Source organism: Brevundimonas sp. (assembly GCF_027487935.1).
In the GTDB taxonomy this organism is placed as follows: Bacteria; Pseudomonadota; Alphaproteobacteria; order Caulobacterales; family Caulobacteraceae; genus Brevundimonas.
This window is the reverse complement of the sequence record NZ_JAIYCP010000033.1, coordinates 1-110,493: the sequence shown is the minus strand read 5'-3', so window position 1 is coordinate 110,493 and position 110,493 is coordinate 1. Positions and strand designations below refer to the sequence as shown.

Genomic DNA, 110,493 nt, shown 5'->3' with positions numbered 1-110,493 from the left:
CGGTTGAACAGATCGGCCTGGGCGGCGAACAGCTTGTCCGGACGCGAGGCCAGGCTGGTCATGATCGAGTTCATGGCCGGGCCGACGTTGAACGGGTCGGGCGAAAGGGCAGCGGGGCGGTCGGCCTGGGCCAGGGCGGCCTCGGCGATGGCCGACTGGGCCGTCATCGCCGCCTTGGCCAGGTTCATCGACAGGGTTTCCAGCATCTGACGCGGGTCGGTGCCCGGGAAGGCGTCAGGGGCAAGGGCCGCGGCTTCCGGTGGTGGTGGTGCCGATTCCGGGGCCGGGTTGACCCGGGCGGCGCGGGGGCGGGGCGGCTTGACCGAGGTCGGACGGCCGGACTTGCGCGGCGCGCGGGGTGGAGCGTCCACGGTCGGTTGGGTCGGACGCTTGGCCATGGAGAGCTCCGGAGTTGGTCAGGATCGGTCGCAGGCGCCGCACGCGCCCTTCCGCCTGTCACGATCATCGCATAAGACAGCCCCTGAAATGAACGCATCGCGCCGGAAAATTGCAGCCGTCCTGTCCGCCGTTGCCGCGAGTGGTGGTCTGGTGGCCTGCGCGGGTGCGTTCGACCCCTCCACAGACGCCGGATCGCCCATTGCGCCGAGGGTTCAGGCCCTGGTCGACGCCAACCGCGCCTACCCCGGTTGGGCCGGGTTTCCGCGATCGACCGAACCCCTGGCCGAGCCGGCCAGGATCATGGCGCAGGTCAACACGCTGGGGGTCAACGGCCAGGCGCTGGCGGCGGACGTTTCGCGAATCGACTGGCAGACCACCGGCGACCCGGCGGAGTTTGTCGCGGCGGTCCAGGCACGGGTCGACGAAGTGCCGGTCGCGCCGGTGACAGCGGACACCCTCGCCGAGATCGAAGACTTCGTGCGCCGCTCGCGCGAGCGGGGACAGGCCCCGCCGCCGGTAGATCGCCGCTGACCCCCATCCAACGCTCGCCCGGACGTCAGAATCCGGGAACTATCGTCTCAGGAGACATGTTCATGGCCAATCCGGCCCCCTATCCGTCGACTCTGGCCGCTGACGCCGCCCGGGTGACCGAGCTGGCAGCCATCGCCAGCTATGCCGGCATCGGCCGTGGCGATGAAAAGGCGGCCGACCAACTGGCCGTCGACGCCATGCGAACGGCGCTCAACGCGCTGGATATCGACGGCAAGATCGTCATCGGCGAGGGCGAGCGCGATGAGGCGCCGATGCTCTACATCGGCGAGAAGGTCGGCACCGGCAAAGGCCCGGCGATCGACATCGCCCTCGACCCGCTGGAAGGCACGACCCTGACGGCCAAGGCCATGGCCAATGCGCTCTGCGTGCTGTCGATGTCGCCCGGCGGCGGCATGCTGCACGCGCCCGATACCTATATGGACAAGATCGCCATCGGCCCGGGTTTCGCGCCCGGCACCGTTGATCTGGACATGAAGCCCCAGGACAATGTCCGCTCGCTGGCGTCGGCCAAGGGCGTGAACCCGTCCGAGATCACCGTCTGCGTGATGGACCGGCCGCGGCACGCCGAGCTGATCGCCGCCCTGCGCGAGGTCGGGGCCAAGGTGTTGCTGATCACCGACGGTGATGTGGCGGGCGTGATCCACACCGCCGAGCCCGAGACCGGCATCGACCTGTATCTGGGTTCCGGCGGGGCGCCGGAAGGCGTGCTGGCAGCCTCGGCGCTCAAATGCGTCGGGGGCCATTTCCAGGGGCGGCTGATCTTCCGCAATGACGATGAGCGGGCCCGGGCGGCCCGGACGGGTGTCACCGATCTGGATCGCAAATACGACCTGCACGAACTGGTCTCCAAGGACGCCATCTTCGCCGCTACGGGTGTGACCAAGGGGGCCATGCTGGACGGGGTCAAGGTCGCCGCCGGCTTTGTCTCGACCCATACGCTGGTGATGGATTCCTCGACCCGGACCGTCCAGCGCATCCGTACCATCCGGCCGCTCTGATGGCGGACGGGGGCGGCGCGGCGGCGTTTCTGGGCGTCTCCCGCTCCCTGTCCGGCCGCGAATGGCGGCAGAGGCCCGCCGAGGCCGGGCTGATCCGGTCGCATATGCAGGGGCTCAATCTGGAAGAACCGCTGGCCCGGGCGCTGGCGGCGCGCGGGGTGCGGGCGGATCAGGGCGCGGACTTCCTGACACCGACGCTGAAGGCCCTGTTCCCTGACCCGTCCAGTTTCATGGACATGGACGCGGCGGCGGGGGCGATCCTCGACGCCCTGCAGGCGCAGGCTTCGATCCACGTCTTCGCCGACTATGATGTCGACGGAGCCTCGAGCGCCGCCCTGCTGGTGCGCTGGTTCCGGGCCATGGGGGCGACGCTGCCGATCTATGTGCCCGATCGGGTCACCGAGGGGTACGGACCCAGCGCACGGGCTTTCGACACCCTGAAGGCTTCGGGGGCCGATCTGGTCATCACCGTCGACTGCGGCGCAGCGGCCAATGAGGCCGTCGCCCATGCGGCGGCGATCGGGCTGAAGGTCGTGGTCATCGACCACCACATGATGCGCGAGCATCCGCCGGTCTGCGCCGCCGTGGTCAATCCGAACCGGCCGGGCTGTAACTCGGGGCAGGGGAACCTCGCCGCCGCGGGGGTCGTCTTCGTGCTGCTGGCCGCGCTGAACCGCGAGGCGCGGCGACGCGGGATGTTTGCGGACGTCAAGGAGCCGGACATCCGCCAGTGGCTGGATCTGGCGGCCATGGGCGCGATCTGCGACGTGACCGGACTGACCGGCTTCAACCGGGCCCTGACCAGTCTGGGGCTGCGGGTCATGTCGGACTGGGGCAATCCGGGACTGAGGGCCCTGCTGGCGGCGGCGGGGGCCGAGCCGGGTCCGGCCAAGTCGAACCATGCGGGCTTTATCCTCGGGCCCCGCATCAACGCCGGCGGGCGGATCGGCAAGTCGGACCTCGGTGCCCGGCTTTTGTCGACCGACGACCCGGTCGAGGCGGCGGCCCTGGCCCAGGAACTGGACGCCCTGAACATCGCCCGCCGCGAGGTCGAAAAACAGGTCACCGATCAGGCCACCCGGATGGTCGAGGCGACCGGTGCCCATGCTGACGGCTCGGCGGTCGTGGTGATCGCCGGCGACGAATGGCATCCCGGCGTGGTCGGCATCGTGGCCGGGCGGCTGCGCGAACGCTGGCGCAAGCCGGTGGTTGTGATCGGTGTCGATGCCGTGAACGGGCTCGGCAAGGGTTCGGGCCGGTCTCAGCCGGGCATGAATCTGGGCAAGGCGGTACAGGCCGCTTGGGAGCATGGCGTGCTGATCGCCGGGGGCGGCCACGCCATGGCGGCGGGGCTGACAGTCCGCGCTGACGACATCGACCGGCTGCGGGACTTCCTCAATGACCGGATGATCGGCGAACAGGCGGCGGCCGACGCGCTGGATCATGTCGAGATCGACGCCCTGATCGACCCCGGCGCGGCGACGCGGGCGCTGTTTGAACAGTTCGAGCAGCTGGCGCCGTTCGGTCCGGCCAATCCGGAGCCGCTGTTCGCGCTTGAGCATGTGCAGGCGCGCGAGGCGGTGGCCATGAACGGCGGCCATGTCCGCTGTCGACTGGTCGGGCCCGACGGGGCTTCGGTCAAGGCCATCGCCTGGCGCTGCGCCGACCTGCCCGGGGGGCAAGCCCTGCTGGCCGGACAGGGCGGTCTGAGCGTGGTCGGGCGGCTGAAGGCCGACGACTGGAACGGCCGCCGGGGTGTGCAGTTCGAGATCGAGGACCTGGCCGATCCGCGGATGGCGTGATCGTCACGACGGCAACCGCTTCATCCTGTCTGCTGCCGCGTCCGGCGACCCTCGATTTCCCGAAAAGAATGGGGCGGCGCAGGGTTGCACCGTCCGGAATCGGCGGCTATATCGCCCGCTCTCCGCGCAGTGGTCCCTTCGTCTATCGGTTAGGACGTCAGGTTTTCAACCTGAAGAGAGGGGTTCGACTCCCCTAGGGACTGCCACGCGGAGTCTTCCCCGGACATTGATGACTGTGTGTGACGTCGGGCGAGCGCGCCGGGTGTCGTGCGCGACCGTGCACCCGAGCCGACTGACGACGATCCGTCGGCCCGGCTTCGCTCATACCGGGTCGGGGCGCGTGCTGCCTTGACCGGACGCGGTATCCGCAGCGGTATCCGATTGTGAGGCCCTGACGGCATCGGCGTTGCGCGAGTTCCGTTCGGTGCCCTGACCCGCCCCCGAGCGCGGCATTGAAGTCCTGTTTTCCCTTTTTATGGCGAAACCGTCGTTTTTCGCTTTTCCGGGTTTCGCAGAACCGTGTTACCGTGTTAGGCAAGTTTCGCTCGCTCAGATTGCGGGCAGGGGGAAGGCAGTGTCGGACTACGAGGGCGTTGAGGCAGTCGCGACGGTAAGGATTGATGGCCGTGTGAAATGGTTCGATCCCGGCAAGGGATACGGGTTCATTGTGCCGGACGACCCGACCTTGACCGACATGAAGGATGTGCTCTTGCACATCTCCAGCCTGCGCGACGCCGGTGGTGTCGTTGTCGCTGAGGGTGCCCCGATCCGTTGCGACTGTGTCCGACGGCCCAAGGGCTGGCAGGTTACCGAGGTCCACGAACTCGGCGAAGGAGACCCCGAGCAGGTCGTCGCCCCGCGTCGCAACGGCTATGAGGGGCTGAGGGAGACGGCCGGGCACGGCCTGGCATCCCCGGGACTTTCGTCCGGCGCGCCGATGGAGGCCGCGGTCGTCAAATGGTTCAATCGGACCAAGGGCTACGGTTTCGTGGTGCGCGACGGCGAACCAGGGGATATCTTCGTCCATGTCGAGACGTTGCGCCGGTGCGGGCTGGATGACCTGTTACCCGGCGAGACCGTCGCGGTGCGGTTCGCCGAGGGTCCGAAGGGCCTGGTGGTCGCGGAAATCAGACCGGGCGGATGAACAATCCGTCCCCGTGAGGGCAGGTTGGCAATGTTGAACCGTCGTGGACTTCTGGGGGCCCTGTCTGGCCTGGTGCTGCTGTCGGCCTGTGCCGGGGCGGGTGCGCCGCGCGATGCCAAGGGTGACCCGCTCGAGCCACTGACCGTGACCACCGCCAGCGGCGAGCACCGGTTCATGGTCGAAATCGCCGATGATGATGCAGAACGCCAGCGCGGTCTTATGGAACGCGAACCCCTGGCCGACGACCGCGGCATGCTGTTCCAGTTCCCCGACGTGGCCGAGCGTGGCTTCTGGATGCGCAACACGCCCAGCCCGCTGGACATCATCTACATCGACCCGCGCGGTCGGATCGTCTCGATCGCGAAGAATGCGACGCCGAATTCCGACGCGGTCATTCCATCGAACGGGCCCGCCAGCGGGGTGCTGGAGCTGCGCGCCGGCCGTGCCGATGAGATCGGGGCCCGGCCCGGTGACAAGGTCAGCCACCCCTTCTTCGCCGAATAGTCAAACGCTGCGTTGCGGCGCGGCGCCGAGTGTGTCAAATCCCGCCGCCGGAGTGTAGCGCAGCCTGGTAGCGCATCTGGTTTGGGACCAGAGGGTCGGAGGTTCGAATCCTCTCACTCCGACCAATTCACCTCCTAGACCACGGTCCCGAACAGGCGACCTATTCCGGCTGTGGCGGCCAGGGCGACGACGCCCCAGAAGGCCACCCTGAGCACCGAGCGCGGCACATCGGCACCGCCTGCGATCGCGCCGAGTGCACCGAGCCCCATCAAGCCTGCCAGGGCGACGGCACTGACCCAGATCATCAGTCCATTCAGGGGCGCCAGCAGGGCGACGATCAGAGGCGGAGCGGCACCGGCCGCAAAGGTCAGGGCGGACGTCAGGGCAGCCTGTACCGGCCGGGCCGTCGAGACGTCCGAAATGCCGAGTTCATCGCGGGCGTGGGCACCCAGGGCGTCCCGGGCCATCAGCTGTTCGGCGACCTGCCGCGACAGGGCCGGTTCGACGCCCCGGGCGGTGTAGATGGCCGCGAGCTCGATGACCTCGGCCTCGGGATCGGCGGCGAGTTCGGCCGTCTCGCGGGCGAGGTCGGCCTTCTCCGTATCGGCCTGGGAGCTGACCGAGACGTATTCGCCCGCCGCCATCGACATGGCACCGGCGACCAGTCCGGCGACGCCGGCGATCAGCACGCCGCTGCGCGAGGCCTCGGCGGCGGCCACGCCGACCACCAGGCTGGCGGTCGAGACGAGGCCGTCATTGGCCCCGAGCACAGCGGCGCGCAGCCAGCCGATGCGGGCGACGAGATGACGTTCAGGGTGACGTTCAAGACGGCTCATCGTCGATCTCCTGCCCACGGTCGACGTGCCGGCGACACAGCCGGGCTCAGCGGACGAAAGGGATCATCCGCCGCAAGGTTCCGTCTTTCAGACCATAGTGGTGCAACAGGGCGGCGGCGGCATGAAGGCCGATCAGCCAGTAGCCGGCCACACCGAGGGTGACGTGCAATCCCTCGACCTGCCCGGCGAGTGCCTTGTTCGGGGCCACGAGGGCCGGCAGGCTGAGACCGAAGAAGGGAGTATCCTTGCCGTCGGCGCTGAGGGCCGCCCAGCCCAGTATGGGCATGAAGATCATGAGGCCGTAGAGCGCCAGATGCCCGGCGGCCGCCGGCCAGCGGGTCCAGCCTGGTTCCCGGGCCAGAAGCGGTATGCGCCAGCGGGCCAGCAGTCGCGCCCACACGAGGCCGAAAGCCGAAAGTCCCAGCATGAAATGCCAGGTCTTCAGCCCCTCGCGGATGCCGGTCCCACGCGGATAGTATTCCCGAAGCTCGATACAGGCGTAGACGGCCGCCAGAAGGACGAGCATCAGCCAGTGCAGGGCGATCGAGACGCGACTGTAGTGCGGGTGCCCTGCAGCAACGGGCAGGATGGCGATCATCAGTGAGGTCCCGGATCAGAGTGGTCGGGACAGTGCGCCTGATCATGCCGACCCGGCTTGCGCGAGCGCAATCGCCGGCAAGACGTGCTGCAGGCTGCAAGGGGGGTGCTGGACCGCGCCCCGGGCACGCGGTATCTGGACGCGACGCGGCTCCGCCCGCCATCGTCACGAGGATCGTCCATGCTCGCCCGCATCTATCGCCCCGCCAAGACCGCGATGCAGTCCGGCAAGGCCTCGTCCAGAGGCTGGCGGCTGGAGTTCGAGCCGGCTTCGGCGCGCACCATCGACCCGCTGATGGGCTGGACCAGTTCCAGCGACATGAACGGCCAGGTGCGGCTGAGCTTCGACTCAGCCGAGGAGGCCGTGGCCTATGCCGAGCGCCATGGCATCCCGTTCCGTCTGCACGAGCCGCAGGACCCGCCTCTGATCCTCAAGGCCTATGCGGATAATTTCGCAACGGGCCGAAAGGTCTCCTGGACCCATTGAGGTCTGTTTGCCCCCGCCGCGCGTGCCGGCCAAAGGGCGCCCATAGCTCAACCGGATAGAGCACCCGCCTTCTAAGCGGGATGTTGCAGGTTCGAGTCCTGCTGGGCGCGCCAGGCGGCAATACAGCCTTCGAGAGCGGTGATCCGATCGTCCGGATCTTCAAGGTCCAACAGGCCCACGGCCGCGGCCGGTGGCGAGGGCGATCCGGCGTGTGCGTTCGGTTCGAACGGGCATGCGCGCCGGCGTGGAGGGTTGCGGTTCAGCCGGCAAGGGCCTCTAAAGCAGGTGGGGCGCAAGGTCTGACAAATCTGGGCGGGACGCGGATGCAGGTGCAATCGACGGGGAGACGGACGCTCGGCGGCGTCGCGAGCACACTGGCGATGGTTCTGGCCCTGGCGGTAGCCGCATGTGGAGGCGGGGATCGCCCCGACGAAACCGTCGATCGGGTTGAGCCGCCCGCCGTAGGCCAGACTGCGGCCCCTGATTTTGCGAGTCCGACCCTCGCGGCCATCAAGCAAAGCGGGCGTTTGAACTGTGGCGTACACGAGGGGCTGGTCGGCTTCGCCTATACGGACAATCGCGGCGATTGGCGCGGCTTTGATGCCGACTTCTGCCGCGCCCTTGCGGCGGCGGTGCTGGGTGATGCCGATGCCGTCCGGTTCGTGCCCCTGACCAGCAGCCAGCGGTTCGAGGCCCTGCGCAGTGGCCGGGTCGACGTCCTGTGGCGCTCGACCTCCTGGATCCTGTCGCGCGAGGCACGGGAGGGGGTGCAGTTTGCCGGGGTGAACTATTATGACGGCCAGGGCTTTCTGGTGCGCCGTGCCCTGGACCTCGCCAGCGGGGCCGAGCTGAACGGGGCGCGGGTGTGCGTGCAACGCGCCTCGACCACGGAGTTGAATGTCGCTGACTGGTTCCGTGCCCGAGCCCTGCGATACACGCCGGTGGTCGCTGCCAATGAGGAGGCGGCGCGCGCGGCCTATGCGCGGGAGGATTGCGACGCCCTGAGCGCTGACATCTCTGCCCTGGCGGCTGCGCGGACGACCATGGCCAACCCGGAGCAACATGTCATTCTGCCCGATGTCATCTCCAAGGAGCCGCTCGGGCCGGCGGTGAAGCGCGGCGATGAGGTCTGGACCTCGATCGTGCGCTGGACGCTGAACGCCCTGATCCTGGCCGAGGAACTGGGGGTGACCCGTCAGAATGCGGGGCAGATGGCCGAGGACTCGCCCAATCCGGCCGTTCGTCGCCTGCTCGGCGTCGAGGGGGATGTCGGACCCATGCTCGGTCTGCGCAGGGACTGGGCGAAAACGGCGATTGAGGCCGAGGGAAACTACGGTGAAATCTTCGCGCGAAACCTCGGGACGGATTCCTCGCTCGACCTGGCCCGTGGGCTTAACGCACAATGGAACGCAAGACCGGCAGGGCTGATCTATGCCCTGCCGATTCGATAGGACGCCGGGACAGGCGGCAGGGGGACCATATGGAAACGACCAAACGTGGCGGGATACCGCTGTATCTGTGGATGCTGCTGGGCTTTGCCGTCGGCATGGGCGGGGGGCTCTACGTCAACATCATGGGCCTCGAGGTCCTTCCGTGGGTGATGGACATCATCAAGTCCGTGGGCCAGATATTCCTGCGCCTGCTGTTCATGCTGGTTCTGCCGTTGCTGTTCGCGGCGCTGGCCGTCGGCGTGGCCGAGATGGGCGATCTGAAGTCGCTGGGACGCGTGGGCTTCAAGACCCTGGTGTTCACCATCATCGTCTCGGCCATCGCGGTCGGCATCGGCCTCGGCATGGTCAACTATTTCCGCCCCGGTGACGGCGTCGATCCGGTCCTGGCGCAGCAGCTGCTGGCCCAGGGGGCCGAGGGGGCCGCGACCATTGTCGGCAATGCGCCCAAATCGATCGAGGCGGGCCAGTTCTTCCTCGACATGATCCCGTCCAATGTCGTCACCGCCGCGGCCGAGAACCAGATCCTGCCGGTGATGGTGTTCGCCCTGATCTTCGGCATCGGCATGGTCATGGCCAAGTCGCCGGCCACGGATGCGCTTCAGCAGACGCTGCAGGGCCTGTTCGAGGTCATGATGAAGCTGATCAATCTGGTCATCAAACTGGCGCCGATCGCGATTGCGGCCCTGATGTTCAATCTCTCGGCCGTGTTCGGCTGGGACCTGCTGGTCAGGCTGGGGGCCTATGCGGGCGTGGCCGTGGGCGCGATGGCGATCCACATGTTCATCGTCTATCCGCTGCTGGTCTGGATCCTGGGCGGGATGAACCCACTGAAATTCGCCAGCGGTGTCCGGGAGCCCTTCGTGGTGGCCTTCTCGACCGCCTCGTCGAACGCCACCCTGCCGATCGCCATCAAGGCGGCGGAAGAGAAGCTGAAACTGCCGAAGCGGATCTCCCGCTTCGTGCTGACCGTGGGGGCCACGGCCAACCAGAACGGCACCGCACTGTTCGAAGGTGTCACGGTCCTGTTCCTGGCCCAGTTCTTCGGCATCGACCTGAACCTGCAGCAGCAGCTGGTGGTCATGCTGGTCTGTATCCTCGGCGGCATCGGTACGGCCGGTGTGCCGGCGGGATCGCTGCCGGTCATCGCCCTGATCCTCGTGATGGTCGGGGTACCGGCGGAGGGAATCGGCCTGATCCTCGGCGTCGACCGCTTCCTCGACATGTGCCGGACCACGTTGAACGTCACCGGCGATCTGGTGGCGGCGACGGTGGTGTCGCGCGGCGAGACCGATGCGGTTGTGCCGGACGACCTGAAGCTGCCGGACGTCGCGCCGGCGAACTAGGAAGCGGCGAAACGGGCCGCAGCTTCGCTGCGCGCCCGCGAGTCCACGTCCATGTTCGCCAGCATGGCGGTAAGGAAGCGCTTCTCATCCTCTACCGAGGAGAAGAAGCGCTTGGGCATGTAAAAGGGCCAGGCGTCGGCAATGACGACCCAATAGGGACCTATGGGGAAAAGGTCGCTGACGGCTGACCAGGGTGCCCGTGACTCGACTGATCCGGTCAGACTCCGGAAGCCGTCGGGCATGACCTCGAAACGGTTCACCACCGGATTTCGGAGTCCACGTCCGGCCAGCTCGCGTCGGGCTATGCGAATTGCAAAGGCCCGACCGAGTCTGCTGCTGACCATTGCGGCAAGCGTTGCCGCGATGATGATGGCCGGCAGGAAAAGCCATCCCGGCCAGCCAAACGCGTTCTGCAGCCCAGTGTACACAAGCGACAGCGACAGCATGATCAAGACCGTAAGCACGACCGATAGGATCATCGGCTTGGGATGGCCATTGATCCGCGATGTCGCCTTGGCCGCGTCGCTGGCGGCTTCGCCAATCGCGATTTCACCTTCGATGTGCATGACGCCTCCTTGAACAGGCGAACAGGCCTATCGTGTTTCGACCCCGGTGTCCGCCCGTCCGCCCCATTCGGCCCAGCTGCCGTCATAGAGACGGGACGGCTTGCCCAGTACGGCGAGCCCGAGACTGAGGATGGCGGCGGTGACGCCGGAACCGCAGGTGGTCACCACGGGTCGGTCCAGGTCGACCCCGGCCGCGCGAAAGGCCTGCGCCAGGGCCTCGCCCTGTTTCATCGTGCCGTCGGGGTTCAGGACCTCGGGGAAGGGCAGGTTGAGGGCCCCGGGCATGTGGCCGGACCGCAGACCGGCGCGCGGCTCGGGCGCGCGGCCGTCGAACCGGTCCGCGGCGCGGGCGTCCAGCACCTGTTCACCGGCCGCAAGGGCGGCACGGACGGCGTCGAGGTCGGCGACCCCCTCCGGTTGCGCCGACGGGATAAAGGTTCGGGCAAGGGGCGGTTGCGCCGGGCCGGACTCGACCGGACGCCCCTCCGCCCGCCATTTCGGCAGGCCGCCGTCGAGGACGCGCACGTCCCGCACGCCCATGGCGCGGAGCATCCACCAGACCCGGGCCGAGGACCGGATGCCGACGGTGTCATAGACGACGATACTGTCATCAACGGCGATACCCAGCCTGCCCATGCGCGTCGCGAAGGCATCGGGCGACGGCAGCATGTGCGGCAAGTGGCTCTTCTGGTCCGAGGAGGCTTCCAGATCGAAGAAGACTGCGCCAGACAGGCGTTCGGCCTCGAAATCCGGCCGGCCGTCGCGGCCGTCCAGATGCCAGCTGGCATCGAGGAGCCGGAGGGCCGGATCGCCGAGGCGGGCGGCGAGTTCCGTGGTCGAGATCAAGGGGGCGATGTCGGTCATGGTTCAATCTAGCATACCGGGCGGAGGAAGCCTGAGACTGGTGCTGGGTGACCAGCTGTCCGACGGGCTGTCGGCCCTGCGGGGTCTCGATGCCTCGACCGACGTCGTGCTGATGGCCGAGGTGTGGGACGAGGCCACCTATGTGAAGCACCACAAGCAGAAGATCGCCCTGATCTTCGCGGCCATGCGCCGGTTTGCAGCGCGGCTGGAGAGGCGGGGCGTGGCGGTCCGCTATGTGCGGATCGATGAGCCGGGGAATACGGGCGCGATCGCGGGGGAGTTGGAGCGGGCCCTGTCATCGCAGACATTCAGCGGCGTGGTGATGACGGAATGCGGCGAGTGGCGGCTGGCCGAGGCCCTGTCCGCCTTCGCCAATTCGACCAGTATTCCGGTCGAAACACGCCCGGATGACCGGTTCATCTGTTCGCTGGACCGGTTCAGGCGCTGGGCCGTCGACAAGAAGACGCTGACCATGGAGTTCTTCTATCGCGAGATGCGGCGCGAGACCGGGCTGCTGATGGACGGCAAGGAGCCGGTCGGCGGACAGTGGAATTTCGACAAGGACAATCGCGCCGGCCTGCCGCGAGGGGTCACGCCGCCGCCGCGATTGCGGACGACCCCCGATGCGATGACGCGGGAGGCGATGGCGGATGTCGACCGGCTGTTCGGCGACCATTTCGGCACCCTTGAGGGCTTCGGCTGGCCCACCACGGCGGAAGAGGCGGAGGCGGCGCTGGCGGCGTTTCTGGCCGATATTCTGCCGTCGTTCGGGACCTGGCAGGACGCCATGGCATCAGGCCAGCCGTGGATGTGGCACGGACTGGTGTCGACCTCGCTCAATCTGGGCCTGCTCGACCCTCTGGAGGTCTGCCGGCGCGCGGAGGCGGAGTATCGCGCCGGCCGGGCCCCCCTGAATGCCGTGGAGGGGTTCATCCGCCAGATCCTCGGGTGGCGCGAGTTCGTGCGCGGCATCTACTGGCTGAAGATGCCGGAGTATGGCGCGCGGAATGCCCTGGACGCCGATCGGAGCCTTCCGGAGTTCTACTGGTCCGGCGAGACCGGCATGGCCTGTGTGGCGGATGCGGTGCGCACGACGCGCGACCATGCCTATGCCCATCACATCCAGAGACTGATGGTCACGGGCAATCTGGCCATGCTGCTGGGTGTCCATCCGGATGCCGTGGATGACTGGTATCTGGCCGTCTATGCCGACGCCTATGAGTGGGTCGAGATGCCGAACACGCGGGGCATGGCGACCTTCGCCGACGGCGGCATCATGGGCACCAAGCCCTATGCCGCCTCAGGGGCCTATATCAACCGGATGAGCAACTACTGCGCCGGTTGCCGGTATGACGTGAAGCTGAAGAGCGGCGAGGGGGCATGCCCGTTCAACCGGCTGTACTGGGGCTTTCTGGAGCGGAACCGGGCCCGGCTGGGCGGCAATGTGCGACTGGCCATGCCCTATCGGACACTGGACGGCTGGGACGCAGCGCGGCGACAGGCGATGGTCGATGAGGCCGAGGCCTGCCGCGAGGCGCTGGGTGCCGTCAGGCCCGTGTGAGCGCCAGCTGGATCACATCCGTCCGGGCCGAGCGGAAGCCGGCCTCGCAATAGGCCAGGTAGAAGCGCCACAGGCGGCGGAACCGCTCGTCGAAGCCGCCCATTCGCCGGATGTCGCTCCAGGCCGCCTGGAAGCGTTCGTCCCAGAGCTTCAGCGTGTCGGCATAGTCCTGGCCGAACCGTTCGACCGTGTCCCAGCGCAGGCCGGCCTGTTCGACCACGGGCTGGAGCCGGCCTTCGGACGGCAGCATGCCGCCGGGGAAGATGTATTTCTGGATGAAGTCCGTGCGGGCGTTGTACTCCTCGAACAGGGCATCCTGGATGGTGATGATCTGCAGGCCTGCCCGGCCGCCGGGCTTGAGAACGGCGGTGATCTTCTCGAAATAGGCCGACCAGTATTCCTTGCCCACGGCCTCGAACATCTCGATCGAGACGACCCGGTCGAAACGACCCTCGACATCGCGATAGTCGACCATCTGGATGGACGTCATGTCCGACAGGCCGGCGTTGAACAGTCGCTGGCTGGCCAGATCGTGCTGTTCCCGGGAGATGGTGATGCCGGTGACATGGGCGCCGACGACCCGCGCGGCATAGTCGGCAAACCCGCCCCAGCCACAGCCGATCTCGAGCACCTTGTGGCCGCGTTCAAGCCCGATCAGGCGGGCGAGGGCAGCATATTTGGCGGTCTGGGCATCCTCAAGGGACTGGTCCGGCGTGGCGAACCGAGCCGAGGAATAGGTCATCGTCGTATCCAGCCAGGCCCGGTAGAAGCCATTGCCCAGATCGTAGTGGGCGTGGATGTTCTTTTTCGAACCGGTCCGGCTGTTGCGGTTGAGTTTGTGAGACAGCCAGTTGAACGCCTGCATCACGGCATTGCCGTCGAACAGCCGGCGGATGTGGTCGTAGTTGTTGGCCAGGGTCTCGAGCAGCACGGCCAGATGGGGGCTGTCCCACTCGCCGGCGATATAGCCTTCGGCATAGCCGATATCGCCATTTGCGAGCACACGCCGGGCGAAACGATAGTCGATCACATTCATCACCGCATTCGGCCCGGGCGTCCGGCCTTCAAGCTGGTGCACCTCGCCATTGGGCAGGGTCAGGGTCAGCCGCCCCCAGGTCCAGTTGGCGCTCAGAAGACGCAGCAGGAGGGCGAACACCGGCGGCGTTCGCGCGGCGGCAGGACTTTCAACGGTTACAGAACTCATGTCCCGAACCCTGCGGGCGAACCGGCGATGCCGTCAATCCTCTGCGGCCGCGCGGCTGCCGACGACGGTCTTGAGGGCTTCAAGGGCCCGCTCCCGCGCCACGGTATGGTCGACCAGGGGCCGTGGATAGTCGCGACCCAGCCGGACGCCGGCGAAATCCAGCACACCGACAGGCGCTGTCCACGGGGCATGAAGCCACCGATCCGGCAATTTGCGGAGCTCCGGAACCCAGCGGCGGACATAGCGACCGTCTGCATCGAATTTCTGACCCTGTGTGACGGGATTGAAGATGCGGAAATACGGGGCAGCATCGGCTCCGGATCCAGCGACCCACTGCCAATTCTGCAGATTCGACGCCAGATCGGCATCGACCAGCGTATCCCGGAACCATCGCTCGCCTTCGCGCCAGTCGATCAGCAGGTGTTTGACCAGGAAGGAGGCCACGATCATCCGCACCCGATTGTGCATGAAGCCGGTCGTCCAGAGCTCACGCATGCCGGCGTCCACGACGGGATAGCCGGTGCGGCCGCGCTGCCACGCCTTGAGCCCGGCGGGGTCATCACGCCAGGGCATGGCGTCATATTCGGGCCGGAAGGCCGTGTCGGTGATCTGCGGGAAGGCGTGCAGCAGATGGGCCGAGAACTCCCGCCAGCCGATCTCGGCGACGAATTTGTCGACCTCTGCGGCCGGGACGCGACCCTCGGCGGCTGCGGCCCGGGCCGCCCCGATCGCGCGCCAGGGGCTGATCTCGCCGAAATGCAGATGGGGCGAAAGGCGACTGGTGGCCGGTTCGGCGGGAATGTCGCGGCCGAGGCTGTAGGACTTCAGCCCCCGTGACACAAAGGCCGCCAGGGCGGCCTCGGCCCCGGCTTCCCCCGGCGTCCAGTCGAAGCCACCGGACCAGTCCGGTCGGGCAGGATGCAGCCCCCAGCTATGGATGTCGTCGAAAGCGAGCCCTGTCGGAGTCGTCAGCTTATCGGGCGCGAGGGTGGGGAGCGGTGCGACCGCGGTCGCCAGAAGGGCCCGGTGGAAGGGGGTGAAAACCTTGTAGGGCTGGCCCGAGCCGTTGAGCACCGAACCCGGTCGCGCCATCAGGGTGCCGTTCCAGCCCTTGCAAAGGATGCCCTCGGCCTGAAGGCCTTGGGCGATGTCGGCGTCGCGGGCGAAGGCCTCGGGCTCGAAGCGGCGGTTCAGGAAGACGGTGCTGGCCCCGGCCTCACGAATCAGTCGTCGCAGTTCGGCCTCGCTGTCGCCACGTCGCAGGATCAAGCGCGAGCCCAGTTCCCGCAGCGAGGCGTCGAGAGCGCGCAGGGACTTGTCCAGCCACCAACGGGACGCCCCGCCCGTCGAAGCGGCTGCACCCGGGTCGAGGATGTAGACGGGGATGACCGGGCGGCCGGTCTCGACAGCGTGGGTCAGGGCCGGATTGTCCGCCAGTCGCAAATCCCGGCGGAACCAAAGGATTATCGGGGAGTCGTCGGCCTTGGTGGTCATGCGGTCGGGCTCCGTGATAGCTTGCGAACCTCGTCGTCCGACGCCACCTGATCGCCGCATGAGTGCGGCATTGACCGCGCATAGCCAAGCCGCAAATCCGGGAATTCCGCCTTGTCCAAGCCGAACGCTGTTATCGATATCTCGCAGGGCCTGAAGCGGCCGGTCTCCATCGGTGGCGGCCAGCGGATCGTCTTCATCGCCGGCCCGTGCCAGCTGGAGAGCCGCCAGCACGCGCTGGAAATGGCCCATGCCTTGAAGGAGATCGGTGAGCGGCTGAACGTCGGCGTCATCTACAAGACCAGTTTCGACAAGGCCAACCGCACCTCCGCGACGGCCGCGCGCGGCTTCGGTCTGGAAGGCTCCCTGCCCATCTTCGCCGAGATTCGCGAGGTTACAGGCCTGCCGGTCCTGACCGACGTTCACACCGAGGAACATTGCCGCATCGCCGCCGAGGCGGTGGATGTGCTGCAGATCCCGGCCTTCCTGAGCCGTCAGACCGACCTGTTGCTGGCCGCCGCCGCGACGGGCAAGGCGATCAACATCAAGAAGGGCCAGTTCCTGGCCCCTTGGGACATGAAGAACGTCATCGCCAAGGTGGTCGGGGCGGGCAATCCGAATGTCATGGCCTGCGAGCGCGGGGCCAGCTTCGGCTACAATACCCTGGTGTCGGACATGCGGGCCCTGCCGATCCTGCGCGAGATCGGCTGCCCTGTGGTGTTCGACGCGACTCACTCGGTCCAGCAGCCGGGCGGGCAGGGGACGTCCTCGGGCGGGCAGCGGGAGTTTGTGCCGGTGCTGGCGCGCGCCGCCGTGGCGGTGGGCGTGGACGCCGTCTTCATGGAAACCCACCAGGACCCCGACAATGCGCCGTCGGACGGGCCGAACATGGTACCGCTTGACCAGTTCGAGGCGCTGGCAGCCGATTTGATCGCCTATGACGACCTGACCAAGGCGCGGATGGCGAAAGCGGCCTGAATCCGATAGGCCAAGCAGATGGCTGAACGGACCCTCGATCTCGGACAACTGCAGGCGCTGCTGGAGCGGCTGCGTGGGCTGAAGGTCGCCTGCGTCGGCGACCTGATGCTGGACCGCTATGTCTATGGCGAGGTCAGCCGGATCTCGCCGGAAGCGCCGATCCCGATCCTTCGCACGCGCCGGATGACGGCCATGCCGGGCGGGGTCGGCAATGTGGCCCGCAATGTCGCGGCCCTGGGCGGCGTGGCACGGCTGGGGGCCGTGGCCGGTCAGGACGCGGCCGGTGACGAGCTGGCGGAGCTGATTGCAGCCGAACCGGGCATTGAGGATGTGATCGAGCGTCGCGCCGGGGTCGCCACCATCGTCAAGACGCGCTTCGTGGCCGCGGGGCAGCAGCTGCTGCGGCTCGACGATGAGGCTGCGGCCCTGTTAGGCAAGGAAAGCGACGCCTTTACAGGGGCTTCTGTCTATCTGCTGTCGGACTATGCCAAGGGTGTGGTCAGCGATGCGGTGATCGCCCAGGCTCTGGCTGCGGCGCAAAAAGCCGGTGCGCCGGTCGTGGTCGACCCCAAGGGTCGGGACTTCGCCCGCTATGGTGCGGTTGATCTGATCAAGCCCAATGCCAGTGAACTGGCCGGGGCGACGGGCCTGCCGGTCGAGACGGATGCGGAGGTCGAGACGGCGCTGGCGGCCCTGCTCGATGCCACGACGGTCAAGGCGGTGGTGGTCACGCGGGCGGGCAAGGGTATGAGCCTGATGCGGCGCGGCGGTCCGGTGCGCCATTTCCCCGGCCGCGCCCGGGAAGTGTTTGACGTCTCGGGGGCCGGTGACACCGGCCTGGCGGCCCTGGGGCTGGCGCTGGGGGCTGGTGCCTCGCTGGAGACGGCCGTCGAATTCGCCATCCTCGCCTCGGGTGTGGTGGTCGGAAAGGCGGGCACGGCTGTGGTCAGCCCGGCGGAGCTGATCGACGCCGAAATGAGCCAGCACGCCGCGGGCGCCCACGCCAAGGTCATGCCGCTGGAGGAGTTGGCGCAGGTGGTCGAGGGCTGGAAACGGCAGGGGCTGAGGGTCGGCTTCACCAACGGCTGTTTCGACATCCTGCACCGGGGCCACGTCGCCTATCTGGCCCAGGCGCGCGGCTGGTGCGACCGGCTGGTGGTGGCGCTGAATACGGACGCCTCGGTACGGCGGCTGAAGGGCGAGGGCCGGCCGATCAACGACCTCGACAGCCGGGCCGTGGTCATCGGCGGGCTGCAGTCGGTGGACCGGGTGACGGCCTTTGACGATCCCACGCCCCTGGCCCTGATCGAGCGGCTGCGGCCCGATGTGCTGATCAAGGGGGCGGACTACAGCCGCGAGGCCGTGGTCGGTGGCGACCTGGTCGAGAGCTGGGGCGGGGAGGTCAGGCTGGCCAGGTTCGAGGACGGCTATTCGACGACGAAGACGATCGGGAAGATGAAGGACGAAACATGAGCCGGCGCATGATCGTGGTCACCGGCGGTGCGGGCTTCATCGGCTCCAACATCGTCGCCCGTCTGTGTGCCGAGGACCGGCGCGACGTAATCGTCTGTGACCGGCTGGAGGAGGCGTCCCTGGGCAAGTGGCGGAATATCGCCAAACACCCGATCGCCGACTTCTGGCAGCCGGAGGAACTGTTCGACCAGTTGGAGCGCCATGCGGAATCGATTGAGGCCGTGGTGCATATGGGGGCGATCTCCTCGACCACCGAGGCGGACGCCGACCTGATCCTGCGGACCAATTTCAGCCTGTCGCGGGACATCTGGGACTGGTGCGCCCTGCGGGATGCGCGGCTGATCTACGCCTCATCGGCGGCGACCTACGGCGACGGCGAGGCCGGGTTCGAGGACGATGACAGCCTTGAGGCATTGAGCGCACTTCGTCCGCTAAATGCCTATGGTTATTCGAAAATGCTGTTTGATCAGTATGCGGCACGGCAGTCGGATCGTGGCCAGTCGCCGAGCCAGTGGGCCGGGCTGAAATTCTTCAACGTCTACGGCCCGAACGAGGGCCACAAGGGCGGAATGAAGTCGGTCGTGGCCCAGATCTGGCCCAAGGTTGCGGCCGACGAACCGGTCACGCTGTTCCGGTCGCACAACCCGGCCTATGCCGACGGCGGCCAGATGCGCGACTTCGTCTTTGTCGAGGATGTGGTCGATATCGTCGAATGGCTGCTCGATGCGCCGCATGTCTCCGGCGTGTTCAATGCGGGTTCGGGACAGGCGCGGTCCTTCCTCGACCTCGCCCATGCGACCTTCGCCGCTGCGGGCAAGACGCCCCGGGTCGACTATGTCGACACCCCGGAGAGCATCCGCGACAAATACCAGTATTTCACCGAGGCGAGGATGGAGCGGCTTCGGGCCGCAGGCTTCGAGGGCCAGTCGACGCCGCTGGAAGAGGGGGTCCGGCGTTATGTGCAGAGCTTCCTCGCAAAGACGGATCCCTATCGATGAAGCCCGGCCGGATGAGCCTGCGCCAGTGGGCCGGCTGGACCGGCCTTGGCATCGTGCTTCTGCTGGCCACGGCCCTGGCGATCTGGCGGGGTGACATTCTTCGGGCCGGTCTGGACCCACAGGTGCCGTTCCAGACCTATACGCCGCCGCCGGCCCCCGACTATGCCCGGCCGACGGCCTGGGCGCTGTGGGATGAGCGCGGGGCGGATTCGGGCCCGGCGTCGATCTTCTTCGTCCATTCGACCACCTTTGACGGCGGCCGCGAGTGGAATGGCCCCATCGGCGATCGCGCCGCCGACGCCTGGCTGCGGCGGGTAGTGCTGCCCAACTATGCCGGCCCATTTTCGCGGGCCGGTGCGATCAGCGCCCCGCGCTATCGCCAGAGCAGCCTCTACACCCGGCTGACGCTACGCGAGGATGCGCGCGAGGCGCGGGCCTTTGCCTGGCGCGACATCGCCGCGGCCTTCGATGTCTGGATCAAGCAACATCCGGACGGCCCCATTGTGCTGGCCGGCGTGGAGCAGGGGGGCGATCTGGTCGAGCGTCTGGTGCGCGAGCGGGTGGCCCGCGACCCGGCCCTGCGCGCCCGGCTGGTGGCGGTCTATCTGGTGGATGTCGTGGCCGCCGTGGATTCCTTGACGGCCGAGGTTCCGGCCTGCGCCAGCCGCGCCCAGGTCGGCTGTATCGTCGCCTGGTCGCCGGTCAGCGAGGGCAATGACGGGGCCGGGCAACGGCGGCTGAGGCGGGCCCTGGTCTGGGACGCCCGGGGCCGGCTGGTCGATCTCGCGGGCCGGGAGGCCCTGTGCGTCAACCCGGTGACCGGTTCGACCGACACCGCCCCGGTCGAGGCGCGCCTGCATCAGGGGGCGACCAATGCCACCGGCCTCGAATGGGGTGTTCGCCCGGCCCTGATGGCCCGCGAAATCGCCACCCAGTGCCGCGGCGGCCTGCTGCGCCATACCGAGCTGAAGACCGAGTCCTTCCGCGAGACCGGCAACTGGGCCGACCGCAGAAAGTCACGGCCCTACAATCTATTTTATGGTGATATTGAAGCAGATGTTCAGGCGCGGATGGCGGTCTGGCGGGGACGGACCACGCGCTAGGCGCTGTGTGCGGCTGGATGTTCGCCAAGGTCAGAAAGCGTCGTTGCACGTTAGCGAGTGGGAAGGCATCTCTGGCGAATGGATAAGGCCGAAAGTCACCGGAATCGGGCCGCTTTGGCTGCGGAGCGAGCACATTTGTTGTTGGTACAACCGGCGACGCTGGATTCATACGATTGGCTGCTCGTAGCCACCCTGGTCGTCGAAGCCCATGGCGCGCTGAAGAACGCTCAAGATGCCGATCCGGCCGTGTGTCTCCCCATCCTCGACACTGTGGTTGAAGAGTTTCGGGAAGCCACGGCAAACTTCTCTGATGCTGACTTCCTTCGGGCGACCAAGTCTGTCCGACGACACAACCCGAGCCTCTTCGCACCCTTGAGGCAAGCGACATAGGTCCAAGCGTCTTGTCATCCCCGACGCAGCGAAGCGGAGATCGGGGACGGGAGAAGCCCTCTCTGGTCTCTCCCGGACAGCCCGCTTGGGCTGAGCCGGGAGACGGGCGGAGACAGCACATCCGTTGGGATCGTATCGCTGAACGAGGGACAAGCTCTTTCTTGCTGGGCGGTGGCGGCCTTGCTCCCGGCTCAGCCCAAGCGGGCTGTCCGGGAGGCCGGAAAGAAGGGGTGCAGCAGTCGTCCCCGATCTCCGCTTCGCTGCGTCGGGGATGACAAAGGCGCTATCTCCGCTTCGCTGTGTCGGGGATGACAAGGCATCCAGCCTGGCTTCAGCCTAATCAATCCCCGGCCGGTCGTTGCGCCAGTCGAACAGGGCTTCCAGCACCCTGACGGCATCGCCGCGGGGAGACGTCAGATCCGGGTCGCGGCCCAGGACCAGACGGGCGTCGTCGGAGGCCGCCAGCAGCAGGGACCGGTGCCGGATCGGGTCGGCGAAGCGGTAGGCCGGGAAGCCGCTCTGCTTGAGGCCGAGCGGATCGCCGCCGCCGCGCAGGCGGAAATCCTCCTCCGCGATCTCGAAGCCGTCCTCGGTCCGGCGCAGGGTCTCGAGCCTGAGGCGGGCCGTCTCGCCGAGCCCGTCGTCGCCGCCGCCGTACAGCAGGATGCAGGCACTGGCCTTGGCCCCGCGCCCGACCCGGCCGCGCAGCTGGTGCAGCTGGGCGAGGCCGAAGCGGTCGGCGTGTTCGATGACCATGATGGTGGCGTTGGGCACATCGACCCCGACCTCGACCACGGTGGTGGCGACCAGCAGGGGGATGCGGCCGTCGGCGAAGTCGGTCATGACGGCCTCGCGCTCGGCCCCCGGCATCTGGCCGTGGGCGAGGCCGACCTCGACCTTGAGGATGCGGCGCAGGTCGGCGGCGCGGGCCTCGGCGGCGGCGAGGTCGACCGTCTCGCTCTCGGCCACCAGGGGGCAGATCCAGTAGGCCTGGGCGCCGCTGTCGATCGCGGCCTTGAGCCGTTTGGCCACTTCGCCGATGCGGGCCAGCGGCAGGACGGCGGTGGTGATCGGGGTACGGCCCGGCGGCTTTTCGTTCAGGCGCGACACCTCGAGCTCGCCGTACTGGGTCAGTTCCAGGGTGCGCGGGATGGGTGTCGCCGACATGGTCAGCAGATGGACGCCGCCGGTGCGGGGATCGCCCTTGGCCTGCAGTCTCTGGCGCTCATTGACGCCGAACCGGTGCTGTTCGTCGATGACGGCCAGCGCCAGCCGGTCGAAGCGGACAGCATCCTGGAACAGGGCATGGGTGCCGATAGCGACCCCGGCCTCGCCCGAGGCCAGGGCGGCGAGACGCGTGCGGCGCTCGGCCGGGGTGTCGCGGCCGGTCAGCAAAACGGTCGGCACGCCGGCGGCCTCCAGCATGGGGGCCAGTCGCTGCCAGTGCTGGCGGGCGAGGATTTCCGTGGGGGCCATCAGGGCGGCCTGGAAGCCCGAGGCGGCCGTATCCGCGAGCGCCAGGGCCGCGACGGCCGTCTTGCCCGAGCCGACGTCGCCCTGCAGCAGCCGGCCCATCTGTTCGCCCGAGGCCAGGTCGCGGCGGATCTCGGCGACGGCCTGCTGCTGGGCTCCGGTCAGGTCGAAGCCGAGGGCGGCCAGAAGCCGGGCGGAGGCTTCGCCCGGGGCGATGCGGGGGCCCGGGGTGATCTGGCGCGCCCGACGGCGACGGGCCAGCGCCAGCTGGTGGGCCAATAGCTCATCATAGGCCAGCCGCTGCCGCGCCGGGGCGTCGGGTTCCAGCTCGGGCTCGCAGGTCGGGGCGTGCAGGGCCTCGAGCGCGGCGCGCCAGCCGGGCCAGCGGGTTTTCGCCAGCCAGGCCGGGTCCTGCCACTCCGGCAGGTCGGGGGCGTGGGTGAGGGCGGTCTGGACAAGCTTGCGGACCACGCGCGACGACAGGCCGGCGGTCGCCGGATAGACCGGCTCGATCGCCGCGATCTCGCCGGCCTGTTCGGGGGTGAAGATGTCCGGGTGGACGATCTGGACCTCGGCGTTGAAGCGTTCGACCTTGCCGGAGACCAGCCGCTTCTGGCCCTTGGGCAGCAGGCGGTCGATGTGCTGGGCCGAGCCGCCGAACCAGATCATGTGGACAAAGCCGGTGTCGTCGGAGGCCCGGACCTTGATCGGGACGCCCGGCTTGCCGGGGACGATCAGCCGGTCGATGACGATCTCGAAGATACCGACCTGTCCCTCGACCGCATTCGCCGCTGTCATCGGCTGGCGCATGATCAGGCCCGCAGGGGACAGGAAGGCCAGGTCGCGGACCAGCGGCCCGGCCAGTTTCTGGACGAGCGGCAGGATCTTCGGCCCCACGCCCTTCAGGCTGGAAACCTCCGCGAACAGGGGAAAGAGAATCTGCGGCCGCATGGATCGACAGCATAGCTGGCGAAAGCGCGTCTGGAACGCTATCTCCGCATCGCGATTGAACCTCACCGACCGGGCAAGGAACCTTGTGGCCGATATTGATGCACGTCTGAAGCAACGACTCGGCCGGATCACCTTCCGGGCATGGCGGCGCGGGTTCCGCGAAGCCGATCTGGTGCTGGGTCCGTTCGTGGACCAGGTCGGGCCGACGCTCGACGAGGGCGAACTGGACAGTCTGGAACACCTGCTGTCCGAGGACGACGATCACCGGCTGTACGCCTGGATCATCGGCACCGAGCCGACGCCCGGGGAGCATGAGACTCCGGTGATGGCGAAGATCCGGGTCTTCATGCGCGATCATGTGGCACTGGCCGTGGCCGAGGGTGCCGGTTGATGGACGGAGCGGGTCCGCAACGCAGCGAACAGGAACTGGGCGGCGCCCCCGAGGGGCTCGATGCCCTGGTCGTGGCCGAACAGCTGAAGGCCGGGGGCGGCGTCGGGCTTTTCCTGGCCCGCGACTATGCCCGGATGGGCGAGTTTGTTCAGGCCTTCGGCTTCTTCGCCGAGGGCGTCGAGGTGGTCGAGTTCCCGGCCTGGGACTGCCTGCCCTATGACCGGCTGAGCCCGACCTCGTCGGTTTCGGCGGAGCGGATGGCGGCCCTGACGCGGCTGGCGCAGCGCGCACCGGGCGACCGCAAGGCGATGCTGGTCGTGACCACCGTCGGCGCGGCCATGCAGCGGACGCCGCCACGCGAGATCACCAACGGGGCCGGGTTCCAGACCACGGTCGGACTTGATCTCGATACGGCGGCACTGGAGCGGTATTTCGCCGCCAACGGCTATATGCGGGCCTCGACCGTGTCGGAGAAGGGCGAGTTCGCGGTGCGCGGCGGCGTCATCGACGTCTATCCGCCGGGCTTTGAGGAGCCGGTGCGGCTGGACATGTTCGGCTCGGAGCTGGAGTCGATCCGCACCTTCGACCCGGCCACCCAGCGTTCGACCGGTCAGCGCCGCGAGGTGCATCTGGCACCGGTGTCCGAGGCCCTGCTGGACCCCGACAGCATCTCGCGTTTCCGCACCGGCTATCTGGGCCTGTTCGGGGCGGCGGGCGACGATCCGCTCTACGCCGCGATCAGCGAGGGCGCGCGGCGGCAGGGCATGGAACACTGGCTGCCGCTGCTCTACGACCGGCTGGAGACCCTGTTCGACTATCTGCCCGACGATGCGCGGCTGTTCCTCGACAATCAGGTGGAGGCGGCGCGGGCCGAGCGCTGGAACCTGACCCGGGACGCATATGAGGCCCGGCGCGACGCGGCCATGGGCAAGGGCGGGGCGGCGTATCGGGCCCTGCCGCCGGAGCGGCTGTATCTGGGTGAAGGCGACTGGAACACCGCCCTGGCCGGTCGCTGGGTGCGACGGCTGTCGCCCTTCCACGGTCCCGGTGAGGATGCCGGGGGCCGGTTGGGGCGGAATTTCTCCGCCGAGCGGGCGCAGGACAGCGTCAATCTGTTCGAGGCCGTGGCGCGCCACGCCGAGGCGCTGAAAGCGGCGGGCAAGCGGGTGCTTTTCGCCTCATGGACCGAGGGTTCGTCCGAGCGACTGGCGGCCATGCTGTCGGACCACGGGCTGGAACATGTGGTGGCGGTGCGGAACTGGGCCGATGTCCAGGCGGCCCCAAAAGATCTCTATCTGCGCGGCGTCCTGCCGGTCGAGCACGGGTTCGAGACGGATGCCATCGCCGTCATCTCCGAGACCGACATGCTGGGCGACCGGCTGGCCCGGCCGAAGAAGAAGCGGCGGGCGTCCAACTTCCTGGCCGAGGCCTCGGCCCTGACGACCGGCGATCTGGTGGTCCACCTGGATCACGGGATCGGCCGTTATGAGGGACTGAAGACGCTGGAGATCCAGCAGGCCCCGCACGACTGTCTGGAGCTGCTCTACGCCGGCGACAGCAAACTCTATCTGCCGGTCGAGAACATCGACCTCCTGACCCGCTACGGCTCGGAGACCGACGGGGCGCAGCTGGACCGGCTGGGCGGGGCGGGCTGGCAGGCGCGCAAGGCCAAGGCCAAGGCGCGCCTGCGCGACATGGCCGAGGGGCTGATCGCGCTCGCGGCCAAGCGGTCGTTGCGCACATCGGCCGCCATTGTGCCGCCGCAGGGGCTGTTCGACGAATTCTGCGCCCGCTTCCCCTATGAGGAGACGGACGACCAGCTGAACGCCATCGGCGATGTGCTGGAGGACCTCGGCAAGGGCACGCCGATGGATCGCCTGATCTGCGGCGACGTCGGCTTCGGCAAGACCGAGGTCGCGCTGCGGGCCGCCTTTGTCGTGGCCATGAGCGGGCAGCAGGTGGCCATCGTCTGCCCGACGACCCTGCTGGCGCGGCAGCATTTCAAGACCTTCAGCGAGCGGTTTGCCGGCTGGCCGGTCAAGGTGCGCCACCTGTCGCGGATGGTGACGGCCAGGGACGCCGCCGAGACGCGGGCAGGGCTGAAGGACGGCGCGTTCGAGATCGTGGTCGGCACCCATGCGGTGCTCAGTGATCAGGTCGGGTTCAAGGATCTGGGCCTTGTTATCGTTGATGAAGAGCAGCATTTCGGGGTCAAGCACAAGGAGAAGCTCAAGGGCCTTCGCGCCGATGTGCATCTGCTGACCCTGACCGCCACGCCCATCCCGCGGACGCTGCAGATGGCCCTGTCGGGCATCCGCGAGATGTCGATCATCGCCACCCCGCCGGTCGATCGTCTGGCGGTGCGGACCTATGTCACGCCCTGGGACCCGGTGCTGGTCCGCGAGGCCCTGCTGCGCGAGAAATATCGCGGGGGTCAGGCCTATTATGTCGTGCCGCGCCTGTCGGACCTGCCGGACATCGAGCAATTCCTTCGCGAGAAGGTGCCCGAGATCAAATTCGTGGTCGGCCACGGCCAGATGTCACCGACCCAGCTCGAAGACGTGATGAGCGCCTTCTACGACGGCAGTTACGACCTGCTGCTGTCGACCACGATTGTTGAGTCCGGACTTGATGTTCCGACTGCCAACACATTGATCGTGCACAAGGCCGACATGTTCGGCCTCGCCCAGCTGCACCAGATCCGGGGCCGTATCGGCCGGGCCAAGGCGCGAGCCTTCGCCTATCTGACCACGCCGCCGAACCGGCCGATGAGCCTGTCGTCCGAGCGCCGGCTGCAGGTGCTGCAGTCGCTGGACAACCTCGGGGCCGGCTTCCAGCTGGCCAGCCATGATCTGGACCAGCGCGGCGGCGGCAATCTGCTGGGCGACGAACAGTCCGGCCATATCCGTGAGGTCGGGGTCGAGCTGTACCAGCAGATGCTGGAAGATGCGGTGTCGGAGCTGCGTCTGTCAGGCGAGGGCGGCGGGGTCGTCGATCGCGGCTGGTCGCCGGCGATCAATGTCGGGGCGGCGGTGCTTATCCCCGAGGAATATGTCCCCGACCTGAACGTCCGTCTGAGCCTGTACCGCCGTCTGTCGGACGCGGAAAACTCCGAGACGCGCGAGGCCCTGGCCGCCGAGCTGATCGACCGGTTCGGGCCGCTGCCGGACGAGGCCAAACAGCTGCTGCGCATCGTCGGCATCAAGGCCAACTGCAAGACCGCCAGTATCGAGCGGATCGACATCGGGCCCAAGGGGGCGGTGCTGACCCTGCGCAACAACACCTTCCCCAACCCCATGGGGCTGGTCGGGCTGATCCAGAAGAACCATGCCTTCTGGAAGATCCGGCCGGACCAGAAGATCGTGGTCAAGGGCGAGTGGGACACGGCGGCCGAGCGCCTGAAGGTGGCCGAGCGGATCACGGCCGATCTGGCGCGGGTGGCGGGGGCCTGAGGTCAGCCGGGCGCATGACCCTGACGCCCCGCGGCATCCCCGAACCGGTGCGCCGTTGCGGACCATTCGTCGCAGACGGCGGGCCATGGCAGGCACCGCTGAGAACGTGCATTATCGCTGACGAAACCGTTGGCGATCGCCGAACCCTCTCCCACGAACGGATACATCATGCGACCGATCAGAACCCTGGCCCTTGTCTCCGCAGTCCTGGCGACGCTCGCCGCATGCTCAGCCCCGGCACCGACGGCCCCCGCAGCCGAGGTCCTCGACGCCAGCAGCAGCACCGTGCGGGTGCGCGGCACGGTCCAGGCCGTGACGGACGGTTCGATGACGGTCCAGACCTGGGACGGCCGGACGGTCGCCGTCCCGGTTGCAGAGACAACCCGGTTTGTCTGGGTGGTGGCATCCAGCCTTTCGACCCTCAAGGACGGCGATTTCGTCGGGACCGCGACGACGGGTCCGAAGACGGCGCTTCAGTCGCTGGAGCTGGTGATCTTCCCTGAATCGATGCGCGGCGCCGGCGAAGGCCACTATGAGTGGGACGTTCCGGGCGTGGTTGCGTCCCGCGGGGGCGGTTCGGTCGTGTCGAGCGCGATGACCAACGGCACGGTCCAGAGCCAGAGCGCCATGACCAACGGCACGGTCTCCGGCAATGAAGCCTCGTCCGGCGGCCGTATGCTGACCATCACCTATGCGGGCGGCTCGGCCAATGTCACGATCCCGGAAGGCACGCCGGTCGTGCGTTTCGAACCGACCGAAAGGGCTTCACTGGCGGTCGGTCAGAAGGTCTATGCCGTCATCCCCAAGGGGACGACGTCTGCCGGCTTCCTGGCCATGGGCAAGGACGGCGTGATCCCGCCGATGTAACAGCAGGTCGCCTGGCCGAGCTGCGGCCGGCTCCACAAAGCGAACTCCTGTTGAAAGCCCTTCATGCCCGTCACCCTCTACGGCATCCCCAACTGCGACACGGTCAAGAAGGCGCGCGTCTGGCTGGACCAGCACGGCCTGGCCTTCGCCTTTCATGACTACAAGAAGTCGGGGATCGACCGGCCGCGGCTGGAGGCCTGGGTGGCCGAGCATGGTTGGGAGACGGTGCTGAACCGCGCGGGCACGACGTTCCGGGCGCTGCCGGACGCCGACAAGGCCGATCTGAATGCCGGCAAGGCCGTCGCCCTGATGCTGGCCCAGCCGTCGATGATCAAACGGCCGGTACTGGACCTCGGCGACCGGACCCTGGTCGGGTTCAAGCCCGAGCACTATGCGGCGCTGGTGGTCTAGCCGGCGACCTCGATCTCGACCTCGGGCCGGTCGTGGCCGTCGGCGCGTTCGGTGACCCAGCGGACGGGGCGGTGAGCCCTCTGGCTGTCGCGCCGCGTCGGTGGGTCGATCCAGGTTTCGTTCCGGGTCCGTTGACGGTCGGGGCAGAGGTTTCGCCGACCTTACGAAAGTTTCACCTGCCGCTTCGCATCCGTTTGGCCCGAACGGTGCCTCTTGTTGTCAGATGGCCGGGACATCACGCCCGGTCAGGAACGAAAATCAGGGGAATACCAGATGGAACCAACCTTCATTCCGATCGCGATGTTCGCGATGATCGCTGCGATCGTGATCGTGCCGACCTGGCTCAAGAGCAAGGAGCGGCGTGACATGCAGGCGACGTTGCGGGCGTCGATCGACAAGGGGCAGGCGCTGCCGCCCGAGGTGATTGACGCCCTGACCCGCCAGACCGTGAAACCGCCGGCGACCGCGGTGCGGGACCTGCGGATGGGTGTGATCCTGCTGGCGCTTTCGCTGGGTATCGGCGTCACCTTCTCCGTCATCGCCTATACGTTCGGCGAGACCGAGGCCTGGGGCTTCGGTGCCTTCGCCGCCATCCCGGGCGCTGTCGGTCTGGCCTTCATCATCCTGAGTGCCTTCAACAAGAACAGGGGCTGAGACCGGGCGGGCAGGGGGACTCCAACATGACCCAATCCCTGGTCGACCTGCACGACGTCGAGCTCGCCGCCCTTGCGGCGGCGGGCGGACGGCGGGAGTTCGGAGAACTGGTGCGTCGCCACGGCTCGGCGGTGCGCGGCCTGCTGCGGCGGATGGGAGCCCAGCCCTCGCTGGCCGACGACATCGCCCAGGACGCCTTCATCCAGGCGTTCGAGCGCTGCGCCGAGTTTCGCGGCGAGGGCACCTTTGCGGCCTGGGTCAAGCGGATTGCGGCGCGGCTCTATATCAAGCGGGTCGCCAGGGAAGCGCGCTATGTCGCCGAAACCGGGACCGAGGATGCGGCCCCCGCAACCGACCACGCGGGCCGGGTCGATCTCGATGAAGCCCTGAAGGGCCTCAGCGAGCCCGAGCGACTGTGTGTCTCCCTTTGTCACGGGGCCGGCATGGCGCATCCGGAGATCGCCACCGCCCTCAATTTGCCACTCGGCACGGTGAAGTCTCATGTCAAACGTGGTCTGGATAAACTCCGCGCGCGGCTCCAGCCGCAGGCCGGACAGCCCTTGGGGAGCGCGCAGCATGTCGGCTGACGAGTTCGATCCTGAAATCGAGCGCCTGTTCGCGCGTTCGCCCCAGATGGCCGATTCTGCCCTCTTCCTGGCCCAGGTCGAGCAGAAGCTGCAGAAGGGATCACAGGTCCGTTTTCTTGCCCTCAGCCTCGCCGGGGTCATCGGCGGCGCAGTGGCTGTCCGCGAAACCATGAGCGTCAGCCTGACAGCCGGCGACGGTGTTGTGGCGGGTAACGCCCTCGGTCAGGGCATCCGCAGTGCCTTGCTGAGCGGCGAGGGCATGATCCAGTCGGGTCTCGACCAACTGGGCCTGGCCAATCTGGAGCTCGGCTCCATGGGCGGAATGCAGTTGTTCTGGATTGCCGCGGGGGCACTGATTGCAGTGGCTGCGGCCGGTGTGACCAGGCTGACGCAAGACCTCTGATCCGACGTCCCGTCTTCCCAAGGGATGACGGGACGGACGCCGGCGACTATCTAGAGGGTCCGAACAGGAGGCCTCGCCATGTCCAGCCAGAAGCAGGAAGCGGTCAAACGCATCGCCGCGCCCGACATCCGGGCCCGCAAGGGCGGGGAACCGATTGTCTGCCTGACGGCCTATGACGCCCCGACGGCTGCCCTGCTGGACGATCACTGCGACCTGCTGCTGGTCGGTGACAGCGTCGGCATGGTCGTCCACGGCATGCCCAATACGGTCGGCGTGACCCTGGAGATGATGATCCTGCATGGCCAGGCGGTCATGCGTGGCTCGAAGCGGGCCATGGTGGTCATCGACATGCCGTTCGGCAGCTATGAGGGGGGCAAGGAGCAGGCCTACCAGAACTGCGCCCGCGTCATGAAGGAGACCGGAGCCCAGGGGGTGAAGGTCGAGAGCGGTCCCACGGTCGCGGAAACCATCGCCTATCTGGTCCAGCGCGGCATTCCGGTCATGGGTCATGTCGGTCTGCGCCCCCAGGCGGTGCTGACCGACGGGTCCTTCAAGGCCAAGGGCAAGACCGACGAGGAGCGGCTGCGGGTCATGAGCGAGGCCGAGGCGACCGCCGATGCGGGGGCCTTCGCCGTGGTGGTCGAGGGCGTGGCCGAGGGGCTGGCGCGCGAGATCACCCTCGCCATCGACAAGCCGACCATCGGTATCGGGGCCTCCTCGGCCTGCGACGGCCAGATCCTGGTGACGCCCGACATGCTGGGATTGTTCGACTGGACGCCGAAATTCGTCCGCCGCTACGCCGATCTGCGCAGTGATATCGATCGGGCCGTGGGGGCCTATGCCGCCGATGTGAAGGCCCGCCGTTTTCCTGCCGAAGTCGAGACCTACTTCTCGAAAAAGCCCGCGACGCCCTAAGCGGTGCGTTGCGGCGGGGCAGGGGACCCTCTAGGGTCCGGCCGGATTGAGTTTCAGCGGCCTGAAAGCCGTTTTGTGGGGGCGACGTATCCGTGGTTGATGTCTTCGAGCAGGTCGAGGAGGAGCTTCGCTCCGATCGCTACAAGCGGCTGGCCCGCACCTGGCTGCCCGTTGCGGGCGGTGTTCTTCTGGTCGCCCTGGTCGCGGCCCTGGCCTTCTGGGGCTGGGACAGCTGGCAAACCTCGAAGGCTGACAAGGCCTCGGTCGCCTATGACCGCGGTCTGGAATCCTTGCAGTCCGGAAATCCGGTCGGTGCGGACGCGGCCTTCATCCAGGCGGCCAAGGAAGGCAACGGCGCCTATCGGGCCATGGCCCTGATGCAGCGCGCCGGCATCGCCCTGGAGGCCAACAAGGTGCCGGAGGCGATCGCGCATCTGGACGAGGCTGCCCGGGCCTCCGGCGACCCTCTGCTCTCCGACACCGCCGGCTACAAGGCCGCGCTGCTGGCTATGGACAGCGGTGAAACCCTTGCGCAGATCGAGGCCCGTCTCGAGCCCCTGGCCAAGGATGGCCGCCCGCTGAGTGCCTTCGCCCTGGAAGCCCTGGCCATGGCCCGCCTCCAGAACGGTCAGGTCGCGCCGGCCCGGGAGGCCCTGGTGCTGCTGAAGAACGGTCTGGACACCCCCGAGATCATCATCCAGCGCGCCGACCTCGCCATTGCGACGATCGACGCCGGTGGTGCGCCCGGCCTTGCGGCCATTGTGCGCGCGCAGGCTGCCATCCCCGTCCCCCCGCCCGCTTCGGCCGCCCCTCCGGCTGCCGCCGCGGCTTCGACCCGCCCGTGATTATCGCCTTCAGGACGTACCCCATGAATCGCGTGCTTAAAGTCGCCCTGATGAGCGGGCTCGCCGTCACCCTCGCTTCGTGCAGCACGGTGCAGGGCATGTTGCCGTTCGGCCTCGGCAAGAACAACGCACCGCAGGCCACGGCCACGGAGGGACAACGCATCTCGGTGCTGGAGTTCGAACAGGCGCTGGTTCCTTCGGCTGCCCTGTCCGGCCGTGACTTCTTCATTCCGGGCCCCCAGGCGGCGATTGCCTGGACCCAGCCGGGCGGTAACGCTGACAACGCCGTGGAGCACGTGATCGCGGGTGCCGAGTTCACGGTCGCCTGGCGTCGCGGCATTGGTGTCGGCTCCTCGCGCACGCGTCAGGTCATGGCCCCCGTCGTCGCGGACAATGGCCGCGTGTTTGTGCTGGATGGCGAATCCACCGTTTCGGCCCTCGATGCCGGAACGGGTGCCCAGGCCTGGCGTGTCAACGTCAAGCCGGCAGAGAGCGCGCGCCGAACCGGTTTCCTCGGCATGGGCGGCCGCTCGGATGGCGGCGGCTTCGGCGGTGGCGTGGCCGTTGGCGGCGGCAAGGTGTTTGTGGCTTCGGGCTATCGCACCATCACCGCCATCGACCAGGCCTCCGGTGCCGTGATCTGGACCACCCCGGTCGATGTGCCGATCCATGGGGCCCCGACGGTCTCGGGCAGCCGGGTCTTTGTTGTCGACGTCGAGAACCAGATCCAGGCCTTCGACACCGCCACCGGCCGTCAGGACTGGTCCTATCGCGGCATTCCCGAGCCGGCCCGGCTGCTGCGCGCCTCCAGCCCGGCAGTGATCGGCGACACGGTGATCGCACCCTTCTCGTCCGGCGAAGTCATTGCCCTGCGCGCCTCCACGGGCCAGTCCCTCTGGCAGCAGGTGCTGTCGCGCACGAGCCGCACCAGCGCCCTTTCCGAAATCCGCGACATCGCCGGCCGCCCGGTCATCAGCCGCGGGGTCGTCTATGCCGTCAGCCATTCCGGTGTGATGTCCGCCATGGACATCCGGTCGGGCCAGCCGAAATGGGCGCCGCTGCCGATTGGCGGCGTCAATGCGCCCCTGCCGGTGGGTGAGGTGGTCTATGTCGTGTCCAAGGAAGGCGAACTGACCGTCATCAACCGCGACAGCGGCCAGATCTACTGGACCCGTGACCTCAACGAGGGCCGTGTTCGCCAGGAAGGCGGCATGTTCGGCTTCTTCGATCGGACCGTACGGCCGATCTGGTCCGGTCCCCTGATGGCCTCGAGCCGACTTGTCCTGACCAATTCGGACGGCGAGCTGGTCGCGCTTGATCCCAAGACCGGTGCCCAGACCGCCTCGATCCGCATGGGTGGCCCGGTCTATATCGCCCCCGCCGCCTACAACGGCGCCCTCTATGTTCTCACCGACAAGGGCGATCTCGTCAGCATTCGCTGACGTTCCCAACCGAACTGCGTTAGAAGGCCGACATGGCTCTCAAAGTCGCCATCGTCGGCCGCCCCAATGTGGGCAAGTCGACATTGTTCAACCGCCTCGTCGGCAAGCGCCTGGCGCTGGTCGATGACCGGCCGGGCGTGACCCGCGATCGCCGGTATGCTGACGGCAACATCGGCGACATGGACCTGACCCTGATCGACACCGCCGGCTATGAGGACGTCACCGACGACAGCCTCGAATCCCGGATGCGCGAACAGACCGAGGCGGCGCTGGAGGACGGCGACCTGATCCTGTTCATGATGGACGCCCGCGAGGGCGTGACCTCGCTGGACCAGATCTTCGCCGAACGCCTGCGCAAACAGCACAAGCCCGTCATCCTGCTGGCCAACAAGTCCGAGAGCCGCGAGAGCGGCGGCGGCATCGGCGAGGCCTATTCTCTGGGCTTCGGAGAGCCGGTCGCCATCTCGGCCGAGCACGGCGAGGGTATGGCGGACCTGTATGCCGCCGTGGTCGCCGCATCGGCCGACATCTTCGTCGAGGAGGTCGACGAACCGGACAAGCCGATCCGCATCGCCATCATCGGTCGCCCCAATGCGGGCAAGTCGACCCTGATCAACCGCCTGATCGGCGAGGACCGGATGCTGACCGGCCCCGAGGCCGGCATTACCCGTGACTCCATCTCGGTCGACTGGGAATACGAGGGCCAGAACATCCGGCTCGTCGACACCGCCGGCATGCGTCGCAAGGCCCGTGTGCAGGAGAAGCTGGAGAAGCTGTCGGTCGCCGACACCATCCGCGCCATCACCTTCGCCGAGGTGGTCGTTCTGGTCATGGACAAGGACGATGCCTTCGACACTCAGGACCTGCAGCTGGCCGATCTGGTCGAGCGCGAAGGGCGGGCGCTGGTCTATGTCGCGGCCAAATGGGACCTTGAGGAAAACCCGCAGGCCAGGCTGGCCAAGCTCAGCCAGATGGCCGAGGACAAGCTGCCCCAGCTGAAGGGCTCGCCGTTCGTGGCCCTGTCGTCGCACAGCGGCCGCGGCGTCGAGCGGCTGATGCCTGCCGTGCTTCAGGCCCACGCCACCTGGTCGGTCAAGGTCAAGACCAAGGACCTGAACGACTGGCTGTCCATGGCGACCCAGAGGCATCCGCCCCCCGCCGTCGACGGCAAGCGGATCAAGCCCAAATACATGGCCCAGACCAAGGCCCGCCCGCCGACCTTCGTGCTCATGGCCAGCCGCGCCGAGGCCATGCCGGAGCAGTACAAACGCTATCTGGTCAACAATCTGCGCGAGTCCTTCGACCTGCCGGGCACGCCGATCCGTCTGATCGTGAAGTCAGGCAGTGAGAACCCCTATGCGCCGGGCGGGTCCAAGTCGGGTCCCGAACGCTACAAGGGCGACGCCAAGACCGCGCCGCGTAAGGTCATCAAAAAGGCCGAACGCGCCGAGATGCTGTCCAACCTGCCCGGCAAGGCGCTGGAGCAGAAGAAGGCCGGCAAGACCAAGCTGAAGCCGCTGGCGGGGCTGAAGGCCAGCGCCAACAAGAAGGCCGGCTCGTCCGTCGCGGTCCAGAAGGGCGCGCGGGGCGGGGCGAGGCAGGTCTCGCGGTCAGGTCGGATCCGGACCGGGCAGAAGCACGCGCCGAAGAAGTAGGTCAGATCAGCGCCGCCACACCCGGCCCCTGGCTCCAGTCCCTGAAGCGGACCTCCAGCGGCGGCTCGAGATCGCCGCGGGCCAGTTCGACGATCAGCGGGCCGATCGCCGAGGGATGGATGACGTCCTGCGGGTCCTCGCCCGGAAAGGCCTGGGCGCGCATCGCCGTGCGCATCCGGCCCGGATCGACGATCGAGACCCGGATCGGCATGGATTCGATCTCGTCCGCCCAGCATTTCAGCAGCGCCTCGGCGCCGGCCTTGGTCGCGGCATACAGGCCCCAGAAGGCCCTGGGGGCGGCGGCGACGCTGGTGGTGAGATAGACGGCGCGGCCGGCATCGGAGACCTTCAGCAGGGGCTCCAGCGAGCGGATCAGGCGATAGACGGCGGTGAAATTGGTCTTCTCGACCTTGCCCCAGATGCGCGGGTCGGCGTGGCTGACGGGGGTCAGACCCGAGGCCCCCATGGTCGCCGCAGCCTGCACCCAGATGTCCAGCCGCCCGAAGCGCTCATAGATGGCACCGCCCAGACGGTCGATCGCGCCGCCGTCCACCAGGTCGAAGGGGATCAGGGTGGCGTGCTTGCCGGTGGCGGCGAAGATGGCATCGTCCAGCTCTTCCAGCCCACCGACGGTGCGCGCTGTAGCGATGACATGGGCACCGGCCTTCGCCAGGGCGAGGGCACTCTCATAGCCGATGCCGCGCGAGGCCCCCACGACGAGGGCGATGCGGTCCTTGAGGGGGAGGTCAGTCATGGCGGGGTTGGTAGGCATGGCGTTGATCACCGTCAATGTGTTACATTGCCCTACAGTCGAACGAGGTCATTCCATGGCGAAAACAGCCACCCTCACGCTCCGGGTCAGCGAAGAGCTCAAGGACAAACTCGGCCGGTTCGCCGAACAGACCAACCGGACACCATCGTCGGTGGCCGAACGCACGCTCGAAGTTTTTCTGGATCGAGAGCTGGAAATGCTGGCGGCCGTCGACCAGAGCCTTGAGGACTTCCGTGTGGGTCGAACTGTACCCCACGCCGAGGCCATGCGGCGCATTCGCGCCACGCTCGACAAGCACAAGAAGCAGCCTTGAGAACCGTCGATTGGTCGGAAACGGCGATCGACCAGTATGAAAACGCCATCGACTGGCTGGCGGAACGCAATCCGGAGGCGGCGGAGCGGCTGGCCGAGCGTATCCAGGCGACCGTCGAAGGATTGGCGCGCCGTCCCATCGGGCGCCCCGGTCAGCGCGAGGGAACCTATGAGAAGGCGGTTCTTCGCACCGCGTATCTGGTGATCTATTCGCTGGTGGGCGGACCCGAAGGACAGCTCCGCATTCTGCGCATCTACCATACCGCCCAGAACTGGACAGCGTGGTCGACCGGGCCTGAAGAGCTTCCCTAAAAGCCCGCTGCCGGCTGCCACAGGCTGAAACTGCAGCCCTGGTCGTCGCAGACCACGACCGAACGGCCGGTGGCGCTGTCCGAAGGGATGGCCGCCTTGCCGCCCAGCTCCACGACCCGCTCGCACAGGGCATCGATATCCTCGACCCGGAAATACAGGTGGGGCAGCTGGCTGGCCCGTTCGGACCGGGTGAAGCCGAAGGGCGGGTCGCTGTCGGCGACATGGGCATAGGTCGGGCCTGACGCATCTTCGTCAAAGGTCCAGCCGAACAGGGCGCTGAAGAAGGCGCGGGCTCTGGCGATATCGGGGGTGTCGACGGTGAAATAGCCGAGCTGGACCACAGAGGCCTCCGGATGCGCGAAGATCGGGGCCCGAACGCTCTGCGCGTCCGGTCCGGTTTCGCCCTTAAGCGCTCACCAGCAGCGAAAGTTGCCGCGCAGCAACCTCGCGGCCGCCCTCCTCGATCTCGCGATCCAGCAGACGGGTTGGGTATTCGCCGGTGAAATAGTGATCGGTGAACTGTGGATTGCGCGGATCGCGCGGTCCGGCCTCCATGGCGTCATAGAGGCCTTCGACCGACAGGAAGCCGAGCGAATCGACCTCGAGGTGGGCCCGCATCTCCTCAAGCGTATGGTTGGCGGCGATCAGCTGGTCCCGCTCCGGCATGTCGATGCCGTAGAAATCCGGCCACAGGATCGGCGGCGAGGCCGAGCGAAGATGCACCTCGGTCGCGCCGGCCGCGCGCACGGCCCTCACCAGTTTCACCGAGGTCGTGCCGCGCACGATGGAATCGTCGATCAGGACGACCCGCTTGCCCTCCAGTACCGACCGGTTGGGGCTGTGCTTCATCTGTACGCCCTTCTGCCGTGCCCCCTGGCTGGGCTGGATGAAGGTGCGACCCAGATAGTGGCTGCGGATGATCCCCATCTCATAGGGAATGCCGCTCTCCTGGGCATAACCGAGCGCCGCGGGCACGCCGGAGTCCGGCACGGGCACGACGACGTCAGCCTCGATCGCATGCTCCCGGGCCAGTTTCATGCCCATCCGCTTGCGCACGCCATAGACCGAGCGGCCGTTCACGATGCTGTCCGGGCGGGCGAAATAGACATATTCGAACAGGCAGGGGCGGGCTGCACGGGTCGGGAAGGGCTTGAGCGACTTCAGTCCCTCATGGTCGATGACGATGACCTCGCCGTGCTCGACATCACGCTCGAAGGTCGCGCCGATGGTGTCCAGCGCGCAGGTTTCCGACGCCAGCACCCAGGCGTCGCCGAGCCGGCCCAGGACCAGCGGACGGATGCCGAGCGGGTCGCGCGCGCCGATCAGTTTGGAGCGGGTGGCGCAGACCAGGGCGTAGCCGCCCTCGATCCGGCCGATGGCGTCGATGAAGCGATCGACGATCTTGGCCTTCCGGCTACGGGCGATCAGGTGAAGGATGACCTCGGAGTCGGACGTCGACTGGAAGATGGCCCCTTCGCCGACCAGCTGGTTCCGCACATACAGATGGTTGGTCAGGTTGCCGTTGTGGGCGATGGCGATGCCGCCCTGATCGAGATCGGCGAACATCGGCTGGATGTTGCGCAGGAAGCTGCCGCCGGCGGTGGAATAGCGGGTGTGGCCGACCGCGGCGGACCCCGGTAGCCGTTCCGGCAGGTCCGTGCCGCCGAAAGCCTCGCCGACCAGCCCCATGTGGCGTTCGGTGTGAAAGCGGGTGTCGTTGACGCTGGCGATGCCGCAGGCCTCCTGGCCGCGGTGCTGCAGGGCGTGCAGGCCCAGGGCGACGATGGCCGAGGCGGCATTCTTGTCGGCACCCCAGACGCCACAGACGCCGCATTCCAGCCGCGGCCGATCATCATCGGCTTCGCGGTAGTGATCCCGGTGGACAACAGGATCAGCGATGGAATGCACGGGACTGCTCATCGTGGGGCTCCGATGATGCGGGGAACGCTAGTCGGTGGCGGACGCGGGCGGAGTATTGTTTGTTTGGGGCGAGGGCAAGGCTTCTTCGCTGGAAAATCCCTCGTTCACGGACGAAGTCACCACCGGTGCCAGGGCGTCGGCACCGCGGCCGATGCCCGGCAGCACGATCTGGATCAGCCGAGCCGCGCCCGCCGTGACTGGTCGCAGGGCCGCCTCGCTGAGCCAGCGCGGGGTTCGCTCGCCCGGCATGGCGGCGACGACAACCAGATGGATGGCTCCCAGCAACACCAGTGCGCGGGCTGCGCCGACGAAGATTCCGAGGGCGCGGTCCAGACCGCCGAGCTGCGGATGAGCCTGGGCCTGCTTCGACAGAAACGATCCGAAGATGCGGATGCCGAAATAGATCAGCAGGAAGGAGGTCACCGCTGCCGCGATCGTACCGGCCCAGTCCGGGTTGACCAGCGCTCGCCCGAGGGGCGCCGTCAGCGGCAGGGCCACGAGGGCGATGAAGGCCGCGAGCACAAAGCTCAGCAGGGTGATGATCTCGCGCGTACCGCCGCGCACCCAGCCGGCCGCCGCCGAGGCGAGGATGACCAGAATGGCGATTACGTCGAAACCGGTCATGCGCGCCCGAACTGAGTTCTTCCGTATCTCAATAGCGGTTTTGCGAGATTCGTTCGACCGCTTCCGCCAGCCGCGTCACGGATGTCACCCCCACGCCCTTGTGTTTGACAGTCAGGGGTGGGGTCAGGGCCCGGTCGAAGCCCAGTTTCTGCGCCTCCCGCAGCCGCGCCTCGGCCCGCCCCACAGCCCGTATCTCGCCCGACAGGCTGATCTCGCCGAACACGACGCAGCCCTGGGGCAGGGGGGTATCGGTCGCGGAACTGATCAGGGCGGCCGCCGCAGCCAGATCGGCCGCAGGCTCATTGATGCGCAGGCCGCCTGCCACGTTCAGATAGACGTCCTGATCACCGAAGCCGAAGCCACAACGCGCCTCCAGCACGGCCAGCACCATGGCCAGCCGGCCGGTATCCCAGCCCACGACGGCCCGGCGCGGGGTGCCATAGGCGGATTTCGACACAAGGGCCTGCATCTCGACCAGCACCGGCCTTGAACCCTCGATACCGGCGAAGACGGCCGCGCCCGGGGCCCGGTCCTTGCTCTCGCCGAGGAAGAGGGCCGATGGATTGGCAACCTCACGCAGGCCCGCGTCCCCCATTTCGAACACGCCGATCTCGTCCGTGGCGCCGAACCGGTTCTTGCCGGCCCGCAGGATACGAAACGGATAGCCCCGCTCGCCTTCGAAACTCAGGACGGCATCGACCATATGCTCGACCACCCTCGGGCCGGCGACCTGACCGTCCTTTGTGACGTGGCCGACCAGGATGACCGCCACGCCCTGGGTCTTGGCCAGCCGGACCATCTCGCCGGCGCAGGCGCGGACCTGGGTGACCGAACCCGGCCCGGCCTCATGGGCGTCGGACCACAGGGTCTGGATGGAATCGACGATGACGATGTCGAACTTCTCGCGCTTCAGCGTCCCGAGGATGTCCCGCAATGCGGTGGCCGAGGCGAGCTCGACCGGGGCCTTTTCAAGCCCCATCCGCTTCGCCCGGGCGCGGATCTGCTCGACCGCCTCCTCGCCCGAGATATAGGCGACCCGCCGTCCTGCGAGGGCTGCCCGCCCGGCCACGTCGAGCAGCAGCGTCGATTTGCCGACGCCGGGGTCGCCGCTGAGCAGCAGGGCTGATCCCGGCACCACCCCGCCGCCGCAGACCCGGTCGAACTCGGTCACGCCGGTTATGATGCGTGGCGGCTCGGGTGTGTCGGACTGCAGCGTCTCGAACTGGAGGCCGCGGCCACGCGCCGCCGCGCCGGTCGCAGGCTTCATCGCGCCGGGCGGAGCCGAGCGGCTCTCCTCGACGATGGAGTTCCACTGATTGCAGGCCCCGCACTGGCCCGACCATTTGCCATGGACGGCCCCGCAGGCCTGGCAGACATAGATTGCGCCGTCACGAGCCATGGGACCGACTTACAGGAGTCGGACGCGGCGGGGCAGGGGGCGTTCGCGGGCCTGCGACCGATATTGACGTGTGTCTTTCGGCGGCCTGCCCTTTGCGCAACCGGCGGCACAGTCCATACCACCAGCCATGGCAATGCGAGGCGAGCGGGCGGGGCGGCACGGGGATTCCGTGGCAAAGGCGGCACAGGCAGGAACGCTCATGCCCGTAGCCGATGGACCGCCGTTCTGGCGGGCCCTCGGTGATCTGATCCGGCTGGTCGGTCGATCAAACGCGCCCCACCTGCGGCTGCGCCTGATCGCGGCCATCGGCATGACCCTCGCCGGCAAGGGGCTGGGGGTGCTGGGCCCGCTGGTCCTGGGTGCGGCGGTCAACCATCTCGCGGCAGGGCAGGGGACAGCGGTCGCTGTCGGCCTCGGCTTCGCCGGCTTTGCTGTGGGCTGGGCCTTTGTCCGACTGTTGTCGGCGATCGCCCCGAACGCCTCGGATGTGGTGTTCGCGCCGGTGCGGGCAGCCGCCCAGCGTCGGGCGGCGACCGAGACGTTCGCCCATGCCCTCAGTCTTTCACTGGATTTTCACCAGACCAAACGGTCCGGGTCGCTTTCACGGACCATGGACCGGGGGTCGCGAGCGGTAGACTTCCTGCTGCGTATCCTGGCGTTCAACCTGATCCCGACCGGCGTCGAACTGGTGCTGGCGGCGGGCGTTCTGGCCGGACGGTATGACTGGCGGTTCGGCGCGGTCGCGGTGGTGGTGGTCGTCGTCTACGCCGCCTCGACCTTCGCCCTGGCCAACTGGCGACTGGAGCACCGGCGCGAAATGAATGCCGCCGACACCGAGGCTGCGGGCGTCTCGGTGGATGCCCTGCTCAACTATGAGACGGTCAAGTCGTTCGGGGCCGAGGCCCGGGCCGCCGGTGCCTATGACCGGGCGCTGGACGACTACACACGCGCCGCCCTGAAGGCCAACAGCTCTCTGGCCATGCTGAACGTCATGCAGGCGGTCATCATGAACATCGGTCTTGCCGTGATGGCCGTGATGGCCGGGTTCGAGGCCGCAGCGGGCCGGATGGGTCCGGGCGACGTGATGGCCGCCGTGCTCATCATGATCTCCCTCTATGCCCCGTTGAACATTCTCGGCTTCGCCTATCGGGAAATCCGCCAGTCCTTCATCGACATGGAGGAGATGCTGAAGGTCACGCGTCAGACGCCCCAGGTCGCTGATGCACCGGATGCCTTGCCCTTGCCCCATCCAGCGGACGCCCGCGGGGCGGCCCTGGCCTTTGAGGGGGTCGGTTTTCGTCACGACTCCCGGGCCAACGGCCTCCGGGATGTCAGCTTCATGGCACCTCCGGGCACCACGACCGCCCTGGTCGGGCCGTCCGGGTCCGGCAAGTCGACCATTGTGAAACTGGCCCTGCGGCTGCTGGATCCCAAGGAAGGCCGGGTGCTCATCGATGGCCTGGACGCGCGGGCCGTGACCCAGACGTCCCTGCGCGCCGCCGTCGCCCTCGTGCCGCAGGATGTGGCGCTGTTCAACGACAGCATTCGCGCCAACATCGGCTTCGCCCGCCCGGACGCTGACGAGGCCGCCATCTGGGCAGCGGCCGAGGCTGCGGAACTGGCCAGTTTCATCCGGGAACTGCCCGAGGGAATGGAAACCCGAGTCGGGGAGCGCGGACTCAAGCTCTCTGGCGGCGAGCGCCAACGGGTTGGCATCGCCCGCGCCCTTCTGGCCGACCCCTGTATCCTCATCCTCGATGAGGCCACCAGCGCGCTCGACAGCCGGACGGAGGCGGCCATCCAGAAGACGCTGCGCAAGGCGCGGGCGGGCCGAACCACGCTGGTCGTGGCCCATCGCCTGTCGACGATCGCCGACGCAGACCAGATCCTGGTCCTCAAGGCGGGGCAGATCGTGGAACGCGGAGCCCATCACGAGTTGGTGGCGCGTCTGGGCGGAGAATATGCGGCCCTGTGGCGCAAACAGACGCGCGGAGCCCGGACCGAGCGTCAACCGGTCTGAGCCAGCTTCCGCTGTACGACCTCGTTGAGACTGTCGAGGATATGCGCGCGCTCCAGTGCGGCTTCCGGAGGCAGGGCCTGCAGGAGCCTCAGGGAGCGTGCGTGGACGGTGACGATGCGCCAGTCGAAAGGCTGTTCCGGATCGAGGACTCCGATCAGGTCGCAAAGGCCGGAGGCGGCGCGGCACAGGTCGAAAAGCTCGAAGGGCCCCGCCGCATCGATCAGGCTCGTGGCCTCCCGGTAGACCTGCTCCCGCCGCTCCGACGTGTCTCCCGGCCCCGTCGGTTCCGGGATTGCCTCCAGGGCACTGATACTCGCCTCGATCACCTGCAGCGCCTGCTCGCGCATCGTCTCCAGGTTGGCGCGCGCCCGGGCAATGGCGGTGCCGACACTGATGCCGCCCGGTGTGTTGATCATGGTCGCAAGGTTCGACTTGCGAACAGCGTGTGTGATGACACTCAAGCGGCCTCTCCCTCAGCCAGGCTGGCGGCTTCTGCGGCTTTCGCGGCTTCCAGTTCCCGCTTCCGGATCATGTCGGCGCGACGTTCCTCGCCCAGTCCCAACGTTTTTCGAAACCGGCGATCAGGCCCGAAATAGTCCCCAACCTCGAGGAAGGGGCGAGTGTCTCGTGCCACCCAGATGATCCGCTCAAGCAGGGTGGTGGCGGAGAAAGGCTTGGTGATGATGAAACTGGCACCGCAGTCCCGGGCCTCTGCCACGCGCGGACGACGGATATGGGCAGCCGTCATGATCACCGGCACGAAAGCATTGGGTTCGAGCCCCGAACGGCGCAACCAGCGAACCAGTTCAAAACCGTCCATGCCGGGCATTTCGCAGTCGACCAGGAGCAGATCGATGGTGTGCTCCTTGAGGATCTCCTTTGCCTCGGCCGCGCTCAGACAGGCGTGTCGGGCCCGGACGCCGAACGCCATGAGGGCCTGGCCGGTCAGGTCGAGGGCGAAGGCTGAGTCGTCGACGACCATGGTCACCGCGCCGCTCAGATTGACCGACGCGCTCTCGCGCAGCTTTTCGCCGATCGCGCTCACTTAGGGGGACGAGCCGCTGAGGGGTAACGACGGTTATACATACCAGCCGTTATTGCAGCTTCCGGTAGAGGAAAGATTAATGGATGGACCGGACCAAAAACGACCGAATCAGCCGGCCCGACCGATGGCGTAGAACCGGTCCGACCGGGCCTTGCGCAGCTGGGCCGGGGTAAGGGCTGACAGGGTCGCCAGTTCCTCGGCAAGGACATTGCCGACGGCGGCGACAGCGGCGGCGCGGTCGGCATGGGCCCCGCCGACGGGTTCAGGAATGATCCGGTCGACGATCTTCAGTTCGAGGAGGTCGGGGGCGGTGATCTTCATGGCCATGGCGGCGTCCCGCGCCCGGGCCCCGTCCCGCCAGAGGATTCCGGCTGCCCCCTCGGGCGAGATGACCGAATAGATCGAATGCTCCAGCATCAGCACCCGGCCTGCGGCGGCAATGGCGATGGCCCCGCCGGAGCCGCCTTCGCCGGTGATGGTGGCGATGGAGGGCACGCCCAGGGTCAGGCAGCGTTCGGTCGAGCGGGCGATGGCCTCGGCCTGGCCGCGCTCCTCGGCCCCCAGGCCCGGATAGGCCCCCGCTGTGTCGACGAAGGTCAGGACCGGCAGGCCATACTGTTCGGCCAGGTCCATCAGGCGGACGGCCTTGCGGTAGCCCTCGGGCCGGGCCATGCCGAAATTGTGAACGACACGGGTCTGGGTGTCGTGGCCCTTCTCATGGCCCATCAGGACCACGGGCGCGCCGCGGAAGCGCGCCAGGCCGCCGAGGATGGCCTGATCGTCGCCGAACTGGCGGTCACCCTTCAGCTCGACGAAATCGGTGAACAGGCCTTCGACATAGTCCACGAAATGGGGCCGCTGCGGATGACGCGCCACCTGGGTCTTCATCCAGGGATCAAGGCTGGCGTAGGTCTTCTTCCTCAGCTGCTCAGCCTTCTTGCGCAACTGCTCGACCTCGGCGTCGAACGAGCCGGAGGTCGAGGAGAGCAGATTCAGCTCCTCGATCTTCGCCTCCAGATCGGCGATCGGCTTTTCAAACTCGAGGTAGTGCACGGCCATAAGGCATCCGGAACAGGCGCGCCGCGTGGCGCATCGGAAGGCGGCGGAACCTAGTCAGGTCAGCGCCCGGGAGCAAGCGACGGTTCACTCCTCCCGCGCCAGCGGATGTTTGTCACGCACCACCCGGGCCAGACGGTCGGTGGCGACGTGGGTGTAGATCTGGGTCGTAGAGATATCGGCGTGGCCCAGCAGGGTCTGGACCACCCGAAGGTCGGCTCCGCCTTCCAGCAGGTGGGTGGCGAAGGCGTGGCGCAGGACGTGGGGGCTGACCCGGGCGGGGTCGATGCCGGCGTCGAGAGCGGCCTGGTCCAGCAGCTGGGCGAAGCGGCGGGGGGTGAGATGGCCCTTGGCCGAGGCCGAGGGGAACAGCCAGGGGCTGTCCGGGGTCTTTTCCGGCCGCGCAGCGTCACGGGCGATCAGCCAGACCTTCACCGCCTCGCGGGCGGAGGCGTTCAGCGGGGCCAGCCGTTCCTTGCCGCCCTTGCCGCGCACGATCAGGAAGGCGGGGTCGCGCCGTACGGCCTCGACCCTGAGTCCCAGCAACTCCGACACCCGCAGGCCCGAGGCATAGGCCAGCTCCACCAGAGCCACCAGCCGCAGCCCGGCGGCTCCGTCATGGGTCGCAGCGGTGGCCAACAGCCGTTCCACTTCGTCGCCGCTGAGCGTCCTTGGAAGGCTGCGCCCCTGTTTCGGGGCATCTAGCCGTCGCGAGGGGTCATCGGCCCGCCAGCCCTCGCCCAGGGCGAACCGGTAGAACTGCCGCACCGCCGAGCGCCGTCGCGCCTGGGTGGCCGGGGACAGGCCACGCCGTCCGAGGTCTGCATACCAGGCCTCGATCCCCGCCTCGTCGCCGCCCATCAGGCCACCGTCGATCCCGGCCTCCGCATCGGCCAGATCGCGGCCGTAGGCGGACAGGGTATGGGGCGAAGCATCGCGCTCCACCGCCATCATCTCGAGAAAGGCCTCGACCTGCGGCGTGCTCATGCGCGTGGGCGCTTTGCGACAGCTGCGCTTGGTGTAGAGGGTGGTGGGGTCATGCCGTGCCTGCCGCCGCCCGTTCCGTCGACATCCAGCGGCCTCGCAAGAGGCCGGCGATGAGTCCTGACGAACCGATTCCCGTACATGAACGCACCATAGCGCTGGTCGGGCTGATGGGGGTGGGCAAATCGACGGTCGGACGCCGGCTGGCCAAGCGGCTGGGCCTGCCCTTCGCCGACGGCGACAGCGAGATCGAGGCGGCGGCGAAAATGACCGTGTCTGACATCTTTGCCCAGCTCGGCGAGGCCGGGTTCCGGGCCGGAGAAGCGCGGGTACTGAAGCGTCTCCTGCACGCCCCCCGTATGGTGTTGGCGACGGGCGGCGGGGCCGTATTGAACCCTGAGACAAGGAAAGAGCTGAAGGCGCGGGCGATCACCGTCTGGATGCGCGCCGACCTTGAAACCGTCGCCGCCAGGGTCCAGCGACGGGATACCCGCCCGCTGTTGCGCGGCCGGGATCCTTTGGAGGCGTTGACGGCCATGGCCGAGGTTCGCAATCCCTACTACGCGACCGCAGATTTGACGGTTGATGTCAGCAGCGGTGCCCATGCCGAGGCCGTGGAAAGCATCATGCGGGCCCTGGCAGCCCATGGGGCCGGGGTGGCGGCATGAGCGAGACTATCCGCGTCTCCGGCGGCGGTTTCCAACCCTATGACGTCGTCATCGGGCGCGGGCTGATCGCGCAACTGGGCACCCGGGTCGCAGGCCTGGCTCAGGGGCGGACGGTCATCGTCACGGACGAGACGGTCGCTGCCCTGCATGGTCCGGCGGTTCTGGCGGGGCTGGAGGCGGCCGGGGTCCGGGCACGGCTGCTGACCGTGCCGCCCGGTGAGGCGTCGAAATCCTTCGCCCAACTGGAACATGTGATCGACCGGCTTCTGGCCTTCGGCCTCGATCGGCGCGACCTGATCGTGTCGCTCGGCGGCGGGGTGGTCGGCGACCTGGCCGGGCTGGCGGCGGCGCTCTACATGCGCGGGATCGATTTCGTTCAGGTGCCGACCACACTGCTGGCGCAGGTGGATTCCTCGGTCGGGGGCAAGACGGCGATCGATACCCCACGCGGCAAGAACCTGGTCGGTGCGTTTCACCAGCCGCGGCTCGTCGTTGCTGACATTGACCTGCTGGCTACCCTGCCGCCGGATCAGCTGCGATCCGGCTGGGCCGAGGTGCTGAAACACGGCCTGATCTGCGATGCGGCCTTCTTCGACTGGCTGGCGGGTGAAGGTTCTGCCGGGGCCGGTGGTGATCCTGCTGCCCTGACCCGTGCGGTGGTGCGGTCGGTCGAGATCAAGAGCACCATCGTCGGCGAGGACGAGAAGGAGGCCGGGCGACGGGCCCTGCTGAATCTCGGCCATACCTTCGGCCATGCCATTGAGGCCGAGCTGGGATTTGACGAGGCCCGGATCACGCATGGTGGGGCCGTCGCCCTCGGCTGCGTTATGGCCTTCCGCTTTTCTGCCGCCGCCGGATTTTGCGATGAACGCGTCGCGGATCGGGTCAAACAGGTGATCGCCGCCGCCGGCCTGCCCGTGCGGCTGGCGGACGCGGGGAGCTTCACGGCTGAAGCGCTGCTCGACCGTATGGCCGGCGACAAGAAGGTCGAGGGCGGCCGGCTGACCCTGATCCTCGCCCGGGCGATCGGCGATACCTTCGTCGAACGCAATGTCGACCGGGCTGCCATTGGGGCGTTTCTGAAGACCGAAGGCGCGGCGTGAGCCGGTCCGCCATGCGCCTGGACGCCGTGCCGCTCGAGAACCGGTTCGTGCGACTGGAGCCCCTTGCACCGACGCTGGAAGACGAGGTGCGCGCCGCCCTCGATTGCGATCCGGCCTCCTGGGACATCATGGTCGCCGCCGCCTATGGGCCGTATTTCGACGACTGGTGGCATGCGGCGCTCAGGGCCATGGCACAGGGCACGCGGATCGCCTGGGCCGTCCGGCGGATGGACGATGGCGCGGTTGTTGGGACGACCAGCCTCTATGAGATCAGGCCCGACTATCGCCGCTGCGAGGTCGGCTCAACCTTCTACCGGCCGGAGGCGAGGGGCGGGCCGGTCAATCCGTCGTGCAAACGGTTGTTGCTGGGCCACGCCTTTGACGGCGGTGCCGTGCGGGTCGAGATCCTCACCGACGCAATCAACCCCGGGAGCCAGGCCGCGATCCGCAAGCTGGGGGCGCGGGACGAAGGGGTGCTGCGCAAGCACAAGATCACCTTCAAGGGTCGGGTCCGCGACACGGCCCAGTTCGCCATCCTCGACGATGACTGGCCCGGGGTCCGGGCCCGGCTGGATGCACGACTGGCAGCGTTCGGCTGATCCACGCGCCGTCTGCGCTAACCGGCCTCGGGCGTCGCTGTTCCCTTGCGTCGGACGCGGAAGAAGGTGCGCAGCAGGTCTCCGCCCTCAGCGGCCAGGACCCCGCCCTCGAACACAGGCTTCCAGTGGCAGGTCGGCTGTTCGAAGAATCGCGGGCCATGCGCCACCGCCCCGCCCTTGGGATCGTCGGCCCCCCAGACCACGCGGCCGATGCGGGCGTGGCTGATGGCCCCGGCGCACATCGCGCAGGGCTCAAGCGTCACATAGAGGGTCAGGCCGGTGAGGCGATAGTTTCCAAGTTTCGAGGCCGCAGCGCGCAGGGCGACAATCTCGGCATGGGCGGTCGGGTCATGGGCTCCGATGGGGCCGTTGCGACCCTCGGCGACGACCTCGCCGGTCGATTCATCGACGATCACGCAGCCCACAGGAGTCTCTCCCGCGTCTGCCGCCGCTTGCGCACATGCCAAGGCCATGTGCATGAACCGCTCATCATGGCCAGCCATCCCCGAGACAACGACAAGAAGCCGCGCCCGCGTCAAGACGACAGCCGCGACGGTCCCCGCAAACCCTACGTGAAGCGCGTCGAGAGCAGCGATGATCGTGGCCCGCCCAAGGGCGGAAAACCTTTCGGCAAACCCGGCGGCAAGCCCTTCGCCAGGGACGGCAAGCCCGCCCCGAAAGCCGACGACGGTCCGAAGCGTAGCGAACGGATCGCCAAGGCCATGGCCCGGGCCGGTATCGCCTCGCGCCGCGAGGTCGAGCGGCTGATCGGCCTGGGCAAGGTCGCCGTGAACGGCAAGATCCTCGATACCCCCGCGACCCTGGTCACCCGCGACGATGTCATCACGGTCGACGGCAAGCCGATCGGCTCGGCCGAGGCGACCCGCGTCTGGCGCTATCACAAGCCGGCCGGACTGGTGACCTCGCACAATGATCCCGGCGGACGGCCGACCGTGTTCGACGCCCTGCCGAGCGGCCTGCCGCGCGTGATCTCGGTCGGTCGACTCGACCTGAACACCGAGGGCCTGCTGCTGCTGACCAATGACGGGGAACTCAGCCGCGCGCTGGAACTGCCGTCGACCGAACTGGTCCGCCAGTACCGGGCCCGGGCCCGGGGCCGGGTCAGCCAGCTGCAGCTTGATTCGCTCAAGGACGGCGTCACCGTCGACGGCATCCGCTACGGCCCGATCGAGGCCACGCTGGACAAGGCCAAGGAGACCGAGGGCAACACCCCCGCCAATCTCTGGATCAGCGTCTCCATAACCGAGGGCAAGAACCGCGAGGTCCGCAAGGTCCTGGAGCATCTGGGTCTGACCGTGAACCGGCTGATCCGCCTCGCCTACGGCCCGTTCCAGCTCGGGACCCTGCCGGTCGGCTCGGTCGAGGAAGTCGGCCCGCGCGTGATCCGGGAGATGCTGGCTGACCATATCCGGCCTGAGAACCTGCCGACGGGGAACACGGTCTCGACGCCTGCGCCGGTTCCGGGGCGCCGCACCTCGGCTCCGATCAGGAAGGGGACCTCGGGCTCGGCCATCTCCGATCCGTCGCGCAAGCCCAGCCGGGTCCGCGCCGCCGGAGCCGCCGCCGATGCTGCCGCCGACCGGGCAGCCCGCCCGCAGAAAAAGCCTGGCTGGGCGAAGGCGACGCCGAAATTCGAACATCCGAAAAAGAATTTCACCCCTCGCGCCCGGCCCGAAGGTGCGGAGGCCGCGGGCGAACGCCCCAAACGCGTGTTCAAGCCCCGCGAGGACCAGTTCATCGACCGCCCCCGCGGCAACGCCCGCACCGGCACCCGGCCGGCGGCCCGGTCTGACGACCGGCCCGGCGACAAGGGCGGTCCCAAGCGTCCGTTTGCGGCCAAGCCCGGTGGCTCTCCGTTCAAGGGCAAGCCCGGCGGCGGATCACGGAGCGGGCCGCGCCGGTAGTCGGTCAGCGGGGTCGACGTAGCGCCGGGCGACACGTTCGATCATGATGACCATGACCACTGTGGTCAGGACTTCCGGGGCGAGGTCAATCCATGCCGACTCCCGACTGACCGTGGCTTGTGAGAACGGCTCCCAGAACAATGCGATCCCCAGATTGTTGGCCAGGTGGGCGCCGACGGCGAACTCCAGTCCGCCGAGCCGCAGCGCCGCCCAGGTCCAGATGCCGCCGGAGAGCGCTCGCGCCACGAAGGAGACAGGGTCGGGGTCCATGTGGATGGCCGAGAATACAACGCCATTGATGAGGCACAGGACGAGCGGGCGACGGGTGACGAGCCCGGTCAGCCGCAACAGCACGCCCCGACAGACGACTTCCTCCGCGGCCGCGGCGACGAGAAGGCCGACGATCATCGCCAGCACATAGGTCAGTCGCGTGTGGTCGAGATACAGCGGGTCGAGGACAGGCGGAGCCCATTCGCTGCCCATCGCCAGATAGATGGGTATCGAGATGATGAAGATGCAGGCCATGGCCAGAAAGCCGGCGCCGAGTTGTCCGGCGTCAAAACGTCGCCCGGGCCACAGGAAGTCCCTGATTGGCCGACGATAGGTCAGGGCGGCCGCCAGCAGAATGCCGAGAGCCATAGCGCCCAGAATGGCCCCAAGCACCAGAACCTGGAGGCTCTCGTCGATCAGGCGCAAGGGGCCGTCGGGCAGGGGTTCCAGGCTAACGAGCTGATCGCGCAAGCCGGGAATGCCGGCGATTGCGACGCCGACCGCAAGAGCCAGCACCATCACGAGCAAGGCGGCCAGGAAGATAAAGCTCCCCAGCCTCCGCCAGGGGTGCGTCACAGTCATGCCGGTGATGAGTGGGGATCGCGCCGCCGCTGCAAGGGTAGCGTCGAGTTGCGAGCGGAATGGTTGAACCATGGTGCCAACGTTGCATTCGCGGCCCGTTCCGGTCCAGAGGCTTTTCCATGAGAATCGTCGCTGGAAACCTGAAGGGCCGGACCATTACTACGCCGGAGGGGCAGGGCACGCGCCCGACCTCGGATCGGGCGCGGCAGGCCGTGTTCAATGTGCTGGAACACGCCGCCTGGGCCGAGCCGCTCGAGGGTATGCGGGTGATGGACCTTTACGCCGGCTCAGGTGCCCTCGGGTTCGAGGCCATCAGTCGCGGCGCGGCCTTCGCCCTGTTTGTCGAGACCGATGAGGAGGCGCGCGGAGCCATCCGCGAGAATGCCGACGCCTATGGGGTCATGGGCCGCTCGCGGGTGCACCGGCGCAGCGCCATCGATCTGGGCAGCCGGCCGGGTTCTGACGGGGAGGCCTTCGATCTGGCCTTCCTTGATCCGCCTTACCGCAAAGGGTTGGGCGAACAGACCCTGGCGCGGCTGCTCGAGGGCGGCTGGCTGAAGCCGGGCGCTCTGGTGGTGTTCGAGCGCGGTTCTGACGAGCCGGAAATCGACACGCCCGGCTATCAGCGGCTGGATGCGCGCAACTATGGGGCCGCAAGGGTCCTGTTCCTCAGGGCAGGGTCAGCGGAGGGGTAAGGTCCGGGTGGCGGGTCCGGTGTGCGCCGGGACACACCCCGGGGCCAGAAACTCCGGTTTCACAAATTGACGATTGTTGGCGGCCCGGCCGGGCGGCAACATCACGATCGGCAACGGGTGGGGGTGCGGGATGTCGACGAGGCGTATGGGGCTGGGACCGGCGCTCATGATGGTTCTGTCGGCCGTCGTGATCATCCAGTCTGCGGCCCTCGCATGGATGATCCTGAGGGCTCCGGACCGGGAGGCGATCATGGCGGATCTGCGCTCGCGCCCGGTAGAGACGGTCGTCGATATGTGCCTGCCGGCAGAGGCCTAGCGCCGCCCGAACAGCTTCTCGAGGTCGGACAGCTTGAGCTCCACATAGGTCGGGCGGCCGTGGTTGCACTGGCCGGAGTGGGGGGTGGCCTCCATCTCGCGCAGCAGGGCGTTCATCTCGGGGCCAGACAGCACCCGGCCGGCCCGGACGCTGCCGTGACAGGCCATGGTGCCACAGACCTCACCCAGACGCTCTGACAGGGCCAGGGCTGCGCCATGCTCGGCCAGATCATCCGCGATATCGCGGATCAGACCCTGGACGTCGGTGTCGCCCAGCAGGGCGGGGGTCTCGCGCACCAGCACCGCGCCGGCGCCGAACGCCTCGACGATCAGCCCGAGCTCCGCCAGCTCGTCGGCGCGGGCCGAGACGCGCTCGGCCTCGGCGGGGTCCAGTTCGACGACCTCGGGGGTCAGCAGGGCCTGACGGGTGACCGCGCCGCGCGCCATCTGGACCTTCATCCGCTCATAGACGAGGCGTTCGTGGGCGGCATGCTGGTCGACCACGACGAGGCCGTCGCGGGTCTGGGCGACGATATAGGTGCCGTGCAGCTGGGCGCGGGCGGCCCCGAGGGGGAAGTCGACGGGGTCGTGGGCTTGGGGTGTGGGGTATGGGGTGTGGGGTGTGGGGGTGAAGCCCGGCTCGACGCGGGCGGATCGCTCGTTGAGGCCCGGAATGAGTTGGGCGGTCCGGGTCGCAGGCGCGGCCCAGCCCTGCCAGCCGCTGTAGCCGGGAGCGGCACGGTTGTCCCCCACACCCCATACCCCAGCCCCCACACCCTCGTGCGCGCGGAACCCCGCCAGCGCATCCGCCGCCACCGTGGTCGAGGCGCGGTGGCCGGCTGCGGCGAGCGCGTGGCGCAGGGCACCGACGATCAGGCCCCGCACCAGCGCCGGGTCGCGGAACCGCACCTCGGCCTTGGCCGGGTGGACGTTCACATCGACGTAGAGCGGGTCGATCTCGAGGAACAGCACCGCAGCCGGGTGACGGTCGCGGGCGAGGAAGTCGGCATAGGCCCCGCGCAGGGCCCCTTGCAGCAGCCTGTCCTTCACCGGACGGCCGTTGACGAACAGATACTGGTGGCCGGCATTGCCGCGCGAATAGGTCGGCAGGCCTGCGTAGCCGGTAAGGCGGACATTGTCCCGGGCCTGGTCGATCAGCAGGGCGTTGGCCTCGAAATCCCGGCCCAGAAGGGCGGCCAGGCGCTTCAGACGGCCTGCGTCGCCGGGGTGTTCGGCCGGCAGGCGAAGGGTGGTCTTGCCGTCCAGGTCGAGGGTGAAGGCGACTCCTTCATGGGCCATGGCCTGACGCTTGATCTCTTCCGAGATGGCCATGGCCTCGGACCGCTCGGACTTCATGAATTTCAGCCGGGCAGGGGTGGCGTAGAACAGGTCGCGGACCTCGACCCGGGCCCCGTGCGGGCCGGGGAAGCCGGCCGGCGCGACGGGCCGCTGGTCGCCGCCCTCGACGGTGATCTGGTGGGCGTCGCCACCCTCGCGGGGTCGGCTGGTAATCGTCAGCCGCGCGACCGAGCCGATCGACGGCAGGGCCTCGCCGCGGAAGCCGAGGGTCGAGATGCGCAGCAGGTCGACATCACCGGCGTCGTCGGCCTCCAGCTTGGAGGTGGCGTGGCGCTCGACCGCCAGGGCCAGCTGGTCCGCCGCCATGCCGTGCCCGTCGTCGGCGATCAGGATGCGCGTCAGCCCGCCGCCGTCCGCCTGGACCTCGATCCGCGTCGCGCCTGCGTCGAGTGCATTCTCGACCAGCTCCTTGATGGCGCTGGCCGGGCGTTCGACCACCTCGCCGGCGGCGATGCGGTTGACGGTTTCAGGGGGGAGGCGGCGGATGGGCATGGATTCGCAAGTATGGCGCGATCCGGCCCCGGCAAGAAGGCGATGTTGTGCGGGTTCGAACGGGAGGGCTGTCGCAGTCCTACCGGATCGGGGCGATCGACATCTTCAGCAGGTCGCCCGACTTGTCGCCGACCTCGATCAGGGCCATCCGGTCGCGCAGGAAGGTCAGCCGCGGAGCCGCGAGCTCGGTCTCGCCTCCCGCGAAATGCGCTTCCAGCATCATCTGCGCCTCATCGCCGTCGCCTTGCACCGCGAACAGGTTGGCGGAGAAGTCATAGGTGACACCGTTGACCGTGGCCGACGCCTCGACCGGCGCGCCCTCGACGATCTGGGTGACGGTCCAAAAGAGCGTGACACCGTTGCGGATGACCTCCAGGTCCAGCTGATAGCGTTGCAAGCTCGGCGTCGATGCGGTCGGCGGGGCCGCGGCGGGCGTCTGAGCGAGCGCGGGGGTCGCGAGAATCAGGGTTATCGCGACCAAGGCTGGGCGGATCATGGGTGACTCCGGAAAGGGCGTTGAATCTGGTACGTCGATTCCTGTTGTCCGAACACCAACGTCATCCCGACCGTTCCAACCCCGCGAGCGCTTCGTTGATGTCTCCGGCCTTCTTCGCCACCACAGCCTGGGCGTCATAGACGGCGCGATTGTAGAAGAACGGTCCAATCTCCCGACCCAGAAAATCGAGCAACATCTCCGCGGGCAGGGCAGCCAGCTCGATCTCCAGCTCGTCGCGGAAATAGGCCCGCAGCCTGGCCGTGATGTCGGCGGTTTCCTCGCGGCTGAACGGGATGGGTTTCATCTCAGCTCACCTCCGCCAGCGCCTCTTCCGCCGACACCCAGGCCGCTTCGGCTGCGTCGAGATCAAACTGGGTCTTCGCCCGCGCGCGGGTCAGGCCCTCAAGCGCCTTGGGGTTGCTGACCGAGGCATTGGCCATGTCGTCGTCAATGCGGGCGATCTCGGCGGTCAGCTGGGCCATCCGCTCCTCGGCCTTCTTGACCGCATGACGCAGGGTCGAGGGGGAAGGACCTGATTTTTTCTCGTTCTTCTTGCCCTTGTTGTTCTGAGCGGGCGCGGCGGTGCTTGCGACTGTCTCTTCCCTGATCTGGCTCGGCTTGACCGCAGCGGCCTTGGCGCGGTCGAGGACGAACTTGGCGTAGTCGTCCATGTCGCCGTCGAACGGCTTCACCGTGCCGTCGGCGGCCAGCCACAGGCGGTCGGCGACCATCTCCATCAGTGAACGGTCGTGGGTGATCAGGATGACGGCGCCGGAATAGTCGTTGAGCGCATCCAGCAGGGCCCGGCGGCTGTCGATGTCGAGGTGGTTGGTCGGTTCGTCGAGGATCAGGATGTGGGGCGCATCCATGGCCACCTGATTGAGCAGCAGGCGGGCGCGCTCGCCGCCGGACAGGCTGGCGACCGTGGTCTCCTGCTTCTCATAGCCCAGACCCCATTGCGCCAGTTTCGAGCGGCGGCTGCTCTCCGAGGCCTCGGGCATGGCGCGGCGGATGATCTCCAGCGGTGTGTCGGTCGGGTCCATGGCCTCGATCTGGTGCTGGTGGAACCAGCCGACGCGCATCTTGCGGTCTCGGTGCAGTTCGCCGTCCGAGACACTCAGCGCCCCGGCGATCATCTTGGCGAAGGTCGACTTGCCCGCGCCGTTGACGCCCAGCAGGCCGATGCGGTCGTCCAGATCCATGCGCAGGTTCAGATTGCGCAGGATCGGCCTGCCGGTCTCATAGCCGACGTTGGCCCGCTCCAGCCGGATCAGGGGCGGGGCCAGGGGGCGGGGCGGGGAGGGCAGGATGAAGGGGGCGACCCGCTCCTCGATGGTGGTGGCCACGGGCTGCATCTTGGCCAGCCGCTTCATGCGCGACTGGGCCTGGGCGGCCTTGGAGGCCTTGGCCTTGAAGCGGTCGACGAAGGCCTGGAGGTGGGCGCGTTCGGCGTCCTGCTTGGCCTTGGCCGACAGCTGCAGCCGGGCCTTTTCGGCACGGGCCTTTTCGAACTGGTCGTAGTTGCCCGTGTAGAGCGTCAGATTGCGGTTCGCGAGGTGCAGGATATGGGTGCAGACCTCGTTCAGCATCTCGCGGTCGTGGGAGATGATCAGGGCGGTGTGCGGGTATTTCTTGAGGCGGGCCTCAAGCCAGAGCGCACCTTCCAGGTCGAGATAGTTGGTCGGCTCGTCGAGCAGCAGCATGTCCGGCTCGGCGAACAGGGCGGCGGCCAGGGCCACCCGCATGCGCCAGCCGCCGGAGAATTCCGACATCGGCCGCGACTGGTTTTCATGGTCGAAGCCGAGGCCGACGAGGATTTCGGCGGCGCGGGCGGGAGCGGCGTCGGCGTCAATCTCGATCAGCCGGGTCCAGATCTCGCCCATCTCCTCAGGCTCGGCGGTTTCCAGTCGGCCGAGCAGGCTGTGGCGTTCCTCATCGGCCTCGAGGATGGTCTCGATCACGCTGACGGGGGTGGCCGGGTGTTCCTGGTCGACGGAACCGATGCGGGCTGTCCTTGGCAGGCTGATCTCGTCACCGCCGGCGGCCAGCTCTCCGAGGATCAGCTTGAACAGGGTCGATTTGCCGATGCCGTTGCGGCCCACCAGACCGACCTTGGCACCGGGCGGCAGGGAGACGGAGGCGTCCTCGAGGAATTTGCGGCCCCAGGCGTTGAAGGTCAGGTCGGTGATCTGGAGCATGGTCGGTCGTAATCTCGGGCGGCCCCTGGGGCATCGCGCTGCCTGGAGACGCGCGAAAGAGGCAAATTTGTGTGGCGGTTGGAAACCGGGGAGGGCGCCGCTATAAGCCCGCGACCTTCAATCTCCCAACAAGAAGTCACTCCCATGACCGAACGTACCTTCTCGATCATCAAGCCCGACGCCACGCGCCGCAACCTGACCGGGGCGATCAACGCCGTGATCGAGGGTGCCGGCCTGCGTATCGTGGCCCAACGCCGTGTGCATCTGACCGAAGCCCAGGCGAAGAAATTCTACGAAGTCCACGCCGAACGCCCCTTCTACGGTGAACTGGTCGGCCAGATGACCGCCGAGCCGGTCGTGGTGCAGGTGCTGGAAGGCCCGAACGCCGTCGCCGCCTATCGCGAAGTCATGGGCGCCACCAACCCCAAGGACGCCGCTGACGGCACCATCCGCAAGCTGTTCGCCCTGTCGATCGGCGAGAACTCGGTCCATGGTTCGGACAGCCTCGAGAACGCCGGCATCGAGATCGCCCAGTTCTTCACCGCCGACCAGATCGTCGGCTGATCCGGGCGAAAGCCTTGGACCTGCTGCGGCCGGATCGGAAACGATCCGGCCGTTTTCACATCCGGCTGTTGCTTGATCAAGAAATCGGCTTGAAGGGCCAAGGCCACACGGCATGAGGTTCCTTCGACCCGCCCGGTGGCGGCCGGCGATCAACAGGTCGCTGGATTCATGCCGCCCGGCGGGGAGGTCAGGGTCGACGGCAAAACCCGGCCAGAACTCGCGGGTAGAGGTCATGTTCTGCCGACAGTACCCGCCGGGCGAGGGTTGCCGGCGTGTCACCCGGCTGGATCGGCACCGCGGCCTGCCCCAGTACCCGGCCTTCGTCGACGCCCTCGGTGACCAGATGCACCGTGCAGCCGGCCTCGGCGTCGCCTGCCGCGATGGCGCGCGCATGGGTATCCAGCCCCGGATATCTCGGCAGCAGACTGGGGTGGATGTTGAGCATTCGCCCGGCCCATCGCCCGACAAGGAAGGGGGTCAGCAGGCGCATATAGCCGGCCAGGGCCACAACCTCGACGCCATGAGCATCCAATGCAGTCTGGATCGCCTGCTCATGGGCCGCCCGGTCCTTGCCGAAGGGGGCGTGGTCTACAACGGCTGTGGCGACGCCCTTGATTTCGGCAACGGCCAGACCGCCGGCCTCGGGCCTGTTGGACAGGACCAGAACCACCTCGAACGGTGCGCCGGGCTGACGGGCCGCGTCGATCAGGGCAGCCATGTTGGAGCCGGCCCCGGAGATCAGGACGGCCACGCGGGTGCGGCCCGTGGAGGTGTCGGGCACAGGTGACCTCACAGACAAGGGAAGACGTGGACCTTGCCGGGCGCGCCTCTGCCGGTCAACGGCCCGGCGCTTGCGCATCGCGGCGGCCTCGGAAACAGTGTGATGGTCGTTCCGGAGTTTCGTCCATGCTTGCTCTCGTCCTGGCCGCCACCATGATCACGGCGGCGGCTCCGCCCACCGACATGACCCGCAGCATTCTGACCGACGTCTGTCTGCCCTATGTGACCGGCGAGACCAGCGACACCGTCGCGCTGGAGTTTCTCGGCTTTGTCGAGACCCCCGCTCCGGAGGCCGATACCCGCACCTTCCAGAGCGAGGATGAGGCCTATCTGTTGCGCCTGACGACCGAGGGCAGCCTTGCCGACGGCAATCTCAACCGGGTCTGCGTGATCCAGGCGCGCCGCGGCGGATTCGACGGGGCGAGGGCGTCGATCCTGCCGGTCATGCGTGAGGGAGGCTTTGCTCCGGAGGCAGGACTGCCTGCCAACCGTCCCATCTGGACGAAGGCCGGGGTCACGGTCTCGCTGAGACAGAACCCCGGGGCCGCGGCGCTGGTCCGGGTGACCTTCAGCAGTCTCGACGCCGAAGGCTATTAGGCGGCTTCCAGCTGGCCGCAGACGAAGGCGACCTCGCCCGCTTCCAGCAGCGCGGCCAGCACCGGCTCGGCATTCTCCGGTGCCACGATCAGGATGAAGCCGATGCCGCAGTTGAAGGTGCGGCGCAGTTCGTGATCCGAGATGCCGCCGACCTCGCCCAGCCACTGGAAGACGTGCGGCACAGGCCAGGCGTTCCAGTCGAAGGACGCCTGAAGGCCTTCGGCGATACAGCGCGGCGGGTTCTCGATCAGGCCGCCGCCGGTGATGTGGGCCGCGCCCTTGACCAGACCGGCCTTCATCAGCGGCAGGACCGGCTTCACATAGATACGGGTCGGTTCCATCAGGGCCTGCGCCAGCGTCCGGTCACGGGCGAAGGGCGCATCATCGCCCCACGACAGGCCCGACTTTTCGACCACCTTGCGGATCAGGGAATAGCCGTTCGAGTGGGGCCCCGAGGAGGCGAGACCGATGATGATGTCGCCCGCGGCCTGACGGTCCAGATACGGCAGGGCATGGCCGCGCTCGACGGCCCCCAGCGAAAAGCCCGCCAGATCGTAGTCGCCGCCGGCATACATGCCGGGCATTTCGGCCGTCTCGCCGCCGACGAGGGCGCAGCCGGCCTGACGGCAGCCCTCGGCGATTCCGGCCACGACGCGCCGGGCGGCGTCGATCTCGAGCTTGCCGGTGGCATAATAGTCGAGGAACAGCAGCGGTTCGGCACCCTGCGCCAGGAGGTCGTTGACGCACATGGCGACCAGATCGACCCCGACGCCGTCATGCCGCCCGGTCTCGATGGCGATTTTCAGCTTGGTGCCGACGCCGTCCGTGGTGGCGACGATCAGCGGATCCTCGAATCCGGCCGCCTTGAGATCGAACAAGGCACCGAATCCCCCGAGCGAGGCCTCCGCACCGGGACGGCGGGTCGACTTCGCCAGCGGCTTGATGGCGTCCACCAGCATCTCGCCGGCGTCGATATCCACCCCCGCATCGGCATAGGTGAGGCCGTTGTGCAGGCTGTCGGAGGTGTCGCTCATCGGTCACGGGCCTGAATCAGTGGGCGGATTTGTGCGGCGGGTCTTGCCACAACCACGTCGCGCGGGGCTATAGCATCCGAATGACGCCCATCACCACCACCGAGGCGCTTCGCGCATTCTGTCAGCGCCTGGCCGACCAGCCCTTCATCACCGTCGACACCGAGTTCATGCGGGAGACGACCTATTGGCCGCGGCTGTGCCTGATTCAGGCCGCGTCGGCCACGGATGCAGCCATCATCGACCCGATGGCGGACGGGCTGGATCTGGAGCCCTTCCTCGACCTGCTGCGCGATCCGAAGATCATCAAGGTCTTCCACGCCGCGCGTCAGGACACGGAGATCTTCGTCAAGCTCGGTGCCATGCCGAAGCCGATGTTCGACACCCAGGTGGCGGCCATGGCCGCCGGCTTCGGCGATCAGGTCTCGTATGAGGCGCTGGTGCGCCAGATGTTGAAGCAGGAGGTCGACAAGGGCAGCCGTTTCACTGACTGGGCCCGTCGTCCGCTGTCGGAGGCCCAGCTGGTCTATGCGCTCGGCGACGTCACCCATCTGGCCGCCCTCTATCCCAAACTGCGCGACCGGCTGCAGAAGGAGGGCCGTCTGGACTGGGTCATGTCCGAGATGGAGAGCCTGACCGATCCGGACCTCTATGACACCGATCCGGAAAAGGCCTGGAAGCGGCTCAAGCCGAAGAAGTTCAGCGCCCGATACCTCTCAGCCTTCGTCGCCACGGCGGTCTGGCGCGAGCGCACCGCCCAGGAACGCGACCAGCCGCGCGGCCGAATCCTCAAGGACGAGGCGATCGACGAGATCGCGGCCCAGGGGCCGACCGATCCCGACGCCTTCAACCGCCTGCGTTCCGTGCCCAAGGGATTCGGTGCCTCGCGTCTCGGGCTGGAGCTGTCGGCCGAGCTGAAGCGGGTGTTGGCCGACCCCGAGGCCTTTGCACCCAAGCTGGACCGCCCGGCCCACAACCAGCCGGCTCCGCCGTCCGTGGTCGAATTGCTCAAGGTTCTGCTCAAGGCCAAGAGCGACAACGCCGGGGTGGCGACCAAACTGCTGGCCAATGTCGCCGACCTCGAGAAGATCGCCCTCGACGACGAGGCCGACGTCGACGCCCTCAAGGGCTGGCGCCGCCAGCTGTTCGGCGAGGACGCGCTCAAGCTCAAACGCGGCGAGATCGCCCTGGTCCTGAACGGCGCCCGGGTCGAGGTCGTGGAGATCGAGTAGGGACCGGGGCTTGGGGCTTGGGGCATAGGGCATAGGGCATAGGGCATAGGGCTTAGGTCCCAGCGAGACCTCACCAAGCCCTAAGCCCTAAGCCCTAAGACCTTCCATCAGCCCACCGTCGCCTTGAGGATCTTGCCCGGCGAACGCGGCGGCTCGCCCTTGGGCAGGGCGTCGACGTGCTCCATGCCCTCGATGACCTCGCCCCAGACGGTGTACTGGCCGTCGAGGAAGGAGGCGTCGTCCAGGCAGATGAAGAACTGGCTGTTGGCGCTGTTGGGGTCCTGGGTGCGGGCCATGGAGCAGACGCCGCGGGCGTGGCGCTCTTTCGAGAATTCGGCCTTCAGGTTCGGCTTCTTCGAGCCCGAGGTGCCCGTGCCGGTCGGATCGCCGCCCTGGGCCATGAAGCCGGCGATGACGCGGTGGAAGACCACGCCGTCATAGAAGCCTTCGCTGGCCAGTTCGGTGATACGGGCGACATGGCCGGGGGCCAGGTCGGGACGAAGCTTGATGATCACGTCGCGGTCGGCGCCGTCGCCGGTGTCGAGTGAAAAGGTCAGGGTCTGATCGGCCATCGGCGCGCTCCTTTTTGAATTGTCGCGGGTCCATAGCCCGCAAACCCGCTGACGGCTATGTGGATGCGATGACTGACGAAGAAAAGCCCGCAGAGCGCAGACGGATGGTGCGCCCGCCCTCGGGCGGCACCGCCGCCGGCCGCGGCATGGGCACCAAGATGAAGACGGCGGACACCAAGTCGATGTCCAGCCAGCAATGGATCAAGCGCCAGCTGTCCGACAAATGGTCCGAGCGCGCGCGCGCCGAGGGCTGGCGCAGCCGCGCGGCCTTCAAACTGCTGGAGATCGACGACCGGTTTCACCTGATCCGGCAGGGAAGCCGGGTCATCGACCTGGGTGCCGCGCCGGGCGGCTGGGCCCAGGTGGCGGTCAAGCGGGGGGCGATCTCGGTGGTCGGCGTCGACCTGCTGCCGGTCGAGCCGGTGCCGGGCGCGATCATGATCCAGGCCGACTTCACCCATCCGGGGGTCGATCAGCAGATGATGGAGCTGCTGGGCGGCGCGCCGGACCTGGTCCTGTCCGACATGGCCCACAACACGGTCGGCCATCGCCAGACGGATCACCTGAAGATCATCGCCCTGATCGAGATCGCCGCCGACTTCGCCATCCGCACGCTGAAGCCCGGCGGCCATTTCGTGTCGAAGAATTTCCAGGGCGGCGACGCCGGCGGGGTGCTGGCCCGGCTGCGCGCCGAGTTCGAGACGGTGAAGTACGTCAAGCCGGAGTCGAGCCGAAAGGACAGCGCCGAGGTGTTTCTCGTGGCGATGAACCGGCGCTAGGCCGAGGCCATGTCCGCCGCCCGCGCGGCCTTCTTCGCTTCGATCCGGCTCCAGATGCGGTCGTGGACGGTGAAGAACACCGTCTGCACCAGCGGCTCGATCAGGCCGATGGCGAGGGACACGCGCCAGTCGCGGGTCAGGGCGAAGGCGACGGTCACAGCGACGACGAAATGCATCAGGCCGTAGGTGACGGACTTGGCCGCGACCTGTTTCAGGGAGCGGGGCAGGGCATGGCTATGGCCGGCGTGGCCATGGGCACGGGTCTGTTCCTCGGGGGCCATGATCTGCAGACGGGCGGTGAAGGCCTCGGACGCCTCTTCCAGCCCCGATAGCATCCGACGGTGTTCGATCCGGTGCCACACGCGGTCGTGGATGGAATAGGCGATGGTCTGGAAGAAGGGCTCCACCAGCCCCACCGCCAGGGCCACCCGCCAGTCGCGCGTGACGGCGAAGGCCACCAGGACGGCGACCACCAGGTGCATCACGCCATAGCTCGCGATCTTGAGCGCGAGGCGGCGGGCCGTGTTGATGAAAAGTCGGACCATGGGTCGCCCAGATGTGGGGCCGCTGCCGCATCCGGCAAGCCAATTGTTCTTATCACGACGATAAGGGCGGGCGGCCCTTGCGGTTCCCCGCCGGTCACCGCTATACGCGGCCCGCAAAACGGAGACTCCTCATGGAGATACGCGAAGGGCTCACCTTCGACGATGTTTTGCTGGAACCCGGCCCGTCAGAGATCATGCCCGCGGACGCGGACGTCTCGACGCAGCTGACCCGCGACATCAGGCTGAAGATCCCGCTGACCTCGTCCGCCATGGACACGGTCACCGAAAGCCGGCTGGCCATCGCCATGGCCCAGGCTGGCGGTCTGGGTATCCTCCACCGCAATATGACGGTCGAGGAACAGGCCGACATGGTCCGCGAGGTCAAACGCTACGAAAGCGGGATGGTCATCAATCCGGTGACCATCACGCCGCAGACGACGCTCGGTGAAATCCGCGCCATCGTGGCCAAGCGGAAGATTTCGGGCTTTCCGGTCGTGGACCCCGGCACCGGCAGACTGGTCGGCATCCTCACCAACCGCGACATGCGGTTCGACACCGACCCGAATCGCAAGGCCATCGAGCTGATGACCACAGGCGATCTGGTCACTGTGCGCGAAGGGGCCGGACGTGACGAGGCCCGTGCCCTGCTTCGCGACCGCAAGGTCGAGCGGGTCATCGTCGTCGACGAGGACTATCGGGCGACCGGCCTGATCACGATGAAGGACATCGAGAAGGCCCAGGCCCACCCTCACGCCGCCAAGGACGATCAGGGCCGCTTGCTGGTCGGTGCCGCCTCGACCGTGGGCGATGCCGGCTATGAGCGGGCCATGGCGCTGGCCGAGGCCGGTGTGGACGTGGTCGTGATCGACACCGCCCACGGACACTCGATCCAGGTCAGCCGCGTGGTCGAGCGAATCAAGCGCGAGTCCAACCGCATCCAGATCATCGCGGGCAATGTCGCGACCCACGACGCGGCGCGGGCCCTGATCGACGCCGGCGCGGACGCTGTGAAGGTCGGCATCGGCCCGGGCAGCATCTGCACCACCCGTATCGTCGCGGGCGTCGGGGTGCCGCAGTTGACGGCCATCATGGACGCGGCCCGCGCGGCGAAGGCTTCGGGCGCCCCGGTGATCGCCGACGGCGGCATCAAGTATTCGGGTGATCTGGCCAAGGCTATCGCGGCCGGGGCCTCCTGCGCCATGATGGGTTCGATGTTCGCCGGCACGGACGAAAGCCCGGGCGAGGTCTTCCTGTACCAGGGGCGGTCCTACAAGTCGTACCGTGGCATGGGCTCGGTTGGAGCCATGGGTGCCGGCTCGGCCGACCGCTATTTCCAGAAGGAAGTCGAGGACACCCAGAAGCTGGTGCCCGAGGGCATCGAAGGCCAGACGCCCTACAAGGGGCCGATCGCACCCGTGTTGCATCAGATGGTCGGCGGCCTGCGCGCCGCCATGGGCTATGTCGGTGCGGCGACCATTGCGGACCTTCAGGAACGCGCCCGTTTCGTGCGCATTACCGGTGCCGGGCTGCGGGAGAGCCACGTTCATGACGTGATGATCACGCGCGAGGCACCCAACTATCGTCAGGGATGAGCAGGGAGGCTCAGGCCATGGATATGACACCGGAATTCATCGCTCTTGCCTGCGTGCTGGTGCTGGCCATCGTTCAGATCTTCTGGGCGGCCAGTGCCCGGACCGCTGAGCGGGGCCTCAAATGGAATGCCGGTGCGCGTGACGGGGACGTTCCGCCGCCCGGCAAATTGGCCGGACGGCTGGACCGCGCCCAGGCCAATCTCTACGAGACCCTTCCGCTGTTCGCCGCCGCCGTCATTATGGCGCATGTCGCGGGCAAGGACGGCGGCCCCCTGACTCTCTGGGGGACGCATCTCTATCTCTTCGGTCGCCTGATCTATCTGCCGGTCTACGCCCTGGGCATCCCCTATGTCCGCTCCCTCGTCTGGGTGGCGTCTCTGGTGGGGCTGTTCATGGTCATCGCCGCCCTGTTCGTCTGAAAGCCCGCATTGACCCCAGCTGCCCGTCTCGCCGCCGCCGCCTCCGTTCTGGACAGCATCGCCCAGGGCCGCGCCTCCGCCGAGGTCGTGATCAAGGCCTGGGGCGCTGCCAACCGCTACGCGGGCTCCGGTGACCGCCGTGCTGTCGCCGAGCGTGTCTATCAGGTGCTGCGCGCGCGCGGCCGGCTGGTCACGGCCATGGGCGGACGGGAGGACGGGCGTGCGCTGGTGGTCGGCGCGCTGGCCTTCCTCGACAGACTGTCGCTTGAGGAGATCGAGGCGTTGCACTCGGGTGAGGGCTATGGCCCCCGCCCATTGTCGAAACAGGAGCGGGCCCGGATCGCGGCGGGGGAGGGTGACCGGCCCGGAATCGCCGCCGACCTGCCTCCCTTTGTGGTCGAGGACCTGAAGGCGACCTTCGGCGACCGCTGGAGCGAGGAAGCCGCCGGTCTGATGGCGCGCGCGCCGGTCGATCTGCGGGTCAATACGGCCAAAACCACAGTCGAGGCTGCGCAGGCGGAGCTGAAGGCGACGGGTCTTTCGCCTTTACGGACTCCCTGGTCGGCCGTCGGCCTGCGACTGCCGTCGGAGCCTGCGCCGAATGTCCAGGCCCTTGAGGCTTTCAACGCGGGCCGGGTCGAGATCCAGGACGAGGGCAGCCAGTTGACGGCCTGGGTGGCAGGGGCCGGCCTGTCGTTCACGCCGGACAGTGTCGTCATCGATTATTGCGCAGGTGGCGGTGGCAAGACGCTGGCGCTCGCGGTGCAGGGCCTGCCTGCGGCCGATCCGGCGCGGGTTGCGGCACCCAGCCCCGCCGGCTGGTCGCCGACCGGTGCCGATGAACTGGCGGCCGCGAAATCTGCGCCCGCGGCCGTGCCGATGCGGCTGGTCGCCTGCGATGTTGTGCAGAAGCGGCTCGATAACATTCGCCCGCGTCTCGCCCGCGCCGGCGTCGCTGCCGACCTGCGGCTGATCGGCCAGAACGGTGGCGGGGTCGAGGCGTTCAACGGCAAGGCCGATCTGGTGTTCGTCGATGCGCCCTGCAGCGGTTCGGGTGCCTGGCGCCGCCGCCCCGAGGATGCCTGGCGGCTCAAGGCCGACGAGATCGAGCGGCTGCATGCCCTGCAGCTGCGAATCCTCGCCCAGGCCGCTGTCCTCGTGAAGCCGGGCGGGCGACTGGTCTATGTCACCTGCTCGATCCTCAGCCGCGAGAACGAGGCGGTGGCCGACGCCTTTGAAGCCAACCACAAGGGCTTCCACCCACTGCCTGTCGCCGAGGTGCTCGCTGCCCCGACGCTCACCGACGCCGCGCGTACGCGTCTGGCGGGGGCTGCGACGGGCGGACGTCTGCGCCTGTCGCCGGCCTCGACCGGCACCGACGGCTTCTTCGTGGCCCTCTATGAGCGGCGGGCGTGAGCCGGGACTGGACCCTTGCCCGTTTCGGTCCGAAGACCGCCCTCTGCGTCATGGCGGCCGAGCCTGAGTACGGCCCGGCCCTTCGCGCCCGCATCCGTCCGCTGATCACGGGCGTCGGCCCGGTCGAGGCGGCGGCCGGGGTCGCCCACGTCCTTGCGGGTTTGAAGGCGGAAGGCACCTTGCCTGATGTTGTGGTTTCGCTCGGCTCGGCCGGCTCCCGTATCCTTGATCATGGGCGTGTCTATCGCATCGCCGAGGTCAGCTACCGCGACATGGACGCCAGTGCCCTTGGCTTTCCGAAGGGCGAGACGCCCTATCCCCGCATTCCGGCCGTCCTGCCGCTGGCGGATGGCCCGTCGGTCCTGCCGACGGCCCGGCTGGCCACGGGCGGGAGTGTCGTCTCGGGCACCGGTTACGACGCTGTCGACGCTGACATGGTCGATATGGAGACCTTCGCCGTCGTCCGCGCCGCGGCCCGGTTCGGCGTGCCGGTGATCGGCCTGCGCGGCGTTTCGGACGGCCGCACGGACCTGTCCCGCCTGGAACACTGGACCGACGCCCTGGCCGGGATCGATCTCCGGCTGGCCGAGGCCCTCGACCTGTTGCATGACCATTTCACGCCTGTTCTCACGGAGCCCGCATGACCGCCCCCGCTGATCACCAGAAGGTCCTGATCGTCGATTTCGGCAGCCAGGTGACCCAGTTGATCGCCCGGCGCCTGCGCGAGGCGCGGGTCTATTGCGAGATCCACCCCTATGCCAAGGCCGAGGCTGCGCTCCAGGCCATGCAGCCGCAGGCGATCATCCTGTCGGGCGGGCCGGAGAGCGTGCATGAGGAAGGCAGTCCGCGGGCACCGCAGGCTGTCTTCGAAGCCGGGGTGCCGGTGCTGGGCATCTGCTACGGCGAGATGACCATGTGTGAGCAGCTGGGCGGCAAGGTCGAGGGCGGCCATCACCGCGAGTTCGGCCGCGCGGAAATCACCGTCGAGCGGGCTTCGCCCCTGCTGGCCGACCTTGCTGCTGTCGGCGAGGACGAGACGGTCTGGATGAGCCATGGGGACAAGATTGTCGCCATTCCCGAGGGGTTCGAGGTGGTCGCCAGCTCGGCCGGTTCGCCCTATGCGGTGATCGCTGACGAGGCGCGCCGCTTCTACGGCGTGCAGTTCCATCCCGAGGTCATGCACACCCCGCGCGGTGCCACCATGCTGCGAAACTTCACCCACGGTATCGCGGGTCTGAAGGGCGACTGGACCATGGCCGCCTATCGCGACGAGAAGATCGCCCAGATCCGCGAACAGGTCGGATCGGCCAGGGTGGTCTGCGGCCTGTCGGGCGGCGTCGACAGCTCGGTGGCCGCGGTCCTGATCCATGAGGCGATCGGCGACCAGCTGACCTGCGTGTTCGTGGACACGGGCCTGCTGCGCAAGGACGAGGCGACCCAGGTCACGACCCTGTTCAGGGAGCACTACAACATCCCCCTGATCCACGTTGATGCGTCGAAGGAATTCCTCGGCGCACTGGCCGGACAGTCGGACCCCGAGACCAAGCGCAAGACCATCGGTCGTGTCTTCATCGAGATCTTCGACCGCGAGGCGGGCAAGATCGAGGGAGCCGAATTCCTGGCCCAGGGCACCCTCTATCCCGATGTGATCGAGAGCGTCTCGTCCTCGAGCGGCAAGGCCCATGTGATCAAGAGCCACCACAATGTCGGTGGCCTGCCGGACTTCATGAAGCTGAAGCTGGTCGAGCCGCTGCGGGAGCTGTTCAAGGACGAGGTCCGGGCGCTCGGTCGCGAGCTGGGCCTGACCGATGCCTTCGTCGGACGCCATCCCTTCCCCGGGCCGGGCCTTGCCATCCGCATCCCCGGCGAGATCACGCCGGAGGCCGTCGAGACCCTGCAGCAGGCCGACGCCATCTATCTGGAAGAGATCCGCAAGGCCGGACTCTACGACAGCATCTGGCAGGCGTTCGCCGTCCTCTTGCCGGTCAAGACCGTCGGCGTCATGGGCGACGCCCGCACCTATGAGAAGGTGCTGGCCCTGCGCGCGGTCACCTCGACCGACGGCATGACCGCCGACTTCTTCGAGTTTCCGTGGGATGTCCTGGGTCGCTGCGCCACGCGGATCGTCAATGAGGTCCGGGGCGTGAACCGCGTGGTCTATGACGTGACGTCCAAGCCGCCGGGGACGATCGAGTGGGAGTGACTTTCGCTCACTAGAACAACCGGCCTGTCTCCGCGGGCGGAAAGACCCGTTCGACCGCAAGCCGGCTTGCGGGCAGGGGCCGCAGCAGTTCCGCCTCGGGGGTGGTCAGGTCGAGCCATTCCATGGCGCGCCCCGGTTCAAGCAGCACGATCTGGCGGTCGTGATAGGGCGCAACATCCGGCCCCGGCGTCGTGGTCAGCATGCTGAAGGCGCCGTCGCGGATCACACCGGCGATCCAGAACGCCGGTGCCTCAACCATGGTGAAAAGCCATCTGGTCTTGCGCTTCTGACCGGCGAGGGCGTCGGTGAATTCATAGAAGCCGTCTGCCGGGATGGCGCAGCGCAGGCTGTTGGCGAACGACCGCTCGTCCGACCTGAAATTGAACACCGGCCGTCCCTGCGGGGACTTCCAGGCCCAGGTCGTCATCCGGACTGCGACGCCGTCTTTCGTGCGCGTGACCACCGGAGCGGAGTCGCCGATGCGGATGTCGTCGCGGGGCTCGATGTTCGGTCTGCCTTGCGGGAATTCGAGCGAAATCCCGGTCTGGCGGATTTCCTCGAAGGGCTGCCCGGTCAACGGACGGAACCGGTAGGTGTTGCACATGTTTCTGATCGTCCGCCTCAGCCGCCAATGGCTCCAGCCGTTACGGCACAAAGGATTGTCCCGACAGCCATCAGGCGTTGCTGCGGACGTCCCTCGAGGCGCGTTCCAGCACGGCTGCCGGCGATTCGCCGGCGGTGACCTGAGCGACACCGACCTCGAACTCGACCACAAAGGGCGATCGGTCAGGGCCGGCATCGAAGGCGGTACAGCCGATGACGGCGGCGATCCGGTCGGCTGCGACCCGCCCGGCCGGGCCCTCGGTCGCCGGCAGGGCGAGGGCAAAGACGTCAGGCGACAGGCGGGCGGCTGTATCCTCCGTGCGGATCAGGCGCGAAACCATGGCCCCGATCTGGGGCAGGGCGCGATCCAGCCAGCCGCCGCTGCGGGCCTCGACCACGGCGTTGGTCTCGGACACCCGCAGGACCGCAACCGAGAGCGGGCGCCGACGCAGGCGGGCCCCTTCGGCCACGCGCGCGAGATGGCTGGCGAACAGCTCGGGTGTGAACAGGCCGGTCATGGGATCGGTCAGGCCCGACCCGCGCGCGCTCTCCAGCGCCTTGCGGATGGCCACATGGCGACGATGTGCACGCGCCAGGGCCGTCACGCGTCCGGCGGTTTCATCCTCCGGCGTGTCGGCTGCGGCGACGTCCGCAAAGCCGCGGCTATAGAGTTCCGACAGATTGATCTCGCCCGAGCCGCGAAGATAGAGGACGGCCGGGATATGATACAGGCGGGTGTTCCGCTTCATGCCCGAAGCGATGGACAGGGCGGGCGTATGGTCCTCGGCGCCCCAGAGCACCACAGCGTCGAACGCCCGTTCATGCAGATAGTCGAAGGCCGTGTAAGGCGTCGGGGCCGCCACCACCTCACACCCGCGCGCGGTCAGGGCGTTGGACAGGGCTATGAAATGCCGGTCCGCCTTGCCGGCGGCCAGCACCCGCAAGGGTGCGGAGTCGACCCCCGGGAGCACCAGAGGCTGCCCCCGGGCAGCGAAGGTCGCCTCGCGTAGCGAGACTTCCTCCTCTGCGATGGCGGAGCGGACCATGTTCTCGAGCCGCAAGGCCGCCTGGGCGGGGTGGGGGGCTCTGGACATCACGATATCGACCAGTCCCGGCTCCCAGGTCGCCGTATCCGGATCAATCACGAGAACCGGCAGCCGCCGCGGAATCACCGCCGCGCGAAGGGCCCGAATGCCCTCGGCGGAATCCGGCAAGCGGGAGTCCAGGATCACGGCTTCCAGCGGCCAGTCGATCAAGGCCTGAAGGGCACCGTCCAGTGAACGGGCGGTCAGGGTCCGCCAGCCGAGCGCGTCCAGCCCCGGACAGAGTGGGCCTACGAGGCCGTCGTCAGGCGCGACGACCAGTATGCGCGGATCGGAACCCAAGGATAAATCTCCAGCCGCTCCCGGCTCCGGGCGCGGTCTCATGTCTGAGGACCATAGCGAGGGCAGGCGGCACCAAGCAACGGGCTGACCGACGCTTTTCGCAGCGGGTTTCCCCTGGGCCGAATTGGAGTAGTAGTGCGAATTTGCAGGTTGCGGTGACTGGATTGCGGGCAAGGTCGGACATCGAGGCAGTGACGCGCTGGGCGAGGCCCAGGCTGTGGGGTCGCCTGTCGGTCAAGGCGTTCACACGCAGCTGGGGCCGCGACGTCATGCTCTATACCGGCGGCGTATCCTTCTTCGCCCTGCTGGCGGTCTTTCCGGCCATCGCCATTTTGATCGGCTTCTACAAGGCGGTGCTGTCCATCGGTCAGGTCAGTGAACAGGCGGCCGCGCTCGCCGATGTCTTGCCGACGGCTGCCCGCGCCATCTTCCACCAGGAGATCGAGCGTCTGGCCAATGCCTCGGCCCGGACTGTTTCTGCCCAGAGTTTCTTCGCTGTGGTCATCGGCGGCTATGCGGCGCATCGCGGGTTCAAGGCCCTGCTGGCCGGACTGAACCTGATCCACGACGAGTCAGAGCCGCACGGATTCTTCAAATTCAACCTCCTAGCCTTCTTCGTGGCCCTTGCGGCCTTTCTTCTGTTCACGGTGGTGTCCGGGGCCGTGGTGACCTCGAGACTGCTGGAGCATGCCGGGCCGGGAAGCGCACAGCAGACCGGCGGGGCGCTGCCGCTGGAGGGCCTCTGGCCGGCGCTCGGCCTGGCGATCGGCCTGACCATGCTCTACCGGTACGCCATGTCCCACCGGACGCCGGTGGCTTGGGGGCCTTCGATCGCCGGTGGCCTGGTCGCCACCGTGATGTCGACGGTCTCGTCCTGGCTCTGCGCCATCTACGTCGAGCAGATCGCGCCCCTGGGCGCGACCTATGGCTCGGTCGGCGCGGTGGTGGTGCTGCTGATCTGGCTGTCATGGAACGTCAACGCCATCTTCTACGGTGGTGCCTTCGCCACCGAGATGGAGATCGCCGCGCGCTCCGGGGATGAAACCGGGATCGAGCCCGACACACCCCTGCCGGACTCGGTCGTCAGCCTGTCGGAGCGCCGGGCGTCGCGACCACGATAGTCAGGACCCCGTCCGTCTCCGTGATCGACACGGTTTTTCCGCCGACCGCGTTCATCAGGTGCGGCACATCGATCCGCGCCATCGGGTCCGTGGCCAGCAGGGTGAAACAGGCACCGGGGGCCGCTCCGCGCATCGCCTTCTGAAGCTTCAGGCCGGGGGTCGGGCAGCGGTGGCCGCGTGCGTCCACGATCATGCGCGCATCCGGTCAAGCAGCAGGCCGAGGGCCACGCGGACACTGGCCAGCCGGACCTGTTCGCGCCCGATGTCGCCGAAGCGGTGCATCGCGTGGATCTCACCACTCGGACCGACGGCGCTGAAATGGACGAGGCCCACGGGCTTTTCAGCCGTGCCCCCGCCAGGTCCGGCGACGCCCGTCACCGAGACCGAGAGGTCGGCACCGGACCCTGCCAGGGCTCCCCGGGCCATGGCGCGCGCTACCGGTTCCGACACGGCACCGCAGGCTTCGATCAGATCCGCCGGTACAGCCAGCAGCTCCGTCTTGGACCCATTGCTGTAGGTCACGAAACCGCGCTCAACGACCGCCGAGGAGCCGGCGATCGCGGTCAGGGCTCCGGCCACCAGTCCGCCGGTACAGCTCTCCGCCGTGACAAGGACAAGCCCCCTTGCGGCGGCGGTCTCGATCACCTGACGGGCGAGGGTCTGGATGTCTTCGGGGAACATGAATCGAGGGACTTTCCGAAGGCGGCGCGAGTCGGTCTAGTGTGGCGCTCTGCGCCGTAGGTGGCGACAGCATACGGGGCGGGCATGAGCGATACTACAGCGGTCTCCGGCATCGGTGCGGCACCGGACCGGCTTACGCCCATCCTGTTTGCGGTCGCCATCTTCACCTCGGCGGCGCTGGTGTTCGTGGTCCAGCCGATGGTGACCAAACTGGTCCTGCCCATGCTGGGTGGATCGCCGGCGGTGTGGAACACCGCCATGGTCTTTTTCCAGACGGCCCTGCTGGCCGGCTACGGCTACGCCCACCTGCTGCAGAAGGTCGGATCGATCAAGACCCAGGTGGGCATCCATCTGGGCCTGCTGGTGGCGGCCGCCCTGTTCCTGCCGCTCAGCGTCAATGGCCTGCTGGGAGACCCCGACCCGGCGGCGCCCATCATGTGGTTGTTGGCGACCCTGACCCTTTCGGTCGGCGCACCGTTCGCGGTGCTGTCGGCGACGGCACCGCTGCTCCAGGCCTGGTACGCCCGGGTCCGGGTCGGCCATGCCGACGGCCAGAACCCCTATGTCCTCTATGCCGCCTCCAACCTCGGCAGCTTCCTGGCCCTGCTGTCCTACCCGATCCTGATCGAGCCGCTGGCGACCCTGTCCGGACAGCGCGGCTGGTTCGGCTGGAGCGGCGGCTATGCCATTTTTGTGCTGCTGGTCGTGGCCCTTGCCTTCACGGTCTGGCGTCGGCGGCTGGACCAGACGTCCGAGCCCGCTCAGCTCGCGGCCAGCGCCCCGCTGTCATGGCGTGAGAAGGGCATTCTGGTCCTCCTGGCGGCCGCGCCGTCCAGCCTGATGCTGGGGGTCACCTCCCACCTGTCGACCGATGTCGCCTCGGCACCATTCCTGTGGGTTCTGCCGCTGGCATTGTACCTGCTGACCTTTGTCATCGCCTTCCAGAACCGGCCCTGGATTCCGCTGAATGTTACCCTGATCATCCAGGGGGCGACGGGCGCGATCGTGGTCCTGATCGTGGCCTTCCGCTCGGCCAACTGGTCGCTGGCTTTCGGCCTGCACCTGATCGCCTTCTTCTTCGCGGCCCTGATGTGCCACCAGCTGCTGGCCGCCAGACGGCCACCGCCGGACCGGCTGACGGAATTCTATCTGCTGATGTCGCTGGGCGGCGTGGTCGGCGGAGCGTTCACGGCCCTGCTGGCACCGGTGATCTTCAACATGGTGTGGGAGTATCCGCTGGTGCTGGTGCTCGTCGGCCTGGCGCGGCCCTGGGGCAGGGGGCACCTGAGCGGAGCCCCGCTGGGCACCCTGATCGCCGCCGTGGCGGTTGCGGCCTCGCCGGTGCTGGTGGCGATCGGGCTCGACGCCAATGACGGTGCGCGCGCCTGGTTCCACGCCAATTTTCCGCTCGGCATGGACCAGCTGACCATGGTCCTGCTGATGCCGGCGGCAATCTGCGCCTTCCTGCTCCGCGACCGGGCGCTGGCCTTTACCGCCATCCTCGTGATGATCACCCTGTCGGCGCAGTGGATCGCGCGCGGCTATGACTGGAGCTATTCCGAGCGCAGCTTCTTCGGCGTGATGCGGGTGGCCAATGCACCGGACCCCCGACTGGGGGGCGACGTCCATGTGCTGATGCACGGCACGACCCTGCACGGTGCCCAGGCCCGTGACAGCCGGTTCGCCTGCGTCCCGACCCTATACTATGCGGCAGCGACGCCGATCGGGCAGGCCGCGACCATGATCGGGAACCGCGGTCCGGCGCGGATCGGTGTCGTCGGCCAGGGCTCGGGCGCAATGGCGTCCTACAAACGCACCGAAGACACCATGACCTTCTTCGAGATCGATCCCATGGTGGACCGGCTGTCGCGCGATCCGCAGTGGTTCAGCTTTATCTCCGACTGTGCGTCCGGCCCGATCAACACCGTGCTCGGTGATGCGCGGCTGACGCTGGGGAACGAGGTGCCGGGGTCCTATGACCTGCTGATCATCGATGCCTTCTCATCGGACGCGGTGCCGACCCATCTGCTGACGGTGGAGGCCATCGAGGGTTATCTGGGCTTGCTCAAGCCTGATGGGGTCGTGTTGCTGCACCTGTCGAACCGCAATCTCGACATTACACTGCCGGCCGTCGCCGCCGCACAGGCGCTGGGCAAGTCGAGCCTGCACCAGCTCTACTATGAGAGCGACAACACGCCCGAGATGGCCGAGGCATCGACGGAAGTTCTGATCCTTTCGCCGACCCCGGAGGGGCTTGCGGATTTCAGGGCCGACAGCCGCTGGAACACCCCGGCGCAGACCGCGGTGCGACCGTGGACGGACGACTATGTCAATCTGTTCGGATCGCTCCAGCGCAGCATGTTCGACACGCCGGAACTGCAGGCGCTCAGGCGCCAGTAAGCTCGATCGTCGCAAGGGCCTGGGCGGCCAGACCCTCGCCGCGGCCGGTGAAGCCCATGGCCTCGGTCGTGGTGGCCTTGACGCTGACGGCATCGAGCGGAAGGGACAGCAATTCAGCCAGCCGTTCGCGCATGGCCTGACGATGTGGCTTCACCTTCGGCCGCTCGCAGATCAGAGTGACATCGACATTGACCAGCCGACCGCCGCGCGCGGTCAGCCGCTCGACCGCATGGATCAGGAAGCGGTCGGACGAGGCCCCCTTCCACTGCGGATCGGTGGGTGGGAAATGGTCGCCGATGTCGCCGTCACCCATGGCTCCGAGAATGGCGTCGGTGAGGGCGTGCAGCCCGGCGTCGGCATCGGAATGGCCGATCAGGGTCTGGTCATGCGGGATTTCCACGCCGCACAGCCAGACCGAGGAACCGGGCCCCCAGCGATGGGCGTCAAAGCCCTGGCCGACGCGTGTCTGACGGGGAATGAGCGCTTCAGCCATGGCGAAATCCTCAGGCCAGGTCAGTTTCATCAGTCGTGTGTCGCCCGGGACGATCAGGACCCTGCCGCCCGCGCGCTCGACCACGGCCGCCTCGTCCGTGGCCGTCTCGTCTTCCGGCCAGGCCGCATAGGCATCGACGATGACCTGATAGCGGAAGGCCTGCGGGGTCTGGGCCCGCCACAGGTCTGCCCGATCCACCGAGCCCGCCACATGACCGTCGGTGGCCCGGCGCAGACTGTCGGCGACCGGCAGGGCCGGCAGGGCTCCATCGGCGGAATCGAGGGCTGCGATCAGGCGATGAATCACGGGGCCGTCAAGGAAGGGGCGGGCGGCGTCATGGATCAGGACGGGCCGGACGCCCGGACCACCGAGCGTCCGAAGCCCATTGCGGACCGAAGCGGCCCGCGAAGAACCGCCGGTCGCCAGTCGCCAGCCGGAGAGATCGGTGAGGGCGGCGGCCGCCGCCGTCTCGGACCCGGCCGCCACGACGACGACCACATCCGACGCGCCGGCCCTGAGCATCGCCTCGACGGACCAGCGTATGACCGGCTTGCCGCCCAGCCTGCGCCATTGCTTGGCTTCGCCGGCACGGCTTCCTGTTCCGGCGGCGACGATGATGGCGGAGAAGCTCATGGGGCCGCTTCTACCGGCCCTGTGCTGTGCTGACGAGGCCCCATGGCATCGGGTGCATCCTGTTTGACAACGGACAAGGCCTCGGCCAGCCTGTTGACGGGAGGAGCTCCGATGCACTCTGCAATCCTGCAACCCGTCATTGTCCTGGTGCTCTGGTCGATGGTCATGTGGGGTTGGCTGTACGCCACCCGCCTGCCTGCGATGGTTCAGGCCGGAACGAAGCTGGACCCCGATTTGCCGAGGGACATCATGATGGGCGGGCTGCCCCCTCGTGTGCGGTGGAAGGCGGACAACTACAACCATCTGATGGAGCAGCCGACGCTGTTCTACGCGACGGCGCTGACCCTGGCGCTGGTCGGGCAGGGCGACGGGCTGAACCTCGCGCTGGCCTGGGCCTATGTTGGGTTGCGCCTTGTGCACAGCCTGATCCAGGCATTGATCAATGTGATCATTTTGCGGTTCGCCGTCTTCATGGTGGCGAGCAGCGTCCTCGTCCTTCTCGCAGTGCGCGCTGCGATGGCTGTCTTCCAGGTCTGAGTCCGGGTTGGACCCGGGCCGCCAAAGGCCCTATCTGCCCGCCATGCAAAACGGCCTGCAGATCGGCGACGTCTGGGTACCCGGCCGGGTGCTGACCGCCCCCATGACCGGGATCACGGACCTGCCGTTCCGGCGGCTCGCCTCACGGCTGGGCGCGGCCTATGTGGCGACCGAGATGGTGGCCGCCGCCGAGCTGGCCCGGGCCCGGCCCGATGTCGTGCGCCGCGCCGCTGTGGGTGAGGGCCTGCCCCTGACCGTGATCCAGCTGGTCGGCAGGGACCCGGCGGCCATGGCCGAGGGCGCGCGCATGGCCGAAAAGGCTGGTGCCGACATCGTGGATCTGAATTTCGGCTGTCCGGCCAAGGAGGTCACCGGCTCGGCCTGCGGATCGGCCCTGATGCGCACCCCCGAGCTGGCCGCCCGGCTGATGCAGGCCGCGGTCGAGGCCACCAGTCGGCCAGTGACGGTCAAGATGCGGCTGGGCTGGGACGATGCCCACCGCAATGCGCCGCTGCTGGCGAAGCGGGCCGAGGAGATCGGCATCCGGGCCGTGACGGTCCACGGGCGGACGCGGCAGCAGTTCTATACCGGCGTTGCCGACTGGACGGCGGTCGGCGAGGTCAAGGCGGCGGTGGGCATTCCGGTCATCGTCAACGGAGACATCCTGACCGCGGATGATGCGCGCGAGGCCCTTCGCCAGTCGGGGGCCGACGCCCTGATGCTGGGCCGGGGCGTCTATGGTCGTCCCTGGCTGGCGGCGCATCTGGAGCGTGCCCTGGCCGACGGGACGGTGCTGCTGGAGCCGGATCGCCAGGAGCGGCTGGCCATCGTCATTGAACACCTGCGCGCCTCTGTCGCCTTCTATGACCTGCCCCTGGGGCTGAAGATGTTTCGCAAACACCTCGGCTGGTATGTCGAACAGGCCCCCTGGCCGGAGGATCCGGTGGAGCGGCGCGCGGCGAAGGCCCGCCTGTGCCGGCTGGAAACCGCTGCGGCGGTTGAGTCTGCCCTTGAGGCGCTCTGGGCCTAAGTGACGCATTCCAGCAACCAGGGTGTTGATATTTCGCCACAGTTGGTTGAAGCTGCCGTGGCATGACGGATACACCTGCCGCCGATGTCGATCCCGCTCCGCCCGCTGATCGACGCGGCGCGGTTCGCTGGTTTGCCGGCTGGTCCGAGGATCGTCGTCGCAATGCCTTCCTGATTGCCTATGCCGTCGCCTTCCTCGTCACCGCCGCCGCCATCTGGCTGGTGGCTGTGTCGCCGGATGCCAACGGGCCCGGAGCCCGGGCGGCCGCAAGCCAGGCTGTTCTGGTCATCCTCGGCGTCAATCTGCTGCTGATCGGGTGTCTGGCCGCCGTCGTCGGTCGAAGGGCCCTGATGCTGTTCCGCCGCCGGACTGACGCGGGGGCGCGTTTGCATCTGCGCTTTGTGACCCTGTTCTCGATGGTGGCCCTGATCCCGGCGGTGCTGATCGCCCTGGTCTTCGGCCTGCTGGTCAATCGTGGCGTGGACCAGTGGTTCAGCGACAATGTCACCTCGGCGGTCCAGAACGGGGCCCTCATCGGCCAGGCCTATGTCCGGGATGTCAGCCTGCAGGTCGAATCCGATCTGGAGACCATAACCGACGAACTGGCGGCGCCGGAGGCCATTGCCCGATTTGAATATCCGATCCAGTTCTCGGAACTCCTGACCCAGGTCGCGGACCTGTTCGGCTATCCGGCGCTCTACATTGTCGATGGGCAGGGGCAGGTGCTGGCGCGCGGTGAGTTGCCGGGCGCGCCCCCTTATTTCGCGCCGTCGCTTCAGGACCTCGAAACGGCCGCGCGTGGGGAGACGGCCCCCATTGCAGTGACCGAAAATCCGGATGCCATCCGGACCCTTTATCCGCTGACCGGCTACGGCGAGGCCTATCTGTATCTGGTCCGGCCGATGCAGCCCGGATTGATGGCCCAGATGCGCAATGGCCGGGAGTCCATCGTCGCCTTCCGCGACGCAAAACAGAGCCGGGCCCGTATCCAGACCGCCTTTGCCCTCGGCTATTTCGAGACCGCCCTGCTGGTACTCGTCGGGGCCGTGTGGCTGGGGATGTCGGCGGCCAGCGCCATCTCCGCGCCCATCGGCCGTCTGGTCGAGGCGGCGGACAAGGTTGCCGGCGGCGACCTGACCGCCCGTGTAAACGGCGACGACGGGCCCGGCGAGATCAAGACCCTGTCGGCCGCCTTCAACCGCATGACCGGCGACCTGGAGGCCCAGCAGGCTGCGTTGAGGGCCGCCAGCGAGGAGGCCACGGGCCGTAGCCGGTTCATCGAGACCGTGCTCTCCGGCGTGTCTGCAGGCGTGATCGGCCTTGATCGTCAGCGTCGTGTCTCGGCCATCAACGACAGCGCGGTCGAGCTTCTGGCCATCCGCGACCCGGCGATCATCGGCCGTCCTCTGGGTGAGGTGTCGCCGGAACTCAGCCAGTTGGCCGCCCGCGCCGAGGCCCATATCGAGGAAGAGATCGACGTCAGCCTCGAAGGCGAGACCCGGCGCCTGCGCGTGCGGATCGAGGGCGGTGTCGGCGGCGAGATGGTGCTGACCTTCGACGACATCACCCGGCTGGTCACGGCCCAGCGCAATGCCGCCTGGCGTGACGTGGCCCGGCGTATCGCCCACGAGATCAAGAACCCCCTGACCCCCATCCAGCTGTCGGCGGAGCGACTGCGGCGGCGCTATCGCAGTCAGGTCGGCGACGATGTCGAGGTGTTTGACCGCTGTACCGAGACCATCATCCGTCAGGTCGGTGACATCGGCCGGATGGTCGATGAGTTCTCGTCCTTTGCCCGGATGCCGGCACCGCGCTTCACCGCCTGCGATCCGGCCGAGTTGCTGCGTGAAGCTGTCTTTGCCCAGCGGGTCGCGGCGGCCGGGGTCGGTGTCGAACTGATCGAGCCCTTGCCCAGCCTTGTCCTGCACGCAGACCGGCCCATGGTCGGACAGGCCCTGACCAATATCCTCAAGAACGCCGGTGAGGCCGTGGCCGCCCGGCGCGCCATTGCTCCGCGCGACGGAGACAGCGACCGCCCGGGGATTTCCGCCCGGCTGCTGGTCGAGGACGAGTCCGCGGTCTTCATCATCGAGGACGACGGTCTGGGCCTGCCCGCCAAGGACCGCGACCGGCTGACGGAACCCTATGTGACCACGCGCGAGAAGGGCACCGGCCTCGGCCTGGCCATCGTCAAACGCATCTGTGAGGAGCACGGCGGCGAACTGAAGCTGGCCGATGCCGAGACCCTGGCAGGCGCGCGCGTCTGCCTGATCTTCCCCCTGAAATCCCAACCGAAGCCGACCGGCGCCGCCGGGACCAGGGAGGCGAAAGCCTCCCGGTCCCGCACGGTTCCGGCCGCCGAATAGCGAGGCATCATGCGATCCACGGGCGCCGACATTCTGGTCGTCGACGACGAGGCCGACATCCGCGAGCTGGTCTCAGGCCTGCTGGAGGACGAGGGCCACGCCGTGCGGGTTGCGTCGAACTCCGATGAGGCCCTGGCGGCGATCCGGGCCCGACGGCCGTCGCTGGCGCTGCTCGATATCTGGATGCAGGGCGGCGGTCTGGACGGGCTGGAACTGCTGGATGTGATCAAGGAACTGGATCCCGATCTGCCGGTGGTGATGATCTCGGGCCACGGCAATATCGAGACGGCGGTCACAGCCCTGCAGCGCGGAGCCTATGACTTCATCGAAAAGCCATTCAAATCCGATCGTCTGGTGGTCGTGGTTCAGAGGGCGCTTGAGGCGTCCTCGCTCAAGCGCGAGAACAGGCGGCTGCGGGCCCAGGTGGCTGCCCCTTCGGGCTTCATAGGTCGATCCGCTGCAGCCCAGACCCTGCGCAGCACCGTCGCCAAGGTCGCACCGGCCAACAGCCGTGTCCTGATCTCGGGCCCGCCCGGCTCGGGCAAGGAGCTCGTGGCGCGCCAGATCCACGAGGCCAGCGCCCGGTCCAGGGGCGAGTTCGTCGCCATCTCCGCTGCCGGCATGACCCCCGAACGGCTGGATATCGAACTGTTCGGCGAGGAGGGCCACGACGGCCGGCCGCGCAAGATCGGCGTGTTCGAGCGGGCCCACAACGGCACCCTCTATCTCGACGACGTCGGCGACATGCCGCGCGAGAGCCAGAGCCGGGTCCTGCGCGTGCTGGTCGAGCAACGCTTCCGTCGGGTGGGTGGCGAACAGGACGTCCAGGTCGACATCCGGGTGGTCACCTCGACATCGCGGGACCTCAAGGTCGAAATCGCCGAGGGCCGGTTCCGCGAGGACCTGTTCCACCGCCTGAATGTGGTGCCGATCCGGGTGCCCGCCCTGTCCGAGCGGCGTGAGGATATCCAGGAACTGATCGACTACTTCATCGACACCCTGTCGGCGTCCCAGGGTCTTCCCAAGCGACGGCTCGGTGAAGACGCCATCGCCGTGCTGCAGGTCCATCCCTGGCCCGGCAACGTCCGTCAGCTGCGCAACAATGTCGAGCGCCTGCTGATCCTGGCCACCGGTGACCCGGACCAGCCGATCAGTGCCGACATGCTGCCGTCCGAGGCGACCAACGCCAATTCGACCGGCACCCTGGGCGGCGAGCGGATCATTGCCCTGCCGTTGCGCGAGGCCCGTGAGGTGTTCGAGCGCGAATATCTGGCGGCGCAGATCATGCGCTTCGGCGGCAATATCTCGCGCACGGCCGCCTTCATCGGCATGGAGCGGTCAGCCCTGCACCGTAAGCTCAAATCGCTGGGTGTGTCGCCGTCGCGCGGCGGCGAGGATGATCTCGAAGAGGCAGTCGAAGAATGAGCCGTGTCGCCTATGTGAATGGCCAGTACCAGCCGCACGGCCAGGCTGTGATCCACGTCGAGGACCGCGGTTTCCAGTTCGCGGACGGGGTCTATGAGGTCTGGTCGATCTTCGACGGCCGGATGGCGGATTTCGACGGCCACATGACCCGGCTGCACCGCAGTCTGAACGAGCTGCGCATCGACATTCCGATGACGCGCGAGTCCCTGACCCGGGTGCTCAAGGAGACGATCCGGCGCAACCGGGTCAGCAACGGGATCGTCTATCTGCAGGTCACGCGCGGCACGGCCCGGCGCGACCATCCCTTCCCGGCGGAGGGCACGCCGCCCAGCGTCATCGTCACGGCCCGCTCGATCAGTGCCTTCAAGAGCGAGGCAACCGCGAAGAAGGGCGTCGCCGTCGTCACCGTGCCCGACATCCGCTGGGGTCGTTGTGACATCAAGACCGTCGGCCTGCTCGCCAATGTCCTGGCCAAACAGGCGGCCCGCGAGCGTGGGGCCTATGAGGCCTGGATGGTCGACGAGATGGGACTGGTCACCGAGGGCTCATCGACCAATGCCTGGATCGTCGACGAGCACGGCAAGCTACGGACCCGGGATGCCCAGGCCAATATCCTGAAAGGGATCACCCGGACCGCCGTGATGGCGTTGATCGCGGAAGAGGGCGTCGAACTGGACGAGCGACCGTTCAGCGTCGACGAGGCCAAGCGGGCGAAGGAGGCCTTCTTCACCGCCGCCGGAGCCTTCGTCATGCCGGCCGTGTCGATCGACGGGGTGAAGATCGGCGACGGCAAGCCGGGGCCGATCACGAAGCGTTTGCGGACCCTGTATCTGGATCAGGCAAGGCGCGACGCCATCTAGGCGTTGCGGGCGTGTGCGGCCGGTGGCTAAGGTGACGGGCCGGACATTCGATCCAGCCCCGCGCCGCTCCCCCGGCCGGAGAACAAGCAAGAACAGGCTGAACCTGCCATGTCGCAAGACAAGTCCAAAAACCTTCAGGACACCTTCCTCAACAGCGTCCGCAAGACCAAGACGCCCCTGACCATCTTTCTGGTGAATGGCGTCAAGCTGCAGGGCATCGTGACCTGGTTCGACAATTTCTGTGTGCTGCTGCGCCGCGATGGGCAGTCGCAGCTGGTCTACAAACACGCCATCTCGACCATCATGCCGTCCGCGCCCGTGCAGCTGTACGAGCCCGACGCGGACGAAGACTGATTGACCCAGCCCCTTCGGCCGTCACCCTCGGGCTTGACCCGAGGGCCAGACGTTGTGTGCCTGTGCGTCCGGGGTGGCCCTGCGGCCTCCGGGCACCTATCTGACGCTGCACACCGGATCGTCTGATCCTCGGGTCAAGCCCGAGGATGACGCACGAAAGAGACCTGTTTGGCTTCCCATCTGATCGACCACGCCGTCCCCCTGATCCGGGCGGTCGTCATCCATCCCGACCGCTCCGACGCCGGCGCGAGTGAAAGCTCGCGCCAGTCGGTCGAGCGTCTGGAAGAAGCCGTCGGACTGGCGCGGGCGCTCGACCTTGATGTGCGCGGGGAGGAGATCGTGCGCATCCGCAAGGTGACACCCGCCACCCTGTTCGGTTCGGGCAAGGTCGATGAACTGGCCGCCCTGGTTCGCGCCGCCGAGGCCGAGGCGGTGGTCATCGATGACGCCCTGTCGCCGGTGCAGCAACGCAATCTGGAAAAGGCCTGGGACTGCAAGGTCATCGATCGCACCGGCCTGATCCTCGAGATTTTCGGCCGCCGCGCCCGCACCAAGGAGGGCCGTCTGCAGGTCGAACTGGCGCGGCTGGACTACGAGAGGTCCCGCCTCGTCCGCACCTGGACCCACCTGGAACGCCAACGCGGTGGCACCGGCTCGACGGGCGGCCCCGGCGAGACCCAGATCGAACTCGACCGCCGTCTGATCGCCGACCGGATCGTCAAGCTGAAGGTCGAACTGGATGAGGTGCGGCGCACCCGCGGTCTGCACCGCAAACAGCGCCAGAAGGTGCCGTTCCCGACCATCGCCCTGGTCGGATACACCAACGCCGGCAAGTCCACCCTGTTCAACCGCCTGACCGGCTCGGACGTGGTGGCCAAGGACCTGCTGTTCGCCACCCTCGATACCACCCAGCGCACCATCCGCCTGCCGCAGGGCCGGCCGGCCATCGTCGCCGACACCGTGGGCTTCATCTCCGACCTGCCGCACGAACTGGTCGAGAGCTTCCGCGCCACGCTGGAGGAGGTGGGCGAGGCCGACCTGATCCTGCATGTCCGCGATATCGCGTCCCCCGACAGCGAGGCCCAGTCGAAGGACGTCGAGGCGGTGCTGAAACAGATCCCCACGCTCGAGGGCAAGACCCGTCGGGTGCTGGAGGTCTGGAACAAGATCGACCTGCTGGATGAGGATGCGCGCGAGAGCGTGCTCGGCCTCGCCGAACGCCTGTCCCGCGAGGGCCGGGCGGTGGCGGTCTCGGCCTGGACCGGGGAGGGGATCGAACCCCTGCGCGACACCATCGCCGGCCTGATCGACGATGATCCGGAGACGGAACTGACCCTGCTGCCCTCACAGGGCGAGGCGCTGGCCTGGCTTTACGAGAACGGGCGGGTCACGGGGCGCGAGACGGACGAGGAGGGCCGCACCCATGTTGTGGTCCGCCTTCACCCGGCGGCGCTGGGACGGTTCGAGCGGCAGTTCGGCTAACTGTCTCCTCCCCGTTCGCGAAGCGAATGGGGAGGGGGACCATCCGAAGGATGGTGGAGGGGTATCAGCCGCACCGCTCCCGGGCGATGCGCGCGATGAAGTCGAGGACCCCGTCGAGCTCCGTCCTCACGCTCTCCGCTGCGAGCCGGATAACCCGGATGTTCCGCTCCCGCAGCCATACTGTCCGCCGTCGGTCATGGGCGATGCGATCCGGTCGCTCGTGACCCCGTCCATCCACCTCGATCGCCAGCTTCGCTGAGGCGCAGTAGAAGTCGAGGACATAGGGGCCGATCGGATGCTGGCGACGGAACTTCAGTCCCGCCAGCCGCTTGCCGCGCAGACAGGCCCATAATCGCAGTTCCGGCGGCGTCATGCGCCGGCGGAGCTCGCGGGCCCTCTCGACTGTCAGGAGCGCTGTCACCCCTCCACCATGCTTCGCATGGTCCCCCTCCCCATGGCTTCGCCACAGGGAGGAGACGGTAAGTGCGCATTCTATGAGTGTCTACGATATACAATCTAAACGGTTATTTCGTCACCGCCCCACCTTGTGATGGTGGGTATCAGCCGCCGCCGCGCTCCGCCGCCTTCGCCGCGTCCCACAGCCCGTCCATCTCGGCGAGATCGCTCTGCTCTGGCCCCCGCCCGTCCTTCGCCAGCTCGGCTTCGATAAAGCCGAACCGCCGCACGAATTTCGCGTTCGCTCCGCGGAGCGCATCCTCCGGCTCCACCCCCAGCTTCCGCGCCAGATTGGCGACCACGAACAGCAGGTCGCCGACCTCATCGCGGGCCTTGTCCAGGTCCCCGGCCGCGATCTCGACGCGGAGTTCGGCGACCTCCTCGTGCAGCTTGTCGAAGACCTCGTCGGTGGAGGGCCAGTCGAAGCCGACGCGGGCGGCGCGTTTGGTCAGTTTGGCGGCGCGGGCCAGGGCGGGCAGGCCGACGGGGACGTCGTCGAGCACCCCATGCTGGGCTTTCGCCACCCGTTCAGCGGCCTTGATGTCCTCCCAGCGCGCCTTCTGGGCCGCGCCGTCCGGCTTCGCCGTCTCGTCTCCGAAGACATGCGGATGCCGCCGCTCCAGCTTGTCGGCGATGGCATTGGCGACATCGTCGAAGACGAACAGTCCCTGTTCCTCGGCCATGCGGGCGTGGAAGACGGTCTGGAACAGCAGGTCGCCCAGTTCGGACTTCAGCTCGTCCATGTCGCCGCGTTGGATCGCGTCGGCGACCTCATAGGCCTCCTCGATCGTATAGGGGGCAATGGTGGCGAAGGTCTGCTCCACATCCCACGGACAGCCGCCCACCGGGTCGCGCAGCCGGGCCATGATCCCGATCAGGCGGTCGATGGGCGTCATGCAGAGGCCGTCGCCGTGCCGTCGCGCTCTTCCAGCGCCTTGCGGATTTCATCGTGCCGCGCCGGCGTCAGCGGATAGCCCCTCAGCACCAGGGCCGCCGCCGCCAGCAGCAGGCCGGGGACGAGGATGAAGAGGATCTGCAGCGTCAGCAGCGACATCTCGCTGTTGCCCTCAACCCCCGGAATCGCACGGAAGCCGACGGCCTGGAGGATCAGATAGGGGATCAGGGCCACGACATGGCCGATCTTGGTCGTGGCCGAGAGGATGGAGAACATCAGGCCGGTCCGGTCCACGCCCGTCTCCAGCCGGATCTCGTCGCCCGCATCGGCCATCATGGCCCGCAGCAGGAACAGGCCGGCGGCATAGGGCAGGCCCGCGATGAACATGGCCGTCGCGGTCAGGGCGAAATTCCCGCCCGGGACCAGGGTCGCGCCGATGTAGAAGACCGCGAAAACAAGACTGGCCGTTGCCAGCGCCCTGTCCTTGCCGATCTTCGTCGCCAGCCAGGCCCAGAAGGGTGCCCCGACCAGTCCGGCGACGAAATAGAACAGCATGAACAGCGAGGCCTCGGTGTGGTCGTAGCCCTTGATCTGCCCGAAGAAGAAGAACAGCAGCGAGCCGGTAATCCCCGGGGCCACGCCCAGCAGCAGGTCGGCGAACAGCAGCTTGCGCACGGTCTTCTTGCCGAAAAGGCCGAGGTAGGCCTTCGGCCCGCCGTGCGGTGTGGCCCCGGCATTGACGGGCTCGGGCACCACGAACATGGCCAGGCCGATGGTGACCGGCAGGGCGATCATGATGGCCCAGCCCATGATGCGCACGCCGGCGGCATAGTCGCCGAGGCCGGTCTTCACCACCACGGTCGGCAGGATCAGGATCAGGATCACCCCGATGATGTTGAACACCTGCCACCAGCCATAGACGCGGCTGCGCTGGTCGTATTGCGGAGCCAGAACCGAGGCCCAGCCCAGCTGGCCCAGGGTCCCTATGGAGAAGCCGAGATAGAGGACCAGCAACCAGCCGAAGAGATAGGCCGCGCCGGCGCCCGGCTGGACCAGCACGAACATCATCAGGGCCGACAGCATCAGGATCGGCGTCGAGATCGCCATCCAGGGCCGATAACGCCCCCACCGGGTCCGGGTCTTGTCCATGCCCCAGCCGATGAAGGGGTCGAAGGCGATGTCGATCAGCCGCACGATCATGAAGACGGCGGCGACCACGCCGAGCTCCAGACCGACATAGGTGGCGTAGAACTCCGGCAGGGTCACCGGCAGGGCGACGCCGAAGGCTGCCAGTGGCAGGCAGGGGCCCGAGAAGGCGGCAAGGATGGCGTTGGATCGGCGTGCCGGAACGGCGGCGGCGGGAGCAGTCGGGGCGGCGTCGGTCATGATCGAGTCCGGCGGTTCGGCCCTGAGTCGGCCGTCGCATCACCATGCCGTCTTTGCGCGCCTGACGCGAGCCGTCACCCCGCGTTCCGGCCCCTCGGAAAGGGCCTTGCGGCGGACACAGAGGTGGGGTCAGTTTCCGCCATGCCGATGCGTCTGTTCCTGCTGCTGGTCATCGCCCTTGCGAACATCCTCGTCGCCGGTCCGGCGAAGGCGCAGGCCGAACCGTGCAACAGCCAGATCGAGGACTGGGGCGGCCCCGCCCTCGCCAACGGCATCTCGCTGCATTCGCTGGAATGGGCTCCGTTCGGCTCGGCCGAATGGGGCTGGGAGACCTATGTCCCGCTGATCCAGCAGGAGCTGGGCACGGTGTGTTCTGCCAGTTCGCCGACCTTCGCCCGCCTCCTTGCCGAATTCCAGACCGCCCATCAGCTGCCCTCGAGCGGAATCTTCGACCAGGCCACCTTCCAGACCTTCCGCGGCCTCTGGCAGGAGCGGCGCCCCTTCATCATGGCGCGGGTTCGCGAAGAACCCTGTCCGGAGCCGCCGCCGCTTTACCAGCTGGGCTATCTGGTCGAGTCCGAGGAGCATGCCGACCGGCTGACCCGGCTCCTGCGCCGCGACGTCCTGGAGGCCTATCGCAGAATGGTCGCTGCGGCCCGCGCGGAGGTCCCCGAGATCGCCAATGATCCGGAACTGCTGCAGATTTTTTCCGGCTTCCGGGACCCCGAGGCCGATGCCGCGCGGTGTGCGGCCGCCGGCAATTGCGACGGTCTGCGGCGTGCGGTCTGTTCGCCCCACCGGACCGGGACGGCGGTTGATCTTTATGTCGGCCAGGCTGCCGGCCTTGGGGTCGACAACACGTCACCGGCCAGCCGCCTGCATATGAGCCGGGGCGCGACCTATCGCTGGCTGGTCAGAAACGCCGGGCGGTTCGGCTTCGTCCCCTATGCGTTCGAGCCCTGGCACTGGGAGTGGGTGAGCCCGGCCGGCGGCTATACCGGCCCGCCGCCGCCGACGTGATCCGGCGACTGACCGACGCCGAGCGGAGCCTGGCCGCGGAGGTCTTCGGGGACTCCCTTGCGCTCTCCTCCATCCGCTTCCTGCCCGCGCCCTGGCCCTTCACCCGCGCCTTCGTGCCGGGTCGCTGGTTCGGGCGTGACTGGATCGTCTGGCCGAAGCATAGCCTGCCATCCGACCTCGCAGAGGCCCCCCTGCACCTGCAGGCCCTGCTGGTTCACGAACTGACCCACGTCTGGCAGGCCCGGCAGGGGATCAATCTGCTGGTCGGCAAGATCCGGGCGGGCGATCGCCCGGATTCCTATTGCTATCCGGTCGGCAACGCCTGCGACTGGCATCGGTTGAACATCGAGCAGCAGGCCATGGTCGTCGAGCACCGGTTCCGCCTGTCGCATGGCGAGACGGTGCCGGCGGATGCGGCCTTCTATGACCGGGTCTGTCCGATCGGTCCGCGGACAGGTCGGGGACTGCAGATGGACGACGACCACGCAGCCGTGCCGCGCGCGGGACCCTCGCCGCGCTGAAACGACCGCTGTTTCCCCCGGGAGGGTGCCGGGTCAGGCGGCCTTGTCGAGCTCCGCCATCTTCTGGATCCGCACATAATCGGTCTTTCCCGTGCCCAGCACAGGGACCTCGGCGACGTGCACGATCTTCTTGGGCACGGCCAGTTCGGGTGCCCCATGGTTGCGGGCCCACTCGGCCAGGCGGCCGACGTCTGCATCGCGCCGGTCCGTGACCAGCACCAGCTTCTCGCCCTTGCGGGGGTCGGGGATGGAGACCACGGCATGCCGCGCTTCTGGCCAGACCGCGCTCGCAAGGCCTTCCACGGCGGTCAGTGAGACCATCTCGCCGCCGATCTTGGCGAACCGCTTCATGCGGCCGAGGATCGAGACATAGCCGTCCTTGTCGATGTCGACGATGTCGCCCGTGTCGTGCCAGCCGCCGGCCAGGGGTTCGACAACCTCGGGATCATCCGGCGACAGATATCCCTGCATCACGTTCGGCCCGCGCAGGAAGAGCCGCCCGCCTTCCGGGATGCCCTCGACCGGATCAAGCCGCCACTCCATGCCGGGGATCATCTGGCCGACCGTGCCCGGCCGATTGCGGTCGGGGTGGTTGATGGCCACGATCGGCGCAGCCTCGGTCGCGCCATAGCCTTCGAGCAGTTTGAGGCCATGGAAGCGGGTGTTGAACAGATGGTGGGTTTCGGGCCGGACCCGTTCCGCTCCCGCCACCACGAATTCGAGCGTGTCGAAATCGTCCGGCGACGCAACGCGGGCGTACTGGTTCAGGAAGGTATCGGTCGCGAACAGGATCGAGGCCTTCACCTCGGGCAGCAGTTCCACGATCTGTTTGGCATGCAGGGGCGACGGATACTGGAAGGCCTTCATGCCGTTCAGCAGCGGCAGCAGGATGCCGCCGGTCAGGCCGAAGCAATGGAAGGTCGGCAGGGGGTTGAACATCACCCATTCCGGCTTCAGCTCGATGAACTGGGACCCCTGCCGGACGTTGGCGACCAGGTTCCACTGGCTCAGCACCACGCCCTTGGGCGTACCGAAACTGCCTGAGGTGAACAGGATCACCCCGGTAGAGTGCGGATCGGTCTTCACCCGGAACTTCCTCGGCATCATGCCGGCCATCAGTCCATACAGCTTGTCCTGCAGGCCGATGGTTTTGCGGACGTCATCCAGCCAGACGATCTCCGCCACCTTGCCCAGTTCCTCCATGAGGTCCTCGAGCTTGGCCTGGTTGATGAATCGCTTGGCCGACAGGATCTTTTTCAGCCCGGCCGCCTTGATGGCCGCCTTGATGTTGCTGACGCCCGAGGTGAAGTTGAGCATCACCGGCACACGGCCGTGGGCATGAAGCCCGAAATAGGTCACCACCACGCCGGAACTGGACGGCAGGAGGATGCCGACCCGCTCGCCCGGCTGGGTCATTTCCGCGATCTTGCGGCCCAGTACGAAAGCGGCCCGGATGAGTCCGGTGTAGGTCAGGGGATTCCGGTCGATGTCCTCGAGAATCTCCTTGTCGCCAAATTTCTCCCGGGCGGAGATGAGGGCGTCAAAGACCGTTTCCTCGACGTGACGGGGGTCCAGGGGTACGCGCAAGTCCATCCTCCGTGCGGATGCGGTTGTTCCGCATCCTTGTTCTGCTCCCACCAGACTAGGGGCACCGCGACGCGTTGAAAAGGTGCGTTACCGGGCGTGAGAACCGGCCCGCCTTGCCTTAGCCCCGCGGAAGGCCGACATAGCGGCATCGCACAGCCCGGAGCCCGCGACGCCTTGGTCACGCTGATCGACACCCTGACGAAGACGCCGGCTGAACTGCGTCACCCTGAAAAACAGAACCGCCCCGAGACGGCGGTGCTGAAAAAGCCCGACTGGCTGCGCGTCAAGGCACCAGGCTCGGGTCAGTACAATGCGACAAAAGCCATCGTGAAGGACAAGGGCCTCGTCACCGTCTGCGAGGAGGCGGCCTGCCCGAATATCGGCGAGTGCTGGAGCCAGAAGCACGCCACCCTGATGATCATGGGCGACACCTGCACGCGGGCCTGCGCCTTCTGCAACGTCAAGACGGGCCTGCCCCAGCCGCTGGATCCGGAAGAGCCGGCCAAGGTCGGCCTGGCCGTGGCGCAACTGGGCCTGAACCACGTCGTCATCACCAGCGTGGACCGGGACGACGTCTCCGACGGCGGTGCCGCCCATTTCGCCGAGGTGGTGCGGCAAATTCGCCTGCAGGCCCCGGACACCACGATCGAGATCCTGACGCCCGACTTCCTGCGCAAGGACGGAGCGGCCGAGGTGATGATCGACGCCACGCCCGACGTGTTCAATCACAACCTCGAGACCGTGCCGCGGCTGTATCTCAAGATCCGGCCCGGAGCCCGCTATTTCCACAGCCTGCGCCTGCTGCAGATGGTCAAGGAGCGCGACCCCAACCAGTTCACCAAGTCCGGCATCATGGTCGGACTGGGCGAGACCCGCGAAGAGGTCATGCAGGTGATGGATGACATGCGCTCGGCCGGCGTCGACTTCATCACCATCGGCCAGTACCTGCAGCCGACCCGCAAACACGCCGCCATCGACCGGTTCGTCACCCCGGACGAGTTCAAGGCCTATGAGGCCATCGCCCGCGCCAAGGGCTTCCTCATGGTGTCGTCCTCCCCCCTGACCCGCAGCTCCCACCACGCCGGCGACGACTTCGCCCGGCTGAGGGCGGCCCGACTGGCGCAGACGGGACGCTGAGCCGCGCTTGGCCGTCCACCGCGTCACGAAAATCCTGCCCTGGACGCCGGCCCAGCTGGCCGAGCTGGTCGCCGACGTGCGCGCCTATCCCGACTTCGTGCCCTGGGTCACGGCGATGCGTGTCTGGAACGAGCGCGAGGAGGCCCCCGGGGTATCGGTTCTGGATGCCGAGGCGGCGGTCGGCTTTTCCTTTCTGAGGGAACGGTTCTCGACCTGGTCCCGTCATGACCGCAACCGGAACACGGTCGAGGTGGGCCTGATCCGCGGGCCGTTCAGACATCTGAAGAACCGCTGGGAATTCCATCCCGATCCCGCCGGGACGCGGGTCGAGTTCATGATCGACTTCGCCTTCAAGTCGCGGCTGCTGGACGGGATGCTGCACGCCAATTTCGACCGCGCCGTCAGCAAGCTGATGGCCTGTTTCGAGGCGCGGGCCGCCAGCCTCTACGGCCCGAAAGGATGAGCTTCGACTTCGACGCGACGGTGGTGGGCGCCGGCGCGGTCGGCCTCGCCTGCGGGCGGGCGCTGGCGAAGCGGGGCCTGTCGGTGCTGGTGCTGGAGAAGGAACCCCACATCGGCCAGGGCGTCTCCTCGCGCAATTCCGAGGTCATCCACGGTGGTCTCTACTATCCGACCGGTTCGCTGAGGGCGCGGTTCTGCGTCGAGGGGCGGCGGGCGCTCTATGCCTTTCTCGACAGCCACAAGGTCGACCACCGCAAATGCGGCAAGCTGGTCGTGGCAACGGACGAGACCGAGGTTGAGCGGATCGAGGCCATCTTCGTCCAGGCCACCGCCAACGGCGTCGAGGGACTGGACCATCTGACCGGTGCCCAGGCCCGGGCGCTGGAGCCCGGCCTGAATGCCCATGCCGCCATCCTCTCGACAGAGAGCGGGGTGTTCGACAGCCACGGCTATATGCTGGCCCTGCAGGGTGAGATCGAGGACACCGGCGGCTCGGTGGTGGTCTCCACGCCGTTTGACCGGGCCGAGCCGCTGCCCGGCGGCGGCTTCACGATCACCGCGGGCGGGGAGGGCGGGGCGACCCTGACCACCCGACTGCTGGTTACCGCGCCCGGACTGGCCGCACAGGCCGTCGCCGCCCGGATCGAGGGCTACCCCGCCGACCGCATTCCGGCCGGACATTTCGGCAAGGGCGTCTATTTCCGGCTGACCGGCAAGGCCCCGTTCGAGCGGCTGATCTATCCGCCGCCCATCCCCGGCGCCCTGGGCACCCACTATCGCAAGGATCTGGGCGGACAGGCCGTGTTCGGGCCGGACCTGAGCTATGTCACGGCCGAGGACTATTCGGTCGATCCCGCCAAGGCCGCGGAGTTCGAGGGCTATATCCGGCGCCTCTGGCCCGGCCTGCCGGACGGCGCGCTGACGCCCGACTACGCCGGCATCCGCCCCAAGCTGCACGGTCCGGGCGAGCCGCAGCCGGACTTCCAGCTGCATGGTCGGGAGATCCACGGCCTCGACGGTCTGGTGGTGCTGTTCGGTATCGAAAGCCCGGGCCTGACCAGTTCGCTGGCGATCGGCGAGGCGGTGGCGGGGATGCTGACGGATGGATGAGGTGACGTTCCGCGCGGCAACGGCTTCTGACGTGGCACTGATTCAGCCGTTGGTGCACCATGCCTATCGCGGCGACCGGGCGCGAGCAGGCTGGACCCATGAGGCCGATCTGCTGGACGCGGCCCGCATCGACGAAGAGGCATTGGCTGAAAGCGTCAGCAACCCGGGTCAGGTTATCCTGCTGGCCGAGCGCGAGGGATCGCTGATCGGCTGCGTCCATGTGACCGACAAGGGCGGTGGGCTGGCCTACCTGGGTATGCTCACCGTCGATGCGACCTTGCAGGGCGGCGGATTGGGTCGCCGCCTGATCGATCAGGCCGAGGCCATTGCCCGCTCCCGTTTTGCCGCTGACCGCATGGAGATGACGGTCATTGTTCAACGAACCGAGCTGATCGCCTGGTATGAGCGGCGGGGCTATGCGCTGACCGGCGAAAGGCGGCCGTTTCCAACCACGGACCCTCGCTTCGGCGTTCCGCGTCGAAGCGACCTGGCCTTCGTGGTGCTCGACAGGGCTCTCACGTGACCCGGATCGTCACCCCGCGCCTGATCCTGCGTCCGGCACAGCCTGGGGACCTCGAGGCCATGCACGCCGTCCTGTCGGACCCGCGCGCCATGCTGTGGTGGTCGACCCCGCCGCACGCGACGCTGGAACAGACCCGGGAATGGCTGGACGCCATGATCGCCACCGGTCCGGACCATCCGGACTTCGTGGTCGAATGGGATGGGCGGGTGATCGGCAAGGCCGGCTTCTACGTCCTGCCCGACGTCGGCTACATCCTGCATCCCGACGTCTGGAGGCAGGGGCTGGCGAGGGAGGCGGTCGGGGCCGTCATCGACCATGTGTTCAGCACCCGGGCCGTCGACACCCTGACCGCCGATGTCGATCCGGAGAACACCGCCTCGATTCGGCTGCTGCAGCGGCTGGGCTTCGTTCGCACCGGCTTTGGCGCGCGCACCTGGAATGTCGGCGGGGTCTGGAAGGACAGTCTGTATTTCGCCCTGTCACGGGCGGATCGGGCGATGATGGCGACAGGACAACCTCCCGCTTGAACTCCGGGCCGGGTTGAGGCATAAGCCCGCGCTCGCTGGCGGCTCTTTCGGGCCGCCGCTGTTGTTTTCGCGCCCTCACCGGTGCCACTCCAAGAAGATTGAGACGGACATGGCCGTTCCGAAGCGCAAAGTATCGCCCTCGCGTCGCAACATGCGCCGCTCGCACGACTCGCTGGGTTCCAACCCGCACGTCGAGGACAAGGACACCGGCGAGCTGCGCCGCTCGCACCACATCGACCTGAAGACCGGCACCTATCGTGGCCGTCAGGTTCTGACGCCCAAGGAAGACTAGGTCTTTCACCGGCTTCGGCTGAATGAATGACGGCGCGCGGTTCACCGCGCGCCGTTTTCGTGCGTTCTGCTTGCCGGCTGACGGCGTTGCGTCTGACGGTTGGCGATTCCCCGGGTGTTGGGCTAAACCCCGCGCTCTCCCTGACAGCAGAGCGCTCCCATGACCGACATCGCCGACATCGTTGCCCGCCAGATTCTCGACAGTCGCGGCAATCCGACGGTCGAGGTGGATGTGATCCTCGATGACGGCAGCTTCGGCCGCGCCGCCGTGCCTTCGGGTGCCTCGACCGGCGCGCATGAGGCGGTGGAACTGCGTGACGGTGACAAGGACCTGTGGGGCGGCAAGGGCGTCGGCAAGGCGGTCGACAACGTCAATGGCGAGATCTTCGACGCCCTCAGCGGCATGGACGCCGAGGATCAGCGTCGTATCGACGAGGCCCTGATTGCCCTCGACGGCACGGAGAACAAGGGCCGGCTGGGGGCCAACGCCATTCTCGGTGTCTCCCTGGCGGTCGCCAAGGCCAGCGCCATCTCCTCGGGGCTGCCGCTGCACCGCTACCTGGGCGGCGTTTCGGCGCGCGTCCTGCCGACCCCGATGATGAACATCATCAACGGCGGAGCCCATGCCGACAATCCGATCGACATCCAGGAGTTCATGATCCTGCCCACCGGTGCCGAGAGCTTCTCGGAGGCGCTGCGCATGGGTTCGGAGATCTTTCACGCCCTGCGCAAACAGCTGAAGGACGCGGGCCACAACACCAATGTCGGCGACGAGGGCGGCTTTGCCCCCAACCTGGCCTCGGCCGAGGAGGCGCTGAGCTTCATCACCCGCGCGGGTCAGGCCGCCGGCTATCTGGCCGGCGAGGATTTCCATCTCGGCCTCGATGTCGCCGCCACGGAATTCTTCAAGGACGGAAAATACGTCATGGCCGGGGAGGGCAAGACGCTCGGGTCCGAGGCCATGGTCAGCTATCTGGCCGACCTGTGCGAACGCTTCCCCATCGTCTCGATCGAGGACGGCTGCGCCGAGGATGATTTCGACGGCTGGCGCCTGCTGACCGAGCGCCTCGGCGATCGTTGCCAGATCGTCGGCGACGACCTGTTCGTCACCAACCCGGCCCGACTGGCGGCCGGCATCGGCGAGGGTCTGGCCAACTCCATCCTGGTGAAGGTCAACCAGATCGGGACCTTGTCCGAGACTCTGGATGCCGTGGATATGGCCCATCGTGCCGGCTACACGGCCGTCATGAGCCACCGTTCGGGCGAGACCGAGGATTCCATCATCGCGGACCTCGCCGTCGCCACCAACTGTGGGCAGATCAAGACCGGCTCGCTGGCCCGGTCAGACCGCACCGCCAAATACAACCAGCTGCTCCGCATCGAGGAAATGCTGGGCGACCAGGGTGTCTATTTCGGCGACGGCATGCTGCTGAACCGGTAGGGCGAAAAAACAGGGTGTGCGGCTGCATATCCTGCCATCAAGCTACGGTTCGTTAGGCATTTTCGGTCAGGATTCGGCAGTCTTGAGTCCACGCTCAGAAGGAGCGTTTGTAATGCCTGAACGGATGAAGCCATTTTTGCCGTCTGCCGTCCTGCTGTTTCTGGTCGCCTATCTGGGCGTTCAGGCACTGACAGGGCAGCGGGGGCTGCTGAGTGGACATGAGCGCGACGCCCTGATGGCGCAGCGCGAGGCGCAGCTGGCCGGTATCCTTGAGCAGCGGCAGGACCTCGAGGTCCGGGTCCGGTATCTGCGCACCGACAGCCTGTCCCGTGATCTTCTGGAGGAGAGAGCCCGCGCCGTGCTCGGATTCGCCGACCCCCGCGACTATGTCATCCGGGTCTCGGCACCGGTTGTCGCCGGAACCTCCGTGCCCCGGGCGTGAACTTTCGTTACAGCCTCGAGACGACTTTGCCTTTCAGGAACGAAGGCTGCTAAAGCCCCTTTCCGTAACGACAAGAGGCCCTGACAGCGGGGTCCAGCCGGGAGATGACGGATGGCGAAAGCCCCCGCCGCCAAGACTGCATCGAAGAAGATTCCGAACGCGCCGACGGCGTCCCGAGAGGACCTGCTGCGCTTCTATCGCGAGATGGTCCTCATCCGTCGCTTCGAGGAGCGGGCGGGCCAGCTCTACGGCATGGGTCTGATCGGCGGCTTCTGCCATCTCTACATCGGCCAGGAGGCTGTGGCGGTCGGCGTTCAGGAGAGCGTCAAACAGGGCCACGACAAGATCATCACCGGCTATCGCGATCACGGCCATATGCTGTGCGCCGGCATGGACCCGAAAGAGGTGATGGCCGAGCTGACCGGCCGCATCGGCGGTTCGTCCAAGGGCAAGGGCGGGTCGATGCATATGTTCGACACGGCCACGGGCTTCTACGGCGGCCACGGCATCGTCGGCGCCCAGGTGGCGCTCGGCACCGGCCTGGCCTTCGCCGGTCGCTATCGCGGCGATGACAGCGTGGCCTTTATCTATTTCGGCGATGGCGCGGCCAACCAGGGCCAGGTCTATGAGAGCTTCAACATGGCCCAGCTGTGGAAGCTGCCGGCCATCTACATCATCGAGAACAACCAGTACGCCATGGGCACGAGCATCGAACGCTCCTCGTCCACGACGCAGCTGAGCGAGCGCGGCTCGAGCTTCGGCATCCCCGGCGAACAGGTCGACGGCATGGATGTGCTGGCCGTCCGCGATGCAACGGCCCGCGCCGTCAAGCGCGCCCGTGAAGGCGGCGGACCCTACATCCTCGAGATGAAGACCTACCGCTACCGCGGCCACTCCATGTCCGATCCGGCCAAATACCGGGCCAAGGAAGAGGTCGATGAGGTCAAGAAGACCCGCGACCCGATCGACCATGTGAAGATGCTGCTGGATCAGGCCGGCGCGACCGAGGACGACCTCAAGGCCATCGACAACGAGGTCAAGGCCATCGTCGCCGAGGCCGTCCAGTTCGCCCAGGAAAGCCCCGAGCCGGACCCGTCCGAGCTCTACACCGACGTCTATGTGGAGGCCTCAGCGTGACCGACATTCTGATGCCGGCGCTGTCGCCCACGATGGAAGAGGGCACGCTGACCAAATGGCACATCAAGGCGGGTGACACCGTCTCGGCCGGCCAGGTCATCGCCGAGATCGAGACCGACAAGGCGACCATGGAGGTCGAGGCCGTCGACGAGGGCGAAGTGCTGGAAATTCTCGTGGCCGAGGGCTCCGAGAATGTGAAGGTCAACACGCCGATCGCGCGGCTTTCCGGCGATGTCGCTGCGGCCAGCCCCTCCACCGCTTCGCGGTCCCCCTCCCCATCCGCAAGCGCGGACGGGGAGGAGACGGCCGCCGTCGCGTCTCCTCCCCATGCCAATGGGGAGGGGCACCACCCGAAGGGTGGTGGAGGGGCGCCCGTCGCCGCACTCCACGACCCCGAAATCCCCGCCGGCACCCCCATGGTCAAGACCACCATCCGCGACGCCCTGCGCGACGCCATGGCCGAGGAGATGCGTCGGGACGACAAGGTCTTCCTGATCGGCGAGGAGGTCGCCCAGTACCAGGGCGCCTACAAGGTCAGCCGCGAACTGCTTCAGGAGTTCGGCGACAAGCGCGTCGTCGATACCCCGATCACCGAGCACGGCTTTGCCGGCCTGGGCGTCGGGGCCGCCATGGCGGGGCTGAAGCCGATCGTCGAGTTCATGACGTTCAACTTCGCCATGCAGGCCATCGACCACATCATCAATTCGGCGGCCAAGACCCTGTATATGTCCGGCGGCCAGATCCGCGCCGGCATCGTCTTCCGCGGCCCCAACGGCGCCGCCAGCCGCGTGGGTGCCCAGCACAGCCAGGACTATTCCGCCTGGTATGCCCAGGTGCCCGGCCTGAAGGTCATTGCCCCCTATGACGCGGCCGATGCCAAGGGCCTGCTGAAGGCGGCCATCCGTGATCCCAACCCCGTCGTCTTCCTCGAGCACGAGATGATGTACGGGCTGGAGTTCGACGTGCCCGAGGGCGACCACGTCCTGCCGATCGGCAAGGCGAAGGTGCGGCGCGAGGGAACCGACGTCACCATTACTGCCCACAGCCGCATGGTCGGCTTCGCCCTGCAGGCCGCCGAACAACTGGCCGCAGAGGGCATCTCCTGCGAGGTCGTCGACCTGCGCACCCTTCGTCCGCTGGATCACGAGACCATCGTCCAGAGCGTTAAGAAGACCAGCCGTCTGGTCTCGGCCGAGGAAGGCTGGGGCCCGATGGGCGTCGGTGCCGAGGTCGTGGCCCGGGTCATCGAACACGCCTTCGACTACCTGGACGCGCCGCCGTTGCGCGTCCACCAGGAGGATGTGCCGCTGCCTTATGCCGCCAATCTGGAAGTGCTGTCGCTGCCGGGCGTGGACAAGATCATCAAGGCTGTCCGGGCGGTAATGGCATGACCGAAGCCTCGGAGTTCCAGCTGAAGACCCCTGCCAGCGTCGCCGCCGACGCCGAGGCGGTCGAAATCCTGCGCATCTGGTGGTCGAAGGGCGAGCCGGTCATGGTGATCAAGCCGGCCTTCAACGATCCGCGTCAGTTTGGTCAGGTGCTGGCCATGGCGGCCCAACACATGGCCCATGGCTACATGGTCCGGCACGACCATGATGAGAAGCAGGCCTACAACAAGATCCTCGCCGGAATCTCCGACGTTCTGAACAGTCCCGGGGTCGAGACCGTGGTCGAGGAGCCGGCCTCGGGGAGCATGCCATGACCGACATCCTGATGCCTGCCCTGTCGCCGACGATGGAAGAGGGCGTGCTGGCCAAATGGCACGTCAAGGTCGGCGACATGGTCAAGGCCGGCGACGTCATCGCCGAGATCGAGACAGACAAGGCGACCATGGAGGTCGAGGCCGTGGACGAGGGCGAGGTCACCGACATCCTCGTCGCCGAAGGGACCGAGGCCGTGAAGGTCAATACGCCGATCGCCCGTCTGAAGGGTGAGGACGGGGCGGCTGTCTCGTCTCCTCCCCGTGCGGAGAATGGGGAGGGGGACCAGCCGAAGGCTGGTGGAGGGGCGCCCGCAGCCCAGACCCCCAAGGCTCCAACCACGCCCGCCGCCGACCCCTCCACCGCTTCGCGGTCCCCCTCCCCATCGCTGCGCGACGGGGAGGAGACCAGGATCTTCGCCTCGCCGCTGGCACGCCGTCTTGCGGCCCTGGGCAATATCGACCTGTCCGGGGTCAAGGGCACAGGCCCGCACGGCCGGATCGTCAAACGCGACCTCGAAGGTGCGCCGACGGGCGTGGCCAAACCGGCTACGGCATCGGCTCCGGCCCCGGTCGGCGAGCCCCGCAAGGTCCAGTCCCTCGCCCAGATGGGTATCCCGGACGGCAGCTACGACCTCGTCCCCCTGGACGGCATGCGCAAGGCCATTGCCCGGCGCCTGACCGACAGCTTCCGCGACGTGCCGCATTTCCCGCTGACCATCGACTGCCGCATCGACGGCCTGCTGGCCGCCCGGACCAAGGTCAACGCCCTGCTCGAGAAGGATGGCGTCAAGGTCTCGGTCAATGACTTCGTCATCAAGGCCAGCGCCATGGCCCTGAAGGCCGTGCCCGAGGCCAATGCCAGCTATTCGCCCGAGGGCATCGCCCTGCACCATCACGCCGATGTGGCGATGGCGGTGGCGATCGACGGCGGCCTGATCACCCCGATCATCCGCAAGGCCGAGACCAAAACACTCTCGCAGATCGCGACCGAGTCCAAGGACCTGGCCAAACGCGCCCGCGACCGCAAGCTCAAGCCCGAAGAGTTCCAGGGCGGCACCTTCTCGGTCTCCAACCTCGGCATGTTCGGCATCAAGGCCTTCGCCTCGATCATCAACGAGCCCCAGGGCGCGATCATGAGCGTCGGCGCGGGCGAACAACGGCCCGTCGTGGTCAATGGCCAGCTGGCGGTCGCCACCGTGATGACCGTCACCCTGACCTGCGATCACCGCGTGGTCGATGGTGCCATCGGCGCGAAATTCCTGCAGGTCTTCAAGGCGATGATCGAAGATCCTGTGACGATGCTGGCCTGATCGGAGACGCGGCATGACCTCGGTCTACGACTTCAGCGCCACGGCCATCGACGGCGCCGAGACGGCGCTGGAGCAGTATCGCGGCCAGGCCCTGCTGATCGTCAACACCGCCTCGAAATGCGGCTTCACCGGCCAGTACGCCGGGCTTGAGGCGCTACATCGTCAGTATACGGACAAACCGTTTCAGGTTCTGGGCTTCCCCTGCAACCAGTTCGGGGCCCAGGAGCCGGGCAAGGCGGCCGAGATCGCCAGTTTCTGTTCCATGACCTTTGGCGTCGACTTCCCGATGTTCGACAAGGTCGAGGTCAACGGCCCCGGCCGTCATCCGCTCTATGCCTGGCTGACCAGCCAGAAGAAGGGGCTTCTCGGCACCCGCGACATCAAGTGGAATTTCACCAAATTCCTGACCGACCGTGAGGGGCGCGTGGTCGCGCGCTACGCCCCGCAGGTCGAACCCGAGGCCATTGCGGCCGATATCGAGAAGCTGATCTGACATGCCCACCCCTTCTCAATCCGCAGAATTCGACCTCATCGTCATCGGTTCGGGCCCCGGCGGTTATGTCGCCGCCATCCGCGCCAGCCAGCTGGGCCTGAAGGTCGCCATCGTCGAGCGTGAGAACCTGGGCGGCATCTGCCTGAACTGGGGCTGTATCCCGACCAAGGCCCTGCTGAAGTCCGGGGAGAAATACGAGAGCCTTTCCCATCTGAAGGACTACGGCCTGTCTGCCGACAAGGTCGGCTTCGACTTCGCCGCCATCATCGCCCGCTCGCGCGCGGTGGCGAAACAGCTGAACTCCGGCGTCGGCTATCTGATGAAGAAGAACAAGATCGAGGTCATCGAGGGCTCGGCGAAGCTGGAGAAGGGTGCCGCTGCGCCGAAGGTGGTCGTCGCCCTCAAGGCCGGCGGTTCGCGCACGGTCGAGGCCAGGGCGGTCATGCTGGCCGTCGGGGCCCGCGCCAGGGCCATTCCGCAGATCGGTCTGGAGGCCGACGGCGACCGCATCTGGGCCTATCGTGAGGCCATGGCCCCGAAGGCCATGCCCGGCTCCATCATCGTCATCGGCTCGGGGGCCATCGGCATCGAGTTCGGAAGCTTCTACCGCGCCCTCGGGGCCGAGGTGACCGTGGTCGAGGCCCTCGATCGCATCATGCCGGTCGAGGACGAGGAGGTGTCCAGGGCGGCGCAGAAGTCATTCGAAAAGCGCGGCATGAAGTTCCGCACCGGCTGCAAGGTCACCAGGGTCTCGAAGGGCGGCAAGGGCGTGCAGGTGGCCATCGAGGCCGGCGGCAAGGCCGAGGTGCTTGAGGCCGAGGTCTGCATCTCGGCGGTCGGTATCACCGCCAACACCGACGGCATCGGGCTGGAGGCGCTGGGCGTCAACATGGACCGCGGTCACATCACCATCGACGGCCACTGCCAGACCAATGTGAAGGGTCTCTATGCCATCGGTGACTGTGCCGGCGCGCCCTGGCTGGCGCACAAGGCCAGCCATGAAGGTATCCACGCCGCCGAACATATCGCCGGCTTCAAGACCCCGAACGTCCATTCGCCCATCGCCGGCTGCACCTACGCCCAGCCACAGGTGGCTTCGGTCGGGATCACAGAGCAGGGGGCTCGCGAGGCGAAGCTGGACGTCAAGATCGGCCGCTTCCCCTTCAAGGTGAACGGCAAGGCCATCGCCTCGGGCGATACCGACGGTTTCGTAAAGGTCATCTTCGATGCGAAGACCGGGGCCCTGATCGGGGCCCATATGATCGGCGCCGAGGTCACCGAGATGATCCAGGGCTATGTCACCGCCATCGCCATGGAGGCGACGGAAGAGGACATCCACGGCATCGTCTATCCCCACCCGACCATGTCCGAGGCCATGCATGAGGCCGCGCTGGACGCCTGGGGGCGGGTGATCCACATCTGACCTTCGAGAAGGTCCGGACTCCTTGTCATCCCGGACGCCGCGAAGCGGTGATCCGGGACGGCGTGCTGCCCCTTGGCTCCTCCCGGACAGCCCGCTTGGGCTGAGCCGGGAGACGGGCGACTGCAAAACCCGGTCCCGGGGTTTCCTGCGCCGCGTTCAGAATAGCCCCGTGCGGCGTCCGGCTGCCTCCCGGCTCAGCCCAAGCGGGCTGTCCGGGAGAGAGAAGTCAGGGCTGTCCTGCCCGTCCCGGCTCTCCGCTTCGCTTCGGCCGGGATGACAAGCGCCTCAGCCCGCCAGCACGTCCGCGGTCATCCGCTCCAGCAGGGCCCCGCCCTGACGGATGGCGGCCATCCGGCCACCGGCCCCGACCAGCACATTGGCGGCATAGACCTCGTACAGGGTGATCTTGCCTTCGAGCCAGACCGGGTCGCCCTGGCCGCTGTCCAGCTGGTCGCGGGCATGGAGCGCGCCGAGGGCCAGCATCCAGCCGCCGGTGACGTCGCCGACCAGTTTCAGATAGGCGTCGGCGGCGGTCAGCACATCGGCAGCCCCATCCGCGGCACCCTTGCGTTCGAGGACCCAGTCGGTCGCCGCCTCGACGGCCACGACCCCCTCGGCGAAGGCGTCGAGCGGCTGGCCGGAATAGAGGCGCGGCAGGGCGGCCAGGGTGACCTTCATGTCGGCGATCAGGTCATGGGCGGCCTGCCCGGCGTCCTGCGACAGCTTGCGGCCGACGAGGTCCATGGCCTGGATGCCGTTGGTGCCTTCATAGATCGGGGCGATGCGGGCATCGCGATAGTGCTGGGCCGCGCCGGTTTCCTCGATGAAGCCCATGCCGCCGTGGATCTGGATGCCCTGCGAGGCGATGTCGCAGCCGACGTCGGTCGACCAGGCCTTGGCGATCGGGGTGAACAGGTCCTCGCGGCCCTTCCAGCGGCGACGATCCTCTTCGGTGGCCGCATACTTCGCCAGATCGGCGGCGACGCCGGTCGACAGGCAGATGCCGCGGGCGGCGGCGATCCTGGCCTTCATCACCGCCAGCATGCGGCGGACGTCGGGATGGTCGACGATCGGGGCGTTGGCCTCACCGGTCCAGGCCGATCGGCCCTGCCGCCGGTCACGGGCATAGGCGAGGGCATGCTGATAGGCCCGCTCGGCGATGCCGACGCCCTGGACCCCGACGGCGAGGCGGGCGGCGTTCATCATGATGAACATGTGGGCCAGGCCCTGATTGGGCTGACCGACCAGTTCGGCCGTCGCGCCCTCGAAGGCCATGACGCAGGTCGGCGAGGCATGGATGCCGAGCTTGTGCTCGACGCCCACGGGGCGGAAGCCGTTGCGCTCTCCCAGGGATCCGTCGGCCATGACGTGGAATTTCGAGGCCAGGAACAGGCTGATCCCCTTGGGTCCCGGGGGGGCGTCGGGCAGGCGGGCCAGCACGAGGTGGACGATGTTGTCGGTGGCGTCGTGGTCGCCCCAGGTGATGTAGATCTTCTGGCCGTTGAGGGCATAGGTCCCGTCACCGTTCGGCGTCGCCGTGGTGGTCAGGGCCCCGAGGTCCGAACCCGCCTGGGGCTCGGTCAGGACCATGGCCCCGGTCCATTCGCCGGACACCAGCCTGGTCAGATAGATGTCCTTCTGCGAGGGCGTGCCGTGCGCCTCCAGAGCTTCGATCGCCGCCAGCGAAAGCATGGGACACAGGCCGAAGGCCATGTTGGCGGCGTGGACGGTCTCAAAGGCCGCCAGTTCCAGCGCCTTGGGCAGTTGCTGGCCGCCGGCGTGGGTCGGGGCGGACAGGCCGGTCCAGCCGCCCTCGGCGAACTGGCGATAGGCGTCGGCAAAACCCGGGGCCGCCGTCACATTTCCGTCGGCGAAGGTCGAGCCCTTCTGGTCGCCGATCCGGTTCAGCGGGGCCAGCACGCCTTCCGAAAACTGTCCCGCGGCCTCAAGCACCGCGCCCAGCAGGTCGGCGTCATAGTCTGGGAAGGCACCGGTGGCCGCGACCTGGTCGATGCCCGCCACGGCCTGGAGGGTGAAGGCGAGATCGCGAACGGGGGCTTGGTATGTCATCGGCAGTCGGGCCTGAATCTGCATTGTCTGGATGCGTTCTTGACGCCTTGCCGCGACGGCACGCAAGTGGGGTTGGCGCGGACGGCGATATAGTCCATAAATATGACCTATATTGGAGACATCTCATGGCAGAGCCACGCAGTCGTTATTCGACCGTCTCGGTGATCCTTCACTGGCTCATCGCCCTGATGATCCTGTCGCAGGTCCTCCTGATTACCGCGCATGAGGCGACGGAGGGGCAGGCCATCTCCAGGGAATTCGTCCAGATTCACAGGGCGGCCGGGCTGACGGTCCTGATCCTCACCCTGGTCCGGATCGGCTGGCGGCTGGCCAATCCCGCTCCGCCGATGCCCGGAACGATGAAGGACTGGGAGAAGTTTCTGGCCCGGGGCATCCACATCCTCTTCTATGTCGCCCTGATCGCCATGCCACTGACCGGCTGGCTGGCCAGTTCGGCCTCGGGCCGTGACATCAGCTGGTTCGGCCTGTTCAACTGGCCGCTGCTGCCGATCGAGGGCGGGCGTGCCGTGTCTCGGCAGCTGATGGATGTGCACGAACTGGTGATGAAGGGTATGTACGCCCTGGTGGCGCTGCACGTTCTGGCGGCGCTGAAGCACCAGTTCATCGAAAAGGACAATGTCCTTCACCGGATGATTCCATGGATACCGCGCCGCGACCAGGTCGGTTAGCCCTTCGCCTTGCGGGTCTCTGTGGCCTGCTGCTCCTGACGTCTGCGGCAGCGGCGCCGCCCGACTGGACGGTCACGCGGGAGTCATCCCGGATCGAGATGGCCGTGCGGGCCTTTGGCGGGTCCCACACCGGCCGCTTTGAAGACTGGCGCGCCGATGTGGTGTTCGACCCGGATTCGCCCGTTCAGACCCGCGCCAGGGTGGTGGTTCAGTCGCGTTCGCTGAGGATGTCACCCTCGGCCGCCAGTTCACGCGCGATCGGTCCGGCCTTCCTCGACTCGGCCCGATATCCCGACATCCGCCTTGACCTTAAGGGGCTGCGACCCGAGGGCGGCGCGCGCTATATGGCCGAGGCAGAGGTGACCATCCGGGGGCAGACCCGGACGATCGCCTTTCCGGTGGACTTGCGCGTCAGTGGCGACCGGGCGCATCTGACCGGCGCGTTCTCTCTGGACCGCGCGGATTTCGGCATAGGGACATCGGGGCCGTGGAACGGGCTGGTGGGACGGCAGGTGACAGTGCGGGTGGCGCTTCAGGCGCAGCGCGGCTGACCGTGGCCGACGCCGAGGCCGTTCGCGCCCTTTCCAGTGGCGATCTCGTCATCCTTCCGACCGAGACGGTCTATGGCCTGGCCGCCGACGCCGGCAACGCCGTCGCGGTGGCGGCCATCTTCGAGGCCAAGGGCCGGCCCCGCTTCAACCCCCTGATCGCCCATGTCGCTGACGCCGTGCAGGCCGAAGCCATCGCCGTGTTCGACGCCCGGGCGCGGGCCCTCGCCGAGGCCTTCTGGCCTGGGCCCCTGACGATCGTGGCCCCGGTCCGGGACCGCGACCGGGTCTGCGACCTGGCGCGCGCCGGTCTGGACAGCGTGGCTGTGCGCGTGCCGGGCCATGCCCGTGCCCGCGCCGTGATCGCTGCCTTCGGCCGCCCGGTCGTCGCGCCGTCCGCCAACCGCTCCGGACGGCCCAGTCCCACCACCTTCGCGGACGCCGTCGAGGAGACCGGAGCCTTTGCCGAAGCGGCGCTGGACGGCGGCGACTGCGCCGTGGGGGTCGAGAGCACCGTGGTCTCGGTGCTGGACGGCCGCGTCTCCCTGCTGCGCCCCGGCTCGGTCACCCGCGAGGAGATCGAGGCCGTTGTCGGTCCCTTGGACCGGGACGGGGAGGGGCATCGCTCACCCGGCCGGATGGCGCTGCACTATGCGCCGGACGCCCCCGTGCGGATCGAGGCGGACGGCGTGGCAGACGGTGAAATCCTGCTCGGTTTCGGCCCCGGCGTCGGTGAGCCGCGCTGGAGCCTGAGCCCGACCGGCGACCTGCGCGAGGCGGCGGCCAATCTGTTCCGCCGGCTGCGCGAGGCGGACCGTGAGCGGCCGTCGGGGATCGCGGTGTCGCCCATTCCCGCGACCGGCCTCGGCGAAGCGATCAACGACCGGCTGAGGCGGGCGGCGGGCTATGTCGGCTGAGGTCGGTTCAGGGTGAACCGCAGGATCTCGCCGACCTCGTCATCGAAGCTGGAACCGGTAAGGACGAAGCCTTGGCGGATCAGGACACGTTGCGAGGCGATGAGGGCAGGCAAGGTCCCGGCGGCGATCACCGCTACCTGCGGATCACTGAATGCCCTCGCGACCAACAGGGTCACCGCCCGGCCGGCGTAGCCTTGCCTCTGATCGCCCCCGACAACCGAATAGCCGATCTCGACACAGCCTGAACCGTCCGGTGGACCCTGGTAGCCGCAGATCCCCACCGGCCGGCCGTTGGCCAGGATATACCAGCTACCCCATCCCGGTCGGTCCGGATGGTCACGGATCAGCGACCGCATCCAGTCGCGGGTCGAGGCCTCGTTGTGTTCCGGCGGCCAGCTCAGCGGGTCTGCCGAATTCAGGGCTCGCGCCAGGGCCGGGCCACCGTCATCCTCGGCATCCAGGGTCTCGAGGGTACAGGCGACGATCCGGACAGTGCCGTCCTGCGCTGAAAGCGCAAACCCTGCCCTGGGATCAGGGTCGGGGCTCACTGCGCCGTCCAGCCGCCATCGATGGAGAAGCTCGCCCCGTTGGCCGAGGCCCCGAGGTCGCTGACCAGATAGAGCATCATTCCCGTCAGTTCGTCCGTGGTGACGAACCGCTTGGTCGGCTGGGAGCCGAGGATGATGTCCTTGAGCACCGCTTCCTTCGACATCCCGCGTGTGCGGGCCTGGTCGGCGATCTGCTTTTCGACGATCGGCGTCTCGACGAAGCCGGGGCAGATGGCGTTGCAGGTGATGTTGTCCTGCGCGACTTCCAGCGCCACCGTCTTGGTGAAGCCGATGACGCCGTGCTTGGCCGCGACATAGGCCGACTTGAACGGGCTGGCGACCAGACCATGCGCCGAGGCCACATTGATGATCCGTCCGCGCCCTTGCGCCTTCATGATCGGGATCGCCGCGCGGGTGGCGTAGAAGGCCGAGGACAGGTTGATGGCGATGATCTGTTCCCATTTGTCGGACGGGAATTTCTCCACCGCCTCGACATGCTGGATACCGGCGTTGTTGATCAGGATGTCGACCCGGCCCAGCTGGTGCCGGCCATAGGCGACCATGTCCGCGACCTCGTCGCCGCGCAGCATATTGGCCGCATGATAACGAACCTGCACACCGCAGCTGGCCTCCAGCTCCGACCGGGTGCGCTCGATCTCAGAGGGGTCACCGAGACCGTTGAGCACCACGTCGCCGCCGCGGGAGGCGATCGCGCGGGCGAACGCCAGGCCGATACCGGACGTCGAGCCCGAGATCACCGCCACCTGACCCTTCAGGTCGCCGATGTCGCGGAAGGGCTCGCCGGCCGTCTGTAAGCCGTCACCGCGTTTGGGCCATTGGAACATGGAGGTCTCGTCCGTCTGTCAGTCTCGTATCGCCAGCCTAGCTGTTCGCGGTTGCGAAGGCGACAGCCGGGATTAATTTCCTGATCTGGTGAATATCCACTCTGTCTCGCTGGAAGCCGCCTTGTCAAAGCGATAGCCGTCGCGATCGAACGCCTTGAGGTCTTCGGCCCGGTCGATCCGCGCGTCGATGGCGAAACGGGTCATGCTGCCGCGAGCCTTCTTGGCGAAGAAGGAGATGATCCGGCTCTCGCCGTCCTTCGATTCCCGGAACTGCGGCGTCACGACCGGCAGCTTCAGGGCCCGGGCGTCGACAGCCCCGAAATACTCCTGGCTGGCCAGGTTCACCAGGACGCGCCGGCCCTGGCCTTCGGCGTCGGCGTTCAGCTGGTGCGCAATGCGGTCCCCCCAGAAGTCGTACAGGCTGGAACCGCGCCGCGTCTTCAGCCGCGTCCCCATCTCCAGCCGGTAGGGCTGGATGCGGTCGAGCGGCCTCAGCAGGCCGTACAGACCCGACAGGATACGCACATGGTCCTGGGCGAAGGCCAGGCCGGCGGCATCGAGCTCACGCGCCCTCAGCCCCTCATAGACGTCACCCGCGAAGGCAAAGGCCGCCTGCACGCCGTCGGTCGAATCCGGATCGAAGGCCTGGAACCGCTCGCGATTCAGCCGTGCCAGATCGTCGGAGATGCCCATCAGCTGGCGCAGCTCGGACACGGAGCGGGCGCGCGCGGTCCGGGCCAGCGACGCCGTATCCTCAAGGAAACGCCGCTCGCTCGCGGGCAGGCCGCTATCGGCTTCGGTGAAATCCAGCCGCTTGGCCGGTGACAGGACGATCAACATGGCGGGCTCTCTAGGCCGCTTCGATGACGAATTGAACCGGTCGGGAAGTCGCGGTCAGGGGACCTGTGAATAAAGCGCCGCCAGCACGGCCGGAATCAGGTCCGGCAGGTCTTCCGCGATCAGCCCGGGGCCGAAACCCCGCGCCGCCTCGGCGTGCATCCACACCGCTGCCCGTGCGGCGTCGAAACTGTCCATCCGCTGCGCGATCAACCCGGCGATCATGCCTGCCAGCACATCGCCGCTGCCCGCTGTCGCCAGCCAGGGCGTCCCGTTGTCGTTGACGCTCAGCCGCCCGTCCGGTGCCGCGATGACGGTTGCGGCCCCCTTGAGCACCACGACCGCACCCGCCCGCGTCGCCGCCTCGGCCGCCGCCGCCTCGCGGCCCTGCTCCAGCAGGCCGGGAAACAGGCGCCGGAACTCGCCTTCATGCGGCGTCAGGACGTCGTCGCGATCCAGCACCTCGAACAGGTCCTCGGGCCAGCCCTCGAACACGGTCAGCCCGTCGGCGTCCACGACCAGCGCCGCGCCCGTCGCGGCAAGGGCGCGGACATTGGCCTGGGTGGCGTCGTTGATCCCGGCTGCCGGGCCTATGACGACGGCGTCGAGGTTGGCGGCCGCTTCGGCCAGGGCCTCGTCGGAGCCGAACGGGGTCAGCATGATCGCCTCGATGGCAGGGGCGATGACGGCGGTCGCATCCGGCGGGCACAGGATACGCACCACACCGGCCCCGATCCGCAGGCCTGCTCGTGCCGCAAGTCGCGCCGCACCGGTCTGGTTCGCCTTTCCGGACACCACGCCGAGCCGTCCTCGCGCGTGTTTGTGGGTCTCGACCCCCGGCCAGGGCAGGGCCGCGCGCCAGTCGGGCAGGGCGGGGCGTGTCATCCCTGCTTGTCTCCGTTCACGTATGGCGCGCCCGGACGAAAAACACTTGCCTTATTGTGCAATGCAATGTCCCCTTGCGGTCCAAGTGTGCGGCTCGAAGCAGCCCGCCTGGGATCGCCGATGAAAAAAATTGAAGCCGTCATCAAGCCTTTCAAGCTGGATGAAGTGAAGGAAGCGCTGCAGGACGCCGGAGTGCAAGGCATGACGGTGCTGGAGGCCAAGGGTTATGGCCGTCAGAAGGGCCATTCCGAGCTCTACCGCGGGGCAGAATACGTCATCGACTTCCTCCCCAAGATCAAGATCGAGGTGGTGGTTCCGGACGACATGGTCAATTCGGTCGTCGACGCGATCCAGGCGGCCGCCCGCACCGGCAAGATCGGCGACGGCAAGATCTTCATCTCCGACGTTATCGACGTTATCCGTATTCGCACCGGGGAATCCGGCGCCCAGGCCGTATAACCGCACCCTCGACGGGTCGTTCCGAGAGGCGCGTCCCATTACTTCTCCTCCCCCGCCAGACAGGATTCGCAAGACATGAGCGCCGGCAAGATTCTCAAGGAGATCAAGGAAAAGGACGTAAAATACGTCGATCTCCGTTTCACCGACACCAAGGGTCGGATGCAGCACGTGACCTTCGATATCGACCTGGTCGATGAAGAGTTCCTCGAAGAGGGCACCATGTTCGACGGTTCGTCGATCGCCGGCTGGAAGGCGATCAATGAGTCCGACATGCTGCTCAAGCCGGATCTGAACGGTTTCTGGATTGACCCGTTCTACCAGCAGACGACCATGTTCCTGTTCTGCGACGTGCTGAACCCCGACACCGGCGAGCCCTACAACCGCGACAGCCGCTCGATGGCCAAGAAGGCCCTGGCCTATGTCCAGTCCTCGGGCGTGGGCGACACCGTCTTCTTCGGCCCGGAAGCCGAGTTCTTCATCTTCGACGACGTGCGCTGGAGCACGGCCCCGCACGACACCGGCTACACCTACGATTCGATCGAACTGCCGGCCAATACGGGTGCCGAGTATTCTGAAGGCAATATGGGGCACCGCCCCGGGCACAAGGGCGGCTATTTCCCCGTCAACCCGACCGACAGCGCCCAGGACCTGCGCGGCGAGATGCTGGGCGTGATGCGCGATCTGGGCATGCAGCCCGAGAAGCACCACCACGAGGTCGCTCCGGCCCAGCACGAACTGGGTCTGAAGTTCAGCGACCTGCTGACCATGGCCGACCGCCTGCAGCTCTACAAATACGTCATCCACAACGTCGCCGCCGCCTACGGCAAGTCGGCCACCTTCATGGCCAAGCCGACCTTCGGCGACAACGGCTCGGGCATGCATGTGCACCAGTCGATCTGGCGTGACGGCAAGCCGCTGTTCGCCGGTGACAAATACGCCGGCCTGTCGGACCTCTGTCTCTGGTACATCGGCGGCATCATCAAACACGCCAAGGCCATCAACGCCTTCGCCAACTCGACCACCAACTCCTACAAGCGGCTGGTTCCCGGCTATGAAGCCCCGGTCAAACTGGCCTATTCCTCGCGCAACCGCTCGGCCTCGATCCGGATTCCGTGGGTCAATTCGCCGAAGGCCAAGCGGATCGAAGCCCGCTTCCCCGATCCGATGGGCAACCCCTATCTGACCTTCGTTGCCCTGCTGATGGCCGGCCTCGACGGGATCGAGAACCGCATCGATCCGGGCGCGCCTGCCGACAAGAACCTCTACGACCTGCCGCCGGAAGAGCGCGGCTCGATCCCCGAGGTCTGCGGCTCGTTGAAGGAGGCGCTCGACAGCCTCGACCAGGACCGCGCCTTCCTCAAGAAGGGCGGCGTCATGGATGACGACTTCATCGACAGCTATATCGAGCTGAAGATGGAAGAGGTGATGCGCCTGCAACTGCACCCGCACCCGGTCGAATTCGACATGTACTACAGCTGCTGATCGGCGGCTGAGGTCGAACGAAAGACGGCGCCGGACGGGAAACCGTCCGGCGCCTTTTTCATGGTGCCGGGCGCGGTCCAGAGCAATCGGCGCTCCAGTTGACGCATTGGCCTCCAGCGACAAGGGTTCATCACAACGAGCACAACGAGGTCACAGCGGACACGACGGGATCGAGACGGTGGCACCATCGCGGATCGTTTCCTTCAGGCTCGATTTTTCGTCGAAGGGAGGATCGGCGGCAAAGCCGCCCTTGTCTCGTTTCGTTGCCGGGAAGGATCGACACACGCGGCAACCGCACGGTCCCGTCGTGTCCGTTG

Annotated in this window: 113 protein-coding genes and 3 tRNA genes (1 of these 116 only partly in view); 75 read left to right on the top strand and 41 right to left on the bottom strand. The window is 67.4% G+C overall.

Annotation, left to right across the window (positions count from 1 at the left end; genetic code table 11):
* A protein-coding gene (gene phaC, locus Q0053_RS12575; RefSeq protein ID WP_298100669.1) for a class I poly(R)-hydroxyalkanoic acid synthase crosses the window boundary here: on the bottom strand, positions 1 to 398 show its start. 1,546 nt of this gene lie to the left of the window's left edge; only the first 398 of its 1,944 coding nucleotides appear in the window; it begins with the start codon at positions 396 to 398; the stop codon falls past the left edge of the window.
* 88 nt (positions 399 to 486) lie between these two features.
* On the opposite strand from phaC, the gene Q0053_RS12570 reads away from it, so the two are divergent.
* From Q0053_RS12570 to Q0053_RS12540, 7 genes are all read left to right on the top strand, one after another.
* Positions 487 to 930, top strand: coding sequence for a hypothetical protein (locus Q0053_RS12570; protein WP_298100667.1), 444 nt, complete (start codon positions 487 to 489; stop codon positions 928 to 930).
* A gap of 62 nt (positions 931 to 992) precedes the next feature.
* The gene (glpX, locus tag Q0053_RS12565) at positions 993 to 1,949 is read left to right on the top strand and encodes a class II fructose-bisphosphatase (protein WP_298100666.1); all 957 of its coding nucleotides are present in this window, start codon (positions 993 to 995) and stop codon (positions 1,947 to 1,949) included.
* The gene (gene recJ, locus Q0053_RS12560) at positions 1,949 to 3,751 is read left to right on the top strand and encodes a single-stranded-DNA-specific exonuclease RecJ (RefSeq protein WP_298100664.1); all 1,803 of its coding nucleotides are present in this window, start codon (positions 1,949 to 1,951) and stop codon (positions 3,749 to 3,751) included. The genes glpX and recJ overlap by 1 nt, the downstream gene beginning before the upstream one ends.
* 131 nt (positions 3,752 to 3,882) lie before the next feature.
* Positions 3,883 to 3,957 (top strand) — tRNA-Glu (locus tag Q0053_RS12555).
* 368 nt (positions 3,958 to 4,325) lie between these two features.
* Positions 4,326 to 4,895 carry a cold-shock protein gene (locus Q0053_RS12550; RefSeq protein WP_298100662.1) on the top strand — a complete coding sequence of 190 codons (570 nt, stop codon included), beginning with the start codon at positions 4,326 to 4,328 and terminating at the stop codon, positions 4,893 to 4,895.
* Between the two features lie 30 nt (positions 4,896 to 4,925).
* Entirely contained in the window at positions 4,926 to 5,399 is a 474-nt protein-coding gene (locus Q0053_RS12545) for a DUF192 domain-containing protein (RefSeq protein ID WP_298100659.1), read from the top strand.
* 48 nt (positions 5,400 to 5,447) lie between these two features.
* Positions 5,448 to 5,524: transfer RNA gene (locus Q0053_RS12540), tRNA-Pro, on the top strand.
* Between the two features lie 9 nt (positions 5,525 to 5,533).
* Here Q0053_RS12540 and Q0053_RS12535 read toward each other — a convergent pair.
* Both Q0053_RS12535 and Q0053_RS12530 read right to left on the bottom strand, forming a co-directional pair.
* Entirely contained in the window at positions 5,534 to 6,235 is a 702-nt protein-coding gene (locus Q0053_RS12535; protein ID WP_298100657.1) for a VIT family protein, read from the bottom strand.
* A gap of 46 nt (positions 6,236 to 6,281) precedes the next feature.
* On the bottom strand, positions 6,282 to 6,833 hold the full coding sequence (locus Q0053_RS12530) for a cytochrome b (RefSeq protein ID WP_298100655.1): 552 nt from the start codon (positions 6,831 to 6,833) through the stop codon (positions 6,282 to 6,284).
* Positions 6,834 to 7,013: 180 nt separating this feature from the next.
* Between Q0053_RS12530 and Q0053_RS12525 the strand changes: the two genes are divergently transcribed.
* The 4 genes from Q0053_RS12525 to Q0053_RS12510 all read left to right on the top strand — a co-directional run bounded on the left by Q0053_RS12525 (position 7,014) and on the right by Q0053_RS12510 (position 10,113).
* Positions 7,014 to 7,319: an ETC complex I subunit gene (locus tag Q0053_RS12525; protein WP_298100653.1), complete on the top strand. Its 306-nt coding sequence runs from the start codon at positions 7,014 to 7,016 to the stop codon at positions 7,317 to 7,319.
* Between the two features lie 36 nt (positions 7,320 to 7,355).
* Positions 7,356 to 7,432 (top strand) — tRNA-Arg (locus Q0053_RS12520).
* Between the two features lie 414 nt (positions 7,433 to 7,846).
* Entirely contained in the window at positions 7,847 to 8,770 is a 924-nt protein-coding gene (locus Q0053_RS12515) for an amino acid ABC transporter substrate-binding protein (RefSeq protein ID WP_298100652.1), read from the top strand.
* 29 nt (positions 8,771 to 8,799) lie between these two features.
* Complete coding sequence (locus Q0053_RS12510) at positions 8,800 to 10,113, top strand: dicarboxylate/amino acid:cation symporter (RefSeq protein ID WP_298100650.1); 1,314 nt, start codon at positions 8,800 to 8,802, stop codon at positions 10,111 to 10,113.
* On the opposite strand, the gene Q0053_RS12505 is transcribed toward Q0053_RS12510, so the two are convergent.
* Both Q0053_RS12505 and Q0053_RS12500 read right to left on the bottom strand, forming a co-directional pair.
* Positions 10,110 to 10,679 carry a YcxB family protein gene (locus tag Q0053_RS12505; protein WP_298100648.1) on the bottom strand — a complete coding sequence of 190 codons (570 nt, stop codon included), beginning with the start codon at positions 10,677 to 10,679 and terminating at the stop codon, positions 10,110 to 10,112. The two genes, Q0053_RS12510 and Q0053_RS12505, sit on opposite strands and share 4 nt — an antisense overlap.
* Positions 10,680 to 10,706: 27 nt before the next feature.
* The gene (locus Q0053_RS12500; RefSeq protein WP_298100646.1) at positions 10,707 to 11,543 is read right to left on the bottom strand and encodes a sulfurtransferase; all 837 of its coding nucleotides are present in this window, start codon (positions 11,541 to 11,543) and stop codon (positions 10,707 to 10,709) included.
* Between Q0053_RS12500 and Q0053_RS12495 the strand changes: the two genes are divergently transcribed.
* Positions 11,542 to 13,104 carry a cryptochrome/photolyase family protein gene (locus Q0053_RS12495; RefSeq protein WP_298100645.1) on the top strand — a complete coding sequence of 521 codons (1,563 nt, stop codon included), beginning with the start codon at positions 11,542 to 11,544 and terminating at the stop codon, positions 13,102 to 13,104. The two genes, Q0053_RS12500 and Q0053_RS12495, sit on opposite strands and share 2 nt — an antisense overlap.
* Here Q0053_RS12495 and Q0053_RS12490 read toward each other — a convergent pair.
* Together Q0053_RS12490 and Q0053_RS12485 are read right to left on the bottom strand one after the other, a co-directional pair.
* Entirely contained in the window at positions 13,091 to 14,308 is a 1,218-nt protein-coding gene (locus Q0053_RS12490) for a cyclopropane-fatty-acyl-phospholipid synthase family protein (RefSeq protein ID WP_298100643.1), read from the bottom strand. The two genes, Q0053_RS12495 and Q0053_RS12490, sit on opposite strands and share 14 nt — an antisense overlap.
* A gap of 33 nt (positions 14,309 to 14,341) precedes the next feature.
* On the bottom strand, positions 14,342 to 15,802 hold the full coding sequence (locus tag Q0053_RS12485) for a deoxyribodipyrimidine photo-lyase (protein ID WP_298100641.1): 1,461 nt from the start codon (positions 15,800 to 15,802) through the stop codon (positions 14,342 to 14,344).
* A 111-nt stretch (positions 15,803 to 15,913) separates the two neighbouring features.
* Here Q0053_RS12485 and kdsA point away from each other — a divergent pair, with 111 nt between their 5' ends.
* Genes kdsA through Q0053_RS12465 form a run of 4 tightly spaced genes read left to right on the top strand, consistent with a single transcriptional unit; the run spans position 15,914 to position 20,351 of the window.
* On the top strand, positions 15,914 to 16,777 hold the full coding sequence (kdsA, locus tag Q0053_RS12480; RefSeq protein ID WP_298100639.1) for a 3-deoxy-8-phosphooctulonate synthase: 864 nt from the start codon (positions 15,914 to 15,916) through the stop codon (positions 16,775 to 16,777).
* Between the two features lie 18 nt (positions 16,778 to 16,795).
* Entirely contained in the window at positions 16,796 to 18,250 is a 1,455-nt protein-coding gene (gene rfaE2 / locus Q0053_RS12475) for a D-glycero-beta-D-manno-heptose 1-phosphate adenylyltransferase (RefSeq protein ID WP_298100637.1), read from the top strand.
* Positions 18,247 to 19,248, top strand: coding sequence for an ADP-glyceromanno-heptose 6-epimerase (gene rfaD, locus Q0053_RS12470; RefSeq protein ID WP_298100635.1), 1,002 nt, complete (start codon positions 18,247 to 18,249; stop codon positions 19,246 to 19,248). Before rfaE2 ends, rfaD begins: the two co-directional genes overlap by 4 nt.
* Positions 19,245 to 20,351, top strand: a complete 1,107-nt coding sequence (locus tag Q0053_RS12465) for a DUF3089 domain-containing protein (RefSeq protein ID WP_298100633.1) — start codon at positions 19,245 to 19,247, stop codon at positions 20,349 to 20,351. Before rfaD ends, Q0053_RS12465 begins: the two co-directional genes overlap by 4 nt.
* A 726-nt stretch (positions 20,352 to 21,077) precedes the next feature.
* Here Q0053_RS12465 and recG read toward each other — a convergent pair.
* The gene (recG, locus tag Q0053_RS12460) at positions 21,078 to 23,165 is read right to left on the bottom strand and encodes an ATP-dependent DNA helicase RecG (protein WP_298100631.1); all 2,088 of its coding nucleotides are present in this window, start codon (positions 23,163 to 23,165) and stop codon (positions 21,078 to 21,080) included.
* On the opposite strand from recG, the gene Q0053_RS12455 reads away from it, so the two are divergent.
* The 11 genes from Q0053_RS12455 (at position 23,164) to der (ending at position 34,787) form a co-directional block, all read left to right on the top strand.
* A complete protein-coding gene (locus Q0053_RS12455) occupies positions 23,164 to 23,556 on the top strand; it encodes a succinate dehydrogenase assembly factor 2 (RefSeq protein WP_298100629.1) in 393 nt (130 codons plus the stop codon). The two genes, recG and Q0053_RS12455, sit on opposite strands and share 2 nt — an antisense overlap.
* On the top strand, positions 23,556 to 27,008 hold the full coding sequence (mfd, locus tag Q0053_RS12450; RefSeq protein ID WP_298100627.1) for a transcription-repair coupling factor: 3,453 nt from the start codon (positions 23,556 to 23,558) through the stop codon (positions 27,006 to 27,008). Before Q0053_RS12455 ends, mfd begins: the two co-directional genes overlap by 1 nt.
* A gap of 168 nt (positions 27,009 to 27,176) precedes the next feature.
* Complete coding sequence (locus Q0053_RS12445; RefSeq protein ID WP_298100625.1) at positions 27,177 to 27,875, top strand: hypothetical protein; 699 nt, start codon at positions 27,177 to 27,179, stop codon at positions 27,873 to 27,875.
* Between the two features lie 63 nt (positions 27,876 to 27,938).
* Positions 27,939 to 28,286, top strand: a complete 348-nt coding sequence (locus Q0053_RS12440; RefSeq protein WP_298100623.1) for an ArsC family reductase — start codon at positions 27,939 to 27,941, stop codon at positions 28,284 to 28,286.
* A gap of 273 nt (positions 28,287 to 28,559) precedes the next feature.
* The gene (locus Q0053_RS12435) at positions 28,560 to 28,940 is read left to right on the top strand and encodes a DUF6249 domain-containing protein (RefSeq protein ID WP_298100621.1); all 381 of its coding nucleotides are present in this window, start codon (positions 28,560 to 28,562) and stop codon (positions 28,938 to 28,940) included.
* Between the two features lie 26 nt (positions 28,941 to 28,966).
* Positions 28,967 to 29,527 carry a sigma-70 family RNA polymerase sigma factor gene (locus tag Q0053_RS12430; protein WP_298100619.1) on the top strand — a complete coding sequence of 187 codons (561 nt, stop codon included), beginning with the start codon at positions 28,967 to 28,969 and terminating at the stop codon, positions 29,525 to 29,527.
* Complete coding sequence (locus Q0053_RS12425) at positions 29,517 to 29,930, top strand: hypothetical protein (RefSeq protein ID WP_298100617.1); 414 nt, start codon at positions 29,517 to 29,519, stop codon at positions 29,928 to 29,930. Before Q0053_RS12430 ends, Q0053_RS12425 begins: the two co-directional genes overlap by 11 nt.
* A 78-nt stretch (positions 29,931 to 30,008) precedes the next feature.
* A complete protein-coding gene (panB, locus tag Q0053_RS12420) occupies positions 30,009 to 30,845 on the top strand; it encodes a 3-methyl-2-oxobutanoate hydroxymethyltransferase (protein WP_298100615.1) in 837 nt (278 codons plus the stop codon).
* Positions 30,846 to 30,937: 92 nt separating this feature from the next.
* A complete protein-coding gene (locus Q0053_RS12415) occupies positions 30,938 to 31,690 on the top strand; it encodes a tetratricopeptide repeat protein (protein WP_298100614.1) in 753 nt (250 codons plus the stop codon).
* 23 nt (positions 31,691 to 31,713) lie between these two features.
* Entirely contained in the window at positions 31,714 to 33,132 is a 1,419-nt protein-coding gene (locus Q0053_RS12410; protein ID WP_298100613.1) for a PQQ-like beta-propeller repeat protein, read from the top strand.
* Positions 33,133 to 33,164: 32 nt separating this feature from the next.
* Positions 33,165 to 34,787: a ribosome biogenesis GTPase Der gene (der, locus tag Q0053_RS12405; protein WP_298100611.1), complete on the top strand. Its 1,623-nt coding sequence runs from the start codon at positions 33,165 to 33,167 to the stop codon at positions 34,785 to 34,787.
* Position 34,788: 1 nt separating this feature from the next.
* Here the strand turns inward: der and Q0053_RS12400 are convergent, their stop codons facing one another.
* Complete coding sequence (locus tag Q0053_RS12400; protein WP_298100609.1) at positions 34,789 to 35,541, bottom strand: SDR family NAD(P)-dependent oxidoreductase; 753 nt, start codon at positions 35,539 to 35,541, stop codon at positions 34,789 to 34,791.
* 73 nt (positions 35,542 to 35,614) lie between these two features.
* Here Q0053_RS12400 and Q0053_RS12395 point away from each other — a divergent pair, with 73 nt between their 5' ends.
* Both Q0053_RS12395 and Q0053_RS12390 read left to right on the top strand, forming a co-directional pair.
* Complete coding sequence (locus Q0053_RS12395; RefSeq protein WP_298100607.1) at positions 35,615 to 35,872, top strand: CopG family transcriptional regulator; 258 nt, start codon at positions 35,615 to 35,617, stop codon at positions 35,870 to 35,872.
* A complete protein-coding gene (locus Q0053_RS12390; protein ID WP_298100606.1) occupies positions 35,869 to 36,183 on the top strand; it encodes a type II toxin-antitoxin system RelE/ParE family toxin in 315 nt (104 codons plus the stop codon). Before Q0053_RS12395 ends, Q0053_RS12390 begins: the two co-directional genes overlap by 4 nt.
* On the opposite strand, the gene Q0053_RS12385 is transcribed toward Q0053_RS12390, so the two are convergent.
* From Q0053_RS12385 to radA, 4 genes are all read right to left on the bottom strand, one after another.
* A complete protein-coding gene (locus tag Q0053_RS12385; RefSeq protein ID WP_298100604.1) occupies positions 36,180 to 36,524 on the bottom strand; it encodes a VOC family protein in 345 nt (114 codons plus the stop codon). The genes Q0053_RS12390 and Q0053_RS12385 overlap by 4 nt on opposite strands.
* A 64-nt stretch (positions 36,525 to 36,588) precedes the next feature.
* A complete protein-coding gene (purF, locus tag Q0053_RS12380) occupies positions 36,589 to 38,103 on the bottom strand; it encodes an amidophosphoribosyltransferase (protein ID WP_298100602.1) in 1,515 nt (504 codons plus the stop codon).
* Between the two features lie 27 nt (positions 38,104 to 38,130).
* Entirely contained in the window at positions 38,131 to 38,727 is a 597-nt protein-coding gene (locus Q0053_RS12375; RefSeq protein WP_298100600.1) for a CvpA family protein, read from the bottom strand.
* 28 nt (positions 38,728 to 38,755) lie between these two features.
* Entirely contained in the window at positions 38,756 to 40,126 is a 1,371-nt protein-coding gene (radA, locus tag Q0053_RS12370) for a DNA repair protein RadA (RefSeq protein WP_298100598.1), read from the bottom strand.
* Between the two features lie 199 nt (positions 40,127 to 40,325).
* Between radA and Q0053_RS12365 the strand changes: the two genes are divergently transcribed.
* Positions 40,326 to 42,146, top strand: coding sequence for an ABC transporter ATP-binding protein/permease (locus tag Q0053_RS12365; RefSeq protein ID WP_298100597.1), 1,821 nt, complete (start codon positions 40,326 to 40,328; stop codon positions 42,144 to 42,146).
* Here Q0053_RS12365 and Q0053_RS12360 read toward each other — a convergent pair.
* From Q0053_RS12360 to Q0053_RS12345, 4 genes are all read right to left on the bottom strand, one after another.
* Positions 42,134 to 42,607, bottom strand: coding sequence for a chemotaxis protein CheE (locus tag Q0053_RS12360; RefSeq protein ID WP_298100595.1), 474 nt, complete (start codon positions 42,605 to 42,607; stop codon positions 42,134 to 42,136). The two genes, Q0053_RS12365 and Q0053_RS12360, sit on opposite strands and share 13 nt — an antisense overlap.
* Positions 42,604 to 43,191, bottom strand: a complete 588-nt coding sequence (locus Q0053_RS12355; RefSeq protein ID WP_298100593.1) for a response regulator — start codon at positions 43,189 to 43,191, stop codon at positions 42,604 to 42,606. The genes Q0053_RS12360 and Q0053_RS12355 overlap by 4 nt, the downstream gene beginning before the upstream one ends.
* 108 nt (positions 43,192 to 43,299) lie before the next feature.
* The gene (locus tag Q0053_RS12350; protein ID WP_298100591.1) at positions 43,300 to 44,250 is read right to left on the bottom strand and encodes an acetyl-CoA carboxylase carboxyltransferase subunit alpha; all 951 of its coding nucleotides are present in this window, start codon (positions 44,248 to 44,250) and stop codon (positions 43,300 to 43,302) included.
* Between the two features lie 84 nt (positions 44,251 to 44,334).
* On the bottom strand, positions 44,335 to 45,234 hold the full coding sequence (locus Q0053_RS12345; RefSeq protein WP_298100589.1) for a site-specific tyrosine recombinase XerD: 900 nt from the start codon (positions 45,232 to 45,234) through the stop codon (positions 44,335 to 44,337).
* Positions 45,235 to 45,344: 110 nt separating this feature from the next.
* Here Q0053_RS12345 and Q0053_RS12340 point away from each other — a divergent pair, with 110 nt between their 5' ends.
* From Q0053_RS12340 to Q0053_RS12330, 3 genes are read left to right on the top strand one after another with little or no spacing between them, the layout of a single operon-like run.
* Positions 45,345 to 45,899 carry a shikimate kinase gene (locus tag Q0053_RS12340; RefSeq protein ID WP_298100587.1) on the top strand — a complete coding sequence of 185 codons (555 nt, stop codon included), beginning with the start codon at positions 45,345 to 45,347 and terminating at the stop codon, positions 45,897 to 45,899.
* On the top strand, positions 45,896 to 47,002 hold the full coding sequence (gene aroB / locus Q0053_RS12335) for a 3-dehydroquinate synthase (protein ID WP_298100585.1): 1,107 nt from the start codon (positions 45,896 to 45,898) through the stop codon (positions 47,000 to 47,002). The genes Q0053_RS12340 and aroB overlap by 4 nt, the downstream gene beginning before the upstream one ends.
* 11 nt (positions 47,003 to 47,013) lie before the next feature.
* Positions 47,014 to 47,601 carry a GNAT family protein gene (locus Q0053_RS12330; protein WP_298100815.1) on the top strand — a complete coding sequence of 196 codons (588 nt, stop codon included), beginning with the start codon at positions 47,014 to 47,016 and terminating at the stop codon, positions 47,599 to 47,601.
* Positions 47,602 to 47,618: 17 nt separating this feature from the next.
* Here Q0053_RS12330 and tadA read toward each other — a convergent pair whose 3' ends face one another.
* The gene (gene tadA / locus Q0053_RS12325; protein WP_298100583.1) at positions 47,619 to 48,104 is read right to left on the bottom strand and encodes a tRNA adenosine(34) deaminase TadA; all 486 of its coding nucleotides are present in this window, start codon (positions 48,102 to 48,104) and stop codon (positions 47,619 to 47,621) included.
* Between tadA and Q0053_RS12320 the strand changes: the two genes are divergently transcribed.
* Positions 48,093 to 49,526, top strand: coding sequence for a pseudouridine synthase (locus Q0053_RS12320; RefSeq protein ID WP_298100581.1), 1,434 nt, complete (start codon positions 48,093 to 48,095; stop codon positions 49,524 to 49,526). The genes tadA and Q0053_RS12320 overlap by 12 nt on opposite strands.
* Here the strand turns inward: Q0053_RS12320 and Q0053_RS12315 are convergent.
* A complete protein-coding gene (locus Q0053_RS12315) occupies positions 49,503 to 50,378 on the bottom strand; it encodes a CPBP family intramembrane glutamic endopeptidase (RefSeq protein WP_298100579.1) in 876 nt (291 codons plus the stop codon). The two genes, Q0053_RS12320 and Q0053_RS12315, sit on opposite strands and share 24 nt — an antisense overlap.
* Positions 50,379 to 50,497: 119 nt before the next feature.
* Between Q0053_RS12315 and rsmD the strand changes: the two genes are divergently transcribed.
* Positions 50,498 to 51,073: a 16S rRNA (guanine(966)-N(2))-methyltransferase RsmD gene (gene rsmD, locus Q0053_RS12310; RefSeq protein WP_298100577.1), complete on the top strand. Its 576-nt coding sequence runs from the start codon at positions 50,498 to 50,500 to the stop codon at positions 51,071 to 51,073.
* Between the two features lie 130 nt (positions 51,074 to 51,203).
* Entirely contained in the window at positions 51,204 to 51,389 is a 186-nt protein-coding gene (locus Q0053_RS12305) for a hypothetical protein (protein ID WP_298100575.1), read from the top strand.
* On the opposite strand, the gene mutL is transcribed toward Q0053_RS12305, so the two are convergent.
* The 4 genes from mutL to Q0053_RS12285 form a co-directional block, all read right to left on the bottom strand.
* Entirely contained in the window at positions 51,386 to 53,239 is a 1,854-nt protein-coding gene (mutL, locus tag Q0053_RS12300) for a DNA mismatch repair endonuclease MutL (RefSeq protein WP_298100573.1), read from the bottom strand. The two genes, Q0053_RS12305 and mutL, sit on opposite strands and share 4 nt — an antisense overlap.
* 79 nt (positions 53,240 to 53,318) lie before the next feature.
* Positions 53,319 to 53,735 (bottom strand): hypothetical protein, encoded by a 417-nt coding sequence (locus tag Q0053_RS12295; RefSeq protein ID WP_298100570.1) that lies wholly within the window; start codon positions 53,733 to 53,735, stop codon positions 53,319 to 53,321.
* A gap of 61 nt (positions 53,736 to 53,796) precedes the next feature.
* Positions 53,797 to 54,039, bottom strand: a complete 243-nt coding sequence (locus Q0053_RS12290) for a DUF2164 domain-containing protein (RefSeq protein ID WP_298100568.1) — start codon at positions 54,037 to 54,039, stop codon at positions 53,797 to 53,799.
* 1 nt (position 54,040) lies between these two features.
* Positions 54,041 to 55,933 carry an ABC-F family ATP-binding cassette domain-containing protein gene (locus tag Q0053_RS12285; RefSeq protein WP_298100566.1) on the bottom strand — a complete coding sequence of 631 codons (1,893 nt, stop codon included), beginning with the start codon at positions 55,931 to 55,933 and terminating at the stop codon, positions 54,041 to 54,043.
* A gap of 144 nt (positions 55,934 to 56,077) precedes the next feature.
* Between Q0053_RS12285 and ndk the strand changes: the two genes are divergently transcribed.
* Positions 56,078 to 56,497 carry a nucleoside-diphosphate kinase gene (ndk, locus tag Q0053_RS12280; protein ID WP_298100564.1) on the top strand — a complete coding sequence of 140 codons (420 nt, stop codon included), beginning with the start codon at positions 56,078 to 56,080 and terminating at the stop codon, positions 56,495 to 56,497.
* Positions 56,498 to 56,684: 187 nt separating this feature from the next.
* On the opposite strand, the gene purN is transcribed toward ndk, so the two are convergent.
* Positions 56,685 to 57,278: a phosphoribosylglycinamide formyltransferase gene (purN, locus tag Q0053_RS12275; protein ID WP_298100563.1), complete on the bottom strand. Its 594-nt coding sequence runs from the start codon at positions 57,276 to 57,278 to the stop codon at positions 56,685 to 56,687.
* Positions 57,279 to 57,403: 125 nt separating this feature from the next.
* Between purN and Q0053_RS12270 the strand changes: the two genes are divergently transcribed.
* Positions 57,404 to 57,874: a hypothetical protein gene (locus Q0053_RS12270; RefSeq protein ID WP_298100561.1), complete on the top strand. Its 471-nt coding sequence runs from the start codon at positions 57,404 to 57,406 to the stop codon at positions 57,872 to 57,874.
* On the opposite strand, the gene purM is transcribed toward Q0053_RS12270, so the two are convergent.
* A complete protein-coding gene (purM, locus tag Q0053_RS12265) occupies positions 57,871 to 58,908 on the bottom strand; it encodes a phosphoribosylformylglycinamidine cyclo-ligase (protein WP_298100559.1) in 1,038 nt (345 codons plus the stop codon). The genes Q0053_RS12270 and purM overlap by 4 nt on opposite strands.
* A gap of 80 nt (positions 58,909 to 58,988) precedes the next feature.
* On the opposite strand from purM, the gene rnd reads away from it, so the two are divergent.
* Complete coding sequence (gene rnd, locus Q0053_RS12260) at positions 58,989 to 60,137, top strand: ribonuclease D (protein WP_298100557.1); 1,149 nt, start codon at positions 58,989 to 58,991, stop codon at positions 60,135 to 60,137.
* Between the two features lie 107 nt (positions 60,138 to 60,244).
* On the opposite strand, the gene Q0053_RS12255 is transcribed toward rnd, so the two are convergent.
* Complete coding sequence (locus Q0053_RS12255; protein ID WP_298100555.1) at positions 60,245 to 60,709, bottom strand: peptidylprolyl isomerase; 465 nt, start codon at positions 60,707 to 60,709, stop codon at positions 60,245 to 60,247.
* Between the two features lie 68 nt (positions 60,710 to 60,777).
* Here Q0053_RS12255 and Q0053_RS12250 point away from each other — a divergent pair, with 68 nt between their 5' ends.
* On the top strand, positions 60,778 to 61,488 hold the full coding sequence (locus tag Q0053_RS12250; protein WP_298100553.1) for an RlmE family RNA methyltransferase: 711 nt from the start codon (positions 60,778 to 60,780) through the stop codon (positions 61,486 to 61,488).
* On the opposite strand, the gene Q0053_RS12245 is transcribed toward Q0053_RS12250, so the two are convergent.
* Positions 61,485 to 62,033: a DUF2061 domain-containing protein gene (locus Q0053_RS12245; protein WP_298100550.1), complete on the bottom strand. Its 549-nt coding sequence runs from the start codon at positions 62,031 to 62,033 to the stop codon at positions 61,485 to 61,487. The two genes, Q0053_RS12250 and Q0053_RS12245, sit on opposite strands and share 4 nt — an antisense overlap.
* A 131-nt stretch (positions 62,034 to 62,164) precedes the next feature.
* Here Q0053_RS12245 and guaB point away from each other — a divergent pair, with 131 nt between their 5' ends.
* Genes guaB through guaA form a run of 5 tightly spaced genes read left to right on the top strand, consistent with a single transcriptional unit; the run spans position 62,165 to position 67,663 of the window.
* Complete coding sequence (guaB, locus tag Q0053_RS12240) at positions 62,165 to 63,625, top strand: IMP dehydrogenase (protein WP_298100548.1); 1,461 nt, start codon at positions 62,165 to 62,167, stop codon at positions 63,623 to 63,625.
* A 17-nt stretch (positions 63,626 to 63,642) separates the two neighbouring features.
* Positions 63,643 to 64,044, top strand: coding sequence for an MAPEG family protein (locus Q0053_RS12235; protein ID WP_367276690.1), 402 nt, complete (start codon positions 63,643 to 63,645; stop codon positions 64,042 to 64,044).
* 9 nt (positions 64,045 to 64,053) lie between these two features.
* Positions 64,054 to 65,460 carry an RsmB/NOP family class I SAM-dependent RNA methyltransferase gene (locus Q0053_RS12230; RefSeq protein ID WP_298100546.1) on the top strand — a complete coding sequence of 469 codons (1,407 nt, stop codon included), beginning with the start codon at positions 64,054 to 64,056 and terminating at the stop codon, positions 65,458 to 65,460.
* Positions 65,457 to 66,104: a 5'-methylthioadenosine/S-adenosylhomocysteine nucleosidase gene (locus Q0053_RS12225; protein ID WP_298100544.1), complete on the top strand. Its 648-nt coding sequence runs from the start codon at positions 65,457 to 65,459 to the stop codon at positions 66,102 to 66,104. The genes Q0053_RS12230 and Q0053_RS12225 overlap by 4 nt, the downstream gene beginning before the upstream one ends.
* Positions 66,101 to 67,663, top strand: coding sequence for a glutamine-hydrolyzing GMP synthase (gene guaA, locus Q0053_RS12220; protein ID WP_298100542.1), 1,563 nt, complete (start codon positions 66,101 to 66,103; stop codon positions 67,661 to 67,663). Before Q0053_RS12225 ends, guaA begins: the two co-directional genes overlap by 4 nt.
* A 10-nt stretch (positions 67,664 to 67,673) precedes the next feature.
* Here the strand turns inward: guaA and Q0053_RS12215 are convergent, their stop codons facing one another.
* Positions 67,674 to 68,267, bottom strand: a complete 594-nt coding sequence (locus tag Q0053_RS12215) for an SOS response-associated peptidase family protein (RefSeq protein WP_298100540.1) — start codon at positions 68,265 to 68,267, stop codon at positions 67,674 to 67,676.
* A 70-nt stretch (positions 68,268 to 68,337) separates the two neighbouring features.
* Entirely contained in the window at positions 68,338 to 69,651 is a 1,314-nt protein-coding gene (locus tag Q0053_RS12210; protein ID WP_298100538.1) for a diguanylate cyclase, read from the bottom strand.
* A gap of 191 nt (positions 69,652 to 69,842) precedes the next feature.
* Between Q0053_RS12210 and Q0053_RS12205 the strand changes: the two genes are divergently transcribed.
* Complete coding sequence (locus Q0053_RS12205) at positions 69,843 to 70,772, top strand: YihY/virulence factor BrkB family protein (RefSeq protein WP_298100536.1); 930 nt, start codon at positions 69,843 to 69,845, stop codon at positions 70,770 to 70,772.
* On the opposite strand, the gene Q0053_RS12200 is transcribed toward Q0053_RS12205, so the two are convergent.
* Together Q0053_RS12200 and Q0053_RS12195 are read right to left on the bottom strand one after the other, a co-directional pair.
* Positions 70,735 to 70,965 carry a sulfurtransferase TusA family protein gene (locus Q0053_RS12200; protein ID WP_298100534.1) on the bottom strand — a complete coding sequence of 77 codons (231 nt, stop codon included), beginning with the start codon at positions 70,963 to 70,965 and terminating at the stop codon, positions 70,735 to 70,737. The two genes, Q0053_RS12205 and Q0053_RS12200, sit on opposite strands and share 38 nt — an antisense overlap.
* On the bottom strand, positions 70,962 to 71,453 hold the full coding sequence (locus Q0053_RS12195; protein ID WP_298100532.1) for a CinA family protein: 492 nt from the start codon (positions 71,451 to 71,453) through the stop codon (positions 70,962 to 70,964). Before Q0053_RS12195 ends, Q0053_RS12200 begins: the two co-directional genes overlap by 4 nt.
* An 84-nt stretch (positions 71,454 to 71,537) precedes the next feature.
* On the opposite strand from Q0053_RS12195, the gene Q0053_RS12190 reads away from it, so the two are divergent.
* Positions 71,538 to 73,853, top strand: coding sequence for a fused MFS/spermidine synthase (locus tag Q0053_RS12190; RefSeq protein WP_298100530.1), 2,316 nt, complete (start codon positions 71,538 to 71,540; stop codon positions 73,851 to 73,853).
* On the opposite strand, the gene Q0053_RS12185 is transcribed toward Q0053_RS12190, so the two are convergent.
* Positions 73,840 to 74,979, bottom strand: a complete 1,140-nt coding sequence (locus Q0053_RS12185; RefSeq protein ID WP_298100528.1) for a bifunctional 2-C-methyl-D-erythritol 4-phosphate cytidylyltransferase/2-C-methyl-D-erythritol 2,4-cyclodiphosphate synthase — start codon at positions 74,977 to 74,979, stop codon at positions 73,840 to 73,842. The two genes, Q0053_RS12190 and Q0053_RS12185, sit on opposite strands and share 14 nt — an antisense overlap.
* A 111-nt stretch (positions 74,980 to 75,090) precedes the next feature.
* Between Q0053_RS12185 and Q0053_RS12180 the strand changes: the two genes are divergently transcribed.
* From Q0053_RS12180 to hflX, 7 genes are all read left to right on the top strand, one after another.
* Entirely contained in the window at positions 75,091 to 75,516 is a 426-nt protein-coding gene (locus Q0053_RS12180) for an MAPEG family protein (protein ID WP_298100526.1), read from the top strand.
* 43 nt (positions 75,517 to 75,559) lie between these two features.
* Positions 75,560 to 76,546, top strand: coding sequence for a tRNA dihydrouridine synthase DusB (gene dusB, locus Q0053_RS12175; RefSeq protein ID WP_298100524.1), 987 nt, complete (start codon positions 75,560 to 75,562; stop codon positions 76,544 to 76,546).
* A 62-nt stretch (positions 76,547 to 76,608) separates the two neighbouring features.
* Complete coding sequence (locus tag Q0053_RS12170) at positions 76,609 to 78,912, top strand: PAS domain-containing sensor histidine kinase (RefSeq protein WP_298100522.1); 2,304 nt, start codon at positions 76,609 to 76,611, stop codon at positions 78,910 to 78,912.
* A 9-nt stretch (positions 78,913 to 78,921) separates the two neighbouring features.
* Complete coding sequence (locus Q0053_RS12165; RefSeq protein WP_298100520.1) at positions 78,922 to 80,337, top strand: sigma-54 dependent transcriptional regulator; 1,416 nt, start codon at positions 78,922 to 78,924, stop codon at positions 80,335 to 80,337.
* Positions 80,334 to 81,197: a D-amino-acid transaminase gene (locus tag Q0053_RS12160; protein WP_298100517.1), complete on the top strand. Its 864-nt coding sequence runs from the start codon at positions 80,334 to 80,336 to the stop codon at positions 81,195 to 81,197. Before Q0053_RS12165 ends, Q0053_RS12160 begins: the two co-directional genes overlap by 4 nt.
* Before the next feature lie 108 nt (positions 81,198 to 81,305).
* Positions 81,306 to 81,551 (top strand): RNA chaperone Hfq, encoded by a 246-nt coding sequence (hfq, locus tag Q0053_RS12155; protein ID WP_168048505.1) that lies wholly within the window; start codon positions 81,306 to 81,308, stop codon positions 81,549 to 81,551.
* Between the two features lie 168 nt (positions 81,552 to 81,719).
* Positions 81,720 to 83,033, top strand: coding sequence for a GTPase HflX (gene hflX / locus Q0053_RS12150; protein ID WP_298100514.1), 1,314 nt, complete (start codon positions 81,720 to 81,722; stop codon positions 83,031 to 83,033).
* Between the two features lie 64 nt (positions 83,034 to 83,097).
* Here the strand turns inward: hflX and Q0053_RS12145 are convergent, their stop codons facing one another.
* The 3 genes from Q0053_RS12145 to Q0053_RS12135 form a co-directional block, all read right to left on the bottom strand.
* A complete protein-coding gene (locus tag Q0053_RS12145; RefSeq protein WP_298100512.1) occupies positions 83,098 to 83,454 on the bottom strand; it encodes an endonuclease domain-containing protein in 357 nt (118 codons plus the stop codon).
* A gap of 139 nt (positions 83,455 to 83,593) precedes the next feature.
* The gene (gene mazG, locus Q0053_RS12140) at positions 83,594 to 84,385 is read right to left on the bottom strand and encodes a nucleoside triphosphate pyrophosphohydrolase (RefSeq protein WP_298100510.1); all 792 of its coding nucleotides are present in this window, start codon (positions 84,383 to 84,385) and stop codon (positions 83,594 to 83,596) included.
* Positions 84,382 to 85,770, bottom strand: coding sequence for an MFS transporter (locus Q0053_RS12135; RefSeq protein ID WP_298100508.1), 1,389 nt, complete (start codon positions 85,768 to 85,770; stop codon positions 84,382 to 84,384). Before Q0053_RS12135 ends, mazG begins: the two co-directional genes overlap by 4 nt.
* A 123-nt stretch (positions 85,771 to 85,893) precedes the next feature.
* On the opposite strand from Q0053_RS12135, the gene Q0053_RS12130 reads away from it, so the two are divergent.
* Positions 85,894 to 86,790 (top strand): M15 family metallopeptidase, encoded by an 897-nt coding sequence (locus Q0053_RS12130; protein WP_298100506.1) that lies wholly within the window; start codon positions 85,894 to 85,896, stop codon positions 86,788 to 86,790.
* On the top strand, positions 86,787 to 87,311 hold the full coding sequence (locus Q0053_RS12125; RefSeq protein ID WP_298100504.1) for a hypothetical protein: 525 nt from the start codon (positions 86,787 to 86,789) through the stop codon (positions 87,309 to 87,311). Before Q0053_RS12130 ends, Q0053_RS12125 begins: the two co-directional genes overlap by 4 nt.
* Positions 87,312 to 87,344: 33 nt before the next feature.
* Here the strand turns inward: Q0053_RS12125 and Q0053_RS12120 are convergent, their stop codons facing one another.
* Positions 87,345 to 88,904, bottom strand: coding sequence for an AMP-binding protein (locus Q0053_RS12120; protein WP_298100502.1), 1,560 nt, complete (start codon positions 88,902 to 88,904; stop codon positions 87,345 to 87,347).
* Positions 88,905 to 89,072: 168 nt separating this feature from the next.
* Between Q0053_RS12120 and lipA the strand changes: the two genes are divergently transcribed.
* The 14 genes from lipA to lpdA all read left to right on the top strand — a co-directional run bounded on the left by lipA (position 89,073) and on the right by lpdA (position 100,896).
* The gene (gene lipA / locus Q0053_RS12115) at positions 89,073 to 90,035 is read left to right on the top strand and encodes a lipoyl synthase (protein WP_298100500.1); all 963 of its coding nucleotides are present in this window, start codon (positions 89,073 to 89,075) and stop codon (positions 90,033 to 90,035) included.
* Positions 90,036 to 90,042: 7 nt separating this feature from the next.
* The gene (locus Q0053_RS12110) at positions 90,043 to 90,498 is read left to right on the top strand and encodes a type II toxin-antitoxin system RatA family toxin (protein ID WP_298100499.1); all 456 of its coding nucleotides are present in this window, start codon (positions 90,043 to 90,045) and stop codon (positions 90,496 to 90,498) included.
* Entirely contained in the window at positions 90,495 to 91,607 is a 1,113-nt protein-coding gene (locus tag Q0053_RS12105) for an NAD(P)/FAD-dependent oxidoreductase (protein ID WP_298100497.1), read from the top strand. The genes Q0053_RS12110 and Q0053_RS12105 overlap by 4 nt, the downstream gene beginning before the upstream one ends.
* On the top strand, positions 91,600 to 92,130 hold the full coding sequence (locus tag Q0053_RS12100; protein ID WP_298100495.1) for a GNAT family N-acetyltransferase: 531 nt from the start codon (positions 91,600 to 91,602) through the stop codon (positions 92,128 to 92,130). Before Q0053_RS12105 ends, Q0053_RS12100 begins: the two co-directional genes overlap by 8 nt.
* Positions 92,127 to 92,657: a GNAT family N-acetyltransferase gene (locus Q0053_RS12095; RefSeq protein WP_298100493.1), complete on the top strand. Its 531-nt coding sequence runs from the start codon at positions 92,127 to 92,129 to the stop codon at positions 92,655 to 92,657. Before Q0053_RS12100 ends, Q0053_RS12095 begins: the two co-directional genes overlap by 4 nt.
* A 109-nt stretch (positions 92,658 to 92,766) precedes the next feature.
* Entirely contained in the window at positions 92,767 to 92,949 is a 183-nt protein-coding gene (gene rpmF / locus Q0053_RS12090; RefSeq protein ID WP_284220375.1) for a 50S ribosomal protein L32, read from the top strand.
* A gap of 159 nt (positions 92,950 to 93,108) precedes the next feature.
* Positions 93,109 to 94,389: a phosphopyruvate hydratase gene (gene eno / locus Q0053_RS12085; protein WP_298100491.1), complete on the top strand. Its 1,281-nt coding sequence runs from the start codon at positions 93,109 to 93,111 to the stop codon at positions 94,387 to 94,389.
* 112 nt (positions 94,390 to 94,501) lie between these two features.
* The gene (locus Q0053_RS12080; RefSeq protein WP_298100489.1) at positions 94,502 to 94,831 is read left to right on the top strand and encodes a septum formation initiator family protein; all 330 of its coding nucleotides are present in this window, start codon (positions 94,502 to 94,504) and stop codon (positions 94,829 to 94,831) included.
* A gap of 111 nt (positions 94,832 to 94,942) precedes the next feature.
* The gene (pdhA, locus tag Q0053_RS12075; protein ID WP_298100487.1) at positions 94,943 to 95,968 is read left to right on the top strand and encodes a pyruvate dehydrogenase (acetyl-transferring) E1 component subunit alpha; all 1,026 of its coding nucleotides are present in this window, start codon (positions 94,943 to 94,945) and stop codon (positions 95,966 to 95,968) included.
* On the top strand, positions 95,965 to 97,359 hold the full coding sequence (locus Q0053_RS12070; protein WP_298100485.1) for a pyruvate dehydrogenase complex E1 component subunit beta: 1,395 nt from the start codon (positions 95,965 to 95,967) through the stop codon (positions 97,357 to 97,359). Before pdhA ends, Q0053_RS12070 begins: the two co-directional genes overlap by 4 nt.
* Positions 97,356 to 97,670: a DUF5076 domain-containing protein gene (locus tag Q0053_RS12065; RefSeq protein ID WP_298100484.1), complete on the top strand. Its 315-nt coding sequence runs from the start codon at positions 97,356 to 97,358 to the stop codon at positions 97,668 to 97,670. Before Q0053_RS12070 ends, Q0053_RS12065 begins: the two co-directional genes overlap by 4 nt.
* On the top strand, positions 97,667 to 98,980 hold the full coding sequence (locus Q0053_RS12060) for a pyruvate dehydrogenase complex dihydrolipoamide acetyltransferase (RefSeq protein WP_298100483.1): 1,314 nt from the start codon (positions 97,667 to 97,669) through the stop codon (positions 98,978 to 98,980). The genes Q0053_RS12065 and Q0053_RS12060 overlap by 4 nt, the downstream gene beginning before the upstream one ends.
* A 13-nt stretch (positions 98,981 to 98,993) precedes the next feature.
* The gene (locus tag Q0053_RS12055) at positions 98,994 to 99,473 is read left to right on the top strand and encodes a glutathione peroxidase (protein WP_298100481.1); all 480 of its coding nucleotides are present in this window, start codon (positions 98,994 to 98,996) and stop codon (positions 99,471 to 99,473) included.
* Position 99,474: 1 nt separating this feature from the next.
* Positions 99,475 to 100,896, top strand: coding sequence for a dihydrolipoyl dehydrogenase (gene lpdA, locus Q0053_RS12050; protein WP_298100479.1), 1,422 nt, complete (start codon positions 99,475 to 99,477; stop codon positions 100,894 to 100,896).
* 285 nt (positions 100,897 to 101,181) lie between these two features.
* Here lpdA and Q0053_RS12045 read toward each other — a convergent pair whose 3' ends face one another.
* On the bottom strand, positions 101,182 to 102,966 hold the full coding sequence (locus Q0053_RS12045) for an acyl-CoA dehydrogenase (RefSeq protein WP_298100477.1): 1,785 nt from the start codon (positions 102,964 to 102,966) through the stop codon (positions 101,182 to 101,184).
* A gap of 125 nt (positions 102,967 to 103,091) precedes the next feature.
* Here Q0053_RS12045 and Q0053_RS12040 point away from each other — a divergent pair, with 125 nt between their 5' ends.
* From Q0053_RS12040 to Q0053_RS12030, 3 genes are read left to right on the top strand one after another with little or no spacing between them, the layout of a single operon-like run.
* A complete protein-coding gene (locus Q0053_RS12040; RefSeq protein WP_298100475.1) occupies positions 103,092 to 103,655 on the top strand; it encodes a cytochrome b in 564 nt (187 codons plus the stop codon).
* Positions 103,625 to 104,206: a YceI family protein gene (locus Q0053_RS12035; RefSeq protein ID WP_298100473.1), complete on the top strand. Its 582-nt coding sequence runs from the start codon at positions 103,625 to 103,627 to the stop codon at positions 104,204 to 104,206. Before Q0053_RS12040 ends, Q0053_RS12035 begins: the two co-directional genes overlap by 31 nt.
* Positions 104,207 to 104,208: 2 nt before the next feature.
* Positions 104,209 to 105,120, top strand: a complete 912-nt coding sequence (locus Q0053_RS12030) for an L-threonylcarbamoyladenylate synthase (protein ID WP_298100471.1) — start codon at positions 104,209 to 104,211, stop codon at positions 105,118 to 105,120.
* On the opposite strand, the gene Q0053_RS12025 is transcribed toward Q0053_RS12030, so the two are convergent.
* From Q0053_RS12025 to Q0053_RS12010, 4 genes are all read right to left on the bottom strand, one after another.
* Entirely contained in the window at positions 105,108 to 105,668 is a 561-nt protein-coding gene (locus tag Q0053_RS12025; RefSeq protein WP_298100469.1) for a GNAT family N-acetyltransferase, read from the bottom strand. The genes Q0053_RS12030 and Q0053_RS12025 overlap by 13 nt on opposite strands.
* On the bottom strand, positions 105,665 to 106,513 hold the full coding sequence (locus tag Q0053_RS12020; protein ID WP_298100467.1) for a 3-hydroxybutyrate dehydrogenase: 849 nt from the start codon (positions 106,511 to 106,513) through the stop codon (positions 105,665 to 105,667). Before Q0053_RS12020 ends, Q0053_RS12025 begins: the two co-directional genes overlap by 4 nt.
* 72 nt (positions 106,514 to 106,585) lie before the next feature.
* Positions 106,586 to 107,353: a peroxide stress protein YaaA gene (yaaA, locus tag Q0053_RS12015; RefSeq protein ID WP_298100465.1), complete on the bottom strand. Its 768-nt coding sequence runs from the start codon at positions 107,351 to 107,353 to the stop codon at positions 106,586 to 106,588.
* Between the two features lie 54 nt (positions 107,354 to 107,407).
* Positions 107,408 to 108,235, bottom strand: a complete 828-nt coding sequence (locus tag Q0053_RS12010; protein WP_298100463.1) for an NAD(P)H-hydrate dehydratase — start codon at positions 108,233 to 108,235, stop codon at positions 107,408 to 107,410.
* A gap of 120 nt (positions 108,236 to 108,355) precedes the next feature.
* Between Q0053_RS12010 and Q0053_RS12005 the strand changes: the two genes are divergently transcribed.
* Together Q0053_RS12005 and glnA are read left to right on the top strand one after the other, a co-directional pair.
* The gene (locus tag Q0053_RS12005) at positions 108,356 to 108,694 is read left to right on the top strand and encodes a P-II family nitrogen regulator (RefSeq protein WP_298100461.1); all 339 of its coding nucleotides are present in this window, start codon (positions 108,356 to 108,358) and stop codon (positions 108,692 to 108,694) included.
* A gap of 75 nt (positions 108,695 to 108,769) precedes the next feature.
* Positions 108,770 to 110,176 (top strand): type I glutamate--ammonia ligase, encoded by a 1,407-nt coding sequence (glnA, locus tag Q0053_RS12000; protein WP_298100459.1) that lies wholly within the window; start codon positions 108,770 to 108,772, stop codon positions 110,174 to 110,176.
* Positions 110,177 to 110,493: the final 317 nt, after the last annotated feature.

Bases quoted from the DNA above. Each gene is read 5' to 3' on its own strand.
- Q0053_RS12570 (WP_298100667.1), top strand. From the start codon at position 487: ATGAACGCATCGCGCCGGAAAATTGCAGCCGTCCTGTCCGCCGTTGCC.
- glpX (WP_298100666.1), top strand. From the start codon at position 993: ATGGCCAATCCGGCCCCCTATCCGTCGACTCTGGCCGCTGACGCCGCC.
- recJ (WP_298100664.1), top strand. From the start codon at position 1,949: ATGGCGGACGGGGGCGGCGCGGCGGCGTTTCTGGGCGTCTCCCGCTCC.
- Q0053_RS12545 (WP_298100659.1), top strand. From the start codon at position 4,926: ATGTTGAACCGTCGTGGACTTCTGGGGGCCCTGTCTGGCCTGGTGCTG.
- Q0053_RS12535 (WP_298100657.1), bottom strand. From the start codon at position 6,235: ATGAGCCGTCTTGAACGTCACCCTGAACGTCATCTCGTCGCCCGCATC.
- Q0053_RS12530 (WP_298100655.1), bottom strand. From the start codon at position 6,833: ATGATCGCCATCCTGCCCGTTGCTGCAGGGCACCCGCACTACAGTCGC.
- Q0053_RS12525 (WP_298100653.1), top strand. From the start codon at position 7,014: ATGCTCGCCCGCATCTATCGCCCCGCCAAGACCGCGATGCAGTCCGGC.
- Q0053_RS12510 (WP_298100650.1), top strand. From the start codon at position 8,800: ATGGAAACGACCAAACGTGGCGGGATACCGCTGTATCTGTGGATGCTG.
- Q0053_RS12505 (WP_298100648.1), bottom strand. From the start codon at position 10,679: ATGCACATCGAAGGTGAAATCGCGATTGGCGAAGCCGCCAGCGACGCG.
- Q0053_RS12495 (WP_298100645.1), top strand. From the start codon at position 11,542: ATGGTTCAATCTAGCATACCGGGCGGAGGAAGCCTGAGACTGGTGCTG.
- Q0053_RS12500 (WP_298100646.1), bottom strand. From the start codon at position 11,543: ATGACCGACATCGCCCCCTTGATCTCGACCACGGAACTCGCCGCCCGC.
- Q0053_RS12490 (WP_298100643.1), bottom strand. From the start codon at position 14,308: ATGAGTTCTGTAACCGTTGAAAGTCCTGCCGCCGCGCGAACGCCGCCG.
- Q0053_RS12485 (WP_298100641.1), bottom strand. From the start codon at position 15,802: ATGACCACCAAGGCCGACGACTCCCCGATAATCCTTTGGTTCCGCCGG.
- rfaE2 (WP_298100637.1), top strand. From the start codon at position 16,796: ATGGCTGAACGGACCCTCGATCTCGGACAACTGCAGGCGCTGCTGGAG.
- rfaD (WP_298100635.1), top strand. From the start codon at position 18,247: ATGAGCCGGCGCATGATCGTGGTCACCGGCGGTGCGGGCTTCATCGGC.
- Q0053_RS12465 (WP_298100633.1), top strand. From the start codon at position 19,245: ATGAAGCCCGGCCGGATGAGCCTGCGCCAGTGGGCCGGCTGGACCGGC.
- Q0053_RS12455 (WP_298100629.1), top strand. From the start codon at position 23,164: ATGGATCGACAGCATAGCTGGCGAAAGCGCGTCTGGAACGCTATCTCC.
- recG (WP_298100631.1), bottom strand. From the start codon at position 23,165: ATGCGGCCGCAGATTCTCTTTCCCCTGTTCGCGGAGGTTTCCAGCCTG.
- mfd (WP_298100627.1), top strand. From the start codon at position 23,556: ATGGACGGAGCGGGTCCGCAACGCAGCGAACAGGAACTGGGCGGCGCC.
- Q0053_RS12445 (WP_298100625.1), top strand. From the start codon at position 27,177: ATGCGACCGATCAGAACCCTGGCCCTTGTCTCCGCAGTCCTGGCGACG.
- Q0053_RS12440 (WP_298100623.1), top strand. From the start codon at position 27,939: ATGCCCGTCACCCTCTACGGCATCCCCAACTGCGACACGGTCAAGAAG.
- Q0053_RS12435 (WP_298100621.1), top strand. From the start codon at position 28,560: ATGGAACCAACCTTCATTCCGATCGCGATGTTCGCGATGATCGCTGCG.
- Q0053_RS12430 (WP_298100619.1), top strand. From the start codon at position 28,967: ATGACCCAATCCCTGGTCGACCTGCACGACGTCGAGCTCGCCGCCCTT.
- Q0053_RS12425 (WP_298100617.1), top strand. From the start codon at position 29,517: ATGTCGGCTGACGAGTTCGATCCTGAAATCGAGCGCCTGTTCGCGCGT.
- panB (WP_298100615.1), top strand. From the start codon at position 30,009: ATGTCCAGCCAGAAGCAGGAAGCGGTCAAACGCATCGCCGCGCCCGAC.
- Q0053_RS12410 (WP_298100613.1), top strand. From the start codon at position 31,714: ATGAATCGCGTGCTTAAAGTCGCCCTGATGAGCGGGCTCGCCGTCACC.
- der (WP_298100611.1), top strand. From the start codon at position 33,165: ATGGCTCTCAAAGTCGCCATCGTCGGCCGCCCCAATGTGGGCAAGTCG.
- Q0053_RS12400 (WP_298100609.1), bottom strand. From the start codon at position 35,541: ATGACTGACCTCCCCCTCAAGGACCGCATCGCCCTCGTCGTGGGGGCC.
- Q0053_RS12395 (WP_298100607.1), top strand. From the start codon at position 35,615: ATGGCGAAAACAGCCACCCTCACGCTCCGGGTCAGCGAAGAGCTCAAG.
- purF (WP_298100602.1), bottom strand. From the start codon at position 38,103: ATGAGCAGTCCCGTGCATTCCATCGCTGATCCTGTTGTCCACCGGGAT.
- Q0053_RS12375 (WP_298100600.1), bottom strand. From the start codon at position 38,727: ATGACCGGTTTCGACGTAATCGCCATTCTGGTCATCCTCGCCTCGGCG.
- radA (WP_298100598.1), bottom strand. From the start codon at position 40,126: ATGGCTCGTGACGGCGCAATCTATGTCTGCCAGGCCTGCGGGGCCGTC.
- Q0053_RS12365 (WP_298100597.1), top strand. From the start codon at position 40,326: ATGCCCGTAGCCGATGGACCGCCGTTCTGGCGGGCCCTCGGTGATCTG.
- Q0053_RS12350 (WP_298100591.1), bottom strand. From the start codon at position 44,250: ATGGCCGTGCACTACCTCGAGTTTGAAAAGCCGATCGCCGATCTGGAG.
- Q0053_RS12345 (WP_298100589.1), bottom strand. From the start codon at position 45,234: ATGAGCACGCCGCAGGTCGAGGCCTTTCTCGAGATGATGGCGGTGGAG.
- Q0053_RS12340 (WP_298100587.1), top strand. From the start codon at position 45,345: ATGAGTCCTGACGAACCGATTCCCGTACATGAACGCACCATAGCGCTG.
- aroB (WP_298100585.1), top strand. From the start codon at position 45,896: ATGAGCGAGACTATCCGCGTCTCCGGCGGCGGTTTCCAACCCTATGAC.
- Q0053_RS12330 (WP_298100815.1), top strand. From the start codon at position 47,014: ATGCGCCTGGACGCCGTGCCGCTCGAGAACCGGTTCGTGCGACTGGAG.
- Q0053_RS12320 (WP_298100581.1), top strand. From the start codon at position 48,093: ATGGCCAGCCATCCCCGAGACAACGACAAGAAGCCGCGCCCGCGTCAA.
- tadA (WP_298100583.1), bottom strand. From the start codon at position 48,104: ATGGCTGGCCATGATGAGCGGTTCATGCACATGGCCTTGGCATGTGCG.
- Q0053_RS12315 (WP_298100579.1), bottom strand. From the start codon at position 50,378: ATGACTGTGACGCACCCCTGGCGGAGGCTGGGGAGCTTTATCTTCCTG.
- rsmD (WP_298100577.1), top strand. From the start codon at position 50,498: ATGAGAATCGTCGCTGGAAACCTGAAGGGCCGGACCATTACTACGCCG.
- Q0053_RS12305 (WP_298100575.1), top strand. From the start codon at position 51,204: ATGTCGACGAGGCGTATGGGGCTGGGACCGGCGCTCATGATGGTTCTG.
- mutL (WP_298100573.1), bottom strand. From the start codon at position 53,239: ATGCCCATCCGCCGCCTCCCCCCTGAAACCGTCAACCGCATCGCCGCC.
- Q0053_RS12295 (WP_298100570.1), bottom strand. From the start codon at position 53,735: ATGATCCGCCCAGCCTTGGTCGCGATAACCCTGATTCTCGCGACCCCC.
- Q0053_RS12290 (WP_298100568.1), bottom strand. From the start codon at position 54,039: ATGAAACCCATCCCGTTCAGCCGCGAGGAAACCGCCGACATCACGGCC.
- Q0053_RS12285 (WP_298100566.1), bottom strand. From the start codon at position 55,933: ATGCTCCAGATCACCGACCTGACCTTCAACGCCTGGGGCCGCAAATTC.
- ndk (WP_298100564.1), top strand. From the start codon at position 56,078: ATGACCGAACGTACCTTCTCGATCATCAAGCCCGACGCCACGCGCCGC.
- Q0053_RS12270 (WP_298100561.1), top strand. From the start codon at position 57,404: ATGCTTGCTCTCGTCCTGGCCGCCACCATGATCACGGCGGCGGCTCCG.
- purM (WP_298100559.1), bottom strand. From the start codon at position 58,908: ATGAGCGACACCTCCGACAGCCTGCACAACGGCCTCACCTATGCCGAT.
- rnd (WP_298100557.1), top strand. From the start codon at position 58,989: ATGACGCCCATCACCACCACCGAGGCGCTTCGCGCATTCTGTCAGCGC.
- Q0053_RS12255 (WP_298100555.1), bottom strand. From the start codon at position 60,709: ATGGCCGATCAGACCCTGACCTTTTCACTCGACACCGGCGACGGCGCC.
- Q0053_RS12250 (WP_298100553.1), top strand. From the start codon at position 60,778: ATGACTGACGAAGAAAAGCCCGCAGAGCGCAGACGGATGGTGCGCCCG.
- Q0053_RS12245 (WP_298100550.1), bottom strand. From the start codon at position 62,033: ATGGTCCGACTTTTCATCAACACGGCCCGCCGCCTCGCGCTCAAGATC.
- guaB (WP_298100548.1), top strand. From the start codon at position 62,165: ATGGAGATACGCGAAGGGCTCACCTTCGACGATGTTTTGCTGGAACCC.
- Q0053_RS12235 (WP_367276690.1), top strand. From the start codon at position 63,643: ATGGATATGACACCGGAATTCATCGCTCTTGCCTGCGTGCTGGTGCTG.
- guaA (WP_298100542.1), top strand. From the start codon at position 66,101: ATGACCGCCCCCGCTGATCACCAGAAGGTCCTGATCGTCGATTTCGGC.
- Q0053_RS12215 (WP_298100540.1), bottom strand. From the start codon at position 68,267: ATGTGCAACACCTACCGGTTCCGTCCGTTGACCGGGCAGCCCTTCGAG.
- Q0053_RS12200 (WP_298100534.1), bottom strand. From the start codon at position 70,965: ATGATCGTGGACGCACGCGGCCACCGCTGCCCGACCCCCGGCCTGAAG.
- Q0053_RS12195 (WP_298100532.1), bottom strand. From the start codon at position 71,453: ATGTTCCCCGAAGACATCCAGACCCTCGCCCGTCAGGTGATCGAGACC.
- Q0053_RS12190 (WP_298100530.1), top strand. From the start codon at position 71,538: ATGAGCGATACTACAGCGGTCTCCGGCATCGGTGCGGCACCGGACCGG.
- Q0053_RS12185 (WP_298100528.1), bottom strand. From the start codon at position 74,979: ATGAGCTTCTCCGCCATCATCGTCGCCGCCGGAACAGGAAGCCGTGCC.
- Q0053_RS12180 (WP_298100526.1), top strand. From the start codon at position 75,091: ATGCACTCTGCAATCCTGCAACCCGTCATTGTCCTGGTGCTCTGGTCG.
- dusB (WP_298100524.1), top strand. From the start codon at position 75,560: ATGCAAAACGGCCTGCAGATCGGCGACGTCTGGGTACCCGGCCGGGTG.
- Q0053_RS12170 (WP_298100522.1), top strand. From the start codon at position 76,609: ATGACGGATACACCTGCCGCCGATGTCGATCCCGCTCCGCCCGCTGAT.
- Q0053_RS12165 (WP_298100520.1), top strand. From the start codon at position 78,922: ATGCGATCCACGGGCGCCGACATTCTGGTCGTCGACGACGAGGCCGAC.
- Q0053_RS12160 (WP_298100517.1), top strand. From the start codon at position 80,334: ATGAGCCGTGTCGCCTATGTGAATGGCCAGTACCAGCCGCACGGCCAG.
- hfq (WP_168048505.1), top strand. From the start codon at position 81,306: ATGTCGCAAGACAAGTCCAAAAACCTTCAGGACACCTTCCTCAACAGC.
- mazG (WP_298100510.1), bottom strand. From the start codon at position 84,385: ATGACGCCCATCGACCGCCTGATCGGGATCATGGCCCGGCTGCGCGAC.
- Q0053_RS12135 (WP_298100508.1), bottom strand. From the start codon at position 85,770: ATGACCGACGCCGCCCCGACTGCTCCCGCCGCCGCCGTTCCGGCACGC.
- Q0053_RS12120 (WP_298100502.1), bottom strand. From the start codon at position 88,904: ATGGACTTGCGCGTACCCCTGGACCCCCGTCACGTCGAGGAAACGGTC.
- Q0053_RS12105 (WP_298100497.1), top strand. From the start codon at position 90,495: ATGAGCTTCGACTTCGACGCGACGGTGGTGGGCGCCGGCGCGGTCGGC.
- Q0053_RS12100 (WP_298100495.1), top strand. From the start codon at position 91,600: ATGGATGAGGTGACGTTCCGCGCGGCAACGGCTTCTGACGTGGCACTG.
- rpmF (WP_284220375.1), top strand. From the start codon at position 92,767: ATGGCCGTTCCGAAGCGCAAAGTATCGCCCTCGCGTCGCAACATGCGC.
- eno (WP_298100491.1), top strand. From the start codon at position 93,109: ATGACCGACATCGCCGACATCGTTGCCCGCCAGATTCTCGACAGTCGC.
- Q0053_RS12080 (WP_298100489.1), top strand. From the start codon at position 94,502: ATGCCTGAACGGATGAAGCCATTTTTGCCGTCTGCCGTCCTGCTGTTT.
- pdhA (WP_298100487.1), top strand. From the start codon at position 94,943: ATGGCGAAAGCCCCCGCCGCCAAGACTGCATCGAAGAAGATTCCGAAC.
- Q0053_RS12065 (WP_298100484.1), top strand. From the start codon at position 97,356: ATGACCGAAGCCTCGGAGTTCCAGCTGAAGACCCCTGCCAGCGTCGCC.
- Q0053_RS12060 (WP_298100483.1), top strand. From the start codon at position 97,667: ATGACCGACATCCTGATGCCTGCCCTGTCGCCGACGATGGAAGAGGGC.
- Q0053_RS12055 (WP_298100481.1), top strand. From the start codon at position 98,994: ATGACCTCGGTCTACGACTTCAGCGCCACGGCCATCGACGGCGCCGAG.
- lpdA (WP_298100479.1), top strand. From the start codon at position 99,475: ATGCCCACCCCTTCTCAATCCGCAGAATTCGACCTCATCGTCATCGGT.
- Q0053_RS12045 (WP_298100477.1), bottom strand. From the start codon at position 102,966: ATGACATACCAAGCCCCCGTTCGCGATCTCGCCTTCACCCTCCAGGCC.
- Q0053_RS12040 (WP_298100475.1), top strand. From the start codon at position 103,092: ATGGCAGAGCCACGCAGTCGTTATTCGACCGTCTCGGTGATCCTTCAC.
- Q0053_RS12035 (WP_298100473.1), top strand. From the start codon at position 103,625: ATGGATACCGCGCCGCGACCAGGTCGGTTAGCCCTTCGCCTTGCGGGT.
- Q0053_RS12020 (WP_298100467.1), bottom strand. From the start codon at position 106,513: ATGTTCCAATGGCCCAAACGCGGTGACGGCTTACAGACGGCCGGCGAG.
- yaaA (WP_298100465.1), bottom strand. From the start codon at position 107,353: ATGTTGATCGTCCTGTCACCGGCCAAGCGGCTGGATTTCACCGAAGCC.
- Q0053_RS12010 (WP_298100463.1), bottom strand. From the start codon at position 108,235: ATGACACGCCCCGCCCTGCCCGACTGGCGCGCGGCCCTGCCCTGGCCG.
- Q0053_RS12005 (WP_298100461.1), top strand. From the start codon at position 108,356: ATGAAAAAAATTGAAGCCGTCATCAAGCCTTTCAAGCTGGATGAAGTG.
- glnA (WP_298100459.1), top strand. From the start codon at position 108,770: ATGAGCGCCGGCAAGATTCTCAAGGAGATCAAGGAAAAGGACGTAAAA.